This window comes from Bacillus sp. 37MA, from assembly GCF_000372765.1.
In the GTDB taxonomy this organism is placed as follows: Bacteria; Bacillota; Bacilli; order Bacillales; family Domibacillaceae; genus Domibacillus; species Domibacillus aminovorans.
The window spans coordinates 2,718,456-2,833,798 of sequence record NZ_KB889752.1 but is presented as its reverse complement, the minus strand read 5'-3'; the positions used below and the strand labels follow the sequence as shown (position 1 = coordinate 2,833,798).

General features: G+C 42.5%; 102 protein-coding genes, 2 pseudogenes and 1 riboswitch (1 of these 105 only partly in view). Of the genes and pseudogenes, 76 read left to right on the top strand and 28 right to left on the bottom strand.

Annotation, left to right across the window (positions count from 1 at the left end):
• The 6 genes from A3M5_RS0115650 to A3M5_RS0115625 form a co-directional block, all read left to right on the top strand.
• A protein-coding gene (locus A3M5_RS0115650) for an ABC transporter permease (protein WP_269765910.1) crosses the window boundary here: on the top strand, nt 1-468 show its 3' portion. 522 nt of this gene lie to the left of the window's left edge; 468 of the gene's 990 nt are visible here — the last part of the coding sequence; its start codon lies beyond the left edge, outside the window; its stop codon occupies nt 466-468.
• The gene (locus A3M5_RS0115645) at nt 465-1,328 is read left to right on the top strand and encodes an ABC transporter permease (RefSeq protein ID WP_018394724.1); all 864 of its coding nucleotides are present in this window, start codon (nt 465-467) and stop codon (nt 1,326-1,328) included. The genes A3M5_RS0115650 and A3M5_RS0115645 overlap by 4 nt, the downstream gene beginning before the upstream one ends.
• A 40-nt stretch (nt 1,329-1,368) precedes the next feature.
• Nucleotides 1,369-2,292: an ABC transporter ATP-binding protein gene (locus A3M5_RS0115640; protein WP_018394723.1), complete on the top strand. Its 924-nt coding sequence runs from the start codon at nt 1,369-1,371 to the stop codon at nt 2,290-2,292.
• Nucleotides 2,282-2,890: an ABC transporter ATP-binding protein gene (locus tag A3M5_RS0115635; RefSeq protein ID WP_018394722.1), complete on the top strand. Its 609-nt coding sequence runs from the start codon at nt 2,282-2,284 to the stop codon at nt 2,888-2,890. Before A3M5_RS0115640 ends, A3M5_RS0115635 begins: the two co-directional genes overlap by 11 nt.
• Before the next feature lie 331 nt (nt 2,891-3,221).
• Nucleotides 3,222-3,383, top strand: a complete 162-nt coding sequence (locus A3M5_RS25840) for a DUF8570 family protein (protein WP_018394721.1) — start codon at nt 3,222-3,224, stop codon at nt 3,381-3,383.
• On the top strand, nt 3,358-4,212 hold the full coding sequence (locus A3M5_RS0115625; protein WP_018394720.1) for a prohibitin family protein: 855 nt from the start codon (nt 3,358-3,360) through the stop codon (nt 4,210-4,212). Before A3M5_RS25840 ends, A3M5_RS0115625 begins: the two co-directional genes overlap by 26 nt.
• A gap of 56 nt (nt 4,213-4,268) precedes the next feature.
• Here A3M5_RS0115625 and A3M5_RS23160 read toward each other — a convergent pair whose 3' ends face one another.
• Together A3M5_RS23160 and A3M5_RS0115615 are read right to left on the bottom strand one after the other, a co-directional pair.
• Nucleotides 4,269-5,177: an N-acetylmuramoyl-L-alanine amidase gene (locus A3M5_RS23160; RefSeq protein ID WP_018394719.1), complete on the bottom strand. Its 909-nt coding sequence runs from the start codon at nt 5,175-5,177 to the stop codon at nt 4,269-4,271.
• Nucleotides 5,170-6,216 carry a YARHG domain-containing protein gene (locus A3M5_RS0115615; RefSeq protein ID WP_018394718.1) on the bottom strand — a complete coding sequence of 349 codons (1,047 nt, stop codon included), beginning with the start codon at nt 6,214-6,216 and terminating at the stop codon, nt 5,170-5,172. Before A3M5_RS0115615 ends, A3M5_RS23160 begins: the two co-directional genes overlap by 8 nt.
• 176 nt (nt 6,217-6,392) lie before the next feature.
• Here A3M5_RS0115615 and A3M5_RS0115610 point away from each other — a divergent pair, with 176 nt between their 5' ends.
• The 5 genes from A3M5_RS0115610 to A3M5_RS0115590 all read left to right on the top strand — a co-directional run bounded on the left by A3M5_RS0115610 (nt 6,393) and on the right by A3M5_RS0115590 (nt 11,378).
• Nucleotides 6,393-7,430 carry a LytTR family transcriptional regulator DNA-binding domain-containing protein gene (locus A3M5_RS0115610; RefSeq protein ID WP_018394717.1) on the top strand — a complete coding sequence of 346 codons (1,038 nt, stop codon included), beginning with the start codon at nt 6,393-6,395 and terminating at the stop codon, nt 7,428-7,430.
• A 127-nt stretch (nt 7,431-7,557) separates the two neighbouring features.
• A complete protein-coding gene (locus A3M5_RS0115605; protein WP_018394716.1) occupies nt 7,558-8,388 on the top strand; it encodes an ABC transporter ATP-binding protein in 831 nt (276 codons plus the stop codon).
• The gene (locus A3M5_RS0115600) at nt 8,385-9,095 is read left to right on the top strand and encodes an ABC transporter permease (RefSeq protein WP_018394715.1); all 711 of its coding nucleotides are present in this window, start codon (nt 8,385-8,387) and stop codon (nt 9,093-9,095) included. Before A3M5_RS0115605 ends, A3M5_RS0115600 begins: the two co-directional genes overlap by 4 nt.
• A 166-nt stretch (nt 9,096-9,261) precedes the next feature.
• Nucleotides 9,262-10,734 (top strand): SpaA isopeptide-forming pilin-related protein, encoded by a 1,473-nt coding sequence (locus A3M5_RS0115595; protein WP_018394714.1) that lies wholly within the window; start codon nt 9,262-9,264, stop codon nt 10,732-10,734.
• An 8-nt stretch (nt 10,735-10,742) separates the two neighbouring features.
• Nucleotides 10,743-11,378, top strand: a complete 636-nt coding sequence (locus A3M5_RS0115590) for a class A sortase (protein WP_018394713.1) — start codon at nt 10,743-10,745, stop codon at nt 11,376-11,378.
• Between the two features lie 60 nt (nt 11,379-11,438).
• On the opposite strand, the gene A3M5_RS0115585 is transcribed toward A3M5_RS0115590, so the two are convergent.
• Nucleotides 11,439-12,818 (bottom strand): S-layer homology domain-containing protein, encoded by a 1,380-nt coding sequence (locus tag A3M5_RS0115585; protein ID WP_018394712.1) that lies wholly within the window; start codon nt 12,816-12,818, stop codon nt 11,439-11,441.
• A 216-nt stretch (nt 12,819-13,034) separates the two neighbouring features.
• On the opposite strand from A3M5_RS0115585, the gene A3M5_RS0115580 reads away from it, so the two are divergent.
• The 4 genes from A3M5_RS0115580 (at nt 13,035) to A3M5_RS23865 (ending at nt 20,834) form a co-directional block, all read left to right on the top strand.
• The gene (locus A3M5_RS0115580) at nt 13,035-13,421 is read left to right on the top strand and encodes a GntR family transcriptional regulator (RefSeq protein WP_018394711.1); all 387 of its coding nucleotides are present in this window, start codon (nt 13,035-13,037) and stop codon (nt 13,419-13,421) included.
• The gene (locus A3M5_RS0115575) at nt 13,414-14,313 is read left to right on the top strand and encodes an ABC transporter ATP-binding protein (RefSeq protein WP_018394710.1); all 900 of its coding nucleotides are present in this window, start codon (nt 13,414-13,416) and stop codon (nt 14,311-14,313) included. Before A3M5_RS0115580 ends, A3M5_RS0115575 begins: the two co-directional genes overlap by 8 nt.
• The gene (locus tag A3M5_RS0115570; protein ID WP_018394709.1) at nt 14,288-16,279 is read left to right on the top strand and encodes an ABC transporter permease; all 1,992 of its coding nucleotides are present in this window, start codon (nt 14,288-14,290) and stop codon (nt 16,277-16,279) included. The genes A3M5_RS0115575 and A3M5_RS0115570 overlap by 26 nt, the downstream gene beginning before the upstream one ends.
• Before the next feature lie 283 nt (nt 16,280-16,562).
• Nucleotides 16,563-20,834 (top strand): Ig-like domain-containing protein, encoded by a 4,272-nt coding sequence (locus A3M5_RS23865; RefSeq protein ID WP_018394708.1) that lies wholly within the window; start codon nt 16,563-16,565, stop codon nt 20,832-20,834.
• 104 nt (nt 20,835-20,938) lie between these two features.
• Here A3M5_RS23865 and A3M5_RS0115560 read toward each other — a convergent pair whose 3' ends face one another.
• Nucleotides 20,939-21,664: a hypothetical protein gene (locus tag A3M5_RS0115560; RefSeq protein WP_018394707.1), complete on the bottom strand. Its 726-nt coding sequence runs from the start codon at nt 21,662-21,664 to the stop codon at nt 20,939-20,941.
• Between the two features lie 284 nt (nt 21,665-21,948).
• Here A3M5_RS0115560 and A3M5_RS0115555 point away from each other — a divergent pair, with 284 nt between their 5' ends.
• On the top strand, nt 21,949-23,340 hold the full coding sequence (locus tag A3M5_RS0115555) for an O-antigen ligase family protein (protein WP_018394706.1): 1,392 nt from the start codon (nt 21,949-21,951) through the stop codon (nt 23,338-23,340).
• A gap of 146 nt (nt 23,341-23,486) precedes the next feature.
• On the opposite strand, the gene A3M5_RS24875 is transcribed toward A3M5_RS0115555, so the two are convergent.
• A complete protein-coding gene (locus tag A3M5_RS24875; protein WP_018394705.1) occupies nt 23,487-24,053 on the bottom strand; it encodes a restriction endonuclease in 567 nt (188 codons plus the stop codon).
• Nucleotides 24,054-24,452: 399 nt separating this feature from the next.
• On the opposite strand from A3M5_RS24875, the gene A3M5_RS23140 reads away from it, so the two are divergent.
• The 4 genes from A3M5_RS23140 to A3M5_RS0115530 all read left to right on the top strand — a co-directional run bounded on the left by A3M5_RS23140 (nt 24,453) and on the right by A3M5_RS0115530 (nt 29,063).
• Complete coding sequence (locus A3M5_RS23140) at nt 24,453-25,706, top strand: collagen-like protein (RefSeq protein ID WP_018394704.1); 1,254 nt, start codon at nt 24,453-24,455, stop codon at nt 25,704-25,706.
• A gap of 288 nt (nt 25,707-25,994) precedes the next feature.
• Nucleotides 25,995-26,675, top strand: a complete 681-nt coding sequence (locus A3M5_RS25835; RefSeq protein WP_018394703.1) for a hypothetical protein — start codon at nt 25,995-25,997, stop codon at nt 26,673-26,675.
• 164 nt (nt 26,676-26,839) lie between these two features.
• On the top strand, nt 26,840-27,442 hold the full coding sequence (locus tag A3M5_RS0115535; RefSeq protein WP_018394702.1) for a prolyl hydroxylase family protein: 603 nt from the start codon (nt 26,840-26,842) through the stop codon (nt 27,440-27,442).
• Nucleotides 27,443-27,695: 253 nt separating this feature from the next.
• Nucleotides 27,696-29,063 carry an aspartate kinase gene (locus A3M5_RS0115530; RefSeq protein ID WP_018394701.1) on the top strand — a complete coding sequence of 456 codons (1,368 nt, stop codon included), beginning with the start codon at nt 27,696-27,698 and terminating at the stop codon, nt 29,061-29,063.
• A 108-nt stretch (nt 29,064-29,171) separates the two neighbouring features.
• On the opposite strand, the gene A3M5_RS25510 is transcribed toward A3M5_RS0115530, so the two are convergent.
• On the bottom strand, nt 29,172-29,330 hold the full coding sequence (locus A3M5_RS25510; RefSeq protein ID WP_018394700.1) for a hypothetical protein: 159 nt from the start codon (nt 29,328-29,330) through the stop codon (nt 29,172-29,174).
• Between the two features lie 174 nt (nt 29,331-29,504).
• Here A3M5_RS25510 and A3M5_RS0115520 point away from each other — a divergent pair, with 174 nt between their 5' ends.
• From A3M5_RS0115520 to A3M5_RS23130, 4 genes are all read left to right on the top strand, one after another.
• The gene (locus A3M5_RS0115520; RefSeq protein WP_018394699.1) at nt 29,505-30,773 is read left to right on the top strand and encodes an S-layer homology domain-containing protein; all 1,269 of its coding nucleotides are present in this window, start codon (nt 29,505-29,507) and stop codon (nt 30,771-30,773) included.
• Between the two features lie 96 nt (nt 30,774-30,869).
• A riboswitch (cobalamin riboswitch) is annotated at nt 30,870-31,040 on the top strand.
• A gap of 168 nt (nt 31,041-31,208) precedes the next feature.
• A complete protein-coding gene (locus A3M5_RS0115510; protein WP_502685422.1) occupies nt 31,209-33,401 on the top strand; it encodes a ribonucleoside-diphosphate reductase subunit alpha in 2,193 nt (730 codons plus the stop codon).
• A 13-nt stretch (nt 33,402-33,414) separates the two neighbouring features.
• Nucleotides 33,415-34,455: a ribonucleotide-diphosphate reductase subunit beta gene (locus tag A3M5_RS0115505; protein ID WP_018394696.1), complete on the top strand. Its 1,041-nt coding sequence runs from the start codon at nt 33,415-33,417 to the stop codon at nt 34,453-34,455.
• Nucleotides 34,456-34,682: 227 nt separating this feature from the next.
• Nucleotides 34,683-39,179: a lamin tail domain-containing metallophosphoesterase family protein gene (locus A3M5_RS23130; protein WP_018394694.1), complete on the top strand. Its 4,497-nt coding sequence runs from the start codon at nt 34,683-34,685 to the stop codon at nt 39,177-39,179.
• A gap of 239 nt (nt 39,180-39,418) precedes the next feature.
• On the opposite strand, the gene yxzF is transcribed toward A3M5_RS23130, so the two are convergent.
• A complete protein-coding gene (gene yxzF, locus A3M5_RS26480) occupies nt 39,419-39,547 on the bottom strand; it encodes a small protein YxzF (RefSeq protein ID WP_269765903.1) in 129 nt (42 codons plus the stop codon).
• Nucleotides 39,548-39,674: 127 nt separating this feature from the next.
• Between yxzF and A3M5_RS0115485 the strand changes: the two genes are divergently transcribed.
• On the top strand, nt 39,675-40,553 hold the full coding sequence (locus tag A3M5_RS0115485; protein WP_018394692.1) for a CvfB family protein: 879 nt from the start codon (nt 39,675-39,677) through the stop codon (nt 40,551-40,553).
• Between the two features lie 47 nt (nt 40,554-40,600).
• On the opposite strand, the gene uraA is transcribed toward A3M5_RS0115485, so the two are convergent.
• Nucleotides 40,601-41,890 carry a uracil permease gene (gene uraA / locus A3M5_RS0115480; RefSeq protein ID WP_051080878.1) on the bottom strand — a complete coding sequence of 430 codons (1,290 nt, stop codon included), beginning with the start codon at nt 41,888-41,890 and terminating at the stop codon, nt 40,601-40,603.
• A gap of 363 nt (nt 41,891-42,253) precedes the next feature.
• On the opposite strand from uraA, the gene serC reads away from it, so the two are divergent.
• From serC to A3M5_RS0115465, 3 genes are all read left to right on the top strand, one after another.
• Entirely contained in the window at nt 42,254-43,351 is a 1,098-nt protein-coding gene (gene serC, locus A3M5_RS0115475) for a 3-phosphoserine/phosphohydroxythreonine transaminase (RefSeq protein ID WP_018394690.1), read from the top strand.
• Between the two features lie 22 nt (nt 43,352-43,373).
• Nucleotides 43,374-44,534, top strand: coding sequence for a phosphoglycerate dehydrogenase (locus A3M5_RS0115470; RefSeq protein WP_051080877.1), 1,161 nt, complete (start codon nt 43,374-43,376; stop codon nt 44,532-44,534).
• A gap of 149 nt (nt 44,535-44,683) precedes the next feature.
• The gene (locus A3M5_RS0115465) at nt 44,684-48,091 is read left to right on the top strand and encodes a S8 family peptidase (RefSeq protein ID WP_018394688.1); all 3,408 of its coding nucleotides are present in this window, start codon (nt 44,684-44,686) and stop codon (nt 48,089-48,091) included.
• Nucleotides 48,092-48,205: 114 nt separating this feature from the next.
• On the opposite strand, the gene A3M5_RS23850 is transcribed toward A3M5_RS0115465, so the two are convergent.
• From A3M5_RS23850 to A3M5_RS0115450, 3 genes are all read right to left on the bottom strand, one after another.
• Complete coding sequence (locus A3M5_RS23850) at nt 48,206-49,831, bottom strand: M14 family metallopeptidase (protein WP_018394687.1); 1,626 nt, start codon at nt 49,829-49,831, stop codon at nt 48,206-48,208.
• A gap of 116 nt (nt 49,832-49,947) precedes the next feature.
• Nucleotides 49,948-51,207: an efflux RND transporter periplasmic adaptor subunit gene (locus A3M5_RS0115455; protein WP_018394686.1), complete on the bottom strand. Its 1,260-nt coding sequence runs from the start codon at nt 51,205-51,207 to the stop codon at nt 49,948-49,950.
• Nucleotides 51,208-51,225: 18 nt separating this feature from the next.
• On the bottom strand, nt 51,226-51,888 hold the full coding sequence (locus A3M5_RS0115450) for a hypothetical protein (protein ID WP_018394685.1): 663 nt from the start codon (nt 51,886-51,888) through the stop codon (nt 51,226-51,228).
• Between the two features lie 232 nt (nt 51,889-52,120).
• Here A3M5_RS0115450 and A3M5_RS0115445 point away from each other — a divergent pair, with 232 nt between their 5' ends.
• From A3M5_RS0115445 to A3M5_RS0115435, 3 genes are all read left to right on the top strand, one after another.
• Nucleotides 52,121-52,678 (top strand): 3D domain-containing protein, encoded by a 558-nt coding sequence (locus A3M5_RS0115445; protein WP_018394684.1) that lies wholly within the window; start codon nt 52,121-52,123, stop codon nt 52,676-52,678.
• 391 nt (nt 52,679-53,069) lie between these two features.
• A complete protein-coding gene (locus A3M5_RS0115440) occupies nt 53,070-53,831 on the top strand; it encodes a LysM peptidoglycan-binding and 3D domain-containing protein (RefSeq protein ID WP_026221754.1) in 762 nt (253 codons plus the stop codon).
• Nucleotides 53,832-53,945: 114 nt separating this feature from the next.
• Entirely contained in the window at nt 53,946-54,593 is a 648-nt protein-coding gene (locus tag A3M5_RS0115435; RefSeq protein WP_018394682.1) for a hypothetical protein, read from the top strand.
• A gap of 37 nt (nt 54,594-54,630) precedes the next feature.
• Here the strand turns inward: A3M5_RS0115435 and A3M5_RS0115430 are convergent, their stop codons facing one another.
• The 3 genes from A3M5_RS0115430 to A3M5_RS25505 form a co-directional block, all read right to left on the bottom strand.
• Nucleotides 54,631-55,758, bottom strand: a complete 1,128-nt coding sequence (locus tag A3M5_RS0115430; RefSeq protein ID WP_018394681.1) for a M20 peptidase aminoacylase family protein — start codon at nt 55,756-55,758, stop codon at nt 54,631-54,633.
• 80 nt (nt 55,759-55,838) lie between these two features.
• Nucleotides 55,839-56,981, bottom strand: coding sequence for a 3-phenylpropionate MFS transporter (locus A3M5_RS0115425; protein ID WP_018394680.1), 1,143 nt, complete (start codon nt 56,979-56,981; stop codon nt 55,839-55,841).
• A gap of 143 nt (nt 56,982-57,124) precedes the next feature.
• Nucleotides 57,125-57,289 carry a hypothetical protein gene (locus A3M5_RS25505; RefSeq protein WP_018394679.1) on the bottom strand — a complete coding sequence of 55 codons (165 nt, stop codon included), beginning with the start codon at nt 57,287-57,289 and terminating at the stop codon, nt 57,125-57,127.
• A 186-nt stretch (nt 57,290-57,475) separates the two neighbouring features.
• Here A3M5_RS25505 and A3M5_RS0115410 point away from each other — a divergent pair, with 186 nt between their 5' ends.
• The 3 genes from A3M5_RS0115410 (at nt 57,476) to A3M5_RS0115400 (ending at nt 61,579) form a co-directional block, all read left to right on the top strand.
• Complete coding sequence (locus A3M5_RS0115410; protein ID WP_018394677.1) at nt 57,476-57,898, top strand: hypothetical protein; 423 nt, start codon at nt 57,476-57,478, stop codon at nt 57,896-57,898.
• A 79-nt stretch (nt 57,899-57,977) separates the two neighbouring features.
• Entirely contained in the window at nt 57,978-59,975 is a 1,998-nt protein-coding gene (locus A3M5_RS0115405) for a penicillin-binding transpeptidase domain-containing protein (protein ID WP_018394676.1), read from the top strand.
• 131 nt (nt 59,976-60,106) lie between these two features.
• Nucleotides 60,107-61,579, top strand: coding sequence for a peptidoglycan endopeptidase (locus tag A3M5_RS0115400; protein WP_018394675.1), 1,473 nt, complete (start codon nt 60,107-60,109; stop codon nt 61,577-61,579).
• A gap of 33 nt (nt 61,580-61,612) precedes the next feature.
• Here the strand turns inward: A3M5_RS0115400 and A3M5_RS0115395 are convergent, their stop codons facing one another.
• The 4 genes from A3M5_RS0115395 to secA2 all read right to left on the bottom strand — a co-directional run bounded on the left by A3M5_RS0115395 (nt 61,613) and on the right by secA2 (nt 67,652).
• Nucleotides 61,613-62,659, bottom strand: a complete 1,047-nt coding sequence (locus tag A3M5_RS0115395) for a hypothetical protein (RefSeq protein WP_018394674.1) — start codon at nt 62,657-62,659, stop codon at nt 61,613-61,615.
• A 12-nt stretch (nt 62,660-62,671) separates the two neighbouring features.
• Nucleotides 62,672-64,117, bottom strand: coding sequence for an MBOAT family O-acyltransferase (locus A3M5_RS0115390; RefSeq protein ID WP_018394673.1), 1,446 nt, complete (start codon nt 64,115-64,117; stop codon nt 62,672-62,674).
• Between the two features lie 272 nt (nt 64,118-64,389).
• On the bottom strand, nt 64,390-65,295 hold the full coding sequence (locus A3M5_RS0115385) for an accessory Sec system S-layer assembly protein (RefSeq protein WP_018394672.1): 906 nt from the start codon (nt 65,293-65,295) through the stop codon (nt 64,390-64,392).
• 5 nt (nt 65,296-65,300) lie between these two features.
• On the bottom strand, nt 65,301-67,652 hold the full coding sequence (gene secA2, locus A3M5_RS0115380) for an accessory Sec system translocase SecA2 (RefSeq protein WP_018394671.1): 2,352 nt from the start codon (nt 67,650-67,652) through the stop codon (nt 65,301-65,303).
• Between the two features lie 205 nt (nt 67,653-67,857).
• Here secA2 and A3M5_RS0115375 point away from each other — a divergent pair, with 205 nt between their 5' ends.
• Complete coding sequence (locus tag A3M5_RS0115375; protein ID WP_018394670.1) at nt 67,858-68,925, top strand: glycosyltransferase family 4 protein; 1,068 nt, start codon at nt 67,858-67,860, stop codon at nt 68,923-68,925.
• A gap of 43 nt (nt 68,926-68,968) precedes the next feature.
• Here the strand turns inward: A3M5_RS0115375 and A3M5_RS0115370 are convergent, their stop codons facing one another.
• Nucleotides 68,969-70,027 (bottom strand): LCP family protein, encoded by a 1,059-nt coding sequence (locus A3M5_RS0115370; protein ID WP_018394669.1) that lies wholly within the window; start codon nt 70,025-70,027, stop codon nt 68,969-68,971.
• Between the two features lie 92 nt (nt 70,028-70,119).
• Nucleotides 70,120-70,758, bottom strand: a complete 639-nt coding sequence (locus tag A3M5_RS0115365; RefSeq protein ID WP_018394668.1) for a YigZ family protein — start codon at nt 70,756-70,758, stop codon at nt 70,120-70,122.
• Nucleotides 70,759-71,074: 316 nt separating this feature from the next.
• On the opposite strand from A3M5_RS0115365, the gene A3M5_RS0115360 reads away from it, so the two are divergent.
• The 6 genes from A3M5_RS0115360 to A3M5_RS0115335 all read left to right on the top strand — a co-directional run bounded on the left by A3M5_RS0115360 (nt 71,075) and on the right by A3M5_RS0115335 (nt 75,574).
• Complete coding sequence (locus A3M5_RS0115360; RefSeq protein WP_018394667.1) at nt 71,075-72,259, top strand: sensor histidine kinase; 1,185 nt, start codon at nt 71,075-71,077, stop codon at nt 72,257-72,259.
• Complete coding sequence (locus tag A3M5_RS0115355; RefSeq protein ID WP_018394666.1) at nt 72,256-72,936, top strand: response regulator; 681 nt, start codon at nt 72,256-72,258, stop codon at nt 72,934-72,936. Before A3M5_RS0115360 ends, A3M5_RS0115355 begins: the two co-directional genes overlap by 4 nt.
• 131 nt (nt 72,937-73,067) lie before the next feature.
• Entirely contained in the window at nt 73,068-73,265 is a 198-nt protein-coding gene (locus tag A3M5_RS0115350; protein ID WP_018394665.1) for a hypothetical protein, read from the top strand.
• Between the two features lie 79 nt (nt 73,266-73,344).
• Nucleotides 73,345-73,953, top strand: coding sequence for a Cif family virulence factor (locus A3M5_RS23120; RefSeq protein WP_155894726.1), 609 nt, complete (start codon nt 73,345-73,347; stop codon nt 73,951-73,953).
• 33 nt (nt 73,954-73,986) lie between these two features.
• Nucleotides 73,987-74,451 carry an S-ribosylhomocysteine lyase gene (locus A3M5_RS0115340; protein WP_018394663.1) on the top strand — a complete coding sequence of 155 codons (465 nt, stop codon included), beginning with the start codon at nt 73,987-73,989 and terminating at the stop codon, nt 74,449-74,451.
• Between the two features lie 274 nt (nt 74,452-74,725).
• On the top strand, nt 74,726-75,574 hold the full coding sequence (locus A3M5_RS0115335) for a DegV family protein (RefSeq protein ID WP_018394662.1): 849 nt from the start codon (nt 74,726-74,728) through the stop codon (nt 75,572-75,574).
• A gap of 89 nt (nt 75,575-75,663) precedes the next feature.
• Here A3M5_RS0115335 and A3M5_RS0115330 read toward each other — a convergent pair whose 3' ends face one another.
• Nucleotides 75,664-77,952: an S-layer homology domain-containing protein gene (locus A3M5_RS0115330; protein ID WP_018394661.1), complete on the bottom strand. Its 2,289-nt coding sequence runs from the start codon at nt 77,950-77,952 to the stop codon at nt 75,664-75,666.
• Nucleotides 77,953-78,097: 145 nt separating this feature from the next.
• On the opposite strand from A3M5_RS0115330, the gene A3M5_RS0115325 reads away from it, so the two are divergent.
• The 17 genes and pseudogenes from A3M5_RS0115325 to A3M5_RS0115250 all read left to right on the top strand — a co-directional run bounded on the left by A3M5_RS0115325 (nt 78,098) and on the right by A3M5_RS0115250 (nt 90,982).
• Nucleotides 78,098-79,423, top strand: coding sequence for an ATP-dependent helicase ComFA (locus tag A3M5_RS0115325; protein ID WP_018394660.1), 1,326 nt, complete (start codon nt 78,098-78,100; stop codon nt 79,421-79,423).
• A pseudogene (locus A3M5_RS26670) lies at nt 79,420-79,584 on the top strand (double zinc ribbon domain-containing protein); the annotation flags it as partial. The gene A3M5_RS0115325 and the pseudogene A3M5_RS26670, both read left to right, overlap by 4 nt.
• A gap of 36 nt (nt 79,585-79,620) precedes the next feature.
• Nucleotides 79,621-80,082 carry a ComF family protein gene (locus tag A3M5_RS23115; RefSeq protein WP_018394659.1) on the top strand — a complete coding sequence of 154 codons (462 nt, stop codon included), beginning with the start codon at nt 79,621-79,623 and terminating at the stop codon, nt 80,080-80,082.
• A 58-nt stretch (nt 80,083-80,140) separates the two neighbouring features.
• Nucleotides 80,141-80,563: a TIGR03826 family flagellar region protein gene (locus tag A3M5_RS0115315; RefSeq protein ID WP_018394658.1), complete on the top strand. Its 423-nt coding sequence runs from the start codon at nt 80,141-80,143 to the stop codon at nt 80,561-80,563.
• A 311-nt stretch (nt 80,564-80,874) separates the two neighbouring features.
• Nucleotides 80,875-81,144 (top strand): flagellar biosynthesis anti-sigma factor FlgM, encoded by a 270-nt coding sequence (gene flgM, locus A3M5_RS0115310; RefSeq protein WP_018394657.1) that lies wholly within the window; start codon nt 80,875-80,877, stop codon nt 81,142-81,144.
• Between the two features lie 69 nt (nt 81,145-81,213).
• Nucleotides 81,214-83,604 (top strand): hypothetical protein, encoded by a 2,391-nt coding sequence (locus A3M5_RS23845; RefSeq protein WP_018394656.1) that lies wholly within the window; start codon nt 81,214-81,216, stop codon nt 83,602-83,604.
• Nucleotides 83,601-83,885: an EscU/YscU/HrcU family type III secretion system export apparatus switch protein gene (locus tag A3M5_RS0115300; protein ID WP_018394655.1), complete on the top strand. Its 285-nt coding sequence runs from the start codon at nt 83,601-83,603 to the stop codon at nt 83,883-83,885. Before A3M5_RS23845 ends, A3M5_RS0115300 begins: the two co-directional genes overlap by 4 nt.
• A gap of 45 nt (nt 83,886-83,930) precedes the next feature.
• On the top strand, nt 83,931-84,374 hold the full coding sequence (gene fliS / locus A3M5_RS0115295; protein WP_018394654.1) for a flagellar export chaperone FliS: 444 nt from the start codon (nt 83,931-83,933) through the stop codon (nt 84,372-84,374).
• Between the two features lie 3 nt (nt 84,375-84,377).
• On the top strand, nt 84,378-85,193 hold the full coding sequence (locus A3M5_RS0115290) for a flagellin N-terminal helical domain-containing protein (RefSeq protein WP_018394653.1): 816 nt from the start codon (nt 84,378-84,380) through the stop codon (nt 85,191-85,193).
• A gap of 18 nt (nt 85,194-85,211) precedes the next feature.
• Nucleotides 85,212-85,649 (top strand): YaaR family protein, encoded by a 438-nt coding sequence (locus A3M5_RS0115285; protein WP_018394652.1) that lies wholly within the window; start codon nt 85,212-85,214, stop codon nt 85,647-85,649.
• A gap of 15 nt (nt 85,650-85,664) precedes the next feature.
• Entirely contained in the window at nt 85,665-86,102 is a 438-nt protein-coding gene (locus A3M5_RS0115280; RefSeq protein ID WP_018394651.1) for a flagellar protein FlgN, read from the top strand.
• A 15-nt stretch (nt 86,103-86,117) separates the two neighbouring features.
• On the top strand, nt 86,118-87,803 hold the full coding sequence (gene flgK / locus A3M5_RS0115275) for a flagellar hook-associated protein FlgK (RefSeq protein WP_018394650.1): 1,686 nt from the start codon (nt 86,118-86,120) through the stop codon (nt 87,801-87,803).
• Between the two features lie 17 nt (nt 87,804-87,820).
• Entirely contained in the window at nt 87,821-88,702 is an 882-nt protein-coding gene (flgL, locus tag A3M5_RS0115270) for a flagellar hook-associated protein FlgL (RefSeq protein WP_018394649.1), read from the top strand.
• Nucleotides 88,703-88,717: 15 nt separating this feature from the next.
• Nucleotides 88,718-89,278, top strand: coding sequence for a DUF6470 family protein (locus A3M5_RS0115265; RefSeq protein ID WP_018394648.1), 561 nt, complete (start codon nt 88,718-88,720; stop codon nt 89,276-89,278).
• A 13-nt stretch (nt 89,279-89,291) separates the two neighbouring features.
• Entirely contained in the window at nt 89,292-89,735 is a 444-nt protein-coding gene (gene fliW / locus A3M5_RS0115260) for a flagellar assembly protein FliW (protein ID WP_018394647.1), read from the top strand.
• A 3-nt stretch (nt 89,736-89,738) separates the two neighbouring features.
• Nucleotides 89,739-89,963 carry a carbon storage regulator CsrA gene (csrA, locus tag A3M5_RS0115255; RefSeq protein WP_018394646.1) on the top strand — a complete coding sequence of 75 codons (225 nt, stop codon included), beginning with the start codon at nt 89,739-89,741 and terminating at the stop codon, nt 89,961-89,963.
• 194 nt (nt 89,964-90,157) lie between these two features.
• Nucleotides 90,158-90,982, top strand: a complete 825-nt coding sequence (locus tag A3M5_RS0115250) for a flagellin N-terminal helical domain-containing protein (RefSeq protein ID WP_018394645.1) — start codon at nt 90,158-90,160, stop codon at nt 90,980-90,982.
• A 147-nt stretch (nt 90,983-91,129) separates the two neighbouring features.
• On the opposite strand, the gene A3M5_RS0115245 is transcribed toward A3M5_RS0115250, so the two are convergent.
• On the bottom strand, nt 91,130-91,510 hold the full coding sequence (locus tag A3M5_RS0115245) for a retropepsin-like aspartic protease (RefSeq protein ID WP_018394644.1): 381 nt from the start codon (nt 91,508-91,510) through the stop codon (nt 91,130-91,132).
• Nucleotides 91,507-91,755, bottom strand: coding sequence for a hypothetical protein (locus A3M5_RS0115240; protein ID WP_018394643.1), 249 nt, complete (start codon nt 91,753-91,755; stop codon nt 91,507-91,509). Before A3M5_RS0115240 ends, A3M5_RS0115245 begins: the two co-directional genes overlap by 4 nt.
• 899 nt (nt 91,756-92,654) lie before the next feature.
• On the opposite strand from A3M5_RS0115240, the gene A3M5_RS0115230 reads away from it, so the two are divergent.
• The 11 genes from A3M5_RS0115230 to A3M5_RS26475 all read left to right on the top strand — a co-directional run bounded on the left by A3M5_RS0115230 (nt 92,655) and on the right by A3M5_RS26475 (nt 103,949).
• Complete coding sequence (locus A3M5_RS0115230; protein WP_018394641.1) at nt 92,655-93,887, top strand: flagellin N-terminal helical domain-containing protein; 1,233 nt, start codon at nt 92,655-92,657, stop codon at nt 93,885-93,887.
• Nucleotides 93,888-94,011: 124 nt separating this feature from the next.
• The gene (locus A3M5_RS0115225) at nt 94,012-95,823 is read left to right on the top strand and encodes a motility associated factor glycosyltransferase family protein (protein WP_018394640.1); all 1,812 of its coding nucleotides are present in this window, start codon (nt 94,012-94,014) and stop codon (nt 95,821-95,823) included.
• A gap of 20 nt (nt 95,824-95,843) precedes the next feature.
• Nucleotides 95,844-96,845, top strand: a complete 1,002-nt coding sequence (locus A3M5_RS0115220; protein ID WP_018394639.1) for an NAD-dependent 4,6-dehydratase LegB — start codon at nt 95,844-95,846, stop codon at nt 96,843-96,845.
• Entirely contained in the window at nt 96,842-98,008 is a 1,167-nt protein-coding gene (locus A3M5_RS0115215; RefSeq protein WP_018394638.1) for a LegC family aminotransferase, read from the top strand. The genes A3M5_RS0115220 and A3M5_RS0115215 overlap by 4 nt, the downstream gene beginning before the upstream one ends.
• Nucleotides 98,001-99,131: a UDP-N-acetylglucosamine 2-epimerase gene (gene neuC / locus A3M5_RS0115210; protein ID WP_018394637.1), complete on the top strand. Its 1,131-nt coding sequence runs from the start codon at nt 98,001-98,003 to the stop codon at nt 99,129-99,131. The genes A3M5_RS0115215 and neuC overlap by 8 nt, the downstream gene beginning before the upstream one ends.
• Nucleotides 99,128-100,207: an N-acetylneuraminate synthase gene (gene neuB / locus A3M5_RS0115205; protein ID WP_018394636.1), complete on the top strand. Its 1,080-nt coding sequence runs from the start codon at nt 99,128-99,130 to the stop codon at nt 100,205-100,207. The genes neuC and neuB overlap by 4 nt, the downstream gene beginning before the upstream one ends.
• Nucleotides 100,200-100,823 carry an acetyltransferase gene (locus A3M5_RS0115200; protein WP_018394635.1) on the top strand — a complete coding sequence of 208 codons (624 nt, stop codon included), beginning with the start codon at nt 100,200-100,202 and terminating at the stop codon, nt 100,821-100,823. The genes neuB and A3M5_RS0115200 overlap by 8 nt, the downstream gene beginning before the upstream one ends.
• A 35-nt stretch (nt 100,824-100,858) precedes the next feature.
• Nucleotides 100,859-102,010, top strand: a complete 1,152-nt coding sequence (locus A3M5_RS0115195; protein ID WP_018394634.1) for an N-acetyl sugar amidotransferase — start codon at nt 100,859-100,861, stop codon at nt 102,008-102,010.
• A 51-nt stretch (nt 102,011-102,061) separates the two neighbouring features.
• Complete coding sequence (locus A3M5_RS0115190; RefSeq protein ID WP_018394633.1) at nt 102,062-103,108, top strand: nucleotidyltransferase family protein; 1,047 nt, start codon at nt 102,062-102,064, stop codon at nt 103,106-103,108.
• Nucleotides 103,105-103,794 (top strand): acylneuraminate cytidylyltransferase family protein, encoded by a 690-nt coding sequence (locus A3M5_RS0115185; protein ID WP_018394632.1) that lies wholly within the window; start codon nt 103,105-103,107, stop codon nt 103,792-103,794. The genes A3M5_RS0115190 and A3M5_RS0115185 overlap by 4 nt, the downstream gene beginning before the upstream one ends.
• Before the next feature lie 32 nt (nt 103,795-103,826).
• On the top strand, nt 103,827-103,949 hold the full coding sequence (locus tag A3M5_RS26475) for a hypothetical protein (RefSeq protein ID WP_018394631.1): 123 nt from the start codon (nt 103,827-103,829) through the stop codon (nt 103,947-103,949).
• A gap of 17 nt (nt 103,950-103,966) precedes the next feature.
• Here A3M5_RS26475 and A3M5_RS23105 read toward each other — a convergent pair whose 3' ends face one another.
• Complete coding sequence (locus A3M5_RS23105) at nt 103,967-104,923, bottom strand: hypothetical protein (protein ID WP_018394630.1); 957 nt, start codon at nt 104,921-104,923, stop codon at nt 103,967-103,969.
• Nucleotides 104,924-105,161: 238 nt separating this feature from the next.
• On the opposite strand from A3M5_RS23105, the gene A3M5_RS0115170 reads away from it, so the two are divergent.
• Nucleotides 105,162-105,401: a hypothetical protein gene (locus tag A3M5_RS0115170; RefSeq protein WP_018394629.1), complete on the top strand. Its 240-nt coding sequence runs from the start codon at nt 105,162-105,164 to the stop codon at nt 105,399-105,401.
• A 21-nt stretch (nt 105,402-105,422) separates the two neighbouring features.
• A complete protein-coding gene (locus tag A3M5_RS0115165) occupies nt 105,423-105,623 on the top strand; it encodes a YjfB family protein (protein ID WP_018394628.1) in 201 nt (66 codons plus the stop codon).
• A gap of 113 nt (nt 105,624-105,736) precedes the next feature.
• Here the strand turns inward: A3M5_RS0115165 and A3M5_RS0115160 are convergent, their stop codons facing one another.
• Both A3M5_RS0115160 and A3M5_RS0115155 read right to left on the bottom strand, forming a co-directional pair.
• Nucleotides 105,737-105,964, bottom strand: coding sequence for a hypothetical protein (locus tag A3M5_RS0115160; protein ID WP_018394627.1), 228 nt, complete (start codon nt 105,962-105,964; stop codon nt 105,737-105,739).
• Nucleotides 105,965-105,968: 4 nt separating this feature from the next.
• The gene (locus tag A3M5_RS0115155) at nt 105,969-106,289 is read right to left on the bottom strand and encodes a YbjQ family protein (protein ID WP_018394626.1); all 321 of its coding nucleotides are present in this window, start codon (nt 106,287-106,289) and stop codon (nt 105,969-105,971) included.
• 306 nt (nt 106,290-106,595) lie between these two features.
• Here A3M5_RS0115155 and A3M5_RS0115150 point away from each other — a divergent pair, with 306 nt between their 5' ends.
• Nucleotides 106,596-108,134 (top strand): alpha/beta hydrolase, encoded by a 1,539-nt coding sequence (locus A3M5_RS0115150; RefSeq protein WP_018394625.1) that lies wholly within the window; start codon nt 106,596-106,598, stop codon nt 108,132-108,134.
• A gap of 159 nt (nt 108,135-108,293) precedes the next feature.
• The gene (locus A3M5_RS23840) at nt 108,294-109,460 is read left to right on the top strand and encodes an S-layer homology domain-containing protein (protein ID WP_018394624.1); all 1,167 of its coding nucleotides are present in this window, start codon (nt 108,294-108,296) and stop codon (nt 109,458-109,460) included.
• 53 nt (nt 109,461-109,513) lie between these two features.
• On the opposite strand, the gene A3M5_RS26470 is transcribed toward A3M5_RS23840, so the two are convergent.
• Nucleotides 109,514-109,645, bottom strand: coding sequence for a hypothetical protein (locus A3M5_RS26470; RefSeq protein ID WP_018394623.1), 132 nt, complete (start codon nt 109,643-109,645; stop codon nt 109,514-109,516).
• Between the two features lie 577 nt (nt 109,646-110,222).
• Between A3M5_RS26470 and A3M5_RS26885 the strand changes: the two are divergent.
• Both A3M5_RS26885 and A3M5_RS26880 read left to right on the top strand, forming a co-directional pair.
• Nucleotides 110,223-111,398 (top strand): annotated as a pseudogene (locus A3M5_RS26885) (methyl-accepting chemotaxis protein); the annotation flags it as partial.
• Entirely contained in the window at nt 111,399-112,346 is a 948-nt protein-coding gene (locus A3M5_RS26880; RefSeq protein ID WP_502685421.1) for a methyl-accepting chemotaxis protein, read from the top strand. It begins immediately after the preceding pseudogene.
• Nucleotides 112,347-112,546: 200 nt separating this feature from the next.
• Here the strand turns inward: A3M5_RS26880 and A3M5_RS0115115 are convergent, their stop codons facing one another.
• Entirely contained in the window at nt 112,547-113,884 is a 1,338-nt protein-coding gene (locus tag A3M5_RS0115115) for a gluconate:H+ symporter (protein WP_018394619.1), read from the bottom strand.
• A 338-nt stretch (nt 113,885-114,222) separates the two neighbouring features.
• Here A3M5_RS0115115 and A3M5_RS26200 point away from each other — a divergent pair.
• A partial coding sequence (locus A3M5_RS26200) for a PDC sensor domain-containing protein (protein ID WP_034298671.1) occupies nt 114,223-115,343 on the top strand: 1,121 nt, incomplete at its 3' end.

The window sequence follows — 115,343 nt, the reverse complement described above, 5'->3', positions numbered from 1 at the left end:
GTTCCAGCTGGCGTTCTCGCAGAAGATGTCACAATAGCCGATCGAATCAATCATCTGATTCTTCCAGCGATTACTCTTAGTGTTGTCGGTGTTGCGAATGTAGCATTACATACACGTCAGAAGTTGATCGATGTTCTGGCTAGTGATTACGTGTTGTTCGCGAGGGCAAGAGGAGAATACGGTTTTGGTTTGTTTTGGCGGCATGGATTACGGAATGTAGCAATGCCTGCGATCACTTTACAATTTGCTGCTTTTAGTGAATTGTTTGGCGGGGCTGTGCTTGCTGAACAAGTATTTTCGTATCCGGGTCTTGGACAAGCTACCGTAGAAGCAGGACTACGAGGAGACGTTCCGCTTTTATTAGGATTAGTTATATGCAGTGCACTATTTGTTTTTATTGGGAACTTAATCGCTGATTTGATTTATTACGTGTTAGATCCGAGAATAAGAGAGGGGCGAATGATTTGATTGCAGCCCTTAACATAAAAAAGAGAAAGAATGATCGAAAACATTTTAATAGAAGGAAACGGACATTGATCGTGACCGTTATCGCTGTTATTTTCTTACTAAGTATTGTTGTTGGCCGTTTTTTATTAGATGAAGGAAGAATTGCCACGAACTTAACGATACGAAATGCTCCCCCTTCATTTGATCATCTTTTTGGTACCGATTGGTTAGGCAGAGATATGTTTACACGTACCATTATGGGGCTTTCGTTAAGTATGGGAGTAGGATTGATTGGAGCAATTGGCAGCGCGTCGATTGCTCTTATCCTTGGTATGGCCGCAGCTACAATGGGGAAAATGGTCGATCGGATGATATCATGGCTCATTGACCTTTTTCTTAGTGTACCGCACCTCGTCACGCTCATTTTGATTGCCTTTACATTAGGGGGAGGATTTAAAGGAATTGTTATCGGAATTGCCCTCACCCATTGGCCAAGTCTTGCTCGTGTTATTCGGGCAGAAGTCATGCAAATTCGTTCAGCTGAATTTGTACAAGTATCTCAGAAGATGGGGAAATCTCGTTGGTTTATAGCTGCTCAACACATTTTGCCGCATTTAATCCCACAAGTGTTAGTCGGCTTCTTATTATTGTTTCCACATGCGATCTTACATGAAGCGGCCGTGACCTTTTTAGGTTTAGGGTTATCGCCCCACGAACCAGCTATTGGGATTATTTTGTCAGAATCGATGAAGTACTTGTCTTCAGGTATGTGGTGGCTCGCCTTTTTTCCAGGTCTTTGTTTGCTTATTGTCGTTCGGACATTTGATACGATTGGCGAAAATCTCCGAATGCTCATTGATCCAACGAGAGCTCACGATTAATTAAATATACGATGTTTATTTTTAAAAAGGAGTAACACATATGTCTATTCTTGAAGTAGAAGACTTGTCCATCTCTTTTAAGCAATATACGGGTGGTCTAAAACAAAAACATCATCACGTTATCACAAGTTTAACAGTCACTCTGGAGGCAGGTGAAATACTTGCCGTAGTGGGAGCAAGCGGTTCGGGGAAAAGTTTGCTGGCTCATGCTATCTTAGGGATCCTACCGAGTAATGCGAGCATGAGCGGGACGATTAAATATGCGGGAGATGAACTTACGGCTGCTCGACAAATGGCATTAAGAGGCAAGGAAATTGCACTCGTCCCACAATCCGTCAACTATTTAGACCCGCTTATGCGCGTTGGGGCTCAAGTCCGTACGTCTGTTAAACAGGGTGATGCCGCTCTGGCACAACGTAAGGTCTTTGAACGTTATCATTTACAATCAGATGTTGAGAACATGTACCCGTTTCAATTGTCTGGAGGAATGGCGAGAAGAACGCTTTTATCAACAGCGATAGTAAGTGAGGCAAACGTGATTATTGCGGATGAACCGACCCCGGGACTTGATCCGGTGGTCATATTAGAAGCTCTTCATGACTTTAGGGAGCTTGCAGACAATGGTTGTGCGGTCATGCTCATAACTCATGATATTGAATCCGCCCTAAAAATTGCCGATAAAATTGCCGTGTTTTATGCAGGTACAACGGTTGAAGTCGCACCAGTGGATGACTTTTTTGGAAATGGTGAAGCGTTACGGCATCCGTATAGTAAAGCGTTATGGAGAGCGCTGCCGCAAAATGATTTTGTTCCGATCCGAGGCTCGCAGCCCCATCCGAGTGCTTTGCCAGCTGGATGCTTATTTGAACCGCGATGTGAAAAGGCTACACTTGAGTGTAGACAGGCACGACCCGAAATGCGAAACCTTCGTAATGGAATGGTGAGGTGTATCCATGCAACTTGAAGCAAAAGACGTCGGGTTTCGTTATGGGAATGGACCGTGGTTGTTTCGAGGGGTCAATGTAACAGTAGAGCCAGGGGAAATCGTTGGCCTCACTGGACCGAGTGGATGCGGGAAAACCTCTTTCTGCAAAGTTTTAGCAGGCTATGAGAAACCTGTGGAAGGAAGCGTTGCTGTTAATCACTCTTTATTGCCGAAGAACGTCTATCATCCTGTGCAACTCGTCTTTCAACATCCAGAAAAAGCAATTAACCCAAGGTGGAAGATGATGAAGACTCTTCGTGAAGGAGGGCCGCTTGATCAGGAGCTGCTCGAATCCTTAGGCATTGAACGGGAATGGCTAACGCGCTGGCCAAATGAACTGTCTGGAGGAGAATTGCAGCGGTTTTGTGTGGCTCGAGCATTGGGAAAAGGGACGCGTTTTCTTATTGCTGATGAAATGACAACGATGCTTGATGCCATCACACAAGCTCAAATTTGGCATGTCGTTCTGGAAATGGCTAAAAAGAGAGGGATGGGCGTACTCATTGTCAGCCATGAAGAAAAACTCATTCAAAGACTTTGTCATCGAGTCATTGAGTTTCATCCTGCTAATGCATGATAACATGGTAAACGTTCTATATAATCATTGTTTGAATAATGTAAAAGATCATGTATTTTCTGAAAATAACTGAAACTTTTTTTACGATTGTACGTAAAAATAAGGAGAGGTGATTGAGAGGAGAAAAACGATGATGTTGACATTATTCTTCTTATTATTTCTACCACTTTAAGCGCTCGCTGTCGACTATACGATTACCGATGTAAAGATTGATGCGCACATGCAAGAAAATGGACAGGATACCGTCCGAGCGAGAACTGTATACATATTCATTTGACGGTGAATTCAATGGGATCACCCGGGAAATTATTACGAAATAGGAGGGAACGTGATGAAAGTATTTATCGGTTCGGTCCTTGTCCTTTTGCTGATTGGCGCTGGCATTTGGCTTATGCTGTCGCCGTCATTTAAAAAAGTGGGTGAAACGGCCAGTAAAGTGAAAGATAATTTAAAGGAGGGTTCACACGATGGGGGACGTGAAAAAGATGAATAGAGGAAGGAACAAAAAGGTACTCGGTGGTTCGATCGTCGCAATCGCTCTTATTTTAGGCATTGCCTTACTTACCTTGTTTATTGAAAAAATTCCGAACGGCTATGTTGGTGTTGTATACAGTCCGAATGGTGGTGTGCAGGATGAAACACTTGGTCAAGGCTGGCATCTTGTCGGTTTATTTGACAAAGTAACCGTGTATCCAATACGGATGCAGACGGTTAATTATACAGACATTCAAGTCGCTACGTCAGACGGGAAAAGTGTAACCGTTGATTTTGCCTACAACTACAGCATTGAACCGGATAAAGTCGTTGATGTGTTTAATAAATTTGGCCCGATACCAGTCGAGCAAATTGAAGAATCGTATTTGCGCACACGCCTTTGGGATGCAGGACGTAAAGGCATTGCAAAATACTCGGTCATCGATACGTACGGTGAAAAATCATCTGAAGCTGCTGTTGGTGTACAAAACTTATTTTCCGATGACATTAAAGAACTCGGTTTCGTCGTCGATAACTTGACGCTCGGTGTGCCAAAGCCGGATGAGTCAACACAAGCAGCGATTAATAAACGAGTAGAAGCTGCACAGGAACTTGAACGAAAACAGATTGAGTTGAAGATTGCGGAAGCCGAAGCACAGAAAAAGAAAATTGAAGCGCAAGGTATATCTGACTACAATAAAATCATTAAAGAATCCATTTCACCTGAAGTCATTCAAAATAAATGGATCGAAAAATGGGACGGTGTCATGCCAAAAGCAACTGGCTCCAATCAGTTGATCGAAATTCCGATTGATGATGCAGGTACCGCTGCGAGTGCAGCACAGTAATGAAATAGATCGAATCTCTATTTTAAAAGCCTTCTGCGAGATGCAGAAGGCTTATTTTAATTGTTATTTGCATATTGTACAATGCCATCCGCAAGAAGATTCATGACGTTTGTTAAATAAGCAGGATCGGACAAATTTTGATCTTCTTCTGCATTTGTCATAAAACCGATTTCAGGCAAGATGACTGGTACTTTAGACCAATTGAATCCAGACATGTCATCCCGGTAAAAAATACCGGTCTGATGAAGCGGGATGTCAGCGGAAACGGCTTGAATGACGTGATTGGCCGCTAATTCACTATCCGCAAAAATGGCGCTCGTATACGGATTTTCTTTTGCTGGAATCAGAACGGAAAACCCGCTCGTTGCCGGATTTTCTGAACCGTCCGCGTGCAGCCGGACGAATAAATCCGCTTCATTGTCATTGGCAACAGCCGCTCGCTCACTATTGCTCATATCAACGTCATTCGTCGTCCGTGTCAAAATCACTTTCATGTCTCTTGCTTCAAGCGCTGATTTTAACAGTTGGGCGGCTTCTAGATTTAATACATATTCCGGCTTTTTCGTGACAATACCTGTCGTGCCGCCCGTTACTTTATATTTCGTTTCAGCTGCGCCCGGTCCGATCGGTTCTTGATCAAGGTTCGCTTTCGCTTGATGGCCGGGGTCAATGACGACGAGAAATGGATCCGCAGCGGGAACAGGTACGGGCTCAGGTTCAGGAATATCGACGGCTTGCGTTACGACAGTTTCTTTTTCCAGAGCGGCAGGCTCAATAGGCTCAAGTTCCGGCTTAGGGACAGATTCTTCTTTTACGATCGCTGCGGGCGGTTTAATTGTTTCCGGTTTTCCGGTATCAAAGCTATTTAAAAGCCCTTGCGATGACTGTGAATCAATGAAAAGAAGCCCAGCTGATACGATCAAAGCGATGAGGACGAGAATCCAGGCACCCCATTGTTTATTCATACGATTTAATGAACTCCACATTCGCTTTTTCAATCGACGATAAACTGCCGTCATAATACGGATTTGGGCTGTACCAGGACTGGCTGCTAAAATAGTTTTGCAGATCATTAGACTCGAAAATGTATCCGTAGCGCGCATAAATTTCGTTGCGTGCAAGGCGAAGCTGACTGCTGGACATGCCATATAAATCGCTATCTGTCAGGTACGCGTAATCACTATGCGGCAAAATGTAGTAGCTTCCGCTTGAAGCAACAGGTACTTCACGGATCACTTCTTTAATCACGGTTTTTTCGGTTACTTCCTTCTCTTTTTCTTTCTCTTCTTTTTTCGGTTCAGCGGTATCAAGTGCTAATGCCGTTTCTCGTTCTGCGCCGCCGAGTATGACTTCTTCTACGTCTTCTTTTTTACCGCTATCGGTTGTGCTCACTCCTTTTACCGTATACAAGCCGGCAAGATAAGGGCCGAATTCGCGCGATTCACTCGCTGCATCAATCGTACCAAGTTCACTGTTGTTTAACGTAACCACTGTTTTTATGCCTGTAGATTCCACGGTTAAAAAGTTACCCGGTGTATCGATTACGTGCTGATGAATGATGCCGTATTTTTTGCCTTCCTGTTTCACTGTAAACAATGGGCTGTCCAGCGATTCATTCGATAGAGAGCGTTCAATTTCTGACAGCAAAGATGGATTTTTATCAAGTAAAGCAAAAAGAGCATCCAGTGTCTGGTCATTCACTTTTAGACGGGAATCAGTAGGCACAATGACATTCTTTAGCGTACTCTTATCTTTTTCAGCGAGCGCTGTTGTAAACTGTTCTACTACTGCTTCTTCACTGTACTTTTTTGACATCATTTGATAGCCAGTAAACAATGCAATCGCGATAACGGCAGCGAATGCAAGCAAGAGCGGCATCATTTTGGAACCGGTTTTCTTTCCGCCCATCTTTCTAGATGTCTTTTTTGACAAATCAGCCCCGCATTCTGAACAAAAAGATTGGCCTGCTTCACTGGCATGACCGCAAACACCACATTTAGACATGATTCAATCTCCTTATGAATTAATACTTTTATACTAATGAATTATATAAAATTTTACAATCTAATTTTTGGATTAGGGTGTTTTGTCATAAAAAAGTGACATTGCTAGCGCATCCATTTTTTTCTTTACCAACCTAATGGTAAACTGAAAAAAACGAATAAAGGATTGTTAAATAGATGCTTCTACTAAAAGATGTTCGGAAAAATAAAGGAAATAATGTGTTTTTTTCTTCTTTCAATTTGTCGGTTTCATCTGGTGAAATAACGGCGATTCAGTGCGGTCATGAGCTACGGCAGGAATTAATGAAGATTTTGAGCGGGGTGTCCGGTTTGTCCGATGGAGAGATACATATAAATGAAATGAAAATCGTACCGGGTCAAAAAAAATGGTTCCATCAAATCGGTACGGTTTATATACAGGATACACTGTATGAACGGTTGTCGGTCATCGATAATTTGCGGTTTTTTCAGCGGCTTTATGATGGACATGTGAATCTGGATGAACTGATCGCTTTATTCGGCCTGGAAAAAAAGAAGAATGTACGGATTGAAAAGTTGTCGCAATCTGAAAAGGTACGCGTGTTCACGGCAAAAGCGCTCGTTCATGATCCGGATTTGCTTGTACTTGAAGAACCGTTTCAATCGATTGATCTTGAAAGCAAGCATATTATTCAGCGGGCGGTGGAATCGTTTGCGGCACGGGGAAAAACGGTCCTCATTTTGGCGAGTTATTTAGAAAATGCGATGGCGCTCACCGACTGCGTCTATGTTTTGAACGAGCACGGGTTGAAACAAATAGAGATTCAGTTGGAAGAAGAGACGGAAATGGAAGCAATCGAAGAAGAGCGGTCGGAAAAACCGGTCATTGTACCGAGATCGGTTCAGATGAAGATTCCGTCAAAGCTTGAGGATAAGCTTGTGTTATTTGATCCGGATGAAATTGATTACGTAGAGAGTATGGAAGGCGCGGCGCAGCTTTATGTGCAAGGGGACCTGTTTCCATGTGCGCTCAGTCTCGCGGATCTTGAGGACAAGCTTGAGCCGTTCGGCTTTTTCCGGTGCCATCGGTCGTACATTGTGCATTTGTCGAAGGTGCGTGAGGTGGTGACGTGGACAAGAAATAGTTACAGTCTCGTGCTCAATAATTCAGAGAAAAGTTCGATTCCATTGTCGAAAGGGAAACTAGCAGAATTAAAAGAGAAAATGGCCATTTAATGTGCTCCATATAGAGCAAAATATACTCCATTCGGGGTTGGTATGATGCTTTTCACCTTGATATTACAGCGTTTATGAGAATATCACGATATAGTGGAAACACGATCAGCGAAGGGAGCAATGGAGCATGGAAAATGTCATTGAGGTACGAAATCTCGTTCATTATTTCGGGAAAAAGAGCGTATTAAAAGGTCTTCATTTTGAGGTGAAAAAGGGAGAAACATTCGGATTTTTAGGGCCGAGCGGATCGGGGAAAACGACGACGATTAAAATTTTAACGTCGCAGCTGATTGGATCTAAAGGAGAGATTCGAATTTTCGGTCAGCCGCAAGCAGATTTAAAACGAATCGGTATTTTAACAGATAACAGCGGGTTGTACGAGCGCTTGACGGTGTATGATAATTTAGTGTTGTTTTGCGATTTGTACGGGACGGACCGGGCACGTATTTCGGATGTGCTGGATGAAGTGAATCTAGCAGCGGAAGGGAAAATGGTCGTGAAAAAGCTGTCAAAAGGAATGAAACAGCGGGTGACCCTTGCCCGGGCGATTTTACATAAGCCTGATTTGTTGTTCTTGGATGAACCGACATCCGCGCTCGATCCAGTCAACCGGACGCGGATTCATGCTATTTTACGCGGATTGAATGCGGAAGGGACGACGATCTTTTTGACGACGCATGACATGCAGGAAGCGGAAGAACTGTGCCACCGTGTTGCATTTTTGAACGCCGGGGAGATAAAAGCGATGAATTCACCACAGGCGCTTCGTCTTCATTATTCAGATGAGTCGATTTCTCTTCATTTAAAGGAAAATAAAACAGTTGTTGTGGAACGTGATGAAGCGGGTGCGGCGCAAATTCAGGACTATATCGCGAATGGGGAATTACTGGCGATTCATTCAAATGAGCCAACACTTGGCGATATCTTTATGCAGCTAACGGGGAGGGATTTAGTATGAATGTGTCAATGAAGCGTGTCGGGGCGATTTTCGTCAAAGACTGGAAAGATTTAATGCGTAATTCGTATGTATTGTTTACGGTGTTTATGCCGGTTGTGTTTGCGGCTATTTTAGGACGGATGGGGATGGAGAATCCAGGCATGTTTATGCTTCCGATCAATATGGCGCTCGTCATGTGCGCTGCATTCGTACAGGCATCGATGATAGCCGAAGAAAAAGAGAAAAATACGTTGCGTGGGCTCATGTTGTCACCGGCTTCAACGCTTGATATTTTCATTGGGAAAAGTGTGCTGACAGGTGCTGTGACGATCGTTGTTATCATTCTATCGATCTGGTTGAGTGAAGTTCAATTAACGGGCATTGCGCCGCTTTCAATCGCGATTTTGTTCTCTCTCATTGCGTATATTTCAATTGGAACCATTATTGGTCTTTTATCGAGAAATGTAATGGAAACGGGGATTGTTGGCATGCCGGTTTTGGTCGTGTTCCTCGGCAGCAGCTTCATTATGCAAATTGTTGAGAATGAATTTATTAAGAAGATGTTATCGTATTTGCCAAATGAACAGCTGTCCAGCATGGCTGTGCAGTTGCACGGCGGCGCGGCGTTTGGCGAAGTGACCTCACAATTGGCAGTCATTGCGGTGTGGGCCGTCGTGTCCATAGCCTTGACAGTCGTGATGTATAAAAAAAGTGCGGCGGACAAATGATTATGAGCCTGGCCAACGTGCCGGGCTCTTTATTTCGTCGGGAAAATGAAGTTTCACTATATAATTCTCTGAAAATTGATGGTGGATTTCCATTCTTTTTATGGTAAAATCAAGTAAGACTATCTTTTTTTAGATGAATAAAATAAAAAATCAGGGAGCCTTATCTATGAAAAAATGTGTTATGTCGCTGTTCGCTTTATTTATCGTAATTGGACTTATTCAACCGGCTCAAGCAGCAGGGGAGACGACGTTTTATGACGGAGTAAAGGTGACGCATGCAGATGGAGGCACCGATCAGCCTTTTGCAAAAAATGAGAAATTAATGATTGATCTAGCCTGGTCATATAAAGGCAGTCAGCCAGCTGCGATGACGCTTCCGGACACATTTAAGGTAAAGGAAGATGTGCAAAAAGCGTTGACGACGAAAGATGGAACGAATGTCGGAACGGTAAAAGTAGATGCAGAGACTCGAGTCATCACGGTTGCATTCGCGAACGTATCAGCCATTGAATCTGGTACTTCGGGGAAGATTTTTATCCCTGTTGTTTTCAATGAGGCGGTCGTTACAGCAGCAGGCACGTATAAAGCGGCGTTTAACATTGGACAGGCAGCGCCGGTTGTCGTGAACATGACAGTAGAGAATAAGGCAGAAGTAGGCACAGGAGCGTTGAAAATCGTGGCCATTGACGCGTTAACGAAAGAAAAGGTGGCAGGTTCAGCGTTCACCGTTGTGAATAGTGATGGAAAAGTCGTGGCGTCCCTTACGACAAACAGTGCGGGTGAAGCGACAGTATCGAGTCTTCCGTATGGCACGTATACAGTGACGCAAACGGCTGCACAGGCAGGATATGCAGTGCCAGCGGATCCATGGAAAGTAGAGATAAATGAAGCCGTTGTTATGAAAGAAGTGACGCATGCGAAGGTAGCCGGTTTAACGGGCGGCTTAACGATTACAGCGGTTGAAAAAGGAACGAAGACACCGATTACAGCGGCGGAATTTGAGCTGAAATCAGAAAATGGTCTATTTTCAAAGACGGTTGTAACGGATGAGAAAGGCACTGCTCTATTGACGGGACTTGCTTATGGCACGTACACGTTGAAACAGACGAAAGCAGCAGCCGATTTTGTATTGCCAACGGAAACATGGGATGTGGTGATCGGCCGTCAGACGCCGGTTGAGAAAACGATAGAAAATCAATTAATCAACGAATATGGTACTCTTTCGATTAAGAAAACAGACGAAAAATCAGGCGATGCGTTAAAAGGTGCCGAGTTCTCACTTTATTATTATACGGGTGATGAGAAGCTTGTCGCAAAAGTTGTGACGGATCATAAAGGAACCGCCGATTTTGAAAATTTAGTGGCAGGCAAATATACGCTGGAAGAAACGAAAGCACCGACTGGCTATACACGTTCGTCGGAAAAGACCGTTGTGACGATTAAAAGCGGTGAAACGGTTGAGTTAACGTTTAAAAATGAGAAATCATCACCGACTGGAGCGGCGACAACGACGAGTGGTACGAAGTCAGTAGATACATTACCGAGAACAGGTGATGAATCATCGATGATGTATATGCTTGGCGTTATATTGCTAGTAGCGGGCGCGTACATGTTTATGAAAAAAGGGAAGCGTGCGTAAGCAAGGCGATGTTGAGAAAAGTCATTGCGGTCATCTGTATCATAGCAGCGGCGGTGTTAATTGCGGCCCCATTTTTAAAGTACGAACTGCTAGAAGCGAGTACAAAAAAGTATGAAGCTGTGCAGTTATCGCCGGAAGAAATTCAGGAAAATAATGAACTGCCGGCCGAGTTTAATATGGAAGTGATTGAGCCGCCATCTGTTTTAGATACGGTGACGAAAGAAGTTGAAGTGGAAAAGTCCGCGATTGTTGGGCAAATGGAGATTCCGTCTGTTAATCTCAGTTTGCCCATTTTAAAAGGAACAACGAATGAGAATTTGCTTGTCGGGGCAACGACGATGCGGGAAGATCAGTGGATGGGACTTGGCAATTATACGCTCGCAGGTCATCATATGAAGAGAGATACACTGCTTTTCAGCCCGATTTTGCGTGTGGAAAAAGGGGCACTCATTACGGTAACGGATTTAACATACGAGTATATATATGAAGTGACAGAACTTGAAGTCGTTCATGAAGACCGTGTTGATATTCTAGACAATACGATTGACCCGGTCATCACGCTCGTCACATGTTACACACCCGATGAACCCGAAAAGCGATTTATCGTGCACGGTAAACTGACAAAAACAGAAGAGTATGAATAAAAAGAGCAGCATCGAAAGCCATGTGATTAGGCTTTTGATGCTGCTTTTTTGCGTTCAATATTAGTGTGCCGAGTAGGCTGCTTTTTGTGAAGTGCCGAATGTGTTGTATTGTACAGTATAAAAACTTTCTAAGTCGCTCAAGACAAGCACCGTACCGCCTGTTGTCGAAGCTGTCTCTGCACCGGCGTCCGTGAGACGTTTTAAGACGGATGAGTCGGCGAAGTTTGCGCCTGTTCCGTGAGAAGCGACGGCATAAAGCGGTGCGACTTCGTCAATGAACGACTGTGTTGTCGCTGCTGAGCCCCCATGCTGTGATACTTTTAACACGTCTGCGCTCAAATTGTAGTCCGCGACAAGTTTGTTTTCAACCGATGCACTCGCGTCAGACATAAGCAAAAAGCGGACGTCACCATGTGTTAACTCAAGAACGATTGATCCGTCGTCTGCATTTTGTGCTCCGCTGTTTGCATTTAACACATGAACGGGAGCGGATGAATCAGCTGAAATGTCGCTGTTTACTTTTGCTTGTGTAAGCGTTAAGCCAGCTGCTTTTGAAGCGTTCGTGTAGTCGGTATATTCTTGCGATGTACTTTTCAAGCCAGAGTCGATGATACGGTGGACGTTGAAGTTTTTAAGTACGTAATCCGCGCCGCCGATATGTTCAGGGTCGGGCTGTGTGGCGACGAATGTATGAATGTCTTCGATGCCCATCAAATCGAGTTCTGCTGCAATGGATTCGTCATCCGGACCAGCATCAATGAGCATAACTTCGCCGTTCGGGAATGTGACGAGTGTAGCGTCACCGTGTCCGACGTTTAGAAATTCAACAGATAAGGAGTCAGCGGGTGTGGAGAAAAGTGCCCGTGACAGAAATGCCGCAAATTGTCCACGCGTGACGGCATTGTTCGGTTTGAATGTGCCATCTTCATAGCCGTATGTGATGCCAGCGGCAACGATATGTTGGATATATGGATAAGCGGCAGAAGTTTTGGATACGTCCGCAAAATCAACGCCTGCTGTTTCAGTTAAACCGAATGCTTTTGCTAAAATAATGGCCATTTGTCCGCGTGTAACCGTTTGTCCTGGGCGAAATGTACCGTTTGGGAAACCGGAAATGATTCCTTCTTCTACAGCGGACTCGATGTAGCCGGATGCTGTATTGGATGTGTTGACGTCAGAAAAAGATGTTTTCCGTTTCGTCCCGTCCAGTTCGAATGTTTTACCGATTAAAATAGCGGCTTGCGCGCGTGTTACCGCCTGGTCAGGTTTAAATGTGCCGTCCGGAAAACCGGTAATAATTTCGGCACCTGATAAAAAGTCAATATCGTCAAAAAAACGATGTGAGTTAGGCACATCTTTAAAAGAAGCGGCCTGTGCAAACGGGGCAAAAAGACTGAATACGATGATGAAACTAAGAAAAACGGACAGTGATTTTTTCAATTATGAATCTCCCTTCGATTATTAGAGATAGTATAAAGAATTGCTAGATAATCAAATAGGGTATAAATACCTATGTTTTGGAGAGGGATGATCAATAAATTGGATAATCTTCATGTCTTGTAAACTTTTTTATGGAAGATGTTGCATTTTTTAAAAAACGCTGTATTATATATATTAATACAGTTAGTACGGTTTACGCAGAAAGGATGCGGGACGATGTTTACGATAGATACGAGAAGCCGGGTGCCGATTTACGAGCAGCTGACTGAGAAGCTGAAAGAGCTGATTATTCGTGAGGTGATGAAGGAAGATGAACAGCTGCCGTCAGTTAGGTCGCTGGCACAGGATTTGACGATTAATCCGAATACGATTCAAAAGGCGTACCGGGAGTTGGAGCGTGAAGGATACATTTATTCTATTCCAGGCAAAGGAAGCTTTGTGTCGCCGGTCAAAAACGAGATTAATAGGGAGCGAATGGAGATGTTGAAAAAAGAGCTCGAGCGTATTGTTGGAGAAATTTTGTTTTTAGGTGTACCGAAAGATGAAGTGATTCGAATCATTAACACGATGAAGGAACCGGAAAGGGGCAGTGACGATGATTAAGGTAGATAATGTATCGAAGCGATTTGGCCGCTTTGATGCGGTGAAGGATGTAAACGTTCATGTGAAAAAAGGTTCCATTTATGGATTGCTCGGGTCAAACGGTGCCGGGAAAACGACGCTGCTGAAAATCATATCAGGCATCATTCGGGCGGATCATGGGGTGCCAACGATTGAAGGCGAATCTATTTTTGAAGCGCCGGACGTGAAAAAGCGGGTGTTGTTCATTCCTGATCAGCCATACTTTTTTCATCAGACATCGCTTATGCAGATGGCTTCGTTTTATGAAGCGGTGTATGACCAGTGGAATGGTGAGCGGTTTCATCAGTTGTATGAGCATTTTGCCCTTAATCCGAATGCATTGCTTTCGCGAATGTCAAAAGGGATGCAGCGGCAGGCGGCGTTTATTTTAACACTGTCAGCAATGCCGGATGCGCTTATTTTGGATGAGCCGTTTGACGGGCTTGATCCGGTCGTGCGCCAGCAAGTGAAAAACTTGTTGATTCAAGATGTAAGCAGCCGCGAGATGACCGTGCTTGTGTCGTCGCATAACTTGCGGGAGATGGAAGATTTTTGTGACGCGGTCGGCGTGATGCATAAAGGCGGTCTTTTATATGAGCGTGATCTAGAAGAGTTGAAAACGGATATTAGCAAGCTGCAGGTGGCGTTTAAAAAAATGCCGGACGAATCGTTTTTGGCAGGGCTGGATGTTGTACATTATGAGAAACGCGGCCGTGTGCTGACGTGTATCGTACGCGGGACGGAAGACGAGATTGACCGTTATGTCCGTTCGTATGAACCGGCCATTTACGATGTGCTGCCGCTTACGCTGGAAGAGATTTTTACGTATGAAATGGGGAGTGTCGGCTATGAAATCCGGAATCTTATCGTTTAATAAAGGGCTGTTCATGCAGCATTCACGCTCCGTATTATGGATTAGTATTTTCTTTTTGTTATCGCAAGTGATCTTGCTCCCGCTCGGGTTGATGATGGTGCTACGTGATGAACGGGAGTATGAGTATTTTCTGCAGACAGATTATCGCAATGTGCTGTTCGCATTTACATACGCGTTTCAGTACTTGTCGTATCTTGTGTTTCCAGTAATAACGGGGATTGTATTGACTAGTTATATGACGAAGAAAGGTTCGTCTGACTTTATGCATAGCTTGCCGTTTAAACGAGGTATGCAGCTTATGCACGTTTATGCAGCCGGCATCGTCTCACTTGCCGTACCGATTTTGATTAATGCGGTTCTATTGCTTATGATACGGCCGTTTATTAAGCCGCTTACCTATTCAATCGGACATTTGTTTGAATGGCTCGGTGTATCACTCTTTATTACCCTTTTTATGTTTATTGTGACGGTCATGATCGGATTGTTTATCGGACCGGCTTTGCTGCAAGGCATTATGGTGTATGGCATTCTCGTGCTGCCAGCAGGGTTAATTAGCGTAACGTTGTACAATGCGCGTTACTTTGTGAACGGCCTGGCGGTTGATTCGTATACGTCGAAAGTGATGACGGATGGCATCTTTTTAATCCGTGCCGGTGAGTATGTGAATCGGCCATTTAGTGGGATAGAGTGGGCAATTTATCTCGTGCTTGCGGCCGTGATTGTTGCTGTTTCTTTTTATGTATACAAAGTACGGCCGGCAGAAGCGGTGGATGAAGCGATTGTGTTCCCGTTTTTCCGATGGGCGTTCATTTTCGTCTTAACGTATGCGGCGATGTTGATCGGTGGATTGTACTTCAGTCAGTTTTTGGGCGGATCGCTCGCGTGGACGATTATTGGCTATGTGATAGGCGCGTTTGCAGGCTACACATTGCTACAAATGATCGTTCAAAAATCATTGCGTCTTGTCTGGCCGTGGAAAGGATTCGTGTTTTATGTACTCGCTATTCTCGTGCTGCTTATTCCAGGCACAATTGCAGCAAAAGCGTATGAAAAAGCGATTCCCGAAGCGAAAGAAGTGGAAAAAGTGTATATCGGTGATAGCGGAGAGCCGTTTGAACACGTATTTTACACAGGAGTAGAAGAATTGAAAAAAGCGGAAGCTGGTTTTATGAGAGGTGCGGATTCGATCAATGAAGTGCGGGATATTCATGCGCAGTTAATTGATGCTGGAGTCGGTGTATCCGATTATGAAGGGTATCAGGTTTCAGTTACATACGGGTTGAAAGACGGAAGCCGTATGCAGCGTCAGTATACAGTACCAATGGATGAACTGGGGCGTATAACAGAGGATCTCCGGAAAAATGTTGAATTTATTAAAGCATCGAATCCTCTTTTTGCGATCGCGACGCCGGAGAAAATCACGTATTTGAGCGGGTATGACAGCACGACAGGCAGACAACTCGCTAATGTGGCGGGAAAAGAAGATATTGAAGCGATTCGATCAGCAATGGAAAAAGATACATTGTCGGGAGAGGCGGATCAGTTTAGTCTGAATGGTGGGGCGAGCGCTGGTACGATTGAATTCTGGATCGGGAAAGAAAATCAGATGCAGGTTCCAGTCAATGTGAATCTGGATGATGAACATACGATTCAAGCCATTCGTGAACGTGTTCCCGGAGGTGAGTCCTTTGCTTCTGCCACTAACGTGGAAAAAGCGTTCATTGTGACAGCAGAAACGGAAGAACAGAAAAAAGAGTTGTCGGATTTTATCTGGCCGGATAATGGAGATGAGCCAAAATGGAGCGGCATGCCGCTTCCGTACGAGCAGGTAAATGATACAGCTAAGATTAAACAGCTGCTTGATCCTGCAGGCTTGACAGAAGATAGCAGCCGTCTGCTCATCTTGAAATGGCAAGAAAACGGTCATATCGGTTATACCGTTTCGATCGTTGGGTTAAAAGAATAAGAAAATAGGGGCTGTTCCTAGTCGGTTTTCACCGACTTTTGGAACAGTCCCTTCTTTTTTTCATCAGTATATTCTCCTTTGAACATACGATTGGATCTATTAACGTGCCATACACTGTGTCATAGACTTAGAGAAGTAACAATCAACAAAGAACTAGTTCTATAGAAATGTTTTTGTTTTTAAGAAGCAGGAGTTATATAGGGTGTGCACGAATATATATGGACATTGAAGGGGTACAACGAACCGAACCGTTGATACTACATTTTTTAGAGGGGGAATTACGTTGTTTAAAAAGTTAATAGGAGGGTTACTCTTTCTTCTGCTCATTGGCCCGGGAGCTGCAGTGTACGCTCAAGATAATGGTATTGCGGAAGGAAATACCTCTAAAAGTAGCGGGAATTACGGAAATGGATTAACAACCGGAGAATTATCAGGTGTTTTGGACACGGACCAAAAAGTGACGGATTTTATTAATAAAAATCGAATGCAATTTGGCGTTCAAAATAAAACGGAGAAATTAAAATTAACAAAGAAAACAACAAATAAAGAAACGAATAAAAAGCATTATTTATACCAATTAACTCACAAAGGAATTCCTGTTTACGGAAACTATGCGCAAGTGCATCTTAATGATCAAAGCAGAGTGTATGCGGTGGACAATGACGTAGAGATAAAAGCTATCGATCTACCTACCTCTCCACGTCTTAGCGGGTCCCAAGCGATTGCTAACTTAACAGCTGCAGTGGAGAAGGAATTGGGGGAAAAGATTGAACTAGAATCTGGTAACGAAATTATGCAAGTAAAAGAACCAAGCGCAAAATTAATCATTTATCCTTCAAATGGCAAAGATTATTTGGTTTACGAAACGAAAATTAGCTTTTTAAAACCAACGATCGGAGAATGGGTCGGCTTTGTGGATGCCCATACAGGCCAAATCGTTGAAAAGTATAATGCACTGAAAGATTCGAGCGCAACGCAACCTAGTAAAGAAAAGAAAACACCTTTAAGCTTGTACACTGTTGAACAAGGTAAAGGGGAGAGTAATAACGGAGATGTAAAAACACTGAATATTGTGAAAGAGAATGGACAGTATTTATTGGTAGATACAACAAATAAAATGGTCAACGATGGTGCCATTATAACCGGGGAGTTGGAGCGCTTTACTGAGAACGGGAACTTTATTATAGGTCTTGTTTCCAGCGATACTTCTTATTTTACAGATAAACATGCTGTGGATGCTCATTACAACGCTGACGTTGTATATGATTACTATAAAGAAGAATTAGGTCGTGACAGCATAGATGGAAAAGGAATGGACATTCTTAGTGTCGTACATTACCGGAATCTTGATGGTAGTCCGATAGATAATGCGTCTTGGTTTAGTGATGCCATGTGGTATGGGGATGGAAGTGGAGATGACTTTAATTGTTTCAGCTGTTCACTGGATGTCGTCGGCCATGAGCTGACGCACGGTGTCATAGAAAAAACGGCAAATCTTGAATATTGGGGACAATCAGGTGCTTTAAATGAATCCTTTGCTGATATTATTGGATCGCTTATAGATGGAGATTGGGAAATGGGTGAAGACACAGGAACTGTGATTCGGGATATGGAAAATCCAAATCTTTATGATCAACCAAAACATATGGATGAGTACAAGGATATAGATTGGGATAATGGCGGAGTTCATATTAACAGCGGAATTCCCAACTTTGCCGCTTATCAGCTGGCGACATCATTGGATCAGAGAGGCTTGGACGGGAAAAGAATTTTAGGTCATATCGCTTACAATTCTTTGAATGATTACCTCTTGAAGCCAACTTCTCAATTTTTGGATGCACGAAATGCTTTTCTTTTGTCTGTAGATGACTTAACATTCTTGGAAAGTAATCAAAAAGACATTGTAAGAGAAGAAGTGGAAAATGCTTGGGCAGCAGTGGGGCTTCCGTTTGGAGAGCAGGCTCTGATTGGCTTAGAGATGAGCGAATCCTCTCTAAATTTAAACGTTGGTGAAACGCATCAGCTAACGTTAACAGCTGTTTACTCCGACGGCACCAGAGAAGACGTAACGTCTTTGAGCAACTGGCAGTCAGAAAACCCGGATATAGCAACTGTAGAAGCCGGGCTTGTTCGCAAAATAAACGACGGTGAAACAACCATTTGGGCATCCTACCAAGGACTAGAAACGGCTGTTGAAATCGAGCAAACACCTAATGTAAAAGGAAAAGTGAGCGTAAATGGTCCCTCTGAAGGGATAGGAGAAGGAGATATCCTTATTGAATCACTGGAAGACAAAGAAGAAGAAGAGCCAAAGCGCTACCTTTTTGAGTTTGATGCAAACTCAGAATTCAGTTTTTATCTGAAGCCTGGAGAATATAAAATTTTGGACATATTTTCTTATGAAACTGGAGAATACATTGATATTCTAGATAAAAAATTTACAGTTGGCAAAGAAACGCTTCAGTTGGATGTCGACATTCCTCCTGTAACGGTTACAGGGAAAATCGAATTTTCTGACCCGGACATTCTTGAACAATATGATGAAATTGGTCTGATTCTTGAAAATAACGGCGAGGATTTGTGGATTGATGTTAAAGAAGAGTCGTATAAAGGACGCCTTTCAAAGGGTACGTATAACGTTGTCGAGGTTTATGCTTATACGTATGATGATTCTTTAGAGAAGCTGATTATCCCGCTTCATGATTCCATTAAAATTACCGATGAATCAAAAGTGATCGAAAAAAATATTAAAGCAAACGGTGAAGCTTCTTTTCTACACGTAGATTCAGTAAAGGAAAACAGCACAGCTGTAACAGGCGGCACAGATCCAAATAAGACAATCGAGATTTATAATGAATCATCAAAGACAAAGACGATTGGCAAAGGGAAATCAAAATCGGATGGACATTTTTCTGTTAAGATTCCGAAGCAAAAATTGGGCACGATTTTAACGGTTGTTGTCAAAGATGCACATGGGAATCTAACAGCAGAAACAAAAATTGAAGTTCAAGATGGTACCCCTCCAGAAGCGCCAAAAGTAGATCCAGTCACGGATCAAAGTAAAAATGTGCAGGGAACAACAGAAGCGCATGCGATCGTCACGGTGAGAGCAGGCACTGAACACTACACAGGAGAAGCGGGTGAAAACGGCCACTTCAGTGTAGCAATTGATAAATTAAAAGCAGGCACGACGATTTTCGTCACGGCAGCCGATGAAGCGGAAAATGTAAGTAAAGAAACGAAGGTTGTTGTATTGGATGGCACAGCGCCTGACGCGCCAACCGTAGATATTGTGAAAGAGCTTCAAAAAGCGGTAACAGGAATGGCTGAACCGGGTATGACTGTCACGGTCAGCCACAATGGAAAAGTCCTTAAATCCGGAAAAGCGGATAAGAACGGGAAGTTTTCAGTAAGTGTGAAGATGCCGGCGAAAGGAAGCAAGCTGTTTGTAACGGTGAAGGATGCGGCAGGAAATGAAAGTGAAGCGACAGAGGCAACGGTTCTGGATGGCATAGCGCCTGACGCGCCAAAAGTGAATCCTGTCACTGATCAAAGTGACGCTGTGACGGGAACAACAGAAGCGAATGCGACGGTGACGGTGAAAGCAGGCACTGAACAGTATACAGGGGAAGCGGATGAACAAGGTGCATTCGATGTAGCTGTCGACCAACTAAAAGCGGGTACAACAATTGTAGTCACGGCAGCCGATGAAGCAGAAAATGTAAGTAAAGAAACGAAAGTGGTGGTAGCGGATGGCACAGCGCCTGACGCGCCAACCATAGATCCGGTGAAAGAGCTTCAAAAAGCGGTAACAGGAACGACTGAACCGGGTATGACCGTCACGGTCAGCCACAATGGGAAAGTCCTTAAATCCGGAAAATCGGATAAAAACGGGAAGTTTTCAGTAAGTGTGAAGATGCCGGCGAAAGGAAGCAAGCTGTTTGTAACGGTGAAGGATGCAGCAGGAAACGAAAGTAAAGCAACAGAGGCAACGGTTCTGGATGGCATAGCGCCTGAAGCACCAAAAGTGACGGTTCCTGTCAATGATCAAAGTGAGATAGTAACCGGTACAGCGGAAGAAGACGCGACTGTAAGGGTAACCATTAAGGTTAAAGAAGGGAAACAAACGGTCGAGCAGGAAATTGGCCGTGGCATAGCTGATGCAGGCGTATTTACAGTAGAGATCGCCACTCAGCCAGCCGGTACAACAATTTACCTGACAGCGATCGATGCAGATGGGAATGTAAGTAAAGAAACGAAGGTTGTTGTATCCGATGTAACGGCTCCGCTTGCACCAGAGGTAGATGATATTACTTCTAAGCACAAGGTCGTGACAGGTACAACGGAACCTAATGTAACCGTAACGGTTAAAAATGAGGCGGGAAAAGTATTACGTTCCGGTAAATCGAATAAAGAGGGAGATTTTAAGCTTAGTATTTCTCCACAGTCAGCCGGATCTAAAATTTTTGTAACGGCAACAGACAGTGCTAAAAACACGAGTGAAGCAACCGTTAAGGTTGTATCATCTGTAGCAATACCCGCTTTACTACCTTAAGCATGTAGATTTATGTAAATAATAAAAAAGCTCACTGAGGAATCCTCAGTGAGCTTTTTTACATCAAATAGCTAAATCTTGAGAGCAACCGACTGGAAAGCCGCTTATTTCATTAGCTCTCGCCACGAACTCGCATGATGGACCGCAATTTGACATTCACATTCTTTCCATACCTTTTTCATTTCTGCTTCCATATAAGTGGGGCTTTTGCCGGAAAAAGAGATGCCTTCTGCTTCTGCATTCTCGATCGTTTCGACAGCAATTAACACTTCTTTATCGAGCGCTTTGCCGATGTTTAATTCCGTCCGGGCTGCTTCTATGATTTGGTCTGCGCGGTCACGGTACGCCATAATCACTGTGTAATCGGCGGTTTGAATGGCCATTTCAGCAAGAGTCCCGCCGGCCTGGGATGGAATTTCATCGTACCAGAAGGGGATATCGATGCCGAGAAGGAATCCGCTGGCTGCTGCTTTTTTCAACAGCTGTTCATATCGATCAATAGCCTGGTTTTGATCGGTTTTCCATTCAGATGATAAATACGGTTCTACATCAAGGTGAATGCCGTCCCAGTCCAGCTCATTTACTTTTTGTAAAAAAAGAGCTAAATCTGCTTCTGTATAATCAGGCGAACCATCAAGCGCATGAACGCGAATATTCTGCTCATGTGCGGCTGTTAAAAAAGAGCGATACGCACTGTCGGCAATATTCGGATCGACTTGAACATACACATCACGCACTCGCTTTTCTTCAAAGAACAGCAGCCATTTTTCCTGTTCGTCATTGAGTATGGACGCATCCCATATCCATGTTGCATGTTCAGGTTCATTCATACGGCAGCCTCCTATGAGCAGCACGATTATAGCCAGCAGCCATCTCGTTTTCACAAAAGAATCAATCCCTATTCGTTGATTTTAATGTAAGTATAAAGTAGAGCGTCCTTATGCATCAACAATGAGTCTTTTTGTTTTTTCTGTGACAGTTCATTTTCCACTGGATTCTGATCCATTTTCCTATATAATAGAAAAGATGCAATTTGCGCATAAAAACGACAATGAAAGACTCATTATGATATGATAAAAATCTACGAATTTGGAAGGAAAGAGGACTTTTCAACATGAAGAACGAGAAGAAATTTTGGCTGTTTGCTCTGGCATTTCTTATTTGGCAGCCGGTTATCGACGTGCTGACAAGCGCATCATTGCTTCTACTAAATGTAAACCTAACCGTCGGTGTCATTGCCCGCGTGCTGTTTATGGCTGTGATTGTGCTAGTGCTTCTGCAATTATCCTGGAGGAACCGTCTGGCGAGAAAATATGCCCTGTATTTAATCGGGCTGGCTGTGCTAATCATTGTAAACATGGCGATGAATTATAATGTAAAAGATCCCTATTACATTGCCAGCGAATTGAAGTATTTTAATAAGATTGTTTATTTTCCTATTGTATTTGTTGGTTTTAACATGCTGTATCTTTATTTAAAGAGAGAACATGAGCCATTTAAAGAAAAAACAACCACGTATTTTCTTTACGCCTCGCTCATTATCAGTGCCGTTTTCATCGTCTCATTCGTAACAGGGACAAGCATGTCCAACTATTCCCACACAAAAATTGGCTTCACGGGTTGGTTTTTCGCGGGTAATGAAATTGGTGCGATCATGGCGATTATTTTGCCGCTCACAGCACTTTATGCGATTGAACAGACGGATAAATTGAAAGAGTGGCGCTACTGGATTCCGTTTATTTTGCTGGCGATTTCCATGCAGTTTCTCGGAACGAAAGTAGGATATGGCGGCATTGTGATCGTCTTAATTGCGACATTTGTCACGATGTTTATCCTCTACATGACGAAAGAGCGGACAGAAAAAGTACGCTCCAATATGTTGATTTCGATCATTTTAATGGCGGTTCTCGCTGTGACGACACCGATCACACCTGTTTTCCACAATATGTTTGCACATTTAAGCTTGTTGAATATTGATTTGGACTTTGGCCAGAAAGAAAAAGAATACGATCCGGAAACGGGAGAAGAAATCCCATCGGAAGACGATGAAGAAAAGCCGGAAATCACAAATGATCAAATTCAAAATCTCGTTTTCAGTAGCCGTGAAAAATATTTAGCGGATATGAAAGATGATTTTGCGGATGCGCCAATCGGACAAAAATTGTTCGGCATGGGCTTTGCAGGGAATTACGTAGAACCAGGTCCGGGTGTCGGTCCGAAATTGATTGAAATGGATTTCTATGATCTCTTTTTCTCACTCGGTATCGTCGGTTTCCTTTATATGATGTCCGTACCGCTTTATTATGTTGTGAAGTTCGTCCTGTATTTCATCCGAAATATAAAAGAAACGTTTACGATTACAAATGTGATGTACGGCGTGTCGTTTATTTTAGCACTTGGCATTGGAGCTACAGCTGGACATGTGTTAACAGCACCGGCTGTATCCATTTATGTTGCTGCTGTTATGGCATTGCTTATGGTACGTGAAGGAATTGTAAAAGAATAGTATGATGAACCGCTCTGTTGTAACTGACAGAGCGGTTTTTTTGTGCAAATATGAACCAAGTGTAATGATACGTATGTGTTTGAAGAAGATGCAGCTGTGAAAAAGATTCTCCCCTGAAAGTCTGATAAAAAGCTATACTATTTACTTTATATTTTACTCATGAAATGTATTAGTTGTCCTCGATCAACCAACTTCACACCGCTTTTTTTCGCAAGATCGCAGGCGTTTTTTGTAAAAGTATTATTCGTCACAACCCATGCTTCATTGGCCTTGTAATACGTTTTAGCAGAAAAAACTTGTTGAACAGAAGTAACTCCGACTGTTTTACTGTATTTTTTAACTTGCACAGCGATAGATTTCCCGTCTTTTTTTAATAATAAATCTGCACCGTAATCACCAATGAGGTTTACTTTATAGCCCATGTTTTTGAACAGTTCCTCTACATACAGTTTAAATTCTACTTTCTGCATAGTATCAATTTCTTTAATATCGGATTGAAGGAATTTTCTCTTTTTTACATTTTGTCCATCCGACCGAAAATAAACGTATACAGCAACAGAAATAATAATGATCACTATAATGATAAAAAAGTCATCTCGAGGCTGAATAACTAATGGAAGAACAAAGTGACTAACAATTAAAAAACCCATTAGGCCGAGTAAAGTTTTATCAAAAAGTGTATCTGCCTCGTTTTTATACTTCATCTTAGCCATCTATCTCATCTCCTTGACCTATTTCAGTAAAATCAGTCCATTATTTCATCTTATTCTTCACTGATTTATGTATCTTTATCCAGCGAAGTTGAATAGCCGTATATTGTGGCGATTGATGAAGTTGCATAATGGGCATCGACCAGACGTAATTCCTTCATTTCATTTAAGCTGTAGCTTTCACGCGATTCCATCAAATTTTATTTCGATTAGTGAGGTAGTTTACATTTTTTGTATATTGAGTGTGCTATAACCTTTTAAAACCGATTTCAACTCGTTCCATGGTAACTTATTCTAAATTTGTAAAATTGGATATAAATGGGTTAAAAGCACAGAAACAAGGCCTTAAGCATAAAATGAATTGCATTGCATTGAAAAATGTATAAAAGAAAGGTGATAACAATGGCTGACGATAGAAAAGAACCACGGGATGGGGCAGGACCACAAGTGTCGACACTTTCTATTGGACCTAAAGGGCCGAGAGGACCGAGAGGAAACGCCGGGCCACAAGGGCCTGCAGGAGCAGTAGGACCACAAGGACCAGCGGGAGCCGATGGAAAAGTAGGACCACAAGGACCAGAGGGAAAAGTAGGACCACAGGGACCAGCGGGAGCCGATGGAGCAGCAGGACCACAGGGGCCTGCGGGGCCAAGAGGAGTGCAAGGGCCTGCAGGAGCAGACGGAGCAGTAGGGCCGGAAGGGCCACAAGGACCTATGGGAGCAGCAGGGCCGCAAGGGCCTGCAGGGGCAGACGGAGAGGAAGGACCACAAGGACCAGCGGGAGCCGATGGATCAATAGGTCCACAGGGACCTGCGGGGCCAAGAGGAGTGCAAGGGCCTGCAGGAGCCGATGGAGCAGTAGGGCCGGAAGGGCCACCAGGACCAGCGGGAGCCGATGGATCAATAGGTCCACAGGGACCTGTGGGGCCAAGAGGGGCGAAAGGGCCTGCAGGAGCCGATGGAGCAGTAGGGCCGGAAGGGCCACAAGGACCTATGGGAGAAGCAGGGCCGCAAGGACCTAAGGGGGCAGACGGAGCGGAAGGACTGCAAGGACCAGCGGGAGCCGATGGACCAGCAGGGCCACAAGGACCAGCGGGGCCAATGGGACCGCAGGGAGCAGATGGAGCGGAGGGACCACAAGGACCACAAGGACCCCAGGGGCTAGAAGGTCCGCAGGGGCCTGTGGGTCCAGAAGGACCACAAGGATCTAAGGGGCCAGCAGGAGGACCGGAGGGTCCAGAAGGTCCGCAGGGACCAGTGGGTCCAGAAGGTCCGCAAGGACTTAGAGGTCCAGAAGGACCCCAGGGACCAGTAGGTCCAGAAGGTCCTCAGGGACTTGTGGGTCCAGAAGGTCCTCAGGGATCAGTGGGTCCAGAAGGGCCACAAGGACCTAAAGGAGACCGGGGACCAGGGGGAGCGGCGAGTACGTTAGATGGGCTTGATTCTACTCAATTTCTGCGCTCGGACACATCAGGCACATTAAATGGTGAGTTAACAATTAGCCAAGATTTAACGGTAGATGGAACTTTTATTCGTTTACCATTAAGCCCTGTGCCTCCTGTATCTCCTGCAACGGGCATGATTTTTTACAACACAACCACTTATAAACTGCAAATATTCACAGGTACGATGTGGAAAACAATATTCACTACGTAAATCATTAGCAAATGACCGTGAAAAAATCTTTAAGCATTACAGAATTTCCAAATGGAAAGTTCCTCTTCTTGAGAAATACGATGAAAGTGAGGCCGAACTAGGCGTGTCTTCTAGCATGTTCATGGTTCGCCCTTTTTTTAAATGTGAAGAGCATAGCTTCCATATTAAGAAATAGTATATGAGAAGGGTCTAAAACGCTCAGGAAACAAAATAATCAATAAAATAAGAGGAAATGTGGTTTCCCCCTTCTTGAATCTTGAATAGCTTATATTAAAAGGAGGAAGATGAATGAGTTATTATAAAAAACGCAAATGTGAAATATGTGGTCACGAGGAATGTTGTTGTGACTGCCCGCCAGGCCCACCAGGTCCACGGGGAAAACAAGGAGATGACGGGGAGCGAGGAAGACAAGGACCGCCAGGGGTACCAGGAAGAGATGGAAGAGATGGAACACCGGGAGCACCAGGAGCACCAGGAGCACCGGGAGCACCAGGAGCACCAGGAGCACCAGGGACACCAGGCGCATCAGGATTACTGGTCGAATTTGAAGTATGTGAAAAATTTACAAATCCAAATAACGGTACGATTGATCTAGGTACCGCTCCGGCTACTGGAGCACCGCTTTGTGAACTATCTACTGCAAATATGAATGCCATTACCATCAATAGCACCGGAAGCCGTGTATTCCTTACTGGAACGGTCGGCTGGCAGTCGGATGCATCAAATAAAGTAGAATTTATTATTTACAAAGGGAGTATAGCGGTTGGTAATGAGATCTTCAGAATAACAGATGACTCACAGGGAAATCAGCGGATAGCGACAGGTTTCACCTTTGTTGACTTGGGACCGTTTACTGTCGGACAGACGGTTCAATACTTCCTTACTGCCAGACGGATAGGTAGTGGGAATGCTCCTACAATTGTTGGACCTATTGTATTTACAGGATCGGAAATCTTACCGAACCCGTAATCATTCAAGCAGGCCTTTATGGAACGGGGCCTGCTTTTTTACTTCTGGAAAAATAAGAATCCCATTTTACTTACGATCAAACACGTTTTCAATTTGTTCACATAACATGATAGCATCCCTCAGAAAAGTTTGAGGAAATGTCAGTTCATTAAGAAGGAGGACGTATGAAGAAGCCTGCAATTGTTCTTTGTGATGATCCTTTTATCGCCTGTTATGAGCAAGTGGTGACGGAGATAGAGTGTCTCCAATTGAGGGAATTAGCGCGCACTCAGCTTAAACCTGCAACAATCATTGGGCCATCAGGACTGCAAGTTTCTAATTTCCGTATTTCAGATAGTACCTGGTTTTCTCATGATTCATATGAAATCGTTCGCCAAGTATCCGAACGAATGGCGTCCATCATTGGAAAACCGCTTCATCATGCTGAGAAGCTTCAAATAGCCAGATATAAAGTGGGGGGGAAATTCGGTGAGCATCTGGATTGTTATGATCCCCTCTCTAAAGCAGGAAAAGATTATATTGATCAAAATGGACAACGATTGTATACTGCCCTTCTTTATTTGAATACAGTGAAGGAAGGCGGAGAAACTTTTTTTCCAGAGCTTAATCTTCAAATCACCCCATCTGAAGGCACTTTATTAGTTTTTGAGAATTGCAAAAAGAACACAAACGAATCAAATCCTCTTTCACGGCATGGAGCCCGGCCAGTGAATGAGGGAGAAAAATGGATCGCCACTTTATGGTTTTGTGAAAAACCTCAATATTGAAGTGAAATGACAACAACAAATGGGCTGTCATCGGGTTTTTTGTTATACGTATGAAAACCGATTTTACACTTTAAAACATACAAATAGCTGAAAATAAAGGGTTCTTTCCCTTCATTTTCAGCTATTTTTCATGAAAATTAATTCTGATTATTTCTTCTTTTTTTATGCGAACGGTGGTATAATTCTTCAGATAAAGCGGCATATCCGCCTATAGTCAGCTAAGAATGCAAACAAGCAAGGAGTGGCAAATAAAATGATCGTATGTAAATTTGGTGGAACATCGGTTGCGAGCGCCGAACAAATTAAAAAAGTGGCTGCCATCGTTAAAGATGAACCGAAACGGAAAGCGGTTGTCGTATCGGCACCGGGTAAGCGCTTCGGTGATGATATAAAAGTAACAGATTTATTAATTGCCCTTGCTCATGCTTCATTGCGTGATCGAGATGCAGAAAACGAATTGAAGGCTGTTGTCGATCGGTATGCAGATATTGCGCAAGGTCTCGGTCTTGACGATACCATTGTAAACATTATTGAAACAGATTTACGTGGACGTCTGCAAGAAAATCGTGACAATCCGCCGCTATTTATGGATCAGTTCAAAGCGAGCGGTGAAGATAATAACGCGAAATTAATCGCAGCCTATTTCACAAGCATTGGACTTGAAGCTGAATATGTGAATCCGAAAGAAGCAGGACTTATTGTAAGCGATGAGCCGGGCCGTGCCCGCGCGCTTCCAGAAGCATATGAAAATTTAGCGAAGCTCCGTGAAAATAGCAAAATCGTTGTTTTCCCTGGCTTTTTTGGGTATACAGAAGAAGGTGTCATGATGACATTTGCCCGCGGGGGATCGGATATTACCGGCTCGATTCTAGCATCTGCGGTGAAAGCAGAGCTGTATGAAAACTTTACAGATGTGGATTCCGTATTCGCAGCAAATCCGAATGTCGTCGACAACCCGGCTGAAATTAAACGGATGACATACCGTGAAATGCGTGAATTGTCGTATGCAGGCTTCTCTGTTTTTCACGACGAAGCATTAATGCCAGCATTTCAGCATTCTGTTCCAGTTTGTATTAAAAATACGAACAATCCATCTGCACCGGGCACAATGATTGTAGCGGAACGTGAATATACGAAAAGTCCGGTTATTGGCATTGCAGCGGATAAAGGCTTTTCAACACTCTATGTTAGTAAATATTTGATGAACCGTGAGCTCGGTTTCGGCCGTAAATTGCTGCAAATTTTGGAAGATGAAGAAGTGTCTTACGAGCACACACCATCAGGCATTGATGATTTGTCTATTATTGTGCGCAGCCATCAATTAACACCGGAAAAAGAGGAACGCATTTTAGAGCGTTGCCGTGAGGAATTACAAGTAGACAAAGCACACATTGAACACGGGTTTGCGATGATCGTTCTTGTTGGCGAAGGTATGCATAATACACTTGGTCTTTCTGCACGTGCAACAGCCGCCATTTCCCGTGTCGGTGCGAATATTGAAATGATCAATCAAGGCTCATCAGAAGTCAGCCTTGTGTTCGGCATTCAAGAAAAAGATACAGATAAGGTATTGCGTGAATTATACGAAGAGTTCTTCAGCAAAAGTGCTGTTCTTCAATAAAAGATGAATGGCCTCCGATGCAGATGCACGGAGGCCTCATTTTTTGCCGGGAAACGGACACAGCTTTAAAATAAAAAGCCTCTGATTTTCATCAGAGACCTGTCAAAATCATTTTAATTTTTCAAGAATACTTTTTCCAGACATGCGCGTTCTATGTGAATCGCTATATGTCTTACGTAAGTTGCGTGTCCCCATGCGGTCTTTTACTTTCGGGTAAACGATTGGAGCGATAATAGCGCCGTACTTGATTAATTTCTTCAAATTCATCTTTTGTCATCTCCGTTCTAAAAATGTTCATTTACATTATTGTACCCTTTTTAAGCCAGTCCAAACCTTATGTTCATTATAACATATATTTCTTTTTTTCTGTAAAGTTGAAACAAATTGTGGGTTATACATGGTAATATAAAGGAAGTATGAAATGAAACAGGGGGTATCCATTTGAAAAAGATTTTTTCGGTATTTTTAGCGTCATTGCTTTTTGTTGCAGCCTTTCTGACTCCGTCTGCGGGGGCAGCCACTGTAAAAGAGGATTACGTTGCACTTGGTGATTCGATTGCCGCAGGACAAACGCCATACAAGACAATCGGTACAGGCTATACCGACATGATTGCGGATGAGTTAGATAATCAGGAAGCACTTGCCTCATTTACGAAAAGTTATGCCACTCCAGGTGAAACAAGTACTGGATTATTGACCAAATTACAGCGTTCTGATGTTCAAGCCGCTGTTAAAAATGCAGAGCTTGTAACGATTTCTTCAGGAGCGAATGATTTACTGGCTTTTGTAAATACAGGAAGTAATGATCCGTTAAAAGCTTTAGAAGTTGTAAATAAAGTAAACCAAAATCTGACCGCAAGTATCCAAAAAATAAAATCATTAAACAAGAATGCAGATATTTATCTATTTGGCTACTATTTCCCGTATTCAAGCATGGAAGAAGGAACAAAGAAAGAGAATTTAACGATCGCATTTAACTATTTTAATAGTGAGTTAGAATCGACGGCAAAGGCTCAAGGTGTAACATTTATAGACGTATCTTCTTCATTTAAAGCTGAATATTTGCCGAATGCAAATGATGTTCATCCAAATGAAGCGGGGTACAAAGTATTTGCAGACCAATTTTTCAAAGTATGGAAGAATAGCACAATACCAGATCCAGAACAAGGAAAAGACCCATTTACTGATATTAGTAAACTAGGTTCACAGGCGCGCATTGCGATTATGAAACTAGCAGAAGCAGGCATCATTAACGGAAACATTGATGGTACATTTGCACCAAAAAGTAACATTACCCGCGCAGAAACAGCGATTATTTTATCGCGTGCGCTTGGTAAAACCGGCACAGCTCCGAATCCAGGATTCTCTGACGTCTCTTCAAAAATGAAGTCGTATGCAGCGATCGCTAAACTTACGGAAGCGGGTGTTTTTGCCAAAGCGCCGAAGTTTAATCCGGATAAGCCGTTAACCCGGGCTCAGATGGCTCGTGTCTTGACGCAGTCACTTAATCTTCAAGCAGGGGCGTCTTCAATTTTCAATGATGTACCAGCAAAACATTGGGCGAATGAAGAAATTAATGCTGTTTATTCTCACGGTATTATGAGCGGTGGAGCAAACGCTATGTTTTATCCTGAAAATAACATCACGCGTGAACAATTTGCCATAACGATGTACAACGTGTGGAGCCATTCTTTTATCGGCACTCCTTAATAATGAAATCCGCAAAGAGCACTCTTTGCGGATTTTTGTTCTGTACATTACAAACACAATATGTTAGTATTTTAAAAGTATAAAAACACAATATATAGTATGCGATGAAAAGCAGGTACCAATAATGGTTTAAAAGGGAATCCGGTTAAATGCCGGAGCTGTCCCCGCAACTGTAAGTGCAGACGAATGCCAAGCCACTGTGAAAACGGGAAGGCGGCAAGAGGACGACGCACGAGCCAGGAGACCTGCCTGTTTTTCTGAAAGCGACACTTTCTTCGGGGGTTGAGAGGTGGAAGCGGCGGATTCCGTTTGTTTCCTCATTTTACCCATTCAGAGCGATAGCTCAGCCGAAGAGGCTGCATCTATCGCTCTTTTTATTTTTTGCAAAACAGGAGGAATAACATGACAATCACAATCATTCCAGAAATCGAACAGATGCTGAACCATTTAACAGACGAATTTGGCCAGGAAAAAATCGGTCCGCTTCTCCGTGTTAGCGAACGATGGACAGCCAAGCATCCGGGATATAGTGCTTCTGCCTGGTCAAAAGCAATGGTACTCGAATCACTCAGCTTTTTGGATGAAGAAGAGCCATACTGGACATTCGTTGCTGCACGCATCCATCTGGAGGAATCGTATCGCGAGCAAGCGGCCAAGCGTAAGACTTCGGCCGAAGGAGTTTACAAAGATTTCGCATCTCACGTTCAAATTCTAACGGAGAAAGGCTTATACGATCCCCGTTTAACGATCGCTTACACAACAAATGAACTTGAAAAAATAGGGCAATTATTGCAGCCAAAACGCGATCAATTATTTACATATATCGGATTAAAAATGCTGATGGACCGCTATGTTGCACGTGATTTTGACAAAACGCCGGCCGAACTTCCGCAGGAGCGCTGGCTCATTATTGCAATGACACTTATGCAAAATGAAACTGAAAACCGTTTAGAAAAAATTGCTGAATCGTACTGGGCGATGAGCAACTTATATATGACAGTCGCAACACCGACATTATCTAATGCCGGTAAGCCGTACGGACAGCTGTCGAGCTGTTTTATCGATACAGTCGATGACAGTTTGCAAGGCATTTACGACAGCAATACGGATGTAGCAACATTATCGAAATACGGCGGCGGCATCGGTGTGTACATGGGTAAAGTACGGAGCCGCGGTTCTTCTATCCGTGGGTTTAAAGGCGCGTCAAGCGGCGTCATGCCTTGGATTAAACAGCTGAATAACACAGCAGTCAGCGTTGATCAGCTCGGCCAGCGCCAAGGAGCGGTTGCGGTCTATTTGGACGTTTGGCATAAAGATATTTTTCCGTTTTTGGATTTGAAATTAAACAATGGCGACGAACGTCTCCGTGCACATGATATTTTCACAGGCATCTGCTTGCCGGATGTGTTTATGGAACAAGTCGACGCGCGTGGCGAGTGGCATTTATTTGACCCGCATGAAGTGCGTACGGTGATGGGCTTTTCACTGGAAGATTATTATGATGAAAAACGCGGCCAAGGTTCGTTCCGTACGAAATATGAGCAATGCGTAAATGACGATCGATTATCACGTGAAACCGTTCAGGCGATTGATATTATGAAGCGTATTATGCGCTCACAGCTTGAAACAGGTGTCCCCTTCATGTTTTACCGCGATGAAGTAAATCGCCGCAATGCAAACAAACATGAAGGCATGATTTATTCAAGTAATTTGTGTACCGAAATCGCCCAGAATATGAGTGCGACGGAATTTGAATCGATTCAGCTTGAAGACGATGTCATTGTAACGCGCAAAAAGCCCGGTGATTTCGTTGTGTGTAACTTGTCCTCCATCAATTTAGGCAAAGCGGTGCCGGCTGATGTGTTAGATCGTCTCGTCCGTATTCAAGTGCGTATGCTTGATAACGTCATTGATTTGAATATGATTCCGGTTCCACAGGCGGAGCGGACAAACAGTCGTTATCGCGGTATCGGGCTCGGTACGTTCGGATGGCATCATCTATTGGCACTGAAAGGCGTTCGCTGGGAAGCAAATGAAGCGGTTGAATACGCGGATTCACTCTATGAAAACATTGCCCGCCTGACGATTGAGGCATCGATGGAACTAGCGAAAGAAAAAGGGGCTTATCCGTTATTTGCCGGATCAGATTGGGAAACAGGCGCTTATTTTGATGTGCGCGGCTATGAAGGTTTAGAATGGAAGGAACTTCGCGCGAATGTGCGTGAAAATGGGATGCGAAACGGCTATTTAATGGCTGTTGCACCGAACTCATCGACATCGATTATTGCGGGAAGCACGGCGAGTATCGATCCGATTTTCCAGAAGAGTTATTCCGAAGAAAAGAAAGATTACAAAATTCCGGTGACGGTTCCAGACTTGAATTCCGAGACGACATGGTACTACAAGTCTGCGTACTTTATCGACCAGCAGTGGACGCTCCGTCAAAATGCAGCGCGTCAGCGTCATATCGATCAAGGTGTGTCATTGAATTTGTATGTTCAAAATACGATTAAAGCGAAAGAATTGCTTGATTTGCATTTATCGGCATGGAAAAACGGGTTGAAGACGACGTATTACGTTCGTTCGACGTCGGTTGAGCTGCTCGAATGTGAATCGTGCTCGAGTTAAGGAGGATTTTATCATGACGATGATTGAAAAGCGTAAATTAATGGATAAAGACGCACCGAACCGTTCGACAGCGATTGTGAATGGCCGGTCGTCAAATGTGTTGAACTGGGATGATGTGAAATTTGACTGGGCGTATCCAAAATATAAGCGGATGCTCGGAAATTTCTGGACTCCGTTTGAGATTAACATGGGGACGGATGTGAAGCAGTTTCCGGGTTTGACAGATTGTGAGCGGGAAGCATTTTTGAAAACGATTGGACTGCTTGCACTGCTTGATAGTATTCAGACGGATTATGCGGGGAAAGTAGCGGATTATTTAACAGATTCGAGCTTGCAGGCATTGATGATTATTTTGGCGCAGCAAGAAGTGATTCATAATCATAGCTATTCGTATGTTTTGTCGAGCTTGGTACCGAAATCGGAGCAAGATCGCGTGTTTGATTACTGGAGAAGTGAGCCTGTGCTTGAGAAGCGCAACGATTTTGTCATGAAAGGATACGAATCGTTTGTGGAACAGCCGACTGTGGAAAATATGCTTGAGTCGATTGTGTATGATGTGATTTTGGAAGGATTATTCTTTTATTCAGGCTTTGCGTTCTTTTATCATTTGGCACGCCACCAGAAAATGGTAGCGACGAGTACGATGATCAATTACATTAACCGCGACGAGCAGCTTCATGTTGATTTATTCGTGAAAATTTATCGTGAATTGCTGACGGAATATCCCGAGCTTGATACGGAGGAACGTGCAGCTGATGTGGAGGCGATTTTCCGAGAAGCAGCGGCGCTTGAAGTGGAATGGGCGCGCGAAGTGATCGGGGACAAGATTGATGGCCTCGATGTAGAAGATGTGGAGGCGTACATTTATTTTTACGCGAACGTGCGCTGTCAGCAGCTCGGATATGAAAAGCCATTCCCGGACTACCGGAAGAATCCATTAAAATGGATTAAAGCATACGAAGATGTAGACCTTGGCAAAACCGATTTCTTTGAACAGCGCTCACGTCAGTACGTAAAAGTTAATGTGCAGGATAATGGGTTTGACGAATTATAATAATTTTGACCGGTTTCCATTATGGAAGCCGTTTTTTTTGTGAGTAAACAGCGCATAATATCCCGATATAATCGTTAAATTTGACGTTGGAATAAGGATGAATTTAGCCGGAGTAAAAATAATTATTTTTTCTTTATTCATAAATTTTTTCCATATTATTCATGTTGGTTTGATATTTAATTCTTACACTGGCTAAAGATGCTATTTTAAAGGAGGAATTTTTATTTATGCGCAAGGAGCCTTTTTATTTACTTATTTTAGCCAGCAGTTTATTTGTCTCTACCCTCGTTTCCCCCACTTCACCTGCTCTGACAGTAGAAACACCAGCATCAGTAGAGTCTATGACCGCTTCGTCTATTATGATTACAGAAATTTTGCCGAAAAGCAAAAATGCGACCGGTACTTCAACTGATGCTTTTGAGTTCATTGAGCTTTACAACAACAGCAGTCAGCCGATTAAGTTGAAAAACTACAAATTAATTTACGGATATCCGAACGGGCGTACGACGGATTGGACATTTAAAGAAGAAAAGCAAATTGCACCGGGTAAAACAATGGTTGTCTGGGTAAAAAATGCTGCGAATTCTTCCTTGACATTGAATGAATTTAATACTGAATTCGGCACATCTCTTACGGAAAATCAATTTACATATATCGAATCAGATGGAATAGAGAACTCCGCTGAACGCACGCTTTCTGTATCGGATTTATCCAATAATGTTTTTTCAACTGCTGCATATATCAAAGACAATGTATCCGAAAATAAAGGCATTCAATACAAGCCAGGTGATGACGGCGAGAAGATGGTTATTTTAACCGCAGCAGAACCAGCAACCCCTGGAAAAGTAATGAAAGGCCAGATTCCTTCTAAATCCGTTGAGAAAGACGCAGTTGCCCCAATTATTACCCATACACCGGTTGAAAATACCTCCTCAGGAAACGATATTGTGATTCGAGCTGCGGTCAAGGATGAAACAAAAATTGACAATGTGAAAGTATATTACAAAGGAACAGAAAGCAAAAAATGGCTGAAGAAAGAGATGACCAAAGGGGAAGGCGATCAATTTGAAGCTGTGATCGGAAAGGAAGAACTTTTATCCGAAGAAGTCAAGTACCGTGTGGAAGCGTTTGACGGTCAAAATACGGCAAAAACAAAAGAATATACAGTCAGGGTGGAAGGAATGGATTATGATCCGCAGCAAGTGCCGTCCCTTCTTGTAACCGAGCTGGTTCCGGATTCGGAAGATGTAAACAGCCTCGATGGATATGAGTTTATTGAGGTGTACAATAACACGAATGAAGATGTGAATTTAAAGGATTATAAAATTCGTTATCGCTACCCTGCAGAAGGTTCGGAAGCTGATTTAATCTGGAAATCTGATAAAGAAGATGTTGTTTTACGGGCGGGTGAAACTATGGTGTACTGGATTATCAATGCGGGCAACCAAGATAAAACGGTCGAAGACTTTAATAAAGCATACGGCGTCAGTTTAACGGAAAATGTAAATATTGTGAAAGTACATTCGGACGGAATGGCGAACTCCAGCCACCGTGGCGTAGCCATTGTAATGAATACAGGGGAAGATATTTCGGCTGCATATTATTATGATGAACCAAATGTGGATGATACAGATGCAAACAAAGGAATTTTCTACACTTTCCCTCGCATGGCGGGTGAAAAAGAAATGAAGAAATACAGCAGTGCAACCGAAGATGCTACACCGGGAACAGTCGCATACGTACAGGTACCGTCTGTGAAGAGATCAGGCGTGTTTGATTCGATGGGGCCAATCGTAGAAGACTTAACCGAGACAGCTCCTATTTCTGCACGCCAAAATGTCACATTAACGTTTGATGTTACTGACGACCAGTCAGTCAAAACTGTCCGTCTTTTATACAAAACAGGAGAGGGAACTGAGTATACATCTGTTGATTTAACAAGAGATGAAGCAACCGGTTTGTTTTTTCATACGGTGTATTCACCTGATTTGCTTGGCAAAAAGAATCTGGACTATTATGTTCAAGTTTCTGACGGAACAAATGTGATTGAAACGGATCCAACAGGCATCCCTATTTTAAATGACAATATAGAAAAGACTGGATTAAATGTGGAGGATGGCTCGGTTTTAAGTAAAACCGCAACGATTAAAGCATTCGGAACCGATTCGCAGCTTTCAATTGACAATAAAGATGTGACAAGTAAAACGGAGCCAGCATTGTCGGCGCAGGTATACTTTGCGTTCGATGTCAAGAAAGTCAATTTGTATTTTAAAAATGGCATCACAATCGGTGACGAAACATTGCACATTTTCGATGACACGATCAATCAATATAAGACGATGACCGTGCCGGTAGACACCAATCAGTTTTCAATGGGGGAAGAAACAAAAATTTCGATTCGTGCGGGCACGAAAGTATCACCATTTGATACAAATTCAGAGGAAAACCGGGACGATTTTTACGTAAAAAATGTTCGCCTTGTCCTTGAAGATGGAACGACTTTATATGATCCCACGTACAGCAATGCTGCCCAGGAAATAAGCATTGGCGACGGCGGCAGTGCAAAGCCGGCGGTCGATTTTAGCTTTACATTGCCGGATCAATCATTTACGGCGAAAGCGTATAAGTGGGATACCCTGCAGACTTCAGAAGGGAAGCATGTGATTAAAGCGGATGCTGCTGTTCATACGGAGGCCGATGTCATTGTCGATAACAGTGCGCCGGTCATTACATCGTCGGTTGAAGAAGGAAAGGAATATAAAGGGGACTTTACAATTCAAGCAGAAGTCAAAGACGCTCATTATGATGTTGAAAACGTCACCGCTTCATTGGATGGAAAGGAAATAATACTGCCGCTGGAAACCTCTTCGGCTAAAATGGCTGCCGGCCCCCATACCGTCGAGTTTACAGCAGTAGACCGTGCTGGAAATAAAGCGGGAAAATCCATTTCGTTTACGGTTGTAGAAGAAAAGCCGTATGAACCTAAACTAACGTCACCGGCGAACGGATTGGAAAATGTTAATCCGAATAACGCAAAGCTTCAAGTAAAGGTAACCGATCCGACAAAAGACAGCCTGAATGTTGATTTTTACCGTGGTTTTGAGTACGGGGCAGCTGATGCAGAAGTCAATGTTTATGAAAACAGTGCCGACCGTGAGCCGCCAGCACAAATTTCGCCAGCAGATGAAACAACCGTAACGGAAAAAGTGAAACTGGCAAAAGCAGATGGAGAATATATTGAAACCTCTTCAATGGAAAAATTTCCGTACCATCGCTTTGAAGTAGCCATTGATCAAAAAGTCGATGCAAATGATGAAATTAAAATGAATTGGGAAGGAAAATCACTCATCGGCCGGAGAGTGTCGATGTATGTATGGAATTATATAACAGCGAAGTGGGAGAGGCAGGAATGGAAAATCGCAAAGGACAGTCAAAACTTTACCCTCTCCGGCAGCGTGAAGGGCACCGATTATGTGAAGGACGGAAAAGTGCAGGTAATGGTACAGGATGAAATTGCCTCAACAACCGAGTTTGATTACTCCTTTATCTGGATGTCCGACACACAGTATTATTCAGAAAGCTATCCGCATATTTTTGACCGAATGACAAAATGGGTAGCGGAAAAAAAAGAAGCGATGAAATTAAAGTACGTATTCCATACAGGCGATCTTGTAGATGAAACAGATCAGCCGGTTCAATGGGAGCGTGCGGATACATTTATGCGGACGCTTGACAATGCATCGATCCCTTATGGCGTACTGGCGGGCAACCACGATGTAGGGCATAAAACAGGTGACTATAATGAATACAGCAAATATTTTGGCGAACACCGTTTTATGGGAAAAGAGTATTACGGAGAGTCGTATAAAAACAACCGCGGCCATTACGACTTAATTAGTTCAAATGGAAATGACTTTATCATGCTGTACATGGGCTGGGGTATAAACGATGAAGACATTGCTTGGCTGAATAAAGTGCTTGCCGAGCATCCGGACCGCAAAGCGATTCTCAACTTTCATGAATATTTGCTTGTTTCTGGGAACCGCAGCCCGATTGGCGACAAAGTATTCAATGAAGTCGTGAAGAAAAACATAAATGTCATAGCCGTCTTGTCAGGGCATTATCATGACAGTGAAACGCTCGTTGATGAAATTGATGATAATCAAGATGGCACACCGGACCGAAAAGTGTATCAAATGCTTGCTGATTACCAGGGCGGGCCTGAAGGAGGACAGGGTTTCCTTCGTTTAATGAAAGTAAATCCGATTGAAAACAAAATTTACATACAGACGTATTCGCCGTATTTGGACCAATACAATTATTACAATCCCGTGGATTATCCGGGCAAGGATGAGTTTACGATTGAAACCGATTTAACGCCGAAGGAAAAAGTCGTGGCGACAGATCTGTTTAACGTGGAAGTGTTCACGGATGAAAAAATCGGTTCACAAGCGAACATAAAAGACGGAGGTACAGCGAAAGCAAAATGGAAAAACCTTCAGCGGTCCACGCAGCACGGCTGGTATGTAGAAGTGAAGGATTCTTATGGAGGCGAGGTACGTTCAGACGTCTGGTCCTTTAAAACCGGATCTCAAGGAATCGGCGAAAGTAATAATGCTAGCAATGGGAATGGCAAAAGTGAAACGCCATCTCTTGTTGACAATGGTCCTGCTATTGATGGGACAGAAGACAGGATTAAAAAGGAGAAAATGCATGAACGGTGACGGCGGGACAGGAGGGAAGCATACAATGGACGCTTCCCAAAGAAGTAATCGTGCAATTGCAGAAGGAAGGACAAGAGAGTGTCACTGTCAAGATGAATGTACTGGATAAGAAAGAAGCGTCTCTTTCACCGGGCCTGGTATACAGCGATATACTCGATGTCACGATGAAAGCAGGCGCTTATGAAGAAAATGGGGCAATAAATAATAAAAACAGACCTAGGCGGAGCCTTCGTCTGTTTTTATCTTGGTCTATATGCTTTTGCTGCTTTTCGTTTGTTCAAATAATTTTTAATGAACGGATAAATAATCGGTCCATATTTAACGCCCATTTTCACAAGGTTTTTCAATGATCCAGTTGAACGTGCCATGCTGTTTCTCACCTTTCAGTTTATAGTGTTACTTCAAGTGTGCCCGACACGATGAATTGTTAAACATCACCACGGGAAAGCTGATATAATGAAGAACAATGAGAACTTCTAGGAAGGGTGTGCATGTATGACGCTTGAAGCGGGAACAATGGTTACATTAACAGTGAAAAATGAACAGGAGTACGGCTGGTTTTTAATGGACGAAGAGGAAAATGCCGTTCTTTTGCATCATAGTGAAGTGAGAGAGGGATTTGATCCGGACGAACCGGTTGACGTGTTTCTTTATCAAGATCATAGTGGGCGCCTGGCGGCAACGATGGATAAACCGCTGATGACACTCGGCGAGTATGCGTGGACGGAAGTCGTTGGAGAGGAAGTCAATAACCTTGGTGTGTTCGTTTCAATCGGCATTTCAAAAGACGCGCTCGTGTCAGAAGACGATTTGCCATATAAATATGAAGTGCGGCCGATCGAAGGCGACAAACTATATTGCACACTGAAGCTTGATAAAAATGGACGGCTGTTTGCGAAACCGGCGACAGAAGAAACGATTTGGGATATCGCCAAACGGGCAAACAAAACAGACTTAAATAAAGACTTTACCGGTATCGTGTATCGGACAGGAAAAGCAGGTTCGTGGATTATAACAGATGAACAACACCGAGCCTTTCTACATCCGACACAGCGTGAAGACGAGCCACGCGTTGGACAGGCGGTAGCAGGCCGTATTATTGATGTGCATGATGACGGTTCCATAAACGTATCACTGCTCGGCCGCCGTCACGAACGGCAACTGGACGATTCAGAGAAAGTGTACGAATACTTAATGAGCCGCAGTGGAAAAATGCCGTACTCCGATAAAAGTCTGCCGGAAGAAATTGAGAAGCGTTTCGGTATGAGCAAAGGAGCATTTAAACGTGCGCTTGGCAAGCTGATGAAAGAAGGCAAAGCCTATCAGGAAGATGGCTGGACATACGAGGGAACGAAGCCGACAATCGAATCGTAAGCAAATAAAACAAAAAGGTATCCGGATACTCCGGATACCTTTTTGTTTTATTCATGATCGTTTGACAGCTTTAATTTATGAATGAGCGCAAAGAAAAGGCTCAATAAAATGGCAATAACTGTAGCGAGTGCCATACCTTTTAGCTGCAAGTATCCCCAAGTAAATGTTGTACCAGACAAACCGATCACAAGCACAATGGTTGTTAAAATCATATTTGTTGTTTTCGAATAATCGACTTTTGATTCAACGAGCATCCGTAAACCAGAAACGGCGATAATGCCGAAAAGAAGTAATGAAATGCCACCCATCACGGCCGTTGGAATCGTTGAAATGAGTGCGGCTAGTTTGCCGAAAAACGATAAGAAAACCGCCATCACGGCTGCACCGCCGATGACCCACGTTGAATACACTTTCGTCAAAGCTAGAACGCCGATATTTTCGCCGTATGTCGTATTCGGTGTTGACCCGACAAAACCAGATAACACGGTTGAAATACCATTCCCGAACAAAGAAACACCGAGACCTGGTTTTTTCATTAAATCACGATCGACAATGTTTTGTGTGACGACAAGATGTCCAATGTGTTCAGCGATGACGACGAGTGCGGCGGGCGCAATGATGACAATGCTCGTCCAGTCAAATTCAGGCTGGTAAAAGTCAGGTAAAGCGAACCACTTGGCATCTCGTACTGGCTGCAAGTCCACCATGCCAAATAATGCTGCAATCACATAACCAGAGATAATCCCAATTAAGATAGGGATGATTTTCAAAAATCCGCGGAACATAACGTTACCGATAATCGTAATCGCAAGCGTCAGCATCGAGACAATAATCGTATTGCGGTCTGGTGACCAGTCTGCTGCGCCATCTGATGAGATGATACCGGCCATTCCCGCCGCAACCGGAACGAGCTCAAGCCCAATAACAGCTACGATTGCGCCCATTGCAGCGGGTGGAAAGACGACATCAATCCAGTCGCTGCCGGCCACTTTAATAATGCCAGCAACAACGATAAAGATGACTCCGACGATGATAAAACCACCGAGCGCCTGATTGTAGCTTCCATTCGCCATGACTAAAAAGACCGGTGATAAAAAAGCAAAGCTGGAACCGAGGTACGCCGGAATTTGCCCCCTGCAAAGGAAAATGTAAATGAGCGTACCGATTCCGTTCATTAATAAAATTGTCGCAGGATTCACACCGAACAAAATCGGTACAAGAACTGTTGACCCAAACATCGCGAATAAATGCTGAAGACTGAGCGGGATCAATGCCGGAATCGATGGCCGTTCATCAATTTGATAAGTACGCAAAAAAATACCTCCTATAAATAACATATAAAACGTAGCCATTATACTTCAAAAAGTGATCATCTGACTATCGATTGCGGAAAAAGACAGAATGAAGTAGTGTCGTGTGACATCATCTTGCTTTCTACAATAAAATGCATTTTTGGTCAAAAAAAGTGGCTTATATTTAAAAAGCGAATGAATAAATGAAAAATTAACAAAATGTTCGTAAATAAAAACAGCGTTGGAAACAGGCAATGTAAGCGGAAACAACGATGGTTTCATTGAAAAGATAGATGAACTGCCCTTGATATGTGCGCCATGTTATTTTATAATTCGGATATCAATAAAGTACAAAAAAGTACAAATTTTTTAAATTCCTAAAAATAACACGAATAAAGGAGAAAAACGATGACACGAGTGTATAATTTCTCAGCCGGTCCTTCTATGCTGCCTCTTGAAGTATTGGAAAAAGCGCAATCAGAACTTACAAATTACGCAGGTTCAGGTATGTCAGTTATGGAACTGAGCCACCGTTCAAAATGGTTTACAGATATCATTGAAACTGCGGAAGCGGTTCTTCGCAAGTTGATGAACATTCCGGATAACTACAAAGTGTTATTTCTTCAAGGTGGTGCGTCCCAGCAGTTCGCGATGATCCCAATGAATTTGTTTGCAGGCAGTAAAAAAGCAGATTACGTCAATACAGGATCATGGTCGGAAAAAGCGATTGAAGAAGCGCGAAAGTACGGGGAAGTTCGCGTCATTGCCTCTTCAAAAGACAAAAATTTCAGTTATATACCAGAAATTACAGCGGATATGATTGACGCAGAAGCAGATTATGTACATATTACGACGAATAACACAATTGAAGGAACAGTTTTTAATAATATTCCAGACACAGGAAATGTGCCACTCGTAGCAGACATGTCATCAAATATTTTGTCAGAAGAAATTGATGTGTCGAAATTTGCTCTTATTTATGCGGGTGCGCAAAAAAATATCGGTCCTGCCGGTTTAACGCTCGTCATTATTCGTGAAGATTTAATCGGTAAAGCAGGAGAATCCGTTCCCGTTATGCTTGATTACAAAACGCATTCAGAAAGCGGATCACTTTACAACACACCGCCGACATTTGGTGTTTATGTGGCGAAGCTTGTTTTTGAATGGTTGGAAGAGCGCGGCGGTATTGCAGCGATGGAAAAAATCAATCGTGATAAAGCGGCTCTTTTATACGATTACTTAGAAACATCTACATTCTTTCGTTCACCTGTACAAAAAGAAGACCGTTCACTCATGAACATTCCATTCGTATCTCCGAGCGATGAACTCGATGCGTTATTTGTGAAAGAAGCAAAAGCGGTCGGTCTTGAAACATTAAAAGGGCACCGTTCTGTCGGTGGTATGCGTGCAAGTGTGTACAATGCGCTTCCAGTTGCAGGTGTAGAGGCGCTCGTTGCATTTATGAAAGAATTCGAACAGACTCATTCAATAGAAGAAGGGAAGTAAAAACGTGTATACGATTAAAACAATGAATAATATTGCCGATGTCGGTCTAAACGTGTTTGAAAATGCGAACAACTTTCAAGTAAACGATGAAACGAACAGCCCAGATGGTATTTTGCTTCGCAGTGCGAACTTGCATGATACAGTGCTTGATCACAATGTAAAAGCAATTGCTCGTGCCGGTGCTGGTGTGAACAACATTCCGGTTCAAGAATATACAGAGCGAGGCATCGTCGTGTTCAATACGCCAGGTGCGAATGCAAATGCCGTGAAAGAATTAATTTTGACAACGATCATGGCTGTTTCCCGTAATTTATTTGACGGTGTAAACTGGACGAGAGAATTAAAAGGACAAGGCGATGAGATCCCGAAACTTGTGGAAGCAGGCAAAAAGCAATTCGTCGGCCGCGAAGTGAAAGGAAAAACACTTGGTGTTATCGGTCTCGGTCATATCGGTGCACTCGTTGCGAACAATGCACTTGACCTTGATATGGATGTGATTGGGTTTGATCCGTTCATTTCTGTTGATACAGCATGGAACTTATCACGCAAAGTACAGCGTGCTTTAACGATTGAGCAGCTATTTGCAGCGAGTGATTACATTACTGTTCACGTGCCGCTTACAGACGATACACGCGGAATGTTCAATAAAGAAGCATGTAAAACAATGAAAAATGGCGCATGTATTTTGAATTTCTCACGCGGCGAACTCGTCAATGAGGAAGATTTGCGTGCAGCGCTTGAAAGCGGAAAAGTGGGCAAATACATTACAGACTTCCCGAATGAAAATGTATTGGGCATGAAGAATGTAATTCCGACACCGCATCTTGGTGCATCAACAGCTGAATCAGAAGAAAACTGTGCGTTGATGGCTGCCCTTCAGATGAAAGATTATCTAGAAACCGGCAACATTAAAAACTCAGTCAACTTCGGTAACATTGAAATTCCGTTCACAGGAAACCGCCGTGTATCCGTTGCACACAAAAACGTGCCGAATATGGTTGGTCAAATTACAGGTGCATTGTCTGAGTACAGCTTGAACATTGCGGACATGGTCAACCGTAGTAAAGGTAATTACGCGTATACATTGATTGATATCGATAATCAAGTAAACGGTGAAGTGATCCCGAGTTTAACGGAAAAATTATTAAGTATTCCAGATGTTATTTTAGCCCGTATTATTTAATAAAACGAACGGTCCTGAATTCATTTTCAGGGCTGTTTTTTTATGCGTAAAATAAGAAGAAAAATATTGAAAATGTTGAAAAAAAGTGAAACTAATTTTCGTGTTTAGAGGTATGATAGAAAGAAGACTAAGAGAATGGGGGAGTCATCGTGAACAATTGGAAAAAGATGATGGCAGCAGCCGTCAGTGCCGCGCTCGTCATACCGGGGGCCGCATTTGCTGAAACACCGGCTGAACAAAAAGAGGCGCAGTATAAAGCGGCACAGCAAGATCAGAAAATGACCGATTCGCGGACACTTGTCATTAAATATTCAAAAGCGCTGCCAAAAAGTGTACATAAAAAAGCAGGTGTCGCAATTATCAAACGTCTGCCTTCCCTTGGGTATGATGTCGTTCAAATTCCGAAATCAAAGAAATTAAGTGACGTACTCAGCGTTTATAAAACGCGTTCCGAAATTGTCGCGATTACGCCTAGTGTGCAATATAAACGATTGGCTGCTACACCGGATCCGAAAAAAAGCAAAATGAATCACCTAGCACTTTTAAATATGGACAAGGCACTTCTATACGCCGGTAAAAATGATGTAACGATAGCCGTTGTGGATGGTGGCGTTGATTATAAGCACCCTGATTTAAAAGCAAATTTACTTGCGCCATACAATGCGGCCGAGCCAGCTCGAAACCCGGTTCGTGATTTGCATGGGACGCACGTTGCCGGCATTATTGCGTCTGTAAAAGATAACGGGATCGGAGGCTATGGTGTATTCCCAAATGCAAAAATCTTGCCAGTTGATGTCTTCAATGGCAGTATGGGTGCATATGATTACACGATTGCAGAGGGCATCGTCTACTCCGTTGATAAAGGAGCCGACGTCATTAATTTAAGTCTTGGCGGCTTTATGCCATCACCGCTCATCGAGGAAGCGGTTCAATATGCGATTGATTCGGGTGCCGTTGTCGTTGCAGCAGCGGGGAATGAATCAACAGATGAATACGCGTATCCGGCAGCATATCCTGGCGTGATCAGCGTCGGCAATGTTGATGGAGGCAAAAAGCTGTCTGACAGTTCCAACTATGGCGCATCGGTTGATGTGGTGGCACCAGGTGAAAATATTTACAGCACAGCTTATGGCTCAGAATCAGGGTCTAAATTTGCCCGGTTGACGGGTACGTCAATGGCTTCACCAGTTGTAGCCGCAGCAGCCGGTTTATTAAAATCGAAATACCCCGATTTAACGGCTTTTGAGATTGAATATATTTTAGAACAGACGGCGACTGATCTTGGCGAAAAAGGTTATGATTTAACGTACGGTAACGGGTTAATTAATCCGCTCAATGCGTTGAAATTTGATATAAGGCAACTGCCAGATCGTCCTAATGAATCGGGAGAAGAATTGCTTCAAACAGCGAAAGAAGTGACATCGAGTAAACAGACATTTACAGGTGCGTTTACATCACCCGGTACAATGCATTGGTATAAAGCGGATCTGGCAGAAGGCGAGCATGTCCAGACGGTGCTGAACGGAAGTGACAGCTACGATTATGCGATGGAATTGTATTTTGTGCCGGAAGATGGGGAGCCGGAATATGTACGTGATGTAAATGCAACGCGCGCAGGTAAACAGGAAGGTAACTTATTTACGGCAGTAGAATCAGGTACATTGTTAATAGGTGTAAAAGATTCAAACGGCAATTACAGTGCATCAGGTAAGTCATCGTTCACATTGACGGCGGAAAAAGTAGAGCCAATTACACCGGACGAGACATCAGAAGAAAATCCAATTGCGATTACGTCACTTCCATTTGTGAAAAATGATTTTACGCTGTATACCAATGAAGAAGAAGCACCGGATACAGATTATTTTACGCTGTCTGTTGATGAGCCAAAATTGTTGTCTGTCTCGATTTCAGGACTGCCAGGTGTTGATTTTGCGGTCTCGGCTTCCATAGCTGAAGAAAGTGAAGGTGAGACAGGCTATTACGATGTTGCATACGCGAACAACGGCGCCACTAATGAAGGTGAGACATTGTCATTCCAGGCTATACCTGGAGTCAATTACCATATTAATGTGACGAATGCTACATTTGGTAATGATTTACTTGGAGGATCAATACTTGATTTACTATCGATGGATATTGATGAGGTGAGTGAAGGTTCGTATAGTTCATCTGCTTATCCGTATACGATGAAAGTGGAAGAACGTGAAATACCGGCAGACGAAGATGGATTGCCGATAGAAGCCACACTTGAAGATGAGCTATTAAATAAAGAGATTTCGCCAAGTGAATATGGTGAAATGAAAGAAGATTCATTGATTAACGAAGAAGAAGGCGAAGAAGACAATTATGATACAGTCATTATGGAAAAAGCTATACCTTATACAATCGGTCAGGATAAAAAAGGCTATTTTCAGATGGAGTATGATGAAGATTATTACCGTTTAACGCCTTCAGAGGACGGCATTTACCAATTTTCGATCAATGAAGGCAACAGCCAGCTTGCATCGATGACGTTCATGGAATATGACGAAGAGACAGAGTCACTTGTGCCTGTGTACGGCAGCGGCGGCGAAATGGACTTACTGATGAGCTTACTTGGTGGAATGGATAGTTCATCGAAACTAAATATTGCCTTGAAAAAAGGAACGACATACGTTGTACAATTGACGAATAATTTATATAATATTTCAGCAGATCCATATACGCTTAATTCAAAGAAAGTCGCAAACGTACCGGCAGAAATGGATAACGATCAAAACGTACCGGAAGAAGGGCTTGATATTACGGCTGGAAAATCGTATGAAAACTACTTCATACAAGCTGGTGATACCGATTATTACTATTTCAGGAATGACGGAAAAGCACGTATTTATACGCTTGATATTCTATCATCTGCGCTTACAACTGCTCAAAAAGCAGGTATTCCATATGAACTGCGTCAGGAACACATTTTCAGCGGCGCAATTGTGGAAGATACGAATGGGGATAAGGTGATGGATCCAGATGAAATGGAACGGGCTGCTACATTTGGTCCTGATCTGTTATCATTTATTATTGAACCGGAAGTGAATACGTCATTTGCGGCGAAAGAAGAGACGGGATATTTTATAGAAGTTAATTCATTCCTGGCAACGGGCCCAAGCCTGCAACCGTATGAAATAAAAGTCGGCGCGACATATAATCAGTTTGCAGACGGCGATGCGAAAGTCGTCAATCATGTACCGACGAAGCCGCTTGCGCTGAAAACAGTGAATGGCCAATTTGGGGCGCATGGTTACTTTAACGCGGGCGTTCCATTCGGCGACACAGACCATTTCTTGCTGAACATAACGAAAGAAGGAACGATCTCGCTTTCCTTCACAGCCGGACAAAACTTGGATGGTATTGTGGAAGTGTATGATGAGAAAGGAAAACTCGTCGCCACGTTTGACCGCTACGGCCAGAACGACGAAGAAATCGGTACACTGAAGCTCGGGAAAGGGAAGTATTTTATCGAACTGAGCGAAGCAAACGGTACAGCTTCTACTGCACCATATGAATTAATTGTGAAAAAATAAAAAGCAGCCGCTGATCACACGTTGATCGGCGGCTTTTTTGTTGTTGTGAGCGTGATGGAATTGTGCGCGAATCTAAAAAACGAACTGCTGCTGCAGTTCGTTTCATTCTATCTATTACTTAATATTTTTGTTGGCGAGTAGCAGTCCGATCGAGTTGTTTTGTTTCCAGATAGAAGAGAAGTAGACGAGTGGGACAGGTTGATTGCCAACGTAAGGTGAGACTTCAATTGTTAACCCAGGCTTTTGCTCAGACTGGATAAACCAATCGGTGTAGCCGCCGCCACTCGGATTCGACTGTGGTGCGACGAGGCTGTAGCCGGTTTTACTGCTCACTTTTTTTGCGATCGCATAATCTCGTGTTTTCTGAGCCCCGGACTGGTGAAAGTGCCAGTAAATAATTTGACCCGAGCTGTGATACGCTGCGCTTGCTTTGAAAGAATGAGCAAGTGTAAAGTCATACATTGCTTTTGCTTCGGGCTCACTTAATGCTTTCGGTCCTTTATAATTTTGTGACGATGGTTTGCCCGGATCACAGCAAATCGTCGACCATGCCGCTGGATATTGACGATTCAAATCAACGCCGCGTACATTGGCTTTCCATGCGGAAAAATTTGTTTTACCGCCATTTATTTTCACAACGGATGCTTTGTTTATCGCACTGCCTGCACCGAGCTGAACGAGTGAGACGCCGTCCGGATTTACCATCGGTACGAAATAAATGGACGATTTTTTTAAGATATTCTGAACAGAATAGCCATTCATTTCTCCGTTTGTTTTAAACAGATACGCGTATTGGTCAGCCATCTCCATGATGACATTCGTTGTAATATGTTCACGTGCATGATGAGAAGCATTCACCATTACTTCTTCTTTTCCTGTACCAAGTTTTAATGCGTACAAATCACGGCCGTCTACCGACTTGCCGATCGTCTCCAGTGATGCGATGTCAGGGTGCCATAGTACGAGCTCTTTTAAATCTTTCTCCATCTGACTATACGTGATCGTCTTAAATGGATTCACGTAGTTGCCTGTATACAACGTAACATCCGATTTACGTACATAAGCGGTGCGGCCGCCAATATCGATAATGTAATAATCTCGGTAGGTAGCAAGCGTTTCAAATAGGACACCTGATTGGAGGCGGGCCATCGATGTTAATATCCCGTTTTTCGAATAAAGTAAATCCGTCGTTTTTCGTGTCATCGCACGGTTTTTATACGTTCCGCCTGGCTGGACACCTCCGGCAAGTACCGCCTCATTTAAAAATATAACGTCTGTTTCTTTTACATAGCCGGTCGTGTTGCCAAACGTAAATGCAACGTAGCCATTTTCAGTGCTGTTCTTTTCCCATACCTCACCTGTTAAAAGACGACCTATTTTCACCAATTCTCCGTTTTGCTTTTTAAATAATTCGGCGTCAACCGCTAACTGAAAATAGTCACCAGAGGCAGGTGTTTCGGGACGCACGACAGAAACGTCACCCCCAGATAAAAATTCACGGGCGATAAATCCATTCACGCCTTGCCAAGTAATCCGAATCCGCTTTTCTTCTATACTGACAACACGGACATTCGTGTTAGCTGGGATGGGCGTTAATATGGCATCTTGTCCACCAGATGGTGGCGTATAAATGTTCGTGTCAGCAATTGTCAGCATGTAAGAAGCAGCACGGGGCATAAGTGGGAGTACAGAAACAGTGATTAAAACAGCGCTCAGTAGCAAAAAAGTCCACTTTTTCATGTTTTCCTCCAATGGTATGTTATTTGTTACCATTTTAACAGAATGATAGATAAGAAGGGGAAAACATGTAAAAAAAATACGCGTTCTGCTAGTAATGAAAGCAGAATGCGTATGGATTATGATAAAACGCCTATTAATATATATTTCATTTTATCTGTACGGGTTAAATCATTAAACGTCTTCTTTTTTACATGATCCGCATTAATCGGAGTAATAAACGGTCCGCGTTTCATTACTAATTCATGTGGATTAATGACGATTGCTTCGCCTGATTCAACGCCGTCGGTGACTTGAAAAACACCATCTACGGTTAAGTCTGTTTCAATGAGACGGCGTTCTAGTTTCCCTTGTGTGTTCATGATGACCGCATATGTTTTTTGATTGCTTTTTAAAATGGATGTGCCAGGAATCGTGACCGCTTCAAGTGCTTCTGCTGTGACAACATTCACATTAGCTTTCAAACCAGGATACAGGTCAGAAGATTCAATACCGCTTAGCTGTGCTGAAAACGGATATAAACTTTGTCGTTTTACAGATGGTTCTTCTTCAGGGTATTGACTGACGATGGCAAGCGATCCATCAAATTGTTCGGCTGTTGTATCAACAGTTACCTCAACGCGCTGACTCGTTGCTGCTTTTTGTACTTGCTTTTCATCAAATACACCTTCTACAGCCGGAACAGAAGAGTTAATGATCAGAAGCGGATTGTTCAAGCTCGAATCCACTTTTTTTACATAGCCTTCATTTGTACTTTTGACAATCAAATTACTTTTCTTTGCTTCTTGCGAGGAGATTAATTTGTCATATTTCTTTGTTTCTTCCCGCAGCTTTTGTTTCTCTGTTTCCTGCTGCAGAATTTCATTTTCAATCGTTGTGCTAGCGTCACCCGAGCTGATTATGGTCGTGTTGCTATCGCGATCGATTGTACTATTTGTATTCGTTGAAGTCTGCCTGTTGCTTTCTTTCCTCTCGGCTTGTGACAATAACACGCGCAGTTGGCTTAATTGATTGTCGATGAGTGAAATTTGCTGCTGCGTCTGTTCTTTTTCTGCCGTTAAACGGTCGATTTCTTCATCGATGTCTGTTGATGAATATTCAAACAATGAAGTACCCGGTTGAATGGCATCGCCTTCTTTTACGAGCACTTGTTTGAGTGAACCAATACTTTCATCAAAGTAGATTGGATATTCATCGGACGGTACGACAACGCCTTCTGTTGAAAATGATTGGACAACATCACCTGTTGATGCCCGGTCCCACTCATGGAGCCATTCTGTACGGTCTGCTTTGCTGCCTTCTTTAAATGTTAAGTATAAGTTTCCTGCAATAACGACAGCACTCGCTGCGAGCCATACTTGTTTTCTTATTTTTTTCAATGCGTTCACCTCTTTCCATTAAAACAAATTCTCGACATGAATGGATGTGAATAATGTCGATAAAATCCAGAATACGAGCCCCATTAAGAAGACCATGAGAAAAACGAAGGGGGCTCCTTTCGCTTCAGAGGTACGAAGAAAGCGATACTGGATTACGAGAATCCATACTTGGAAAATCGTAATAAAGCTGAAGAAGCGGATGGCAATGACATTCTCCGTTGCATACTGGGCGACAACACCAAGTGAGAAAGGAGAGGAATCACGTGGGATCGAGAAAAACACGTTCCACGCAATTAAAAGCGCATATTCAATTAAATAAATGGTTAAGACGATACATTGCAAGCCGACTAATTTTTTAAAGTCAATTTCAAGAAATGTCCAGAATAACAACGCCGGAATGAAAATGAAAAACAATGGAAATAACAGCCCCCATAAACCTGAGCCCGCTGCAAAAAGCACTTTTAGCCATTCATATGTAGACGTATCGGATTCGGCCATATAAGTGGAGACACTCTCACCTTGTATGCCGAGATAACCGGCAAGCAGCGATAAGAGAACACTGCCTAAAAGTAACAGTGAAAATTTTGTCCATAAACCGCGAATTTTCTCGGCTTGAGATAGCTGATAAAGTTGATCAGTAGAGCGAAACAGCCCTTTAAAAAGCTGAAGCCGGTAAGCCATCTTAAAATCTCCCATCAAATAGAATAAACAAAACAAATATCATTCTATATTATATACAACTATGAACACATGAACCAATATAAATCATGATAACTGGTACATTTTAAATTATCCGAATTATTAATCAATTGAAATATTAATGTAACAAAACGAACATCCTAGTGTAATAGTCTTGAAATAGTAGAATGCTACAATCGATCCAGTGTTACAACTATTAGGGGGTAATGTATTCGTGAAAAAAATGGCAATGTCAATTTTAGCTGCATTGATGATCTTCTCAGCTTCTGCGGCTCAAGCAATGGCCGCTACTCACACAGTCCAAAAGGGAGAAACATTGTATAAAATTTCAAATCAATATAAAACGACAGTGGATCAATTGAAAGAATGGAATAACTTATCTTCTAATCTCATTAAAGTTGGTCAGAAGCTGACAATCGGTGAAACAGCGGCAGCAACAAGTACGCCAGCTCCAGCCGAAGAAAATAAAACAACAAATGCAGTAAAAGAAATTACCGTTAAAGCGACAGCCTATACAGCTTATTGCAACGGATGCTCAGGCATTACGGCAACAGGCATTAACTTAAAGAAAAACCCGAACGCGAAAGTAATCGCTGTTGACCCAAACATCATTCCACTCGGTACGAAAGTGTATGTAGAAGGATACGGGGAAGCCGTTGCCGGTGACAAAGGCGGCGCGATTAAAGGAAATAAAATTGATGTTCATATGCCAACGTCTCAAAAGGCAAAAAACTGGGGCGTTCGTACAGTGAAAGTACAAATTTTAAAATAAATTTTTTGAAGGAGGCTGAATAAAAGTCTTCTTTTTCTTTTGCTAATATCCGGTATATTTCAATTATATGACAAATTCGAGATAAATACTTACTTGTAACAGTTATGTCATATTTACACATCTAACCGTAACCTCCTTTTAAAATCATTACGCTCCTAGGCGTGTTACAATAAATCTCGTTAGCGGAAAACGCAGCAGAGCGTTAAGCGCTTTTACATATAGAAGGATCAAGGGCTAAAAGAGCGACGTCCTGTCGTATCCAACTAATGCCTTTATGACCCACACATGTGAGTCTTGCAGTTGTCCCTACAGTCACGGAGAGGTACTAACCAAATTCTTGCGTACGCATGCTCGACATGTCGGCAGGAACAATCCAGGAGGTTTTCCTATGATGAAGAAACAAATGATGGCACTTGCAGCAACGACAGTAATTGGTGGGAGCCTATTCGGCACCGCTGCATCAGCTAGCACATATACAATACAGCCAGGCGATACACTCTGGGGCATTTCACAAAAGAATGGTACGACAGTTGATCAATTAAAAGCAGCAAACGGTCTCTCGTCCGATATGATCTATGCAGGCGATACCATTTCAACAACAGGCTCAAGCAATTCAACATCAGCTTCTTCTAACAACGGTACATACACAGTTAAAGCAGGCGATACATTATTTAAAATTGCATCGGCACACGGCATTTCAGTGAATTCATTGAAATCAATCAATGGTCTCTCATCGGATAGAATTTACCCAGGTGACGTTCTTTCAACGAATGGAAGTGCAGCACCGACAGCCGCAGCTTCAGCACCAGTGGCACAAACGCAGCAGGCGGCTAAACCTGCTCAAACAACATCTGCACCACAAGGCAATACAATCGCAATGAAAGCAACAGCCTATACAGCTGATTGCGCAGGCTGCTCAGGGGTTACAGCGACAGGTATCGATCTTCGCAATGACCGCAGCAAAAAAGTCGTCGCCGTTGACCCGAATGTGATTCCATTAGGTTCACGCGTATACGTTGAGGGATATGGTGAAGCGATTGCCGGCGATACTGGCGGCGCGATCAAAGGAAATAGAATTGACCTTCACGTAGCAACAACAGATGCAGCAACCAGCTGGGGTGTACGTACTGTAAACGTCACAATTTTGGACTAACAAATAAATACATGGTGAAAGATGCCTTCCCTCGTTGGGAAGGCGTTTTTTGTATGCACATTCATCGATTTTTAAGCAAGTGCTGTATATAATAATAGAAAGAAGAAATGAGGAATGACATTGAAACGCTATAAACAATTGGCGGAAAGTGTACGGTTTCGGAGGAAAAGCGGGATGTGGGAGCCAATTATACATGACGGGCAGCTGCTGTATGGAGGAGAAGGACGAAGTGCTGTTGTGTACCGTATTCAAGGAACGGATAAAGCATTAAAAGTCTTCTATCCCGATAAAGTGTATATTGCAAAAGAAGAAGCTGAGATTTATCGACTGTTATCCGGCTTGCCAAACTATCCAGAGCTTCATGAATCGGGCGACACGTATATTGTCATTGACTGGATCGATGGGAAAACATTATTTCAATGTTTGGAAGAAGGGATTGATATTTCAGGAGAACTTGTCCAGGAAGCAGATCTGGCACTGCAAGCTGCGCGAAAAAGAGGATTGAATCCATCTGATGTCCATTTGCGAAATATTATGATCACAGAAGAGGGAAGAATCGCGCTTATTGATGTCGCTAGGTTCCGGCAGACGAAAGATTGCATGAATTGGGAAGATATTAAAAATGCGTATACTCATTTTTATACGAAGCCGTTTTTTCCAAAGCGAATGCCGAAGTGGCTGCTGAATATGATCGGTATCATGTATAAAAAACGGCTTCTGCCTGTTCATCGGAAAAAAAACGAAATCATTCAACATCTTTAAAAAACCGCAGAGACGAGTGTGTCACTGCGGTTTGTCGTTACGAACTATTATCGTCTTGGAGTGCGTATTTCACGCTGGCTGCCAGTACATCAGCACCGATTTTAATAACGCGCCGGTCAAATGTCATATTCGGATGATGAAGACCTGGAACGAGATCCGAGCCAAGGCCCATCATGGCTGCTTTAATATGAGGACGTTTAATGGTATAAAAGTGGAAATCATCACTTCCCGGTGTGATGAGCGGTTCAGCAAGCGCTTCGCTTCCGGCCACTTTGATAATCCCTTTGCGCAAAAATGCTTCCGCATCTTTTGATACTTCTGCTGCCGGCGTGAAATCCATCCATTCATAATCAATCTTCACTTCATAAAGCAAGCTAATTTGTTCAATTTTATGTTCAATGGCTTTTTGGAGTTCCAGCAAAATCTTATTTCTCTGTGCACGTACATCTAGACCAAACTTACCTGATCCAGGAATGATATTTAAACTTTGTCCGCCCGCTTCCAGACGCGTCATTTTCGCCGAATACGGTTCAAAAGGTGAAAAGTTGATTGTATGCAATTGACGGCTGAGTGAAGACATGACTTCAATGGCATTCACACCTTGATATGGCCGGGCACCATGCGCATCATCGCCGATTACTTTTCCGTTTAAAAACGCAACCGCCCCGTGATAAACAGATGGCGCGATTTTCCCGAATGGAACTTCTTCAATCGGCCGGAGATGCATACCGAATAAATAATCGACATCATCGACGACACCTTTACTAACCATTTTTAAGGCGCCGGTGCCTGTCTCTTCAGCAGGTTGGAAAATAAACCGGACCGTTCCCTGTGTGATTTCTTCTTTTAATTTCAACAACGCTCCAATAACAATCGACATATGTGCATCGTGTCCACACGAATGATTGGCGCGGAACTCTCCATTCACTTGTTGCCAGAGCGCATCAATATCTGCGCGTACAGCGACAACAGGAGATCCGGTGCCAATTTCGGCAATGAGTCCGGTGCAGTCATCAAATGTGTACGAGCGGACACCTTCACTTTGTAACAATCGCGAAATATAAGCTGTCGTTTTTGTTTCCTTCCAGCTTATTTCTGGATGTGCATGCAAATGTTCGAAAATCTCAAGCAGTCTATTTTCAAATATTATGTCCGTTTGAGCCATCGCAAGCCCTCCCCCGGTAATTCTTTCTCTATAGTATAAGCCAAAACAATGCGTTTGGCTTGGGAAATCACTGAAAATCCTTATCTTTTTCCTTTTAATAAGAAAAAACTAATAAAAACAGCTGGTAAAGCGATGATCGCCATTCCTAAAAATGACAGATGCGGAGAAATTTCATATAAATATCCGGCCCCAAATGTTAAGATGGCAACGCTTAGTCCCATGCCAAGAGAGGAATATACACCTTGGGCAGCTGGAATTTCTGATGAATCGAATTCTTCATATAATAATCGGATAAAAGCGTAATGAGCGAGCCCGAATGTTAACGCATGAAATAATTGAGCGAACATGTAAACTGCAACGGATGGAAATAAAAACATAATCGTCCACCTAATGACAGCGGCGATCGCCGCACCGAAAAACATCGCGGGAACACTCGTATGACGTAAAAAGCGATCGGCTACATTAAAAAAGAGAATTTCAGCTGCAACAGCAATATTTAAAATGACCCCGATCCAGATACTGTCTACACCGAGATGCTGCAAGTATAGAACACCATAATTGTAATAAGCGGCATGAGCACCTTGGATTAAGACGCAAATGATGAGTGCTGTCACAAATCGTTTTGAACGAAATAGACGCCGAAACGGAAGGCGCCGCAAGTCATCGTGTTCACGGAGCGCAGGCGGCGTATAATAAAACGCTGTAGCAATCATAAACAGCGTACTAGCAATCAAAACATATAAAATGGCCGAATCGGTAAAAATAGCGGTTGCGATACCGATGAATAGTACGGCGGCTATGTAGCCGATCGACCCCCATGAACGGCTTTTTCCGTAATGAATGCGGTCTGTTTTCATTAACAATGCACCCATGCTGTCCGCCATTGGCATGATAATCGGATAAATAAAGTTAAATAAAATCATGACAATGAAGAGCGCTATATAGCCGGAAGCTGGAATGAATAGCATGGCCGTTAAGGCGGTAATGATGGTAAACCATTTTAATAGGGTACCTGCTGGATATTTTGCACTGAGTGCCGGATAGGCAAAAAAAGTGGAAACGGCTCTGACAAGAAATCCGACTGCAATGAGCGAAGAGGCCGCTTCAACGGTCATCTCTTTTTCAGAAATAAGCCAAGCGTTCCAATAGGGCAGGAAAACACCCCATGAAAAGTAAAAAGCGAAATATGTGATTGAGAGCCAAAACTGTGCTTTATAAATCATGTCATCTTCCTTTTTTATCGCAGAGTAACGGGCAGTAAAACCTCATCGATGAAAGTTTCACTACTTGCCATTATAGCGAAAAATAATCAATACGCGGGCACAAAATGAAAAAACAGTCCTGACATTCATCGTCAGAACTGTTCCTATTGAACAGATAAATGGGCTTTAATCATCGAGGCGATCGCTTTTACATGCTTGTCACGCTCTTTTTGGTTCATGTTTGATAAGCGGTACAATTTGCTTCTTGTTGGGTGGGACACGCCTAGGATTTGTTTTCGGTAATGTCTCAATAATTCATTCAATGGCATATATGGAACCCCTTCAAAAAGTTTGTTCATTTTAACCATAACGGTATTTCAAGTTAGAGAGCGTTGAACGTTCCGAATAGGAATAAAATAAACTATGCCGAAAAGAGATGAAAAAAAACGAAGGAAGTCGGAGGAATTTGTCGAAATGGTAGATGTTACGTATTATGTGAGCATGGAGGACTAGATATGGATGGGTCTAAGGATTGTAGAGATGGATTACTTGTTTTTTCAACGAAAGAAAATGCAGAATGCTGCATTCGATTAATGACATTGTTTAAAGAAAACGCCGTTATTGATGCAGAATTTATGAAACCTTCTTATGACATGGAACGTGAATGGTTGCTTGGGGAAAAAGGTACAATTAAAATTACAGCATCCGAAAATGGTAATTGGAAAGAATTATTGATCCATTATTGCCTGAAGGAAGGAATCATTACAGTTATTGCTATCAAACCATCTTATTTATCTGTTAGAACAATATCTTCTATTGCCAGCCAGTTTTTTATTCGAAAAGGGAATATGCTTCAGTTTTTAGCTGTTCGGTCTATTGGTGAAAGTATCCTATTTAAAAATAAGACTGTTCGTACTGTTTCAATTTATACAAAATAATCAAAGGCAGCCGGCTTTTTTTAGGGGCTGCTTTTTCATTTTGTTATAATGAAAAGAAGATAGTAAAGGGGTGGATAAAATGAAAAGAATTCCCGTTATTTTTTCACTGTTCGCAGTATTATGGTTGAGTGGCTGCTCGGGCCTAGCATCGCCTGCAGAACGGCTTGCGGAATATACGGCTGCCTGGAAGACAGGTGATTTAGACAACATGTACACGTATTTTTCAGCGGAAACGAAAAAAAACATGGATAAAGAAGAGTTTGTAGAACGGTATGAAAAATTGACGAACGACTTAGAAATCAAGTCGTCAGATATCGAATTGCCTGATGAAGAAGACGTTCAAAAAGATAATGAACAAACGGCACGGCTTTCTTTTTCAGCAAAAATCAGCACGATCGCAGGCGATATCCCCTTTGAAAAAGAAGCGGTTATGAAGCTGGAAGAAACGGAAGAAGGGAAAGCTTGGGTGATCGACTGGGATCCGTCCTACTTTTTGCCTAAGCTTGAAGAAGGTGATAAAGTACGAATTCAAACATTGAATGGGGAGCGTGGCCGCATTTTTGACCGGAATGGAAGCTCACTCGCTGTAAATGGAACAGCGGTACAAATCGGTGCGACAGCGGGAGAAATGGATGACAAAGGGAAACAGCAGCTCGCTCAATTGCTTTCGCTTTCGGTGGAAGAAATCAATAAACAGTTGACGCAAAGCTGGGTGCAGGACGGTTATTTTGTTCCGCTAAAAACGGTAGCAGAAAAAGAAGAAGCACTCATTGAAAAAGCAAAAGCTATCCAAGGAGCAACGGCATCAGCTAAAGCGGTACGTGTCTATCCGTACGGAGCAGCGGCTGCCCATTTGACGGGTTATGTGGGCGATGTGAATGCGGAAGAGATGAAAGAAAATAAAGGCGAGTATAAAGAAGGCGACCAAATAGGCAAACGCGGTCTTGAACAGCTTTTTGAAAAAAAACTTCGTGAAACAGACGGTGTACAAATTTTTATTGAAAAAGAAAAACAAGAACCAATCGTTATCGCGAAAACAGAGCCGCAAAATGGCCAGGACATGCAGGTGACGGTCCATGCAGAACTGCAAAAGCTGCTATACTCAGAAATGGCAGGAGCGGCAGGGACAGCATCAGCAGTCGATCCAAAAACGGGAGAAGTACTTGCGATCTTGTCATCTCCATCATTTGATCCGAATGAATTTGCGCGCGGTATTGCCGGTGATCGGTATACAGAGCTGCAGGATGATCCGCTTCAGCCATTGTTAAATCGGTTTGTAGGAGCATATTCTCCAGGTTCAACTATTAAACCGATTACAGCCGCTGTAGCGATGAAAGCAGGTAAGCTTGATCCAACAGCGGGTAAAGTAATTGAAGGGCTTCAGTGGCAAAAGGATTCATCATGGGGCCAATACCGCGTCACACGAGTCAGTACATCGACAGCACCTGTTACGTTAGAGTCAGCACTCGTCGCATCGGATAATATTTATTTTGCGATGGCAGCCCTTGATACAGGTGCTGAGCAGATGAAAAGCGGACTGCAAGCATTCGGATTCGGTGAAGAGTTTCCATTTGAGTATCCCCTGCGAGATTCACAGCTTTCCAACAGTGGTGAATTTGATAGTGACATCATACTTGCGGATACCGGATATGGACAAGGTGAAGTATTAACAAGTATGACTCATCTCGCATCAGCGTATGGTCCGTTTTTAAACGGAGGCACGATGATGAAACCTGTATTGCTTATGGGTGAAGAACCATCTGTCTGGAAGAAAGAACTTGTCACAGAAGAACAGGCAGCGCTCATTCAAAAAGGACTTCGCGGTGTTGTCGAAAAAGGAACAGCGAAAGCGGCAAACATAGAGGGAATGTTGATTTCCGGAAAAACAGGTACAGCTGAAATAAAAGCAGAACAAGGTACGACTGGCAAAGAAAATGGTCTATTTGTTGCTTATGATGCGAATCGGCCCGATTTCGTTCTTGCGATACACGTAGAGGATGCAGCCGAACAGGGCGGCAGTAAATTAGCTGTCGATAAAGCGGCCGGTTTGTTTTTAAAATGGAAAGATCATCAATAATTATGAAAATAAAGGGTAATTAATGAAACTATGTGCCTTATTTCGGCAAATTAAGAAGGAATTATATGAAAAAAAATGAAATTGTGTCGATAAGTATATAGAAATGTATGTAGAAAGCGGGGAGCGATTGAATGAATAAAACGGTTGTTTCGTTAACGACTGCGGCCTTTATTTCGACAGGGGCGGCAGCCGTTGCGGAAGCTTCAGAACTGTACACAGTAAAAGAAGGAGACACGCTATTCAGCATCGCCAATCAGTATAAAATCACCGTCGTTCAATTGATGGAAATGAATGAATTATCGTCTGATCGTCTTTCAATTAATGATGAACTGATTGTGTCAGAAGAAAAACAGGGGGAAGAGACATCTGCGGCAATTGAAACAGAACGAGCAGTAGAAGAACAGGAAGCGGTAACGAATGAACAGATAGAAGAATCAACGGTCGTATCAGCAGCAGCTGTTTCTACGTATACGGTCAAAAGCGGTGATTCACTCGGCTTGATCGCCTCCCGTTATAAAACAAAGGTTGCCTCATTGAAGCAGCTGAACGGTTTAAAGTCGGATGCGATTTATGTCGGTCAAAAACTGAAAGTGAGCGGCACAGCACCAAAACCGACGACGAGTAAACCGTCTACAACGACAACATCGACCAGCACGTATATAGTGAAAAGCGGTGATTCACTCGGTGTGATCGCGTCTCGCTATAAAACAACGGCTGCCTCATTGAAACAGCTAAACGGCTTAACATCAGATGTGATTTATGTCGGCCAAAAGCTGAAAGTGAGTGGAGAAGGGGCAACGACAAGCCCGACGACAAGCAAACCATCAACAACCACGACGACAACGGGCACATATGTGGTCAAAAGCGGTGATTCACTCGGCTTGATCGCGTCCAGCTATAAAACAACAGTTGCCTCATTGAAGCAACTGAACGGCTTAACATCGGATGTGATTTATGTCGGCCAAAAGCTGAAAGTAAACGGAAAATCAACACCGTCGACAAGTAAACCATCAACGACTGTTCCTTCTACAACAGGCGGCACATACATAGTGAAAAGCGGAGACTCCCTCAGTATTATTGCTTCTCGAAATGGAATGACCGTGTCGGCGTTAAAACAAATGAACGGCTTGAAGTCAGACGTTATTTTTGTTGGTCAAAAGTTAAAAGTCGCAGCTGGTTCAAAAGATGGAACAACAACGGAACCGGTAAACGTTGGCAATCCGTCTTCTTCCGGTTCTTATTCGAGTTCGGGTCTGCTTCGTATAGCCAATTCAATGCTCGGTGTTCCGTACGTATGGGGCGGTTCATCATCGTCAGGCTTTGACTGCAGTGGATTCATTTATTATGCATACAAACAGGCGGGGAAAAGCGTGACTCGAACGAACACCGAAGGATTTTACAGCCGTTCATACGAAATTTCGAGCCCGAAAGCAGGCGACCTCGTTTTTTTCAGTAACACTTATAAGAAAGGTATTTCCCATATGGGTATATACATAGGCGGAAATCAATTCATTCATGCAAGTTCTTCGCAAGGGGTTACGGTGTCAAGCTTGGACAATTCTTATTTCGCTTCCAAGTTTGATAGTTTTAAACGATTCTATTAAAAAAACGGCCTATCATCTCGATGGGCCGTTTTTTCATCGTTTCATCATCTCTATCTTTTTATGAATCTCTGCCAGATGACTGTCGATATTTTCTTTCGTGATATAAATGCCAAATGAAGATTGAGCATTAGGTCCTTCATTGATACGTTCAGCTATTTTGTCACCGACTTCTGGATAAAAATGATGGCCGTCAAAATAATTTGTTAAATCATTGGTAATCTCGTTCGGATACATAAAGTTATAGACGCCGCCGAACACGTCGACAACATCGTGCAGCCACTGTTCATAATCGTCCAACTGGCCTTCTTCGACGAGCGTTTGAAAAAGAGCCATTGAAATCGGTGTTGTGTATACGATCGTTTCCACATCTGGATGACGATCTGTGAAAATCGTTAAATACTCTTTATAGCGCGGGTTATATACGTAATTTGAACCGTAAAACTCTTCTTTGAAGCGCTCGATTTTTTCGGCAGTATTCGCGTTCCGTTCTTCGTCTGAAATGTAACGGGCAAACGCAACGTTGTCATGATTGTAGGCACGTTCTGCCAGCACTTTATTTGCGAGCGACATCCGGAGGTTTTTAATGGAGTACCGGAATGAATCGATCGAGAACACAGTTTTTACCCGATAAAGCGGGTCGTCGAGTTTTTTTTCATAGTTTACGAGTGAAACAGGGCGTTCGCTTTCTTGTACGGATGATTTAAAGAAATCGAGACCGATGATGACCCGTTTAATCGGCTGGTCGCTCTGTCGCTTGGCAAATGCGAGAAACGTGTCGTATTCACGAATAGACAGGTTATTTACCGAAAAATTGTAGACGTTCATATTCGTAAACTTGTTTTGATTAATATAGGTGGAGCGGCTCGAACCTAGTAAAATTGTATCGTATGAAAAAGGTTGGAAAAACATGCGACTTGTTTTTTGCTGGCGTTCGTCAATGACACTTTGATAATCATTAAACTTATGTTTTTGATTAAACGTCCAGAGTGGGTCCATCACGTAATTAAATGACACGATCGTTGTCAATACAAGGCAGACGATCGTGGAGAAAATCAGGATGAATTGTCTCGACTGGTTCAAGCTCATCACACCTTAAAAGTTGAAATAGAGAAACTCGGACACTTGCTGAAGGCGTGTGGCCGAGTAGATAAATAGACAGGCCGTCGTAACAGCAATCCATCGCTTCGGTGTAAAATCATCACGCAGCTGAATTGAATTTTTGGCAAATAAGACGATGAACAGCGTAATGATCGTCCAGATGGCGATTTCAATAAAGGGCGCCCCAAGTTCGAAGCGGAAAAGAAGTACACTGCCGATCGGCAAATCGAGGAATTCAATGAACTCTTTTGGCAAAAGTACACCGTTGAATCCAGCCATACTGCGGAGAACCAAGACGGCTGTCTGCACGTCCGGCGACCGAAAAAATACCCAGGATAGATGGACGAACAAAAACGTTAACAGCCAGGCGATAGGTTTAGATAATGCTCGTCCTGAAGATGCCCAAGCCCGGTTCACCATACTTGCGACCCCATGCATTACTCCCCATATAATAAACGTCCATCCGGCACCGTGCCAGAAGCCGCTGATGAGAAAGACGATGAAAATATTGAGATATGTGCGTGTGCGTCCTTTCCGGTTGCCGCCAAGCGGAATGTAAATGTACTTAGTTAAAAAGTTGGATAGTGTCATATGCCAGCGCCGCCAGAAATCTTGAATGCTTGTCGCTTTATATGGTGAAAAAAAGTTGCGCGGCAAATGAATGTTAAAGAGCAGAGCTGCCCCAATTGCCATATCGGAGTAGCCACTGAAATCAAAGTATAGCTGGAATGTATACGCAAGTGTTGTCAGCCAGCTGTCGACGAATGTGAGTGATTCTGACATGGCGTAGCCTTTATTTGCCCATACGGCAAATGTATCAGCAATGACGACTTTTTTAAATAAGCCGATGCTGAAGACGAATAGCCCGAGCGCAACGTTTTTCGATTGAAAGCGCCGAATGTCCGACGATTGAAACTGACCCATCACTTGACTGTGATGCACGATTGGGCCTGCAATCAGCTGAGGGAAAAATGTAACAAACAGCGAATAATTCAAAAAGTTATACTCGCTTGTTTCTTTCCGGTATGAATCGACAAGATAGGCAATTTTTTGGAATGTGTAAAAACTGATCGCCAGCGGCAGCAGTAAATTTTTTAATTCGATATTTGCATCAAAAAGAAAATTCATACTTTCCGCAAAAAAGTCGTAATATTTAAAGTAGCCGAGCAACGCGACATTAAAAAGAATACCGAGCGTCAACAGTGTTTTGCGGCGTGAATCTGAATGATTTTTGTTAAGGTAATTGCCGATCAAAAAGTTAACAGCAAGCGACAGTAAAATAAGCGGCAAGTAAGCGGGGTTCCAGTAGCCGTAAAAAAAGAATGAGCTGATAAGAAGCCAACTTTTTGCTATAGTAAAATTCCATTTGTTCAACAGAAAATAAATAATGAGAACGATAGGCAAAAAGAGAAAAATAAATTCAAAAGAATTAAAAATCATTGGGTCTCCTCCAGAGAGAAACGATTAACGACAGCGTTAATAATACTATATTTTATTTTTTTCGACAATAAGGCAGTAGATGTGAAAAATTCAGTAAATAAATAGTTGTAAGTCGATAAAAATATGGTAAAATAAACATGTAGTTTCCGTTTTGTATGTAAAATAACTCGTTTGCAAGAATATGGTTGGTAAAAAGCTGTGAGCATCTGTCCATATGGCGGATGCTTTTTCTAGTTTTAAATAAAAAATCCGGCGAAAACTCGCCGGATTTTTTATATTTGTGTTACGTGTACACTCCATTTTGATAAATCAGGTTTTTCTTTCTTAATAAGAGAAGCAGGGAATATAAATGTCCATGGTTTTGTCGTATTGGCACGCACTTCAAGATTGCCGACATTAAACTGACCTTCAGCTATAGTATCCCGGGCCGCATCGATAAGTTTCAGCGGCAGCTTTTCAATGTTCACATTCCGCTCGTATCCGTTACGGATCAACAATGAAATATTGAGGTTTCCATTTTCAAGAAAACGAGCGTTTAAACCGGTAAAATTCAATTCATCTTTTTGTGGGGCACCTAGTTTTTCGACCAATTCTTCAAGTTTTTCTTTTTCAGAAGTTGGGAGAGACTCCTCCCATTTTGGATCTAGGTCCAGCTTATGTTTCCGTGACGTTAAATCAAACGCGATCAACCAGTTTTCTTTGCCGAGTGCCACCTGTTCATTAACAGAAGCGGAAGGAAATACAAACGTCCACGGACGGCTTGAATCAGCCGGCAGTGCGCCGAGCTCGTTTAACTGAAAGGTGTGGCGTGCTTTTAATTCGTTTTTTTCATTCAATAAAAGCAATGAGACGTCGTCTCCCAGCGAGATCTCTTTTTCGACCGTGTTGCGGACAAATGCGGATACGGCCAGCCCAGTCGACTGTTTTGTCCATTCGATTCCAGACAGTGATAATTGATTCCGTTTTAACGACGGCAGCTCATTGTTTAAAAATTGGAGCACATACATTTGTTCTTTTGGTACAGTAGTGGATGGATGAAGTGAAAGAGCCGTCGTTACTTCTTCTTCACTAGACGCTGCTGCATCACCGGTAATTTCACCGGCGGATATCGCATTTTCACGTCCATCATTTTTCAGATCGGTATCGAGCTTTTCTTTTCGTTTAAAAAAAGACAGCATAGCGGTTATTTCTCCTTTTTCGTCAATTCGTTTAACAGTGCAGCGGTTTTGACAGAAATATCACGAAGCAGATCGCGGTACGTATTTTGGAATAACTGCAATCCTTCACGTGAATAAATACGAATTGGATCTTCTTGCTGATACTGTCGGAGGCCGATACCTTCTTTCAAGCGTGTCATCTGTTCAAGATGCTGAACCCAATGATGATCAATGCTGGAAATCATAATTCGCCTCACAAAATCATCCCATTTTGGATCGTACTGTTCTTGCAGCCATTCAATATGCGGCTCAGTCACAGATTCGACAGCTGAAACAATTTCTTTTACATGAGAGGGCTCTTCAGGAAGAGGTACGGCACGTCCGCCAAACATCGCCTGCAAATGACCGGATAAAAGATCAATTTTCCATTCTTCAGAAGACACGTCATCAGTGCAATGAAAGTCAATTTCTTCGCGGATAGCCCGTTTAATGATATCGATAAGACGCTCCTGTTGCGTATCATCCTCAATAATAGCGTTTCGAAGACCGAAAATAACGCCGCGCTGTTCATTAATCACATCATCGAGTTTTAAGTTGTACTCACGCATCGCAAAGTTGGAACCTTCAACGATACGCTGCACACGGTCCACGAATTCAAGCATCTTTTTATATAATACAAGTCCATCTTCATTCGTTTGCAGTTTTTTCTCAAGCTTCACGAGGTCGTCTTTTGCAAAACGACGGAACATATCATCTTCAAGTGAAATAAGAAATTCACTTGCTCCAGGATCTCCCTGGCGACCAGATCGGCCTTTTAGCTGATTGTCAATTCGGCGGCTTTCATGTCGTTCTGTTCCGAGCACATACAGCCCGCCAAGTTCAGGAACTCCCGTGCCGAGTAAAACATCGGTCCCGCGGCCGGCCATATTCGTGGCAATGGTGATGTGACCACGTTGGCCAGAGCGGGAAATGAGCTCGACTTCCTGTTCAACGCTTTTTGCATTTAACAGTTCAAATGAAAGACCAGCTTTTGTGAAGTAATCGGCGATTTTTTCTGACTGTAAAATGGATGTTGTCCCGACGAGAACAGGTTGTCCTGTTTGGTGACGTGATATGACTTCAGCCGTCACCGCTGCATATTTTTCTTCTTTTGTCCGATAAATACGGTCCGGCATATCTACGCGCTGAATAGGGCGGTTTGTTGGCACTTTAAATACTTGCATATTGTATACTTCAAGCAGTTCTTTTTCTTCTGTTTTCGCCGTTCCTGTCATACCAGATAAAAATGGATACATACGGAAATAGTTTTGAATGGTAATTGATGCCTGTGTTTTATTTTCATCTGTAATTTCCAGATTTTCTTTTGCTTCAATTGCTTGATGAAGACCGTCACTTAGCGTGCGTCCTTCCATTGTCCGGCCCGTAAACATATCGACGAGCAAAATGGCACCGTCTTTCACGATATAATCAACGTCGCGCTCAAACATGACATGGGCGCGGACGGCTTGAATCATGTAGTGATACAGTGTTTGATGTTCAATTTCATATAGGTTATCAACGCCGAACGCTTTTTCTACTTTTTCAATCCCTTTATCGATCAGGCTGACTGCTTTCGTTTCATCATCGAGTTGATAATCTTCATCACGGATGAATCGTTTTGCGACACGAGCGCCAATATAATGAAGATCGGCTGCCGGGGGCATTTTGCCGGCAATGATGAGCGGCGTTTTCGCTTCATCAATTAATACGCTGTCCACTTCATCAATGATGGCGAAATGATAGGGACGCTGTACACGCTGTGAAGGATGCCAAACCATATTGTCGCGCAAATAATCGAAGCCGAATTCCGTTCCGACACCGTATGTAATATCTGCTCCGTATGCGGCCTGTTTTTCAGAAGGATCCATCATCGGCAAATTCAAGCCGACAGAGAGACCAAGAAATTCATGAAGAGGCCCAATCGTATCATGGTCGCGTTTGGCTAAATATTCATTGACCGTAATAATATGAACGCCTTTTCCTTCGAGTGCGCGCAAATAACTCGGCAATGATGCGACAAGTGTTTTCCCTTCACCGGTCGCCATTTCGGCAATATTTGCATCTGTCAGCACAAGTCCGCCGATTAGTTGTACGTCGTAATGTCGCATGCCGAGAACACGTCTGGCAGCTTCACGGACTACAGCAAATGCTTCTACTTTAATGTCATCAACGGATGCGCCGCCTGCCAGCTTTTCTTTAAACTCGGCTGTTTTTCCGCGCAGCTGCTCATCGGTCAGTCCAGCTATTGTTGATTCCAGTTCATTAATGAGATCGACTGTTTTTGTATATGATTTAATCTGCCGGTCTCCGGCACTTTTTTTTCGAAATAACGAGACCATTTTCTTATTCACTCCTCGGAGAACTTTCGGTCACCTTATCTTATCAAAAGACGAACTAAAAGAAAATATAAGGTTCTTTTTCTTCATTTTGATGGATATAAAATGCTTTTACCTTTATAATTATTGAAGTTAAGATGAAATTGTAAAAAAATCGTTTTACAAAATATATATAAAGATGCTTCTGAATGAACAGAGGGAGGAAAATATGGTTTTACTTGCCTTTATCATTTGCGTGCTGGCATCGATTGCGATCACGCCACTCGTAAAAAAGTTTGCCGTTGCCATTGGAGCTGTTGATAAGCCAAACTACCGGAAAGTGCATCAGCGGATTATGCCGCGCATGGGAGGTTTGGCAATTTTTATCAGCTTCTTAATTGGCATGGTTGTACTGCGCCCAACTGCACCATTTGAACAGCCGCTGATCAATCCAGCCATTATTATCGGGAGCATTGTTATTATTTTAACAGGTGTTCTTGATGATCGGTTTGAGCTTTCAGCGAAAGTGAAGCTGGCGGGACAGCTGCTTGCGGCACTCGTTGTCGTTGTGTATGGCGGTGTACAAATTAACTTCGTCAACTTGCCATTCGGCGGAACGATTGAATTTGGATACTTGAGTATTCCACTGACCATTTTATGGATTGTGGCAATTACGAACGCGATTAACTTAATTGACGGTCTCGATGGGTTAGCTGCAGGTGTTTCCACAATTGCGCTGTTAACAATTAGCTTGATGGCCTTTATGAAAGGCGATCTGTACGTGATGAGCGTGGCGTTAATTGTCGCAGGAAGTGCGATTGGCTTTTTGAAATATAACTTTCATCCGGCAAAGATCTTTATGGGAGATACCGGAGCACTGTTTCTTGGCTTCATCATCAGTGTTCTGTCGTTGCTCGGATTTAAAAACATCACGTTCGTCTCGTTGATCATTCCGATTATCATTCTTGGCGTACCGATTTCAGACACCATTTTTGCGATTATCCGCCGGAAGCTGAACAATCAGCCAATTTCCGCACCGGATAAGTCTCATTTACATCATTGCCTGCTTCGGACAGGCTATACACATAAACAAACGGTGTTAATTATTTATGCGATTGCGATGATGTTCGGGCTCGCAGCGATTATCTTCTCCATGGCGAAAGTATGGGGAGCCATTATCTTGATCGGAGTCATTACACTAGCGATTGAACTGTTCGTTGAAAGTGTTGGCTTAATTGGCAACGATTATAAACCGCTTTTGAATTTTGTTAAGGGCGGTACGAAAAAGAATTTATGAATGAAAAAATCCCGCTGACCAGAATTGGTTCAGCGGGATTTTTTCATTCATATGTTGATTCTTCGTCTGTACTGTATGTGCCGGCTTCTTCTGAGCTGCTTTCATCGGAGGCAACAGAAGAATCTATACCAAGGTGACGCTGCAGTTTTCCTTTTATGACGTCAAGTTCTGTTTCATCAGGGCGGTAAATGTAGGCACCGGAGCTTGTGAAATCATCTGTACCAGCAAGTGTGAGTGAGTCATAATTGATATGACCGTTTTTACCATATTCAATCAGTGATTTCATTTCACTGAATGTCATATTTGTCTTCATGTTTGATCCAATGGCTTCTAAAATTTCATCGTATTTCGTGATGGAATTCAACGATAACGCTTTTTTGACGGTCGCCTGTAAAATAGCTTGTTGGCGTTTGCCGCGCTCAATGTCGTTATCATATTTACGTGTACGCGCCAGAGCAAGAGCTTCTTCGCCATCTAATTTTTGAACGCCAGGCTCTAATTTAATTTCTCCGTGAATATCGTTGGAATTCTTTTCTTCAATTTCAAATGGAACGTCCATTTTAATCCCGTCTAAAGCATCGACAACATCAACGAATGCATAAAAGTTCATGCGTACGTAGTAATCGACCGGAACGTCAAGCAGTTCTTCAACCGTTTCCATTGTTGAAAGAGGTCCACCTGTTGCATGTGCATGGTTGATTTTATAGTAATCACTAAGGTCTGGAACATACGCATAAGTATCACGAGGAATGCTTAACATTTTAATCGACTTATCTTCTATATTCAAAGTAGCTAAAACGAGTGCATCGGTTCGCGTGTTCGTACCGTAGTCACGATTGACGTTATCATCAATCCCCATGAAAAGAATAGAAATATTGTCTTCAAGCGGGTGAACGTCTGCATCGCGTAAGTCTGATTTAACACGCCCTTCATCCGAATAAGAATCAGTAAAAACCGTCTCGGCTTTCTTATGCAAGTTTGCCGTATATCCTGCCGCCGTAAATCCAACAAGTAAAACAGGGATAAAAAAGGCGTAAAAGAAAATGCGTCGCTTTTGCGTTTTCCGGCGCCGTCGTCCGGATCGTTGATTAGTTGAAGCCATATATTTTCTCCTTTTAATGGTTATTTCTTTTTTGAATTTGAAAACAAAGCTATTCTATATTCTACTATGAAACGACAATTCCGTAAAATTTTTTATTCATTTATGTTTATTTCTGTATATAAAACGTCACCTTCTGTGAAAATAGCTTGTCCATTCGTCAATTCCGTCATTTTTTCACAAAAAACAGTAACATCTTGCTCTTCAACAAAAACATCTACATTTACATTCTCTGCATAATGTATTTCTTTTATTCGATAAATAGAGGTATGCAGCTCATTTTCAATTTTCCCAAGCCATGTGTAGTCAATCGATACGGTCATAATTTTCATAAGGCGGCGCTCGACAATACCGATCGCATTCAGCCCTTCGGACGCTGTTTTTCCGTACGCACGAATTAAACCACCAGCACCAAGTTTAATGCCGCCAAAGTAACGGGTGACTACAATCACGGTGTCTTTGAGTCCACGCTTTTTAATGACTTCTAGAATAGGTACACCAGCCGTACCAGACGGCTCTCCGTCGTCGTTTGCCTTTTGAATTTGATCGTGTTCCCCGATCATGTAAGCAGAACAGTTATGTGTTGCATTCCAGTGTTGTTTTTTAATACGATCAATAAATATTAAGGCTTCTTCAACTGTTTCAGCCCGGCCTACATGAGCAATGAACCGTGACTTTTGAATATCCATTTCAAATTCACCGTAGCCTTTTACTGTTTTATAGGTAGATAGCAATTTATTTTCCTCCAATTTGTTTTATTTATAAAGAAATAGGGTATTAACTATTGTTCATTATCGTAAAGGAAAATAGTCTGGATGAAAAGCATCATGCCCGGAAATACTTTTAAACAAATCGTAAATAAACTTTAATGTTCGACATTTAATCTAATGATATAATGATAGTATCCTTCCCTGTGAGGTTTTCACCGGGTCTTTTTATCAGTGAATTAAAAAGAACTGCGTATTTTTTCCGCCTTCAAAAGATACAGTACTAAGGAAAATAGGCTGTGTCTTTTGAATAGGTATTTAAAAACCGGAGAAGGGATCATTTATGTCGATAAAAAATGCGGATACGAAACTGCTTGATACGATACTGGATAAAATGGTTGAAACGGTTGATGAAAGTAAAGATCAGATCTTTTCGATTGCTGAACAAAGCAGACGTGATTATGAAACGCTGATGACCGAGCTTGAACTCGTCAAAAGTCATATTCAATTTGCCCTTATTGAGCATGAAGAACTGGAAAGAAAAGTGAAAATGGCCCGTCATCGATTGTCTGAAGTAAGTCGGGATTTCTCTATTTATTCTGAGGACGTCGTGCGGGAAGCGTATGAAAAAGCGCATGATTTACAAATGCAGCTCATTGTGCTGCGTCAAAATGAAAAGCAGTTGTTGAACCGGCGCAATGACCTTGACCGTCGTTTACTATCGGTCCATACGACAATTGAACGGGCAGAACACCTCGTCTCACAAACGGCTGTTGTCCTGAATTATTTAACGCAGGACATGAAGCAATTTGGAAAGGCGCTTGAACAAGCTCAGTCGAAGCAGGCATTTGGTCTGCAGGTAATGGAAGCACAGGAAGAAGAGCGGAAGCGGCTTTCACGTGAAATCCATGATGGGCCAGCGCAAATGATGGCGAATCTCCTCGTACGTTCCGATTTAATTGAAAAAATATATCGAGAGTACGGAGTGGAAGAAGCGTTTAAAGAAATACGCGACTTAAAAAAAATGGTTCGATCTGCCTTATATGAAGTAAGGCGGATTATTTATGACCTCCGTCCGATGGCACTTGATGATTTAGGGTTAATACCTACCTTGAAAAAGTATTTAGCGACGGTTAATGAGTATAACCGGTCTGAATCTGCTAAGCCTGACATTCAATTCGTTAATATGGGGATGGATAAACGGCTTCCGACAAAACTCGAGGTAGCATTGTTCCGGCTTATTCAAGAATCTGTTCAAAATGCATTAAAACATGCCGATGCGTCGGTTATTCAAGTGAAATTAGAAATCAACAAAGAACATGTACTCGCTGTCGTGAAAGACAACGGAAAAGGATTTGTTGTAAGTGAAAAAAAATCAGGTTCATTTGGTATTATGGGGATGAAGGAGCGGGTTGAGCTTTTGGAAGGGGATATTACCTTTCATTCCAAACCGTCCGAGGGCACAGCTGTTTTAATTAGCGTGCCAGTGCTGAAGCAGACAACGATTTATAGGGGGAAAAGAGAATGACGACGAACATTATTATTATTGATGACCACCAATTATTCCGTGAAGGAGTAAAGCGTATTCTTGATTTTGAAGAAACGTTTGCTGTACTGGCTGAAGGAGACGACGGTGCTGAAGCACTTACACTCGTTGAAGAATATAAACCGGACGTTGTCATCATGGACATTAACATGCCGGAAGTAAACGGTGTAGAAGCCACACGTAAGCTGGTTGATAAATATCCGGACACGAAAGTCATCATTTTATCGATACATGACGATGAAAACTACGTGATGCATGCACTCCAATCAGGTGCGCTTGGCTATTTATTAAAAGAAATGGATGCGGAAGAGCTTGTCGAAGCAGTGAAAGTAGTCGCAGCAGGCGGATCGTATTTACACCCGCGCGTAACGCATAACTTGATTGTTGACTATCGCCGTTTATCAAATGACGATGGAAAAGGAAAAGGGTTCCAACAATCAGAGGTTGTCCGTCCGCTCCACTTATTGACGCGCCGCGAATGCGAAGTGCTTCAATTACTCGCAGACGGCAAAAGCAACCGTGGTATCGGTGAATCACTCTATATTAGTGAAAAAACCGTCAAAAACCATGTCAGCAATATCTTACAAAAAATGAACGTTAACGACCGCACACAAGCCGTCGTCACAGCCATCAAAAAAGGATGGGTTGAAGTACGCTAAGAAAAACCGTCCGCCGGGGCCAGACGTCCGGACCGTTTTTTTTACGGTTGTTCATGAAAAATGGCTCGCTCACCTAGGTTCGTCCAGCTGCATAAGATGGAAGGACGAAACTTAAAGGGGGAAATTGAGTAGTGAGTCCATATTACAACCATCCGTTTCGAGGGCCGTACCCATATTATGGCCGGCCACCGTATTATAACCGTCCGCCTTATTATGGCGGTTATGGTGTTTTTCAAAGTCCATTTATTGGCGGACTTTTCGGCGGCTTAGCCGGCAGTCTGCTCACACCAATCATTTACGGACGCCCGCCATACTATCCTTATTACTGAAAAACGGTTCGCGCCGGTTGAGCGCGGACTGTTTTTCTTTTACAATACATTATAGACAAAGAAAGGACGTGCAATGACGTTGACGTATAAATGGATAATAGCGCTGCTTCTGACCGGCACTCTACTTGCAGGCTGTAGTGACGACGAACAAGATGAAGCTGCCAACTCAGCAAGTGACGGTGAACCAGCAAACACGACTACACAGGAAACCCATACGGCTTCAGATGAACGAAAGAATGCAACGACTGCTGATGAAGAGTCAAATTCAATGGAAGAATCAAATACAAAAACAGAGAAAGTCCCGATTGAAGAAGCAGGAAACGTTCCAGCAGAAGAGAAAACCGCTATTTTAGCCGTGCTGGACAAGCAAGTCGAATCGTTTAATAATAAAGATATCGACGGCTACATGTCGACGATTTCTGAAACACCTGAATCATTTGATTACACAGAAGAAAAACTATACGTTCAAAAAGTATTCGAGACATTTAATGCGTCGATGACACCACTCAATCCGATGATCATTAAATACGACGAAGAAACGAAAACGGCTAACGTATTTATGAATATGAAATCCAAATCAAAAGATGTCAGCACTGGGAAAGAAGTGAGCCAGACGACGCGCCAGATTATGGTGTTTCAAAAAGAAGAAGCCGGATGGAAACAGATTTCGCTCTTCGCCATGGAATGATGCTATAATGAAAAGAAAAGAGGGTTTTTAAATATGACGAAAGAAATGAATGTAGAAAGTTTTAACCTTGATCATACGAAAGTAAAAGCACCGTACGTCCGCCTTGCGGGTGTAAAGGAAGGAACGAATGGCGACAAAATTTTAAAGTATGACATCCGTTTTTGCCAGCCGAATAAAGAGCATATGGACATGCCAGCGCTTCATTCACTGGAACATATGATGGCGGAATTCAGCCGCAATCACTCAGACAAAATCGTCGATATTAGTCCAATGGGCTGCCAGACTGGCTACTATATTGCCGTCATCAATCATGATGATTACGAAGACATTTTAACGATTATTGAGAAAACATTAAAAGACGTATTAGAAGCGACTGAAGTACCTGCTTGCAACGAAGTACAGTGCGGTTGGGCGGCGAGTCACAGCCTTGAAGGTGCGAAAGACATTGCACGTAACATGCTTGCAAAACGAAATGAATGGACAGAAGTATTTGCTTAAGGGAGAAATGGACAAGTTGTCCATTTTTTTTTATAAAATCGACCGGTATAAATTGTACGTATAACAATCCTTACGCAAAGAATCTAAGCATTTCTCACAAAGCGGCACTGGCTCACAAACAATATTGCTTTCAAGAAATCCTTCTTCATGCCCATCTTAACGAAAAAGGGATGCAAAAAAATAGATATTCAGATAAAATGAGGAAGTATAAACTGAAACATTATTCCGTTATTTCGTTAAAGCGGGACAAATAAAAATAAGGCAGGTACAGAAGATGAAGACGGCAATTTTGACCGACAGTACGGCTTATCTTCCGAAAGAGCTTCGCGATGAATTGAATATATATATGATCCCGCTCAGCGTGATTTTTGGCGATGATGCTTACCGCGAAGAGTTTGATATAACGACAGAAGAATTTTATGAAAAAGTACGTAAAGGCGGCAAATTGCCAATGACATCACAGCCAGTCATCGGTCACTTTGTCGAAATATATGAGGAGATTGCTCGTGAATACGATGCAGTTGTTGGTATTTATTTATCAAGTGGTATAAGTGGGACGTATCAGTCATCGATGGTTGCGGCCAATATGGTGCAAGGACTTGACATACACTCATTTGACTCTGAAATTAGCTGTGCACCACAAGGTTTTTACGTTTTGCGTGCTGTTGAAATGGCTAAGCAGGGGAAAACACCAGACGAAATTATAGCAAAACTGAATGAAATGAAGCGCTGTACAAGAACGTATTTCATGGTCGACGATTTAAACCACTTGAAGCGAGGCGGCAGACTGACTGGCACACAGGCATTGATTGGTGGCTTGCTGCAAGTGAAACCCATTCTTCATTTTGAAAATAAAGTGATCGTTCCATTTGAAAAAATACGAACAAGCAAAAAAGCGCTGAAACGAATCGGCGACTTATTTGAAGAAGACTATAACAAAGGTGATAAACTGCAGGCGGTCATCATCCACGCTAACCGTGAAGCCGACGCCCGCAACTGGATGATTGATCTGAAAAAACGATTTCCGAACGCTGAATTTGGCATTAGCCATTTCGGTCCCGTCATTGGTACACATCTCGGCGAAAGTGCTCTTGCGATGGGCTGGACAAAAAAATGCATGTAGCATGAGAAGCCCCTCCGGGCGGCCTTTTTGTGTTTGCAAAGACTTGACTAAAATAAAACAGTGTCCCGGCGACCGGGACACTGTTACGTTTATTCAGCTAATAAATCAAGCGTATCTTTTGGCAGGTTATCGTCATCAAGTTTCGATGAAGAGTAGTCTGCTGCTGATGCACTTTTGACGAGGTCGCCAAAGCCTTGTTCTTGCAGCAACAAAATAATTTGTCCCTTGATCGCTATATTATGATCGACTAAATACTTCGTTTTGGAACGAATCATCGCATCAAAAATCGTGCTTCGTTCAATCCCGTTTTCGGCAAATGCATTTTGACTTAACAGCAAATCCATCAATGTCAGCCAGTCATAGTCATTACCGGAGAATACGAGCGACCCGTTAATTTGGTACCAGAGATCACCATTCGAGCGAATCCATTTCGGATGCAAGTTTTCGATACCAGCTTTTAATTCGCGCGCTGTTTTTAAATAGTCAGCGTTGCCTGTCTGCTTATATGTTTCTAGCAAAAATCTCATTTCACCGAGTGCGTGATTAAGAGATACGTGCGTTTTCTTGCTGCCGATTGCGTAATAATCGGAAATTAAATAACTTGTTGGGGTTACTGCAATCGTGTTGCCAAGACTTTTTTGGCTTACTAGAAAGTCTGCATAGCGCAAATTCGCATCTGCAAGCTTTGGTACTGCAAGTGCTTCCGCTGTGTTTTTCAAAAACAAGGCCGCATTTTCGTTATGACGCGTATCAATATAAGGAGCTGTTGTGCCATACGTATTTTTTAGCCACGTACTTGTATATTCAGTTTTGAAAATCGGGCTTTTTCCGGCTGTAATGGCACCATCTGAAAATACATCCAGATCGGCTACTGCATTTACAACTAAGTCACGGAAATAGCGTTCTTTATTTCCATTATACGCTGTTAAATAAATACCGCCTTGCAAACGGCCAATATTTCGGCCATAGCCCATTTTGTATCCCGGTTCGATCGACCAAGGCAGCTTCGTGTATGCGCCATCAGCCGTCAGCCAATTATTAATTTGACTGTATTCGAGAATGGTCCGTTTAAACCAGTCATTTCGGTTTGCCGTACTTGCAAACAATGGTTTTTCAGACACAAGTGCCCACGTTTCTGAGATTGCATTTGACTGAACAGATACATTTTGATGAGCCGTAACAAGCTTGCGCGCTTTATCTGTGTACAAATTATAGCTTTCTCGTTCACTCGAAAGTTCGCGAATAATAGAGCGCTGTCCATTTGCATAATTTGTTTGACGCTGAACAGAAATATAGTTTTTGCCCATCATTACTTCATTTGTCAAAGTCGATCCATTTTTCACCGATAAAATACCGGTCGGGTGTGACGTTTTATCAACACCGAACGTTGAATCATGAGATTGATCAACTGTTCCATGCGACGCGTATTTTGCCAATGAGTAATTGTCAGATTGCGAGAATGGCATAATGACGGAGGCAGAATACGTATTGTTACCATTATGAAGGAACTTCGTGAAAATAAAGGTATCTCCATTATCGAGTTTGCGAAGTGTGACTTGTAATGATCCTAATGGCTTGGACGCATTCCCCATATGGTAGTAGTAATGTGTATCAGTTGATAAAATATGTGAATCAGTCGTCTGTTTATTGTATGTAAGCGGAACACCGCGCGTATTCATGCGCACTTTTACATATTGAGAATTAGTAACAGGAATGACGACTTCCTGATTATCGACAGGCTTCGGAATTTCAACGGGATCCTTTGAGCCGCCCAGTAAATCAAGTATTGACATGAGACGATGAACGAACACAGCTGATTCACCGCGCGTCGCAATTTTTGCCGGCTCAAATTTGTTATCGGCTGTTCCACGAATCAAGCCATAGAACGTCATCCGTTCTACTGCACCATAGGCATACTGTCCGATTTTAGCAGCATCTGTAAAGGTAAGCGGCGCACGTTTCATATAGTCGCCTTTTAGCTGCATTGCCCGGTCGAGCATGGCTGCGACATCTGATCGAGTTACAGGTTCATTTGCTTTAGCCAGGCCATCTGCATTCCCGAGAATAAGCCCAGCTTTTTTTGCGGCGGCGATATCATGATAAAGGCGGCTGCTCGTAGGGACGTCTGGAAACGCTGAAGTACCTGCTGGTAAATCAAGTGCGCGCACAAGATACGCCAAAAATTGGCCTCTCGTAACCTGTTCATACGGGCGGAATGTTCCGTCCTCATATCCTAAAATGACACCCTCGTCCGTTAATGATTCGATTTCTGATTTTGCCCAGTGGTTTGAAACATCACTGAAAGTCTGTGCCGATACTTGTAAAGTAAACGTAAATACAAGTAGGAAAACGACGAGACTTCCTCCAATTTTTCGCATAGTTTCCCCTTTCTTTCTTATAAATATGACAAATTAAATTATAACATACGTAAAATTAGCCTCTATGTTAAATTAAGATGACAATATGACAATCGTTGTCATAAAACCACAAAATAAGTATACTAATAGCGAAAGGACGTGAAATATGACACATGCTTCATTTTTTGCCGGAAGAGAACTCATTGATGAAGAATTCAAGACTCTCCCGGACGAACACATCGCCACCCGTCCCGCTATTCACTTTGATGGCGGACAGCCGCGCTGCAATCGCTGCAACAATACGACGAACTTCGCCTCTCATCCTTGTGCCCGGTGCGGCAACATATGTACATATTGCCGCAATTGCATCGAAATGGGCAAAATCTCATCATGCACAACCCTCTATACGTGGATCGGTCCACCGCCTGAACATCACGAAAACGCAGGAACGTTGCATTGGACAGGCACTCTTTCTGCCGGTCAAAAGACTGCATCTAGTAACGTTGAACGTGCCATATGCCATTCAAGCGAACATCTCGTATGGGCGGTAGCGGGGGCCGGCAAAACAGAAGTATTATTTCAAGGAATCGCATCAGCCCTCTCTGTCGGCAAACGCGTTTGCATTGCTGCGCCGAGATCCGACGTCGTGCGCGAATTCGCACCGCGTCTCACGACTGTTTTCCCAGATACACCGCCTGCCGTCTTATATGGTGGCAGCCCCGACCGCAACACGTACAGCCCGCTCGTCATTGCGACTACCCACCAACTATACCGCTATTATCATGCATTCGATGTCTTAATTGTTGATGAAGTCGATGCCTATCCGTACACATTTGATCGATCGTTGCAATTTGCTGTTCAAAAAGCAAGAAAACCTGAATCGGCCCTTATTTATTTAACAGCAACCCCACATGCAGAATGGCAGTCCGAAGTAAAAAAGGGCAAACGCGAGGCGACACTTATTCCGGCCCGCTATCATCGTCATCCGCTCCCGGTGCCAAAAACAGAATGGTGCGGCAACTGGAAAAAAACCAATGTACCGAAGAACGTTCTTTTATGGGTAAAAGCGAAAGTAGAAGAGGGACAGCGCCTGCTTATTTTTTATCCGCATATTGACACGATGGAGAAAGCATTGCCGCTTTTTAAAGAAATCGATTTGCGCATTGAAAGTGTCCATGCGGCTGATCCGCTTCGAAAAGAAAAAGTCGCAGCGATGCGCCGACAGGAAATTCCGGTTTTGCTATCGACAACGATTCTTGAGCGCGGCGTAACATTTCCAGGTATTGATGTCGCCGTGATTGGTGCAGAAGATGCGGTCTTTACTGAAAGTGCGCTCGTTCAACTTGCAGGGCGAGCCGGACGCAGCGCTGATTATCCAACGGGTGAGATCCTCTTTTTTCATTACGGAAAAACGGATGCGATGATGAAAGCGATCCGGCAAATCAATGAGATGAACAGACTTGGAATCGAAAGGGGACTCATTGATAGATGAAGTTGTGTCTACTTTGCGAAAATGAGACGGAAATTGAATCTTGGCTCCCTTTTTTTGGAGCAAAAGCCCCTCGCCTTTGCCCGAAGTGTTTGGAGAAACTAGTGAAAATAACCGGTCCATCATGTCGCCTATGTTCGCGGCCAATGGAGGAGACCGGCATTTGTTCGGATTGTGAAGGGTGGGGGGAGAGTGCATTTGTGAGCAATCAATCACTTTATGTATACAATGAAGCGATGCAGTCAATCATTGCTCGGTTTAAGTATCGCGGTGATTATGTGCTTGCGTCTATTTTTGCGGATGATGTGCGGCGGATGACATTAGCGGCGGCGTGTGATCTGATCTGCGCGGTACCTTTACCACCGACGAGACTTGCGGAACGCCGATTTAATCAATCAGAAGCGCTCATTGAAGCGGCTGGTCTTGCGCACGTTTCGCTCATTAGCCGATCAGAATCGGATAAGCAGTCAAAAAAGTCGCGGATGGAGCGGATGAATGCGACTCAGACGTTTTATCCGATTGGCGATGCAGCCGGGAAATCGGTGCTCGTTATTGATGATATTTATACGACAGGCGCGACGATCCGGCTTGTTGCAAAAGCACTGATGGAAGCGGGGGCATCGTCGGTCAAATCGATTACGATCGCTCGAAGCGGTTCTTGACAATTTCGTCGTTCCCCATGAAAATAGAACTAATTGACAGGAACAAGAGGTGAATGGCATGAATGAGGTCGTTGATTGCCCCAGGTGCGGAGATTTATATATAAAAAATGCATTTCGTGAAGTATGTCCGAAATGCTCGCGCGCAGAAGAAGAATTGTACCAGGAAGTATATGCGTTTTTACGAAAAAGAGAAAACCGTGCCGCGACGATAGAACGGATTGTAGAAGTGTCCGGTGCAACGGAAGAAATGATTTACCGGTGGGTCAAAAAAGGTCGTCTTCAAGCTGCTCAATTTCCAAACCTAGGTTACCCGTGCGACCGCTGCGGCGCGATTATTCAAAAAGGCAAGCTATGCGCAAAATGCATCACCGAAATTGATCAAGAACTGAAACTCCACGACCGGGAACAAGAGTTTAGCCGTACGAAACAAGAACTGCAACAGCAAACGTACCAGCAAACGTACCATACGAAAAAAGACTAAAACCCGCCAGACAGCGGGTTTTTGCTGTTGGCAGGAGGTGGTTGTGCGTAGATGTGGTGAAATAGGTACGTTACTCCGTGAATGTGTGCGATTATGCCGAAATAGGTTCGACATTCTATGATTGTGAGCGAATCTATAAAAATAGGTGTGAATCTTTATCTTAGATAGTAAATGGAAAAACGGTTTCTTTTCCTTCAAAGCCATCTGCCAAATGTCCTTCTGCAAAACCACGAAAAATTCCTCATTAAACAATTACACGAACTTGCCGATATAAGGAGCACCATATACAAATTAGAAAGCGGGGATACGAGATGAAAATTAATCAAACACCCGGCATTCATGGGATTAATCCGTATCAGAAGCAGCTGAAAAAAACGGACGAGGCGAAAACCGTCAGCGCAGCGGCGAGAGACAAACTAGAAATTTCAAAAGCAGCCAAAGAGATGCAAGGCTCCACACGAATACTAGCTGAACGCCGCGAAAAAATCGCGTTTCTGAAAGAGCAAGTCGCAAATGGCACATATAAAACGGATGCCCAAGCGACCGCAAAAGCGATGCTCAACTTTTACGGAAAACAGTAACCGGATCGCCCAGGATACCATTCCGGGCGATCTTTCTTTATGTATACCAATAAGAAAGGAGATACGGATATGAAAATTCAGTCTGACCGCACCGCTTTGCCGCAAGTGCCGTCTTCAACTACTTCGGTTCAAGGAGAAAGTGCTGCACCGACAGCAGAGATAGCCCATTCAAATAGAACAAATACACCGAATACAACAAAGCAGCCCCCAGAAGTAGCCGCATTCTCAGAACGGGGCATGACGCTCACGAAAGAAGCGACGCAAGCTGTCAACACGTTTATGGAAACGGCACTCGGTACCGAGACGGAGAAATTGGCGACTGTTAAAGCGCTCGCTGAAAAAGGGATCGTGCCTAATGAATCGAAGCTAAAAGCGGTTCACGCCGCACTCACTGGCGTGCCGTTTGGCAAAGAAGCAGCGGAATGGCTGAAACAATCCGGTATTCCTTTTCCAGAAAATACACGCGCATCGATTGAAAAAGCACTCCAGCTTGGCCGGACGCAAGAAGCGATTCATTTAATTAAAAATATGACCGCTGAAGTGACACCAATCCAATCAAAAGAACTGGTTAAAGCGATTGAGGCGCTAATGAAACAACAGGCACCAGCGCTTCAATCAGATTCAGTTGCCGTAAAAGAACTGGTCAAAGCGATTGAAACGCTAGTAAAACAGCAGATGCCCGCAATCCAATTTGATTCAACTACAGCAAAAGAACTGGTCAAAGCGATTGAATCGCTAGTGAAACAACAAACGCCAGCAGCTCAGTCCGAATTGATTGCCGCGAAAGAATGGACGAAAGCGGTCGAATTATTAATCAAACAATTAACTTCAACGTCTCAGCTATCGGCAGCAGACACAGTGACAGAAACGGAGAAACTGTTGAATACGGCTAAAAGTAAACTAGAAGGCGCTGTTCAAACACTATTAAAACAGTACCCAGACAATCCGTTGTTAATAGAACTTAGCCAAAAACTGCAGAGCGGGGAACCGATCCAAAATATCGTGAAAGCTATCCGGTCCTTGTTTACGGGAGATCGGACAGCTGTTTTTAAACCACTTACTGAAGCGTTTCACTTAGCGGAAATGGCTAACACGAAAATGGCCGCCGCTTTGCCGGCCTCTAGCATCGTTATTCCGGAAACGGATCAAATTGAACCAGGACCTGCTCAAAAAGCAGCACAAATGATTCAAAAAGAGCCGTCATTTGAACGTGTTCTATCCTATATAAAAGAGACGATGCCAGAATTGAAGCGATCGCTTGAAAAAGCAGAAGTCCTTTTTGCTTCGGGCAAAGAAATGGCTGCACGGGGCGAGCTTATGAAAGAGATAGAACCGCTTATCCCGCCGCCAGTTAAACAGACAGCACTGGTTGTTCCAGATGAATTATTCGCGCACGTATCACCCGCAGCAAAAGATGTGCTCGTCACGCGAATTACCGAAAAAATGTCACAGTCCGCGATCGATTTCAAGCAGTTCAAGCGGGACATTACACGCAATTTGCAGACGACGGAACTGTTAATGGCGCAAAAAGCATCACAGCAGGCGAAGCCAGTTATCGAAACAGCGATTAAAACGCTCGATCAGGCCATTTTAAAGAGCGACTTTATGCTGTACACGGATATGAAAACGGAAAAGCAGCTTATGCAGGCATCCAGTCAGCTGGCAGAAGCACGCAAACTGCTCGCAAAAGGGGAAATACAGCAAGCGGCCCGCATTACGGCAGAAGTAAAAGCGCTGATTGAAAAAGTAACATTTAAACCGACCGATGCCCGCGTCATGCATATGATCACACAGGAAACAGCAGACACGGCACCACGCGTTCTGGCGGGTGCGATGGCAGGATTATATGAAACACCGACGGCCCGTCCCGCATTTGAGCTCGTTCGCGCAGCCGGATTTAATTACGAACACGAGCAGGCAGCTGCGCTTGTCTCGAGAGAAAAAGCAGACATGCCTCCATCTGTTAAGCAAGCCCTTTTAAGTCAGATGCATCAGCAAGCGGCAGACGGAAAACCAGAACAGATGACGACGACGTTAACCGGCCAGCAGCTGTTAAGCAAAGCAGATCCCGGACTGCAGTCGATGATGATGTCATTGCCGTTTTTACTCGGCGGCCAGTCTGAAAACGTGAACGTCTTTATCCGGTCCAAAAACGGCGGCGATCAAGTGGATTGGGAAAATTGCTCCGTCTACTTTTTATTCGATACGAAAAAATTAGGACCGGTCGGCATTACGATATCGTCAGCTGACAAAAACTTGTCTATTAAAGTACAAAATGATAAACCGGATTTTCAGCAAAAAATGGAGCCGCTCACGGTCGTTTTAAAAGAGCGGCTGGCGGACATCGGCTATCGTGTTGGTTCCGTTCAGTTTAGTGAATTTCAAGCGAAAGAACAGGAAGCAACGACGACAAAACAAGAGAAAACTTCAACGGCGAAAGGGTTTGATTTCACGATATGAGCTACTACAACCAGATTAACCGCCGCAAACTGAACGGCCCATCTGCCGCTGTGATTCGCTATGAAGAAGGAAATGCACCGACCGTCGTTGCGCAGGGGAAAGGTGCGCTGGCGGCCAAAATTCTTGAACTCGCAAATCAGCACGGGATCCCGATGGAACAAGACGCATCCTTATTGTCTGAACTGCTCGACATCGACCTTGGCGACTCCATTCCTCCGCAATTGTATTCAGTCATCGCCGAAATGTTGATTTTAATTGAAGAAATGGATTCCACATATTAAACTTTGTCGTATTTTGCCGATACAACTAAATGAGGTGGGAAAACGATGGAATGGATCACAAAAGAAATAGTTTACCAGAAAACGCCGCAGCAACTGACGGCTTTATTATATGAAGCGGGGCTGGAACAATTTACAAAAGCAGCCCGGTACATACATCAAGAAAACTTTCTTGAAGCGAACCGCTCGATGCAAAAAATTAATGATATATTAGAACGACTTGGCGCAGGACTGAGCTACGAAGCGGGCATCATCGCTGATCAGCTGGACCAGGTGTATAACTTCATCGCCGACACCGTCGTGCAGGCTAATATCGAAAAGGACACCGTAAAGCTTCGTGACGCAGAACGGCTATTTCAAACGCTGTCTGACGCCTGGAACGAAGCATTAAAAACCGCACCGGTGAGACCCGTTAAACGTAAACAAAATGTGTACGAACAAAACGTCTTCATCGAAGAGCAGCCGACAAATACACTCGAAACGGGGAAATAACCGATGAGAATAAACCATAACATTCAAGCGCTAAACGCATACCGAAACTTGAACAATACGAGCAATGCCACATCAAAGAGTCTTGAAAAACTATCATCCGGTCTTCGTATTAACCGTGCTGCAGATGATGCAGCGGGGCTTGCGATCTCTGAAAAGATGCGTTCTCAAGTGCGTGGATTGGGAATGGCTGAACGCAACTCGCTCGATGCGATTTCACTTATTCAAACAGCAGAAGGAGCACTTTCATCGACGCATGAAATTTTGCAGCGTATGCGTGAACTTTCGGTACAGTCAGCAAATGATACACTAGAAGCATCTGACCGAGATTCCATTAAAGCGGAGATAGATGAGTTAATACAAGAAATTGATCGTATTGCGAGTACAACACAATTTAATAATAAAGAACTATTAGATGGAAGCGAAACGACAGGTTTTGATTTTCAAATAGGTGCGAATGAAGGTCAAATGTTAAACTTGACGATCGCTAAAATGACGTCCACAGATCTTGGGGTAAATTCAATTGATGTGAGTACACATGCAGCGGCTTCGAGTTCGATCGACTTAATCGACATTGCGATCGCAAAAGTTTCATCGGAACGCAGTAATCTTGGGGCGATTCAAAACCGTCTTGAACATACAGTAACGAACTTACAGACAGCGAATGAAAACTTAACGGCAGCTGAGTCACGTATCCGCGACCTTGATATGGCGAAAGAAATGACGCAGTTTACGCGGAATAACATTTTGAATCAGGCTGGTCAGGCAATGCTCGCTCAGGCGAATCAGCTTCCGCAAGGCATTCTTCAGCTTCTTCAATAATATTTGAGGTGAACGGCAATGGAAGTGAATCGAGTAGGCAAAACCGTACTCAACCGGACGGAACGTAAAGAAGAAACAGCAAAAGCATCGGTGTCATTCACCGATGTTATTTCAAATAAACGTCAAAATGTGGCGCTTGAAAAAATGACCGGCATGATGAAAGAGATTGAAACGCAAGGTGAAAAGTTAGCCGAGCACCGGACAATTGATGACTTGCGTAAATATAAAAAAATGGTCAAAGAATTTATGGAAGAAGCGGTCAATAGCGGCCTCCAATTAGAAGAACAGCGTGGGTTTAACCGGCGTGGCCGGACGAAAGTGTACAAAATCGTTAAAGAAGTCGACAGCCGCCTGACACAGCTTGCAAACGAGGTCATCAACAAAGAAAAATCACATCTTGATATTTTGAATAAAGTGGGCGAAATTCAAGGACTGCTCATTAACATATATACGTAGGGAGGCTTCCTTGTCATGCTTGTAGACACGCTCGAAAAACAGCTGGTGCTTCATAAAAGTCTTCTGCAGTTGGCACAGTTAAAAACCGATGCCGTTAAAAAAGGCGACATAGATGAGTTAAATCGGATTGTCCGGGAAGAACAGAAGCATGTCGGCGCTATTACGATTTTAGAAAAGCGGCGCGCGAGTGAATCGGATGAAACAGTCAGCGAGTTGCTGCCATCATTGCCGCAAGAGGAACAAGTTCATGCAGAAGCGGTGCGCGATGAACTGATTGATGTGCTGTCACAGTTAAAAGAGGTAAACGAGCTGAATGTTCAGCTTGTCGAGCAGTCACTTCAATTTGTACACTTGCAACTCGATTTGCTGTCACCGGCTGATTCTGGCACGTATGCAGCGGACGGAGACAATGAAGGCCCTGCATCGGGACCTTTATTTGATTCGAAAGCATAAGAAAGGGGGAACAACATGAGATCAACATTTATGGGACTCGAAGTCGCCAAACGCGGTATGTTTACACAGCAAAGTGCTCTGTACGTCACTGGTCATAATATTTCCAATGCGAACACACCGGGCTTTTCACGGCAACGTATCAACTTTCAAACGACAACGCCGTATCCTGCTGTCGGCTTAAACCGTCCCAACATCCCTGGTCAAATGGGGACGGGCGTAGAAGCAGGATCTGTTCAACGCATTCGGGATTCGTTTCTCGACGTACAGTACCGGACGGAAAATACGAAGCTTGGCTATTGGAGTGCCCGTGCGGATGCATTGACAAAAGTAGAAGACATCATGAATGAACCGACAGAAGAAGGATTAGCAGCGACGATGACAGAGCTATGGCAGTCACTTGAAGATTTGGCCAGCTCTTCTGAAAACGAAGGCGCACGCGGTGTTGTGCTCGAACGTTTACAATCGGTTACGGACACATTTAACTATATGTCTGATTCATTAACGGCTGTGAAAAAAGACTTTGGCAACCAAATCGGTGTCACGCTTAGTGCGGCGAACTCGGTTATTCAAAAACTGTTTGATGTGAATGTACAAATTAGCGAGGTCGAACCGAATGGCTACCTCCCGAATGATTTGTACGATGAACGGGATCGTCTTGTGGATGAATTGTCTCAATATATGAATATATCGATTGAGACAGAAGAAAGCGGCGGCAATGACTCGCCGATTGCAGAAGGTATTTTTAAAATTAGCATAGTCGACACAGCTGGAAACAAAACCGAAATTATCAATAAAACGGAATATAAGCAGTTCAGTTTTAGCGCAAGCCTGCCGGTCACAACCGATGTTCCGGCCAACAGCAACCGCATTGACGAGATGCATCTCGTCGCGTATGACAAAAGTGATACGGCCGGAGCAGTCACACCTATTTCGCTTATTGACAGCAACGGTGCTGTTTCGTTTTCTCAAGGCGAAATTCGCGGCTTAATTGAAGCGTACGGCTATAAAGGAAATAAAGATACGGACGGCGATGCGACGACGCTTGAAGAGGCGACGGTCGGCACGTTTCAAAATATGATTGACGAACTGGACAAGTTAGCCTACTCATTAAAAGAATTGTTTAATGGCATTCATAAATTAGGGTATGATGCGGAAGGAAATGCGGGAAAAGATATTTTTGAGACGGACACGCCGGCAGCTGGATTGCCTGTTTATGCTGGCGCAGCTGGGTCCATTCGCATTTCTGCGATCACCTCAAAAGAAATCGCGGCGTCTGCCGTCCCAAAAAACGCCGATGGTTCGGTGAATATTGGAGATGGCAAAAACGCGTTGAACCTTGCGAATATCGGCAATCATCTGCTGAATCCAGGAAATGTGATTGAGTTGCTTGGGACAACGAATACGTACACGATCCCGACCGATTTGCCGATTAAAACAGGCTCACTCAATTCCTTTTATGAAGGCGTGATCGGAAGGCTCGGTGTAGACTCACAGCAGGCGAGCCGGATGGAACGAAACGTAAATGTTTTACTTGGGGCTGTTCAGACGAACCGGGATTCGGTTTCTTCTGTATCGCTTGATGAAGAAATGACCAATTTGATTAAGTTTCAGCACGCCTATAATGGTGCGGCACGGATGATTACCATTGTAGATGAGGTGCTTGATAAAATTATTAACGGCATGGGCGTAGCCGGCCGTTAAACGAAGGAGCTGAGAGCATGCGCGTAACGCAATCGATGCTGTCATCGAACATGATGAAAAACTTAACTGCGAGTCTCGCACGGCTTGATACATTAAACACGCAAGTCGGCAGTCAGAAGAAAATTACCCGTCCATCTGATGACCCTGTTGTCGCGATGAAAGGGATGACGTACCGCCGGAGTTTGGCAGAAGTCGAACAATATCAGCGGAATTTTAACGAAGCGTATAACTGGGTCGAAAATTCCGACTCCGCGCTTGATAAAGCAAAACTCGCGCTTGACCGCATACGCGAGCTCGTCGTGCAAACGTCCAATGACACGTACGATAGCGAACAGCGGGAAGCGGCAAAAGCTGAAGTGGCACAGCTGAAAGAACATTTAGTGGAAATTGCCAACACGAAGTTCGGCGAAAAATATTTGTTCAACGGATCTGCGACAGCGACAAAGCCTGTCAGCGTAACAGCTGCTGGCACAACGGTTTCTGATAACGCAGGGAAAATGGAATTAGAACTGTCAAAAGGTGTCTACATTCAAGTAAATATTAGCCCTGGCGAAGCATTTTCTGAAGATCTTTTTTCAACGGTAGATGAAGTTGTCACGGCGCTAGGTGACGGATCAACGGGTGCGCAGTTGAGCGGCCTTCTTGATAAACTGGATTCACGTATTGCAGATAACTCGACAGCTCGTGCCAAAATTGGAGCTCGCTTTAACCGGATTGAACTAATGGAATCCCGCATGGCGGAGCAGGCCGTCATCGCTTCACGTATTCTATCCGAAAATGAAGACGTAGATTTTGAGAAAGTCGTCACAGAGCTGACGGTGCAGGAAACGGTTCATAAAGCGGCCCTATCTGTCGGTTCCCGCATTATTCAGCCAACATTGATGGATTATCTCCGTTAAAAGGAGCGTTCGCAGATGAACATTTCAATGGTTCAAATCCATACAACGAAGGCGCAGCTCGGCATGACCACGACGCCGAGCCGCTTGTCGATAGAGCAGCCACAGGCGACGGTTGATATTCGTCAGCCGAAAGCAGAAATGAACATTACCACGACACCGGGCAAACTATCGATTGATCAAACGCAGGCATGGGCCGATATGGACCGGAAGCATATTTTTCAGCGCATTAAAGAAGCGGCGTCAGAAGGCAGACAAAAAGCGCTTGAAGGCACCGGCCGCCGGGCTGCAGAAGGCCGCGAACTCGCCGATATTCATAAAGGCGGCAATGCGATCGCCATGCAGGCGGCTAGAAGCAGCACCCGCAACTACGAAACCGGCCTCGCGTGGGTGCCGTCGCACGGAAGTGTTAAGATCAACTACGAGCCGGGTGACGTTCGAATTGATGCACAGGCCCGGCCAGTTGAAAATCATACGCGTGCGAACAAACCGATTATCAATTATCAGCCCGGCAGTGTGAAGGTACAACTGAAGCAATACCCGTCCATTGATTTTCAAGTTGTCAATAAAACGATTTAAAGGATGATAAAGTGTGAAGATTCAAACGAAATACCACGGGGAAAAAGAGCTGCAGGAAGCGGATGTGTTACGATTTGCGAATGGATTGCCCGGCTTTGAAGACGAGAAACAATTCGTTTTGCTCGCTTTCCCGGGAAATACTGTTTTTTATGCGCTTCAATCTATCACTACACCGGAACTGAGCTTTGTCGTTACCGATCCATTTTCGTTTTTCCTGGACTACCAAATTAAAATCGACGACACTTCACTCACAGCACTCGCGATTGAAAAAGAAGAAGACGTTACCCTTTTAACCATCCTGACTGTACGAGATCCATTTGAACATACTACCGCCAACTTGCAGGCGCCTATCGTTATCAACAAACAAAACCAGACCGGACGCCAAGTCATCTTAACGGGCACAGCGTACGAAACGCGCCACGCCTTGTTTCTAAGCGGCGCCGTGAAGGAGGGATAAGCGATGCTCGTTCTTACCCGTAAACCTGGCGAAGCCCTCATGATTGGAGACGACATCGAAATTACCATCGTCTCCGTCTCTGGTGACCAAGTCAAAATCGGCATCGACGCGCCTAAACACGTCGACATCCACCGAAAAGAAATCTACCTCCAAATCGGCGACGAAAACAAATCCGCCTCAGCCGGCATCGAAAACCTCGCCGGACTGCTCAAACTCCCACCGAAATAAGATCGGATGGGAGTTTTTTATATGAAATGATATAAATGTGAGCGAATCTGGTGAAATAGGTGCGGATCTTAGCTATTGTGTGCGAATCTGTGAAAATAGGTGTGAATCTCAATTGTTGTGAGTGGACTTTTCGGAATAGATTCTAATCTAGCCCATATAATAGATAAAGAACTTTGAAAGAAAGGAGAATCTATATGAGGATCCAACATAACACGATGGCGATAAACGCGCATCGTATGTACAATTCAGCGTTAAAGCAACAAGCAACCGCGATGGAGCGGCTCTCATCCGGTCTGCGAATTAACCGCGCCGTTGACGATTCGGCTGGCCTTGCTATTTCAGAAAAAATGCGCGCGCAAATTCGAGGGCTGAACCAAGCATCCCGCAACGCGCAGGACGCAATTTCCATGATCCAGACCGGAGAAGGCGCGCTGAACGAAACACACGCGATCCTCCAGAAAATGCGCGAACTCTCCGTCCAAGCCGCAAGCGACACAAACACCGCCACCGACCGTCAAGCCATTCAAAAGGAAATCAATCAGCTCACCGAAGAAATTACCCGCATCGGCAACACGACCCAGTTCAATACGATGAACCTGCTCGATGGTTCAAAACCATCGTTTACCATCCAAGTAGGAGCGAACGCCGGCCAGACGATGACCATTGAAATGGCCGATATGCGCGCCCGCGCACTCGGCATCACATCCGCCCACGGGCCGATCAACGTTACAACGACATCCGGCGCATCAGCCGCCATCACCATTTTTGACGACGCGATCAAAAAAGTCTCATCACAAAGATCTCAATTCGGCGCCTACAGCAGCCGGCTCGAACACACCATCAACAACTTAAACACCGCAGACGAAAACCTCACCGCAGCCGAATCAAGAATTAGAGACGCCGACATGGCGAAAGAAACGATGAACCAAGTCAAAGCGTCCATCCTTGCCGAAGTCTCCATGGCCATGATGGTACAAGCCAATCAAGCACCGCAAAGTGTTTTACAGTTGCTAAGATAAGAGTGACTTGTGAGCGAACTCCTCAAGTAATCGGGAATCAAACAAAAATATCCCGTTCACGATTATGTGAACGGGATATTTTTATGTAAACAGCAAATCACCCGATTGGACTTCCGTTTTCGTAATTTGCGACAAACCTAGCTTCAATTAGCTATTTGCGATCAACTTCATATCATCTAGGTCAATAATAAAACCACCTGTTTTTAATAAATCAAGGCCAACTAAGCCGTTGATTGGAAACCCATCCAAGTTTCCAAAATCAATATCTACATGGTGAAACTCTTTATTTGCAAGTTTAACAAAAGATATTTTCTTTGAGAAACAGAATTCTTCACCGCCAATTCCAATACTGTTCACAAGGTGATCACCTGGTTCAAAATAGATCCCGATATCAGAGACTTCATCAATGACGATAATAGAATGAGCTGCACCCGTATCAACCACAACACGATCAATTATTTTCCTTTTTCCATTAAACTCTATTTCAATAGACGTCAAAAGAAGACCTTCATCATAGAAAAGAATCATCGAGTAATTCCTCTTAAAGCAGAGGGTTTTCGCACGTCAATAACAAATGTTTCATTGCTAGTATGATACACAACGGTATTGCCTTTTGAACGCAGAAGTTCACTCGTCGCTTCTTGAGCGCTATCAATCGGCCGAATGAGTGCCACTTCATCCACGATTTTACGGCTATCCACAAGATGAGAATCAAGAATCGACAACAATACGTACTGATCCGGATAAATTTCGCGTACTTCCTGCCACTTCATTTTCAGTTCCCCCTAAATTGTTAAATACATAAAAAGGACTGTAGAAGAATCGTTGAATAATTGACTTGAGATGCACTGTTTTAATGTGCTCGTATTTATATTGATTATACAACATCGTGAAGTAGGATACTTATCAGAGGGAAAATCATTCGGACAAAACGAAAAAAGCTTATTCTCAAGCACTTTTCTTCTGACTATCCAAAATCAACCGAATTAATTCATCCCGGTTGATCAACATAACGTGATTTGATTTGGCCAGTTTTGCACAGTTTTTGTTTTCGACGATACATAAGAAATAAGGGAGTGAACAAAAAGATGGCACCTACCGCAATGACGGTTGTAAAGACGCTTTCGAGGGAATTCGTTTGGAAGTACGTAAAGGCGGCAATGAGGAAAAGAAGCATCATAGAAGACTCTTCATATAAACTCTTTTTTTCGTTTTTTCAATTTAAATAATCCTCTTTTTGGCATGATTTTAACACATATATAACCAAATGAGGAGATTAAAAAAGAAAAAGTCCAGAAATACGCCATTATTTCGAACGATCCAACCATACAGCAAAAACAGCCTATTCTATGAATTCTCTCAACTCATCTATCATAACAATCTCTTTCTCGTCATAACTTACAAGAAAAGCCTTAAAGAACGCTGGATCAAGGACAGAGAACGTACTCCAACAAAGCACCAAATTCAAACGGTATATCGGACCGTTTTCACCATTTCATAAAAAACACTCAATTCGACAAAAAAATTTTCCAAAACTATTAAACATTCCCGAAACAACCCCGATATAAACTATGTAAGCAAGAGAAGCAGGGCGGCCGACCTGATATTTTGCTAATAATTTCAACACTGTTCACAAGGACGTGAACAGCCACACTCAAGGAGGAACGACACAATGATTATCAATCATAATATCGCAGCACTTAACACGTATCGTCAGTTTGGTGCAGCCAACAAAGCACAAGGCGACTCAATGGAGAAATTATCTTCAGGTCTTCGTATCAACAAAGCTGGAGATGACGCTGCAGGTCTTGCTATCTCTGAGAAAATGCGTGGACAAATTCGTGGGTTAGACCAAGCATCTAAAAATGCTCAAGATGGTATTTCTTTGATTTCAACTGCTGAAGGCGCATTAAATGAAACTCATGACATTCTTCAACGTATGCGTGAATTATCGGTGCAATCTGGAAATGACACTAATACTGACCAAGATCGCAAAAATCTTCAAGATGAAATGACGCAGTTAACAAAAGAAATTGACCGTATTTCTAGTACAACTCAATTTAACACAAAAAATCTATTAGATGGTTCAATGGGGAAAGCAACTACTGCAGTTGCAAACATTAATAAAAGTGACGTCCTAGTTGCAAGTGCAGCAGCAGCAACATCAACATCACTTTTAACAGATTTAGAAGATAAAAATTCTAACGCATTAGGAATTGCAATTGGTGATAAAATCACTGTTTCTTATGTTAAAGATGGAACAACTACATCTACGGAAGTGACTGTAACTTCTACTAGTGATATTGCATCTTTGGCAGGCGTAATTACAGATGGCGCTCTTACTATGAGTAATGGTGCAGCAATTATTACTGCAGGTGCAGGTGGAACAGCTGGAGCTGTAAATGGTATTACTATTTCAGTTAAAGACTCTTCTGGAAATGTACGTACTTCTGCAACTAATGCATTGTCTAGCTTTGCTGAAACAACAGGGTCAAAAAATGCACGTACTGACGGTAGTGCAACTTTCCAAATTGGTGCTAATATCAATCAAAACTTAAACTTGGATATCAACGAGATGTCAGCGTCCGCTCTTGGAGTAAAAGATCTTCAGGCTCAAACCCAAGGTCAGGCTAACACTGCTATTAAAGTTATTGATACAGCTATTCAAAAGGTTTCCGCTGAACGATCTAAACTTGGATCTATCCAGAATCGTCTAGACCATACAATTAATAACTTAGGTACTTCTTCAGAAAACCTAACAGCTGCTGAATCTCGAATTCGTGACACAGATATGGCTAAAGAAATGATGCAACAAACAAAGAACTCTATCCTTTCTCAGGCTGCTCAAGCTATGTTAGCACAAGCGAATCAACAGCCACAAGGAGTACTTCAGCTATTAAGATAATAATTAACAAAAATAAATCTCCCAAGACAAATTGGGAGATTTATTTTTAGAAATATTTAGTTTGTGTTTAAAAATTCGGATAATAAGTATACTAACAAGACAATTTAATTTAAGGAGAAAGCAAATGGATTTGCTCAATAAAAACATAAATATTCTATCAACAAATCCTAACCACTGGATAGGGGAATATAAGGAAACTTTAAATAGTATTGACATTCTTGATAAAGACTCGATAGGAAATGAACAATTTATAATAAATAAAAAACTTTTTTCTATAAGTGATAAATTTGATGAAGAGCAGTGTCCGAATAACCTAAAAAGGGAACTTATATTTGTAATAGGATTATTTTCAGTAAATGAAATTAAGATGCTTTATCAAAACATGAGCAAAGAGTCTTTTCTTGTAATTTTAGAACCGAATAAATCATTTTTTAACTTTGTATTGTGTGAAAAAGATCTATCCATTTTTAAATCCTTAAATTTGATTCTTTTTGCTGATGATTTAATAAATCTACCGTTTTTTTTAGATAACTTATTTTCAACCAGTCTTATATATTATATAAAAAATATCCGTTTTTATTTCACTGAGTATTATCGGTTAGATTGTTTAGACACAAGTACCTTAATTATTAAAGAAATTAAGGAGACAATTAAATATAAAACAATAGTATATGGAAATTCTATAGAAGATAGTTTAACTGGATTTATGCATAATATAAAGAATAGTAAATACTTAATACAATCAAAAGATGTATCTTTACTAAAAAACACCTTTAAGAATATCCCAGCAGTCATTGTGGCAGCAGGTCCATCTTTAAATAAAAATATTCAAGAATTAAAGAAAATGAAAACAAAGGCCATAATTATTGCTGTTGATACAATTGCAAGCAGGCTTCATGATGAGGGAATTATACCTGATTTCATTTGTTCTATTGAACGCGAGAAAGAAACTTATACTTATTTCTATGAAGGTAAGAATTACAGTGAAGATACCACTCTTATTGGTCCCCTTTTGCTACATCCTAAAATATTCGAAGAATTTAAAGGCGATTTAGTAATTCCAATGCGAGAAAATGTTGGTGAATATATATGGCTACAGGATACATTTGGATTTTCAGGAGATAATTCGATAAGTATTGGACTCTCTTGTGCGCATGTTGCGTTTGGATTTGCTGAGCATATTGGGGCATCACCTATCGTTCTAGTTGGTCAAGATTTGGCTTTCGGTAGCTCAAAAGAAGAATCTCATGCTGAGGGAACAATTTATGATGAAAAGGAATTTACAAATAATACTTTCTCAACAATTAATGAAATAACAGTTGAAGGTTATTATGGAAATAATGTTCGATCTACGGATATATGGATGAGTTTCCGAAAATGGTTCGAGAAAGAAATAGTAGAAAAGAAATTAATTGTAATTAATGCTACTGAAGGTGGAGCTAAAATAGCAAATTCCATCCAGATGAGTTTAGTTAATGTTATTGAGGAGTATTGTTCAGAAACTAACATAATAGTAAAGGATGTACTTAATTCTATAAGTAGTTATCCTATTAATGAAGAGCAAATGAAACTTGCTTTAAGTCAGCAAAAGAATATCTTGCAAGAACTGAAAAATAAATTTGAAAAACAATTAAAAACAATTCAAAAGTTAAAGATAAATAACAATTCTACTAAAAAGGAATTATTGAAAGTACTGAATAAATTACAAATATCAGATCAATTATTTAAAATAGTAAATGAAAATTGGTTATTAAGGCATAATCTACAGCCAATATTAATGACAACAATTTGGAATTTATATAGTATTGATCAAGTACTTTCTGCTGAAAATTTAAATAGAAATAAAGAAATTCAACTAGAATTTCTTACAGTTGGTGTCTTTGTATTAAATGAATTGATTTTGATAATAGATCAATCTTTAATGAACTCAGTTTGAAACAATTAGGTGGGGTATAAATGAATAAAACAAATAAAATACTTGTAACAGGTGCTGATGGATTTATCGGTTCCCATTTAACAGAAGAACTGGTGAGACAAGGCTATGACATAAAGGCATTTGTATTCTATAACTCCTTTAATTCATGGGGCTGGCTAGATCAATCCCTTTATAAGAAAGAGTTTGAAGTTTTTGCTGGTGATATTAGAGATCCTTTTGGAGTAAAAGAAGCAATGAGAGATTGTAAAATGGTTTTACATTTGGCATCATTAATTGCGATTCCATATTCGTATCATTCACCGGACACATATGTGGACACGAACATTAAAGGGACACTAAACGTATTGCAGGCAGCTCGTGAGCTCGGTGTTTCTAAAGTTGTTCATACGTCGACCAGTGAAGTGTATGGAACGGCAATGTATGTGCCTATTAATGAAGATCATCCATTGCAGGGACAGTCACCATATTCTGCATCCAAAATCGGTGCCGATCAGATGGCATTATCCTTTTATCGTTCATTCGACACACCGGTTGCGGTGATTCGACCATTTAATACATACGGTCCGCGCCAGTCAGCTCGTGCGGTCATTCCAACGATTATTACGCAGTTGGCATCCGATAAGGAGAAGATTAAACTCGGCGCCTTGAGTCCGACGAGGGATTTTAACTATGTAAAGGATACAGTGAGCGGTTTTATTTCGATCATGAATAGCGAGAAGTCGATTGGTGAAGTGATCAATATCGGCAGCAACTATGAAATTTCGATTGGTGAAACAGCGGAAGTGATTGCGGAAGTAATGGGTAAAAAAATTGAGATAGAAACAGATGAAATTCGTCTACGTCCAGGCAAAAGTGAAGTGGAGCGGCTCTGGGCAGACAATCAAAAAGCGAAAGAACTACTTGGCTGGGTACCTTCATATGGAGGCGTGGAAGGTTTTAAACGTGGTATGAAAGAAACGGCGGACTGGTTCTCCAATCCGGTCAACTTATCTCAATACAAGGCAGATGTGTATAACATATGAGCGAACAGTGGAGTGACATCGCATGTGAAATAAAAGAGATATATGGAAATAAAGACTTTGTGCCGCTTCATGAGCCGACGTTTAACAAAAAAGAAATTGAATATGTGACAGACTGTATTCAAACGGGCTGGGTATCCTCAGTTGGTAAATATGTCGATCAGTTTGAACAACAGCTTGCGGAATATACAGGTGTCAAGCGGGCGGTTGCTGTTGTGAACGGTACTGCCGCTTTGCATATTGCGCTCAAGATTGCCGGTGTACAGGCGAATGATGAAGTGTTTATACCGGCGCTCACTTTTGTGGCGACGGCAAATGCCGTATCTTATTTAAACGCCATTCCACATTTCGTTGATGTGTCAGAAGAGACACTTGGATTAGATCCGATCAAGCTGGAAGAACATATTGAAGAAATTGGCGAAATGAAAAATGGACATTTGATTAACACGCAAACGGGGCGCATCATTCGTGCCGTTGTGCCAATGCATTCATTCGGTCACCCGGTCGATCTTGATCCATTAATAGAGGTGTGTAATCGTTACAACCTTGTTCTTGTCGAAGATGCAGCTGAATCACTTGGTTCTTATTATAAAGGAAGGCACACAGGTGGATTCGGACTTGTAGGTGCACTCAGCTTTAACGGAAATAAAATCATGACAACAGGCGGCGGTGGAGCGATATTAACGAATGATGAAAAGCTCGCTGATTACGCAAAGCATATCACAACGACTGCTAAGATCCCGCACCGATGGGAATATCGTCATGATGGGATTGGCTACAACTACCGGATGCCGAATATCAATGCGGCAATTGGATGCGCGCAACTTGAGAAAATGAATGAATTTTTGGTGTCAAAAAGAAATTTGACAAAGCAGTATCAGAAGTTGTTTGAAAAAGTGGAGGGTGTTCAGTTATTTACAGAGCCTTCATTTGGAACAAGTAATTACTGGCTGCAGACGATTTTGATTGATGAAAAACTGGATCGGAATGTAGCCCTAGATGTATTAAATAAAGAAGGGACAATGGCGAGACCCATTTGGACACCGCTGAACGAATTGGCGCCCTATTCAACTTGTCCTAAAGCGGACCTTTCCGTTACCAATCAATTGAATAAACGGGTGATTAACATACCATCGACTCCTTTGAAAGGAGAATATCATGGCTAAACGTAAAATATGTGTTGTGACCGGAACACGTGCGGAATATGGGTTGTTTTACTGGCTGATGAAAGAAATTCAGAAAGATGACGAATTGGAATTACAAGTCGTTGTGACAGGGATGCATTTGTCACCTGAATTTGGTCTAACCTATAGACAAATAGAAGAAGACGGTTTCTTAATCAATGAGAAAGTGGAAATTCTGTTGTCGTCAGATACAGCTGTTGGGATCTCAAAATCCATGGGGCTAGCGACGATCGGCTTTGTGGATGCGTTTGAGCGTTTAAAACCGGATTTATTAATTATTTTAGGTGATCGATTTGAAATGTTATCAGTCGCACAGGTAGCATTGATTAATGGAATACCAATTGCTCATTTGCATGGCGGTGAATTGACATACGGTGCATATGACGATTCGATTCGCCATTCGATTACAAAAATGGCGATATGGCATTTTACAAGTACAGAGGAACACCGAAAACGGGTCATTCAGCTTGGCGAAGTACCAGATCGTGTATGGAATGTAGGAGCATTAGGGATAGAGAACATTTTAAAGATACCACTTCTAACAAAAGAAGAACTGTACAAGGAGTTATCATTACAGCAAAATCGTCCGTTGTTCCTGATTACGTATCATCCTGAAACGAATGGAGAGACGGAGAGCATCCATGCCTTGCTCAATACACTGAAGGATTATCAAGATATGAATCTTGTTTTTACAAAAGCGAATACTGATAATGGTGGTCGTTTTATTAACGAAGAGATTGCAAAATATGTCCAACATCACGAAAATGCCTATTTGTTTGATTCACTCGGTCAGCTGCGTTATTTAAGTGCTGTGAAACATGCGAAAGCGGTTATAGGTAATTCTTCGAGCGGTTTAATTGAAGTACCATATTTACAGACTCCTACTGTTAATTGTGGCGATCGTCAGGCAGGAAGGGAGCGGCCGTCATCTGTGCTGGATGCGGAACTATCGGAGGAGTCTATTAAACAGGCAATTGATACGGCTTTACAATATTCAGGACCATATGAGCAAATCTTTGGAGATGGGCATGTATCCATAAAAATAATGAAGATCCTAAAAGGAATACCCTCCTATTCAATTCAGAAGGAGTTTTATGATCTATGAAAAAACCTACATACATTATTGCAGAAGCAGGCGTCAATCATAACGGATCATTCGACCTCGCTTGTGTACTCGTTGATGTCGCAAAAGAAGCAGGGGCTGACGTAATTAAATTTCAAACATTTAAAGCTCAGAATCTGGTGACAAAACAAGCGAAGCAAGCGGCATATCAGATCGAGAATATTGGGAAGGAAACGTCTCAGTTTGATATGCTGAAAAAATTGGAGCTTTCCTATGATGAATTTGTTCGCTTGAAAACGTATTGTGATAAAAAGAAAATTGAATTTTTATCGACACCTTTTGACCTTGAAAGTGTCGATTTTTTAGTAGATGAGATCGGGATTAAGACAGTGAAAATTCCGTCTGGCGAATTAACGAATGCACCGTTTATTCATTACATTGCAACGAAGCGAAAGCCTGTTATTTTGTCAACGGGCATGGCAACGATGGAAGATATTCATGAATCGTTGTCTTTTATCGCATATGGTTTAGCTCACCCATCGGGAAAAGTGAAAATTGATTCAGTTCGTGAATTTTATCATACTCCTGAAGCGAAAGAATGGTTGAAAGAGTATGTGACAGTGCTGCACTGTACAACAGAATACCCGGTCCCATTTTCAGATATCAATTTGACTGCAATGGATCAATTAAAAGAAGAGCTGAAGGTGAATATCGGACTGTCTGATCATTCAGAAGGGATCTATATTCCTGTTGCGGCGGTTGCACACGGCGCAACGATCATTGAAAAACATTTTACGATCAGCCGCTTGCTGCCGGGGCCGGATCACCGAGCATCTCTTGAACCAGAGGAGTTGATGGAAATGGTGAGGGCCATCCGCGTTGTGGAACAGTCTTTAGGAGATGGGCACAAAAAGCCGACGGCAAATGAGCAGCATAATCAATTGGCTGCCCGTAAAAGTTTGGTCGCCGCAAAATCCATTCGCAAAGGCGAAACATTTACAGAAAATCATTTAACTGTTAAGCGTCCGGGAAGCGGCATGGCACCCTCTATGTACTGGTCATTGATCGGCAAAATGGCTACACGAAATTATGAAGAAGATGAACTGATTCATGAATAAACCGGTTATTTTAATAGGAAATGGCGGTCATGCAGCGGTTTTAACAGAAATTTTACTAATGCAACATCGAACGATTATCGGTTTTACCGCACCCGAAAAACAAGATAATCGATTCGGCTTGTCTTATGTTGGAACAGATAATGTGATTGATTCTTACAGCAGTGAAAATGTTGAGCTAGTGCTTTGTTTAGGATCAGTCGATGTTTCAAGCATACGGGCAAACATATTTAATCATTATAAACGAAAAGGCTACAAGTTTACCTCAGTCATTCATGAAACAGCGGTCGTTTCTTCGTATGCGAATTTAGGAGAAGGCGTTCAAATTATGGCAGGCACAATTATTCAACCTTTTGCAAAAATTGCCGATAATACAATTATAAACACGTCTTCAAGCATTGATCATGACTGTTCTATTGGCGAAAATTGTCACATTGCGCCGGGTGTAGCACTTTCAGGGAATGTAACCGTTGGCGATTGCACCCATATCGGCACAGGATCGACCATTATTCAAGATATTCAAATTGGAAATTACGTATTAATTGGCGCCGGATCGCTTGTGCTAAAGTCGGTAAAAGATCATAGTAAAGTGTTTGGTGTGCCAGCAATAGAGAAGTAACTAATAATAACACGTGAGAAAAAGGAGTTTGAAAAATGCAAAGAAAAAATTTAATTGAAATGTACAAATTACCAGAGAATGTTCGTTACTGTAAAAAATGTACGGTATCTAATCAGCGTCCGCGTATTACGTTTGATGAGAATGGAGTCTGCAGTGCATGTAACTATGCTGAATATAAACGTCAAAAAATCGATTGGGACCAACGTGAAAAAGAGCTAGTCGCATTGTTGAATAAACACAGAAAAAGTGATGGTTCGTACGACGTTATTGTTCCATGCAGCGGTGGAAAGGACGGTTCATTTGTAGCCCATCAACTTAAATATAAATATGGCATGAACCCGCTTACGGTAACATGGGCTTCTCATATACCAACAGAGTTGGGTAGGGTAAATATGGATAATTTTATTGATAGTGGTTTTGACAACATATTAGGAACACCTAATGGAAAAGTGCATCGTTTAATGACTAAATTAGCATTTTTACATCTTGGAGACCCATTCCAACCTTTTATTTATGGACAAACGAACTTCCCTCTTAAAGTAGCTGTTCAGAATAATATTTCTTTAATCATGTATGGAGAAAATGGTGAAGTGGAGTACGGTGGAAATATGAAAAACGCCTTCCAACCTCATCGTGAAATTACTGACCATGATAAACTTTATTTTTCAGGGCTTCCACCTGAATTTTGGCTGAACCATGGTGTGTCAGAAAAAGACATTTATCCATATAAAGCCCCGTCCTTTGAAAAGATTAAAGCAAATAAAACTGAAGTTCAATTCTTTGGATATTATAAATTTTGGGACCCTAAAAAAAATTATGAGTATGCTGCTGAAAATACAGGATTTCAAGCTAGTAAAACTCGTTCTGAAGGAACATATACTAATTATGCGAGTTTAGATGATAAAATTGATGGCTTTCATTATTATTTAGCTTATATTAAATTTGGTAATGGAAGAGCCACATCGGATACAGCTCATGAGATTAGGGATGGGAAAATTACTAGAGAAGAAGGCGTAGCACTTGTTAAGCAATATGATGGAGAATTCCCAAAAGAATATTTCCAAGAATTCCTCGATTATTGTGACATTGCAGAAGAAGAGTTTTGGGAAGTGATCGACAGTTGGAGATCACCACATTTATGGGGAAAAGTAAATGGGGAATGGACATTGAAAAACACGGTTTATTAAAAAATAATGAATTTGAGCTGAATGCCTAACAGTAAGGAAGTGTAGATCAGAATGATTAGAAAAGACATACTGATTTCACCGCAAACTTCGATTATTGAAACAATGAAAATCATTGATCAATCTTCTTTGCAATTTGCGATAGTAGTTGATGAAAATGCAAAGTTACTTGGAACTGTAACAGATGGAGACATTCGTCGTGGAATTTTAAAAGGTTTACCTTTGGAAACAGCCATTGAAGAAGTGATGAATAATTCACCTGTATACGAAAGGGCAGGAAGAAAGCCTTTTTACTATAAAGAATTAATGAGAAAAAGACAGCTTAAGCAGCTGCCAATCTTGAATAAATCAAAGCAGGTTCTTAGAATTATTTTTTCCAATGAAATTGTTCAAGAGTTACACAAAGAGAATATAGTGATCTTAATGGCAGGAGGAATCGGAACCCGACTCCGGCCATTAACAGAGGGCATTCCAAAGCCGATGCTCAAAGTTGGAGATAAGCCTATTCTAGAAACCATTATTGAAAGCTTCAAAAACTTTGGTTTTAAGAATTTTATTTTATCGGTTAACTATAAAAAAGAAATTATTAAAGATTACTTTCAAGATGGGACACATCTTGGTGTGAATATTGAGTATATTGAAGAAAATAAACGTCTAGGTACAGCAGGAGCGCTATCACTTTTAACTGCAAGACCAGATGCCCCATTTTTTGTTATGAATGGTGATTTGTTGACGAAAATTAATTATGAGCAGCTTCTTGATTTTCATAGTGATACTAAATCAGCTGCGACAATGTGTGTACGGGAATATGAATATCAAGTTCCTTATGGTGTGATTGAGACGGAAAATCACCGCTTATTGTCAATTGTGGAGAAGCCTGTTCATAAAAGCTTTGTCAATGCGGGTATTTATGTTCTTAATCCAGACGCATTGCAATATATACCAAAGGGTGAATTCTATGATATGCCGGATCTTTTTAAGAAGATGATGGATCTGCAAGAAGAAGTGTCTGCTTTTCCGTTAAGAGAGTACTGGCTTGATATAGGACGAGTGGATGATTATGAGAAGGCAAATGGTGATTTTAGAGGGGTCTTTTTATGATTACTGAAAAAAAAGTGCTTGCTATTATTCCAGCCAGGGGCGGTTCAAAAGGCATTCCGCGTAAAAATGTAAGAGAGCTATCTGGAAAACCTCTCATTGCCTGGACGATTGAAGAAGCGAAAAAATCAAAATATATTGATCAACTCATTTTATCTTCAGAAGATCCTGAAATCATCGAGGTTGCAAAAAAGTACGGTTGTGATGTTCCCTTTATTCGCCCTGAACATCTTGCACAGGATGCAACACCGGGAATCGATCCAGTTCTTCATGCGCTGAATGAACTATCGGATTATAATTACGTTGTTTTGCTTCAGCCAACGTCACCGCTTCGGCTGTCAGAAGATATTAATGGGTGTATTGAAAAGATGCTGGAGATAGGAGCTCCGGCATGTGTCAGTGTGACAGAACCGGATAAATCACCTTATTGGATGTATACGATGCGAGAGAATGATCGAATGCAGCCTCTTATCCCACAGAAAGAGATAACAGTCCGACGACAGGATCTGCCCGCCGTTTATGCATTGAATGGAGCTGTATATGTGGCACAAACGGATTGGTTACTTGAAACTGAGTCATTTTTAACAAATGAAACAACTGCATTTATTATGCCAAAAAGCCGGTCATATGACATCGATACAGAAGAGGATTGGCTTTTGTGCGAATATATAAAGAGTAGTACTTCATAATCAAGATTTATATAAGACAAGGAGTATAATCTGTGGCAAAAGGCTACAAATTAACTTGGCCTGGACATCCAAATAATTATGACAATGGAAGTTCAATAGATTTAAAAATTTATTTTTCAGAGCCCGATGATGGGATGAACTATGAAGAAACTTAAACGGGTTCCGGTTCCGATTAACCAATCCCTTTACTGCCTATAGTAGGGCAGTAAAGGGATTGGTTGTTTTTTACATAACAAAGATGAACAATCTGGCTGTATGTCCAGCCGGAGCATTGCCGGATTTTATGGAGGAGAATCTGATTTTCTGGTGTTAACACGATTTGATAGCTTTTTTGGGATGCGTTTTTCTTTAACAAGGGCAATGATTGTTGATAAAACGTAATGAATGTTGATCTTTGCTGAAGCTCTGAAAGGATCATCGGAGCGCTTTGAAGCATATCGTTAATATCCATTGTCGGTTTGTGGAGCACGATATGATCGGGCAAGTAAATGGTTGTTCGTTTTGGTTTTATGATTGGTATTGTAATCGATACCATGAATCTTTTTCTGTTCATGCAAGGATGAATATAAGGTTCGACGATTTTTAAAAAGTAGTAGATTTGCGGCTGGTCGTATAAAATAAGCCGGCACTGGTTATCTGATTTGAATTGAAGAGAGAATTTTTGATAAATAATAGTTTGCAGTGCGGCTCGTTCTTTACTGGAAAAGCTATCTGTTGAGAGAATGATTTTCTTTGGTACAGAGTCAGCTATTTTTAAATGTCCGTCATCTTGATACCACCAGGCAAGTGCTTCTTCGTTTAAATGTTCTTTAATAAAGTTGAGCGGCAGCTGTTTCTTTCTGTTCTCATACCATAACGATTCCAAAAGTGTGATTTTTTTATCTGTTCGTGATTGAACAACAAAGCATTCTGTAAATCCGTCAGTGGTTCGCGGATCGATTACTTTTTTATAAGTTGGCGGATTGAGTGGTAAAAAGTCTTTTAATCGTTCATAACAATACGTGCTCCAGCCGAGATCTTCAATGCGGTGCATAAATTGAAAGCGTGGACGGCGGCCAGGCTGCTGAGTAATACATCCGTCACCTAATAGTTTTCCGGTTAATCTAGAATAGAATCGATGTTCAGCCATTTTCTATCCCGCCTTTTCAGCTTGATAAGTTTATTATAATTGATTTAGTGATCAGATACGAACTTTTGTTCTTTGAGATATTTGAAATGGATGAAAGAAATAGAGATAGTAAACCGGGGAGTTCTTTTACCGTATAGTCATAAATTCATATATAATGTGAGGAAGGATTAGCTAATATGATAGAGTCTTGGTTGTAACTCTTGTATGAAAAAAAGTCTGTTAACTAGGAGGAGACAAGATGGATAAAGACACCCACGATCAGAAAAGATTCCTGGAAAAACAGCTTCAATGGAGCAGAGAACAAGCTCTTATTTTAGAGGAAATTGATGTGCACCTTCATGAGATGAAAGAAATAGCGGAATATGCTGTTAACCATGAACTGACTCTGGATGAAATCGAGAAGCTAAATGGTCAATTAAATGAATTGAAAGATGTGATCCATTCGCTGGAACAGCAGTTGCAGCCTGTTATTCATTAAAAATCGAAAGGTGGTGTTTTCGTGGATATCGCATTAATGTCAATGGCGTTAAGCCAAGGACAAATTCAGCAGCAAGCGTCTCTATCCATCATGAAGAAAGTGATGGATCAAGCGGAAGGAAATGCGGCTTTCCTTAATAAGATGACGGGGGAGACAAATGTGCAAGCACTGCAGCACGTAGCTCAACCGCACTTAGGTGGGAACGTAGATATAAAAGGATAAAATCTTCTTGTCCATTTGTACAATGTAAGACTAAAGAGTTTCATTAGAGGATGAACAAAGGCAAGAGAGAATGACAAAAAGGGGCTGATGAGTCAGCCCTTTTGTTGTTTTAATCACTCTTCTTCTTTGTAAAATCGTTCCCCGGTTTCAGGATGAAAATAAACGACTAGTTTTTTCTTTGTGGTCGGATCAATGGAGATTTCTTTCGTTCTAATAAAGCCAGGAGGGACGTTTTGACCGTGTTTCTTTTTAAAGCGTCGATCCCATATAAACCAGGAGCCAATGATTAAGACAATGAGGAGCAGAAATTGCACACCGTAAAAGCCGAGAACCCATTCCATCTGTTTATGCCTGTTCCGCGATGACGGCTGTTCCGTAGGCCACGATTTCGCTCATGTTTTGACCGATTTCCCCGGAATCAAACCGCATCATGATAATCGCATTGGCGTCCATTGCTTTTGCGTTTTGTACCATTCGATCCATCGCCTGCTTCCGCGCATCTTCCAGCATCTCTGTATATTGATTAATTTCTCCGCCTACGAGCCCTTTTAATGAAGCGACAATATCTTTTCCTATGCCCCGCGCTCGCACCGTTAAACCAAAAACCGGTCCTTTTATTTCCGTTATTTTGTAGTTAGCAATATTTTCTGTCGTAACAATGATCATACGAACGTACACCCCGTTTACGAAATTTTTTTGTGTCTTTATTTCTTATTCTCCATGATCTTCTGTATACCTGTTATTTGCGACACATATGTAGTTGGACAGTGCTTTCTATTCGATTTTTTTTACTATTTCTAGGTAGTTGTTTTCAATGAACTCCAAATTTATAGGCTAGATGATTGATATACTGCCATCATTCGTCAAAATGCTACTCTTTCCGTTTTCTATAAAAATACGTATAATATGGATAAGTAGTTGTATTTAACCAGAAAACACGTTCACTAACGTGAGGTGTAGAAGGAGGGTGCTGTGCCATTTCTTCAATGTAAACATGACCGGTTGTTTTATATGATAGAGTCTTCTGGAGGAGAAGAGAAGGAAACGATGGTCATGATTCATACGAATGTAACGGATCATACGTTATTTGATGAGGTTGTTCCTTTTTTGAAGGAGCAGTACAATGTGCTACGCTATGATTTGCGAGGGTTGGGCCAGAGTGACGGCGGCGATGCGCTTTTCACGTACGAACAGTATGTAAGCGATTTACGGTTTCTTATTAGAGAGCTCGATTTGACGAGCGTTCATTTAGTAGGTTTTGGATTAGGTGCATTGATTGCGGCACGCTTTACAGCACTTTACGGTGAATGGGTACAAAAAGTAGTCCTCATTGCGATGCCATGTAATCCGCCGCATTTAATTGAAAAGGTGAGAAAGCATCGGAGGGAAATAAGCCGCTTCGGCACGGTTGTTCCGGTTGATTATATTATAGACATGTCGACGGTTTTACCGAAAGAGGACGCCCGTGTAGTGAAGCTGCGTGAGACCATATCCAAAACGCCTGTGTCTACCTATGCGCGGTTAATGGATTTATCGGTCAGTGCGACGCCGCTTACTGATTTACGTCAAATTCAGAAGCCTGTGCTGACTCTATCTGGGGATAAAGATTTGGTTTTTCCACCCCATTTTTTAGAAGCGAGTACGATGTACCTGCCCAACTTCCGGCATATGAGGATTGCCCATTCTTCAACGTTTACAGTCATCGATCAACCAGAAGTGACGGCCCAATTGATCCTTCATTTTTTACAGGAATCACAAGTAGAGAAAGAGGTATTGGACGACTTTTTAACATCAATGTATGAAGACGTTCGGCTGTATACGAAACAAGTGTATGACATAGGGATCGGAAAAGTAGATGAACGTTATCATAATGAGATTCATATTGATTTTTTATCTTCTTTTCATGTGCAAATTAATGGGAAAGTTGTGATGAACGGCTGGAATAAGCGGTTTGCGAAACAGCTGTTTCTGTATTTGGTTTTTCATCCATCGACGACGAGGGAAGCGATCTGTGACGTGATGTGGCCGGACATGCCGATTCAGCAGTCGAGAAAAAACTTACGTGTCTATTTATCGTATTTGAAAAGTTTAATCCAGATCGATAACAACAAAGAACCCATTTTATTAATGGATCGGGAGCATGTATACGTCAAAGCGCACATTTCGGGTGACTGGATTAAACTGAACGAAGCGCTGCAGCTCGCACTTCATGAATCCGATCATCTCAAGCGGTTCGAAGCATGTAAGAAAGTATTGGATCTAGTGCAAAACGTGCTGCCGATACGTCCGGTTCTCTACGATGACTGGTTTCTTGAGGTTCACGATCGAGTAGAGCTGCAGATAACGGATATTATACTCTGGATGGCAGACTGGTTATTTGAACATGAAGCAGCAGCAGCCATTGAACACATTCAGACGTATTTGCCGCTCATTCAAGATGAGTTTGCTTTACGTGACAAATTAGAAGAATTTCAAATTCGGTCTGCTCATGAAAAAAGTATGAAAGAATAAAAGGGCTGTCTAAAAATTAGAAACGGACATGGATAGTTCTTTTTATTGTGAAAACGGTGTTTGGAAAAAGCACCATATCGGTAAAAGAAGTAATAGTGGGTCGATTCTGTCGTATATAATCAAAGGATGTTTTGATTAAATGAAAGAGAGGTGTATACGTTGAAAAAGGTATTATTTATTTTAATGGCATTAGGTCTTTTACTTGGTTTAACAGCACCGCCGCAAACGGAAGCAGCAACGTATTCAGATGTGCCATCGACGCACTGGGCAGCAAAAGAGATTTCATATTTAAGCGACCTTGGTATTTTAAAGGGCGGCTCAAACGGCAAGTTTAATAAAGATGCGCCGGTAACGAAAGCGCAGGCAGCGGCGATTTTAGTACGAGCGAAGAAGTTATCTTTAGTGAATGTCCCAAATCCAGGATTTTCAGATGTACCGGTGACGCATCCGTTTTATAAAGAAATTGCGGCAGCTGTAAATGCGGGTTGGTTTTCAAAAGGAGCTTCGTTTCAGCCGGACAATCAGCTGAAGCGTATTGAGATGGCGAAGGTTACCCAGTTGGCATTTGGGATTACAGGATCAGTTCCAGTCGAGTGGGAGGATATGAGCCAAACGTATTCTGGTTATACGTATGTTACACCACTCCTTGCGAACGGGATTACGTCGGGCTATACAGCGACGAAGTTCAATCCGACAGCGAAAGTAACACGTGCCCAGTTTGCGGTATTTACAGCGCGGGCGATGAATACACAGTTTCGGATGAAAGTCGTGACGTATCCGAAAAAAGCAGCGAGTGATATTTTCTATCCACAGTTTGTGGATACAACAGGAATGAATCATTTTACGTATTTGAATGAATTTTATCAAGAAGAAGGACAGTCTCTCGTTAACTATCGAAATGAAATAATGGAGTTAGCGCAAGAAGATGATCAATTGGGTGAATATTATAGCTACGGTGTCTCTTATAAAGTACCACGTGCTGATTTGAGTTTTATCAGTGTCGTGTTTGATAGCTATCAATACACAGGTGGAGCTCATGGCTATGAGCAGCTATTCTCATACAACTATGATGTAAAGAATGACAGCTTCATTTCACTTGATGATCTCGCAACGAAAGCGAATTACGAGCAGGCGGTTATAAACCGAATAAATGCGATGAATGCTTCATACTATCCATATTTTGGCGGTCCAGAAAGCTTGGATGAACTACAATATCAGTTTTATATGACGCCTTCCGGATTTGTTATGTATTTAAATCCGTATGAATATGCGCCATACGCAGCAGGCATTCGGGAGTTCCAGATGCCGTATTCAATGATTCGATAATAGAAAAAGCCCTGATGTCTTATACATCAGGGCTTTTTCATGGTGGGCTTTCGCTAATTTTTACTTTTCGTACCCATTCCTTTAAATTGATTCATCAATTTTGTGCGGGACTTTTCGTTTCTGAGCAGATAAGCGGCGCCGGCGCCCAGTGCCAGTGTGGTCATCATTGTTTTATTGTTTTTCATCGTATACACACTCCTTGTTTAGTTGATCTTTGCCTGAACATTGTTCCCTTTTAACCCGAAAAATAAACGAAGAAACAAAGAGGGGGACAATAACATAAAGCCCCGACATGTTGAGATCGGGGCTTTTTCGTATGGAATAAGTTGGCGAAAGGATATTTCATTCGTTTTAAGGCGGCTTTGTGTTCGATGGATCAAGCGGATAGGATGTCGAAGATTTCTTTTCCATGTCATATTCCTACGGATAACTGAATAGGAAAAATTTTTAAAAAAATCTTAAATAATCAGTCGAAACTTTGTTGGTTATGGTACAATTTTACTACTAAATAACCTTGTTTAGCCTAGAAAGGATAATAATGTGGCAACTAAAGATTAAGGAGAAAGGAATCGATGTTATAGGCGACACGGTGAATGCAGTGGATGTTGCGAAAGGTGCAGCATCGGATGATAGATTGGGGGACTAGAGAATGTTGAAAAAGAAGGTGGAATTTCCGGATGGAGAAGTGCATAAAGTAACATTTCCGGTCATTTCTCCGATTAAACCTATTGGAAATTTATAAGTTTAATCAATAGATATAGTATGGAAAATGTAGTTGAAGGGGCGGCAGGTATGAAAAAGACGAAAAGTATTGCATCGAAATTGTCGATGCTTATTATTAGTTTGTTTTTAATTTTGTTTACAGTGTATGCGATGGTGACGAATGTAATGCTGTACAACAAGAGTATGGATGATGCTGAGGCATATGCAGTAAAAAACACGGAGTTGTCGGCTGCAAAAATAGGGGAGCATTTTGATGAGACGACCGAATTGTTGCAGACGATGAAAACGACGATGGAGTCAATGCAGGCAGATGGGAAATTAACAGCAGCATCTGCACTTAATATTTTGCAGGCGAATTTTGTGGAAAATGATTATTTATTCAGTATGGGGCTCGTTCTTGAAAACGGAACGGTGCCAATTGAGCCGGATGTGGATAAAGCACTTATTGATTCAGAAAAGCGATTTATGCCTTATGTGTATAAAGAGGAAAGTGATATTGAGATTGAAAGGGTAACTGGGTATGATGACGGAAGTGACTGGAGCTCGATTCCGAAAAACGAACAGCGGGCTGTATTGACCGAGGCGTATGAGTATGAGGTGGACGGTAAATTGATTAATTTATCGACTATTTCGATGCCGTTAACCTCTCGAGATGGAACATATCTAGGTGTCATTGCAGCAGACTTTTCGCTTGAGTTTATGGAAGAGCTTGTTAAGAGCGGAGCGCCGGATGGAGGTTTTGGCCGCATTATTACAGACCAAGGCTTCATTGTGGCGGACAGTATGGATGAGAATCAGATTAAGAAGAATATTGATGAAACAATAGACTGGGGTCGCATTAAACCGGTCATTGATGAAGGGAAAGAGTCGACGCTTTATGTCGATTCACAGGTTTTAGGTGAACGTTCGTTTAATGTATTTGCACCGGTGCAAGTAGACGGTATTGATGAGAAATGGTCTGTGCAGACGTCGGTCCCAAAATCAAGTATTCTGGCCGCGTTTAAACAGACGATTGTCGTGACGGTTATTGCGGCGATTGTGATGATTTTGATGATGGCTGTGGCGACGCTTTGGTTTATTCACCGCCAGCTGAAGCCGCTCACGTTTTTGCGTTCGTCTATTGAAACAGCGGCAACGGGTGATTTGACGCAAAAAGTAGACAAGAATTATCTTAAGAATGATGAAATTGGTGCAGTCGCATTTGCCTTTAACGATATGCTTGGAAAAGTGAGCAGCGTCATTCAAACGGTGCGTGATTCGACTTTGCATTTGAATCGGTCATCGAAAGATGTCCACCACGTTTTTGAAGAAGTGGTCGCGTCGAGCCATGAAGTGGCGGCGGCGGTGGATGAAATTGCACAAGGAGCTTCGAAACAGTCAGAGGATACGGAGGACACGGGGAATCAGATTGCTGGGTTGTCCGAGCGGATTGATGTGTTGTCTATGTTATCGGCTGATATGAATAAGTTGTCGCATCAGGCAGGCGAGTCTACGCAGCAAGGCATGTCCGAGGTGTCATTGCTTCGAGAGCGTAATGAGGCGGCGAATGATATGAACATACGTGTAAAAGATCAGATGCAAGGGCTATCTGCAAAGATTTCCGACATTGAAACGGTGATCGAATCGATTCACGGGATTACAGCACAGACGAATTTGCTAGCCTTGAATGCGTCGATTGAAGCAGCACGTGCAGGTGAGCATGGACGAGGATTTGCGGTTGTAGCGGCGGAAGTTCGAAAGCTGGCCGAACAGTCGCGTATGGAGACGGATGTGATCCAAAAAACAGTGCAGGATATTTTGGCGGCATCGAAACAAACATCGGTTGTGATTGAAGAGAATATGGTGCTGATGGATGGACAAAATGAGTCGGTGTCGAATACGGAGTCGGCGTTTATAAAGCAGGCTGAGATTGCCGGCCAGATCGGTGAATCGGTGAATGAATTGACATTGAAATTGCAGGAAATGATCGGGCAGAAGGAGCAGGCGGTGCTGGCGATTCAAAGTGTGTCAGCCATTTCTGAAGAAACAGCTGCATCGGCCGAGGAGGTAAGCGCATCCGCAACTGGACAGCAAGTCGAGCTTGAACGTATCGCAAAAGCAACGGAGGAAATGAATGAAATTGCTAGCGAGCTAAAAGAAGTAGTTGACCGGTTTAACGTGTAAGCTAAACAACTTTTGCTATGGTGAATGACTAAAACAGCCTATTTTTTGTACAATGACGGAATGTGACGGCATTCAGTTGTCAAAAGAGCGTACGGGCAGCGAAAGCAAGATAGAAAAGGTAAAGCAATGCCTGCTGAAAAGCACGTATAAAATAAAAACGAGAGAACATCTAAAAATAGTAGATGATCTCTCGTTTTTTATTATATAAACAAGCTAAGTATCAATACAACGCCAAGACCAACAATCGAGTTCGTGAACAAGAGGAGGCCCCACGTTTTGAATGTTTCTTTAATGGATAAGTTAAAGTACTCTTTAAATAACCAGAAAGAAGCATCGTTTACGTGTGTGATTGTGTTACTTCCGGCTGCTGTTGCTAATACCATTAAGACAGGGTTTACATCGAACGTGTCGATAAGGGGACCAACAATACCGGCTGCTGTAATGGCCGATACGACCCCTGTCCCTGTTGCAATACGAAGCATGGCGGTAATGACCCAAGCCATAATTAATGGGGAAACGCTTGTATTTTGCATCATAGCTGCGATAGTGTCGCCAACGCCAGAATCTAAAATGATTTGTTTGAAAGCACCACCGGCACCAACGATAAAGACGATCATGGCAATGCTTTCAATCGCACCAGAGAACGAATTCATAATTTCTGGCATTGTACGGCCTACGCGAAGACCAAATATGTAAATAGCTACTAATACAGCAATGATTAAACTAATTTCCGCACTTCCGAAAAAGTTTACGATTTGATGGACGGTTGAACCTTCTTCGATAAAGTAATTAATAATGGTTGCAGCTGTAATGATGAGAGCCGGGATTAAGGGAACGATTAAACTAGCTGCAAATCCTGGCATTTCTTCATCTGTAAATTCTTTTGATTTTTTCAATAGCGGTGGAACGGGACGATCGAGGTTACGCAATAATCTTGGTAAAATAATACCGGCACAAATAACAGAAGGGATGACAACAACAAGTCCTAATATATACACCATACCCATGTCCGCACCGTATGCATCAACAAGTGCTACAGGACCTGGCTGCGGCGGGAAAATACTATGCGCCATTGTCGCGGACGCAACCATTGTAATACCTAGACGCAAATAGGGAATTTTTGCTTCAATAGCGATACTAATAACAAGTGGAGCTAAAATGATAAAGGCTACTTCATAAAAAACGGAAATACCGAAGATAGCACCGACGATTAAGATGGCCCATTCAACATTTTTTACACCAAATTTGTTTAAGAGTGTCGTTGCTACACGCTGAGCGGCACCCGAATCCACCATCAATTTACCTAGTACGGCACCAAAACCGATAATGATTGCTAAGCTTCCAAGAGTTCCCCCAAAGCCTGCTTTTAAAGAAGCGATGACATCAGGTAATGTCAGGCCGTTTAAAATACCTACAAAAATGGCTGAGATTAAAAGAGCAAGGACACTGTTTAGCTTCACTTTCATGTTCAAGAATAGAAGCAAAGCGACTCCAAGTGCTACCCAAATAATCGGTAAGTAATTTGTGATCCAATCCATATTAATTTCCTCCTTTAGCTTAGATATAATAGAAATAAATAGTAAAGCGCTTACTTATTCTGCCTAATGATTGTATGTACGTGACATATTTCCTGCACATCACTTATATGATTTACAGAAAAATGACAAACAAACCAAATTTAATGCTTTCCTTTTTTTGTTTGTTTACTAAATAAACAAACAACAATAAAAACATCTTAACGAATAAGATAAGTGCAGTCAATTAAAAGTTTTTAAAAAGAGTATTGAGAAAAGTAAGAAAATAGTGTCAATTTTGAATTGTCGTTAAATGCCTATAATGATAGTATAAAAGTATGGGGATGAAAGGGTGGATTTAGATGAAAAAGAAAAAAAGTATTGCGCGGAAGTTATCAATCCTTATTATTGGTCTATTTTTACTATTGTTTATGGTGTATGCGGCTGTGACAAATGTAATGCTATATAACAAAAGCATTGACGATGCGGAATCGTATGCGATTAAAAATACACAGCTGTCGGCTGCAAAAATTGGTGACCGTTTTGAGGAAACGGCAGAAATGCTGCGAACGATGAAAATGATGGTTGAGTCGATGCAGGGAGACGGGAAGTTAACAGCGGCATCTGCACTCCATACGTTGCAGACGACTTTTGCCGGAAATGAACATTTATTCGGTTTAGGGATCGTTCTTGAAAGCGGAACAGTGCCGATTGAACCGAATTTGGATAAGACGCTTATTGATTCAAGAAAGCGTTTTCTCCCCTATATGTACAAAGGGGAGAGTGGGGTTCAGATTGAAGGATTGAAAGGATATGGAAAAGAAGGAGATTGGAACTTAATTCCAATAAACGAAAAGCGGCCTGTATTGACCGAAGCATATGAATACGAGTTAGACGGTAAAATGATCAATCTGGTGTCTACTTCAATGCCGCTGATCGCTTCAGATGGAACGTTTTTAGGTGTCATTGTAGCAGACTTTTCAATTGAGTTTATGGAAAAACTTATTGAAAGCGGAGCACCAGAAAAAGGTTTTAGCCGTATTATTTCAGATCAAGGCGTCATTATGGCTGATAGTATGGATAAAAATCAGATGGGGACGAGTATTGATAAAACAATAGATTGGGACCGCATTAAGCCAGTCCTTGATGAAGGAAAAGAGTCGGCGCTTTATATCGATTCACAGGCTCTTGGTGAACGTTCATTTAATGTGTTTGAACCGGTGCTGATAGACGGTATTGATGAGAAATGGTCTGTGCAAACAGCGGTGCCAAAATCAAATATTCTGGCCGCATTTAAACAAACGATGATCGTGACGGTTATTGCGGCGATTGTGATGATTTTGATGATGGCTGTGGCGACGCTTTGGTTTATTCATCGTCAGCTAAGACCTCTTCGCTTTTTGCAGTCATCGATTGAAACAGCGGCAACGGGTGATTTAACAGAAAAAGTAGATACCGGGCATCTTCAGAACGATGAAATTGG

What these genes read in the sequence shown, in the direction of transcription:
- A3M5_RS0115640 (WP_018394723.1), top strand. Translation starts at nt 1,369, where the DNA reads ATGTCTATTCTTGAAGTAGAAGACTTGTCCATCTCTTTTAAGCAATAT.
- A3M5_RS0115635 (WP_018394722.1), top strand. Translation starts at nt 2,282, where the DNA reads ATGCAACTTGAAGCAAAAGACGTCGGGTTTCGTTATGGGAATGGACCG.
- A3M5_RS25840 (WP_018394721.1), top strand. Translation starts at nt 3,222, where the DNA reads ATGAAAGTATTTATCGGTTCGGTCCTTGTCCTTTTGCTGATTGGCGCT.
- A3M5_RS0115625 (WP_018394720.1), top strand. Translation starts at nt 3,358, where the DNA reads ATGGGGGACGTGAAAAAGATGAATAGAGGAAGGAACAAAAAGGTACTC.
- A3M5_RS23160 (WP_018394719.1), bottom strand. Translation starts at nt 5,177, where the DNA reads ATGAATAAACAATGGGGTGCCTGGATTCTCGTCCTCATCGCTTTGATC.
- A3M5_RS0115615 (WP_018394718.1), bottom strand. Translation starts at nt 6,216, where the DNA reads ATGTCTAAATGTGGTGTTTGCGGTCATGCCAGTGAAGCAGGCCAATCT.
- A3M5_RS0115610 (WP_018394717.1), top strand. Translation starts at nt 6,393, where the DNA reads ATGCTTCTACTAAAAGATGTTCGGAAAAATAAAGGAAATAATGTGTTT.
- A3M5_RS0115605 (WP_018394716.1), top strand. Translation starts at nt 7,558, where the DNA reads ATGGAAAATGTCATTGAGGTACGAAATCTCGTTCATTATTTCGGGAAA.
- A3M5_RS0115600 (WP_018394715.1), top strand. Translation starts at nt 8,385, where the DNA reads ATGAATGTGTCAATGAAGCGTGTCGGGGCGATTTTCGTCAAAGACTGG.
- A3M5_RS0115595 (WP_018394714.1), top strand. Translation starts at nt 9,262, where the DNA reads ATGAAAAAATGTGTTATGTCGCTGTTCGCTTTATTTATCGTAATTGGA.
- A3M5_RS0115590 (WP_018394713.1), top strand. Translation starts at nt 10,743, where the DNA reads ATGTTGAGAAAAGTCATTGCGGTCATCTGTATCATAGCAGCGGCGGTG.
- A3M5_RS0115580 (WP_018394711.1), top strand. Translation starts at nt 13,035, where the DNA reads ATGTTTACGATAGATACGAGAAGCCGGGTGCCGATTTACGAGCAGCTG.
- A3M5_RS0115575 (WP_018394710.1), top strand. Translation starts at nt 13,414, where the DNA reads ATGATTAAGGTAGATAATGTATCGAAGCGATTTGGCCGCTTTGATGCG.
- A3M5_RS0115570 (WP_018394709.1), top strand. Translation starts at nt 14,288, where the DNA reads ATGAAATCCGGAATCTTATCGTTTAATAAAGGGCTGTTCATGCAGCAT.
- A3M5_RS0115560 (WP_018394707.1), bottom strand. Translation starts at nt 21,664, where the DNA reads ATGAATGAACCTGAACATGCAACATGGATATGGGATGCGTCCATACTC.
- A3M5_RS0115555 (WP_018394706.1), top strand. Translation starts at nt 21,949, where the DNA reads ATGAAGAACGAGAAGAAATTTTGGCTGTTTGCTCTGGCATTTCTTATT.
- A3M5_RS24875 (WP_018394705.1), bottom strand. Translation starts at nt 24,053, where the DNA reads ATGGCTAAGATGAAGTATAAAAACGAGGCAGATACACTTTTTGATAAA.
- A3M5_RS23140 (WP_018394704.1), top strand. Translation starts at nt 24,453, where the DNA reads ATGGCTGACGATAGAAAAGAACCACGGGATGGGGCAGGACCACAAGTG.
- A3M5_RS25835 (WP_018394703.1), top strand. Translation starts at nt 25,995, where the DNA reads ATGAGTTATTATAAAAAACGCAAATGTGAAATATGTGGTCACGAGGAA.
- A3M5_RS0115535 (WP_018394702.1), top strand. Translation starts at nt 26,840, where the DNA reads ATGAAGAAGCCTGCAATTGTTCTTTGTGATGATCCTTTTATCGCCTGT.
- A3M5_RS0115530 (WP_018394701.1), top strand. Translation starts at nt 27,696, where the DNA reads ATGATCGTATGTAAATTTGGTGGAACATCGGTTGCGAGCGCCGAACAA.
- A3M5_RS25510 (WP_018394700.1), bottom strand. Translation starts at nt 29,330, where the DNA reads ATGAATTTGAAGAAATTAATCAAGTACGGCGCTATTATCGCTCCAATC.
- A3M5_RS0115510 (WP_502685422.1), top strand. Translation starts at nt 31,209, where the DNA reads ATGCTGAACCATTTAACAGACGAATTTGGCCAGGAAAAAATCGGTCCG.
- A3M5_RS0115505 (WP_018394696.1), top strand. Translation starts at nt 33,415, where the DNA reads ATGACGATGATTGAAAAGCGTAAATTAATGGATAAAGACGCACCGAAC.
- A3M5_RS23130 (WP_018394694.1), top strand. Translation starts at nt 34,683, where the DNA reads ATGCGCAAGGAGCCTTTTTATTTACTTATTTTAGCCAGCAGTTTATTT.
- yxzF (WP_269765903.1), bottom strand. Translation starts at nt 39,547, where the DNA reads ATGGCACGTTCAACTGGATCATTGAAAAACCTTGTGAAAATGGGCGTT.
- A3M5_RS0115485 (WP_018394692.1), top strand. Translation starts at nt 39,675, where the DNA reads ATGACGCTTGAAGCGGGAACAATGGTTACATTAACAGTGAAAAATGAA.
- uraA (WP_051080878.1), bottom strand. Translation starts at nt 41,890, where the DNA reads ATGTTATTTATAGGAGGTATTTTTTTGCGTACTTATCAAATTGATGAA.
- serC (WP_018394690.1), top strand. Translation starts at nt 42,254, where the DNA reads ATGACACGAGTGTATAATTTCTCAGCCGGTCCTTCTATGCTGCCTCTT.
- A3M5_RS0115470 (WP_051080877.1), top strand. Translation starts at nt 43,374, where the DNA reads ATGAATAATATTGCCGATGTCGGTCTAAACGTGTTTGAAAATGCGAAC.
- A3M5_RS23850 (WP_018394687.1), bottom strand. Translation starts at nt 49,831, where the DNA reads ATGAAAAAGTGGACTTTTTTGCTACTGAGCGCTGTTTTAATCACTGTT.
- A3M5_RS0115450 (WP_018394685.1), bottom strand. Translation starts at nt 51,888, where the DNA reads ATGGCTTACCGGCTTCAGCTTTTTAAAGGGCTGTTTCGCTCTACTGAT.
- A3M5_RS0115440 (WP_026221754.1), top strand. Translation starts at nt 53,070, where the DNA reads ATGAAGAAACAAATGATGGCACTTGCAGCAACGACAGTAATTGGTGGG.
- A3M5_RS0115435 (WP_018394682.1), top strand. Translation starts at nt 53,946, where the DNA reads ATGACATTGAAACGCTATAAACAATTGGCGGAAAGTGTACGGTTTCGG.
- A3M5_RS0115430 (WP_018394681.1), bottom strand. Translation starts at nt 55,758, where the DNA reads ATGGCTCAAACGGACATAATATTTGAAAATAGACTGCTTGAGATTTTC.
- A3M5_RS0115425 (WP_018394680.1), bottom strand. Translation starts at nt 56,981, where the DNA reads ATGATTTATAAAGCACAGTTTTGGCTCTCAATCACATATTTCGCTTTT.
- A3M5_RS25505 (WP_018394679.1), bottom strand. Translation starts at nt 57,289, where the DNA reads ATGCCATTGAATGAATTATTGAGACATTACCGAAAACAAATCCTAGGC.
- A3M5_RS0115410 (WP_018394677.1), top strand. Translation starts at nt 57,476, where the DNA reads ATGGATGGGTCTAAGGATTGTAGAGATGGATTACTTGTTTTTTCAACG.
- A3M5_RS0115405 (WP_018394676.1), top strand. Translation starts at nt 57,978, where the DNA reads ATGAAAAGAATTCCCGTTATTTTTTCACTGTTCGCAGTATTATGGTTG.
- A3M5_RS0115400 (WP_018394675.1), top strand. Translation starts at nt 60,107, where the DNA reads ATGAATAAAACGGTTGTTTCGTTAACGACTGCGGCCTTTATTTCGACA.
- A3M5_RS0115390 (WP_018394673.1), bottom strand. Translation starts at nt 64,117, where the DNA reads ATGATTTTTAATTCTTTTGAATTTATTTTTCTCTTTTTGCCTATCGTT.
- A3M5_RS0115385 (WP_018394672.1), bottom strand. Translation starts at nt 65,295, where the DNA reads ATGCTGTCTTTTTTTAAACGAAAAGAAAAGCTCGATACCGATCTGAAA.
- secA2 (WP_018394671.1), bottom strand. Translation starts at nt 67,652, where the DNA reads ATGGTCTCGTTATTTCGAAAAAAAAGTGCCGGAGACCGGCAGATTAAA.
- A3M5_RS0115375 (WP_018394670.1), top strand. Translation starts at nt 67,858, where the DNA reads ATGGTTTTACTTGCCTTTATCATTTGCGTGCTGGCATCGATTGCGATC.
- A3M5_RS0115370 (WP_018394669.1), bottom strand. Translation starts at nt 70,027, where the DNA reads ATGGCTTCAACTAATCAACGATCCGGACGACGGCGCCGGAAAACGCAA.
- A3M5_RS0115360 (WP_018394667.1), top strand. Translation starts at nt 71,075, where the DNA reads ATGTCGATAAAAAATGCGGATACGAAACTGCTTGATACGATACTGGAT.
- A3M5_RS0115355 (WP_018394666.1), top strand. Translation starts at nt 72,256, where the DNA reads ATGACGACGAACATTATTATTATTGATGACCACCAATTATTCCGTGAA.
- A3M5_RS0115340 (WP_018394663.1), top strand. Translation starts at nt 73,987, where the DNA reads ATGACGAAAGAAATGAATGTAGAAAGTTTTAACCTTGATCATACGAAA.
- A3M5_RS0115335 (WP_018394662.1), top strand. Translation starts at nt 74,726, where the DNA reads ATGAAGACGGCAATTTTGACCGACAGTACGGCTTATCTTCCGAAAGAG.
- A3M5_RS0115330 (WP_018394661.1), bottom strand. Translation starts at nt 77,952, where the DNA reads ATGCGAAAAATTGGAGGAAGTCTCGTCGTTTTCCTACTTGTATTTACG.
- A3M5_RS0115325 (WP_018394660.1), top strand. Translation starts at nt 78,098, where the DNA reads ATGACACATGCTTCATTTTTTGCCGGAAGAGAACTCATTGATGAAGAA.
- A3M5_RS0115315 (WP_018394658.1), top strand. Translation starts at nt 80,141, where the DNA reads ATGAATGAGGTCGTTGATTGCCCCAGGTGCGGAGATTTATATATAAAA.
- flgM (WP_018394657.1), top strand. Translation starts at nt 80,875, where the DNA reads ATGAAAATTAATCAAACACCCGGCATTCATGGGATTAATCCGTATCAG.
- A3M5_RS23845 (WP_018394656.1), top strand. Translation starts at nt 81,214, where the DNA reads ATGAAAATTCAGTCTGACCGCACCGCTTTGCCGCAAGTGCCGTCTTCA.
- A3M5_RS0115300 (WP_018394655.1), top strand. Translation starts at nt 83,601, where the DNA reads ATGAGCTACTACAACCAGATTAACCGCCGCAAACTGAACGGCCCATCT.
- fliS (WP_018394654.1), top strand. Translation starts at nt 83,931, where the DNA reads ATGGAATGGATCACAAAAGAAATAGTTTACCAGAAAACGCCGCAGCAA.
- A3M5_RS0115290 (WP_018394653.1), top strand. Translation starts at nt 84,378, where the DNA reads ATGAGAATAAACCATAACATTCAAGCGCTAAACGCATACCGAAACTTG.
- A3M5_RS0115285 (WP_018394652.1), top strand. Translation starts at nt 85,212, where the DNA reads ATGGAAGTGAATCGAGTAGGCAAAACCGTACTCAACCGGACGGAACGT.
- A3M5_RS0115280 (WP_018394651.1), top strand. Translation starts at nt 85,665, where the DNA reads ATGCTTGTAGACACGCTCGAAAAACAGCTGGTGCTTCATAAAAGTCTT.
- flgK (WP_018394650.1), top strand. Translation starts at nt 86,118, where the DNA reads ATGAGATCAACATTTATGGGACTCGAAGTCGCCAAACGCGGTATGTTT.
- flgL (WP_018394649.1), top strand. Translation starts at nt 87,821, where the DNA reads ATGCGCGTAACGCAATCGATGCTGTCATCGAACATGATGAAAAACTTA.
- A3M5_RS0115265 (WP_018394648.1), top strand. Translation starts at nt 88,718, where the DNA reads ATGAACATTTCAATGGTTCAAATCCATACAACGAAGGCGCAGCTCGGC.
- csrA (WP_018394646.1), top strand. Translation starts at nt 89,739, where the DNA reads ATGCTCGTTCTTACCCGTAAACCTGGCGAAGCCCTCATGATTGGAGAC.
- A3M5_RS0115250 (WP_018394645.1), top strand. Translation starts at nt 90,158, where the DNA reads ATGAGGATCCAACATAACACGATGGCGATAAACGCGCATCGTATGTAC.
- A3M5_RS0115245 (WP_018394644.1), bottom strand. Translation starts at nt 91,510, where the DNA reads ATGATTCTTTTCTATGATGAAGGTCTTCTTTTGACGTCTATTGAAATA.
- A3M5_RS0115240 (WP_018394643.1), bottom strand. Translation starts at nt 91,755, where the DNA reads ATGAAGTGGCAGGAAGTACGCGAAATTTATCCGGATCAGTACGTATTG.
- A3M5_RS0115230 (WP_018394641.1), top strand. Translation starts at nt 92,655, where the DNA reads ATGATTATCAATCATAATATCGCAGCACTTAACACGTATCGTCAGTTT.
- A3M5_RS0115225 (WP_018394640.1), top strand. Translation starts at nt 94,012, where the DNA reads ATGGATTTGCTCAATAAAAACATAAATATTCTATCAACAAATCCTAAC.
- A3M5_RS0115220 (WP_018394639.1), top strand. Translation starts at nt 95,844, where the DNA reads ATGAATAAAACAAATAAAATACTTGTAACAGGTGCTGATGGATTTATC.
- A3M5_RS0115215 (WP_018394638.1), top strand. Translation starts at nt 96,842, where the DNA reads ATGAGCGAACAGTGGAGTGACATCGCATGTGAAATAAAAGAGATATAT.
- neuC (WP_018394637.1), top strand. Translation starts at nt 98,001, where the DNA reads ATGGCTAAACGTAAAATATGTGTTGTGACCGGAACACGTGCGGAATAT.
- neuB (WP_018394636.1), top strand. Translation starts at nt 99,128, where the DNA reads ATGAAAAAACCTACATACATTATTGCAGAAGCAGGCGTCAATCATAAC.
- A3M5_RS0115200 (WP_018394635.1), top strand. Translation starts at nt 100,200, where the DNA reads ATGAATAAACCGGTTATTTTAATAGGAAATGGCGGTCATGCAGCGGTT.
- A3M5_RS0115195 (WP_018394634.1), top strand. Translation starts at nt 100,859, where the DNA reads ATGCAAAGAAAAAATTTAATTGAAATGTACAAATTACCAGAGAATGTT.
- A3M5_RS0115190 (WP_018394633.1), top strand. Translation starts at nt 102,062, where the DNA reads ATGATTAGAAAAGACATACTGATTTCACCGCAAACTTCGATTATTGAA.
- A3M5_RS0115185 (WP_018394632.1), top strand. Translation starts at nt 103,105, where the DNA reads ATGATTACTGAAAAAAAAGTGCTTGCTATTATTCCAGCCAGGGGCGGT.
- A3M5_RS23105 (WP_018394630.1), bottom strand. Translation starts at nt 104,923, where the DNA reads ATGGCTGAACATCGATTCTATTCTAGATTAACCGGAAAACTATTAGGT.
- A3M5_RS0115170 (WP_018394629.1), top strand. Translation starts at nt 105,162, where the DNA reads ATGGATAAAGACACCCACGATCAGAAAAGATTCCTGGAAAAACAGCTT.
- A3M5_RS0115160 (WP_018394627.1), bottom strand. Translation starts at nt 105,964, where the DNA reads ATGGAATGGGTTCTCGGCTTTTACGGTGTGCAATTTCTGCTCCTCATT.
- A3M5_RS0115155 (WP_018394626.1), bottom strand. Translation starts at nt 106,289, where the DNA reads ATGATCATTGTTACGACAGAAAATATTGCTAACTACAAAATAACGGAA.
- A3M5_RS26470 (WP_018394623.1), bottom strand. Translation starts at nt 109,645, where the DNA reads ATGAAAAACAATAAAACAATGATGACCACACTGGCACTGGGCGCCGGC.
- A3M5_RS26880 (WP_502685421.1), top strand. Translation starts at nt 111,399, where the DNA reads ATGCTTGGAAAAGTGAGCAGCGTCATTCAAACGGTGCGTGATTCGACT.
- A3M5_RS0115115 (WP_018394619.1), bottom strand. Translation starts at nt 113,884, where the DNA reads ATGGATTGGATCACAAATTACTTACCGATTATTTGGGTAGCACTTGGA.